The sequence below is a fragment of the Piscinibacter sp. PDB5-1 genome (assembly GCF_056676035.1).
Genome location: NZ_JBWVZL010000002.1, coordinates 282,271 through 394,285 on the forward strand (window position 1 = coordinate 282,271; position 112,015 = coordinate 394,285).

Annotated in this window: 109 protein-coding genes, 1 other RNA gene and 1 riboswitch (1 of these 111 cut by a window edge); of the genes, 73 read left to right on the forward strand and 37 right to left on the reverse strand. The window is 68.5% G+C overall.

Translation table 11 applies throughout. The annotated features are described in order from the left end of the window. The first annotated feature begins 49 nt into the window (after positions 1-49). Positions 50-694, forward strand: coding sequence for an endonuclease III (nth, locus tag AC1KAT_RS08645; protein WP_480324828.1), 645 nt, complete (start codon positions 50-52; stop codon positions 692-694). On the opposite strand, the gene AC1KAT_RS08650 is transcribed toward nth, so the two are convergent. The 12 genes from AC1KAT_RS08650 to AC1KAT_RS08705 are packed head-to-tail and all read right to left on the reverse strand — an operon-like array spanning position 645 to position 12,314. Next, complete coding sequence (locus AC1KAT_RS08650) at positions 645-1,241, reverse strand: histidine phosphatase family protein (RefSeq protein ID WP_480324830.1); 597 nt, start codon at positions 1,239-1,241, stop codon at positions 645-647. The genes nth and AC1KAT_RS08650 overlap by 50 nt on opposite strands. A 22-nt stretch (positions 1,242-1,263) precedes the next feature. After that, complete coding sequence (cobS, locus tag AC1KAT_RS08655) at positions 1,264-2,073, reverse strand: adenosylcobinamide-GDP ribazoletransferase (protein WP_480324832.1); 810 nt, start codon at positions 2,071-2,073, stop codon at positions 1,264-1,266. Beyond that, entirely contained in the window at positions 2,070-3,116 is a 1,047-nt protein-coding gene (gene cobT / locus AC1KAT_RS08660) for a nicotinate-nucleotide--dimethylbenzimidazole phosphoribosyltransferase (RefSeq protein ID WP_480324834.1), read from the reverse strand. Before cobT ends, cobS begins: the two co-directional genes overlap by 4 nt. Positions 3,117-3,166: 50 nt before the next feature. Continuing rightward, positions 3,167-4,633: a cobyric acid synthase gene (locus AC1KAT_RS08665; protein WP_480324836.1), complete on the reverse strand. Its 1,467-nt coding sequence runs from the start codon at positions 4,631-4,633 to the stop codon at positions 3,167-3,169. After that, positions 4,630-5,604, reverse strand: coding sequence for an aminotransferase class I/II-fold pyridoxal phosphate-dependent enzyme (locus AC1KAT_RS08670; RefSeq protein WP_480324838.1), 975 nt, complete (start codon positions 5,602-5,604; stop codon positions 4,630-4,632). The genes AC1KAT_RS08665 and AC1KAT_RS08670 overlap by 4 nt, the downstream gene beginning before the upstream one ends. After that, positions 5,595-6,518, reverse strand: a complete 924-nt coding sequence (cbiB, locus tag AC1KAT_RS08675; RefSeq protein ID WP_480324840.1) for an adenosylcobinamide-phosphate synthase CbiB — start codon at positions 6,516-6,518, stop codon at positions 5,595-5,597. The genes AC1KAT_RS08670 and cbiB overlap by 10 nt, the downstream gene beginning before the upstream one ends. A gap of 40 nt (positions 6,519-6,558) precedes the next feature. After that, complete coding sequence (cobO, locus tag AC1KAT_RS08680) at positions 6,559-7,128, reverse strand: cob(I)yrinic acid a,c-diamide adenosyltransferase (RefSeq protein WP_480324842.1); 570 nt, start codon at positions 7,126-7,128, stop codon at positions 6,559-6,561. Positions 7,129-7,188: 60 nt separating this feature from the next. After that, positions 7,189-7,956, reverse strand: coding sequence for an ABC transporter ATP-binding protein (locus AC1KAT_RS08685; RefSeq protein ID WP_480324844.1), 768 nt, complete (start codon positions 7,954-7,956; stop codon positions 7,189-7,191). Continuing rightward, entirely contained in the window at positions 7,953-8,996 is a 1,044-nt protein-coding gene (locus AC1KAT_RS08690; protein ID WP_480324846.1) for a FecCD family ABC transporter permease, read from the reverse strand. The genes AC1KAT_RS08685 and AC1KAT_RS08690 overlap by 4 nt, the downstream gene beginning before the upstream one ends. Then, on the reverse strand, positions 8,996-9,892 hold the full coding sequence (locus AC1KAT_RS08695; protein WP_480324848.1) for an ABC transporter substrate-binding protein: 897 nt from the start codon (positions 9,890-9,892) through the stop codon (positions 8,996-8,998). Before AC1KAT_RS08695 ends, AC1KAT_RS08690 begins: the two co-directional genes overlap by 1 nt. Further along, on the reverse strand, positions 9,889-10,446 hold the full coding sequence (locus tag AC1KAT_RS08700) for a bifunctional adenosylcobinamide kinase/adenosylcobinamide-phosphate guanylyltransferase (RefSeq protein WP_480324850.1): 558 nt from the start codon (positions 10,444-10,446) through the stop codon (positions 9,889-9,891). The genes AC1KAT_RS08695 and AC1KAT_RS08700 overlap by 4 nt, the downstream gene beginning before the upstream one ends. A gap of 14 nt (positions 10,447-10,460) precedes the next feature. Further along, entirely contained in the window at positions 10,461-12,314 is a 1,854-nt protein-coding gene (locus AC1KAT_RS08705) for a TonB-dependent receptor (protein ID WP_480324852.1), read from the reverse strand. A 168-nt stretch (positions 12,315-12,482) separates the two neighbouring features. After that, a riboswitch (cobalamin riboswitch) is annotated at positions 12,483-12,739 on the reverse strand. Positions 12,740-12,829: 90 nt separating this feature from the next. Here AC1KAT_RS08705 and zapB point away from each other — a divergent pair. The 5 genes from zapB (at position 12,830) to AC1KAT_RS08730 (ending at position 15,015) form a co-directional block, all read left to right on the forward strand. Then, on the forward strand, positions 12,830-13,057 hold the full coding sequence (zapB, locus tag AC1KAT_RS08710) for a cell division protein ZapB (RefSeq protein WP_480324854.1): 228 nt from the start codon (positions 12,830-12,832) through the stop codon (positions 13,055-13,057). Between the two features lie 2 nt (positions 13,058-13,059). Further along, positions 13,060-13,380 (forward strand): cell division protein ZapA, encoded by a 321-nt coding sequence (locus AC1KAT_RS08715; protein WP_480326519.1) that lies wholly within the window; start codon positions 13,060-13,062, stop codon positions 13,378-13,380. Positions 13,381-13,511: 131 nt separating this feature from the next. Beyond that, a non-coding RNA gene (ssrS, locus tag AC1KAT_RS08720) (6S RNA) lies at positions 13,512-13,693 on the forward strand. 24 nt (positions 13,694-13,717) lie between these two features. After that, on the forward strand, positions 13,718-14,185 hold the full coding sequence (locus AC1KAT_RS08725) for an EVE domain-containing protein (RefSeq protein ID WP_480324856.1): 468 nt from the start codon (positions 13,718-13,720) through the stop codon (positions 14,183-14,185). 2 nt (positions 14,186-14,187) lie between these two features. Further along, positions 14,188-15,015 carry a sulfite exporter TauE/SafE family protein gene (locus tag AC1KAT_RS08730; protein WP_480324858.1) on the forward strand — a complete coding sequence of 276 codons (828 nt, stop codon included), beginning with the start codon at positions 14,188-14,190 and terminating at the stop codon, positions 15,013-15,015. A gap of 16 nt (positions 15,016-15,031) precedes the next feature. Here AC1KAT_RS08730 and AC1KAT_RS08735 read toward each other — a convergent pair whose 3' ends face one another. Then, entirely contained in the window at positions 15,032-15,625 is a 594-nt protein-coding gene (locus AC1KAT_RS08735; protein ID WP_480324859.1) for a TetR/AcrR family transcriptional regulator, read from the reverse strand. A 63-nt stretch (positions 15,626-15,688) separates the two neighbouring features. Between AC1KAT_RS08735 and AC1KAT_RS08740 the strand changes: the two genes are divergently transcribed. Then, the gene (locus AC1KAT_RS08740) at positions 15,689-16,117 is read left to right on the forward strand and encodes a VOC family protein (RefSeq protein WP_480324861.1); all 429 of its coding nucleotides are present in this window, start codon (positions 15,689-15,691) and stop codon (positions 16,115-16,117) included. Between the two features lie 14 nt (positions 16,118-16,131). On the opposite strand, the gene AC1KAT_RS08745 is transcribed toward AC1KAT_RS08740, so the two are convergent. From AC1KAT_RS08745 to AC1KAT_RS08760, 4 genes are all read right to left on the reverse strand, one after another. After that, complete coding sequence (locus tag AC1KAT_RS08745; RefSeq protein WP_480324863.1) at positions 16,132-17,145, reverse strand: GGDEF domain-containing protein; 1,014 nt, start codon at positions 17,143-17,145, stop codon at positions 16,132-16,134. Between the two features lie 282 nt (positions 17,146-17,427). Continuing rightward, positions 17,428-18,651 carry an MFS transporter gene (locus AC1KAT_RS08750; protein ID WP_480324865.1) on the reverse strand — a complete coding sequence of 408 codons (1,224 nt, stop codon included), beginning with the start codon at positions 18,649-18,651 and terminating at the stop codon, positions 17,428-17,430. A 157-nt stretch (positions 18,652-18,808) separates the two neighbouring features. Further along, positions 18,809-20,047, reverse strand: a complete 1,239-nt coding sequence (locus AC1KAT_RS08755; RefSeq protein WP_480324867.1) for an MFS transporter — start codon at positions 20,045-20,047, stop codon at positions 18,809-18,811. Between the two features lie 201 nt (positions 20,048-20,248). Then, the gene (locus AC1KAT_RS08760; RefSeq protein WP_480324869.1) at positions 20,249-21,952 is read right to left on the reverse strand and encodes a bifunctional protein-serine/threonine kinase/phosphatase; all 1,704 of its coding nucleotides are present in this window, start codon (positions 21,950-21,952) and stop codon (positions 20,249-20,251) included. A 190-nt stretch (positions 21,953-22,142) separates the two neighbouring features. On the opposite strand from AC1KAT_RS08760, the gene nirB reads away from it, so the two are divergent. The 15 genes from nirB to AC1KAT_RS08835 all read left to right on the forward strand — a co-directional run bounded on the left by nirB (position 22,143) and on the right by AC1KAT_RS08835 (position 40,260). After that, entirely contained in the window at positions 22,143-24,590 is a 2,448-nt protein-coding gene (nirB, locus tag AC1KAT_RS08765) for a nitrite reductase large subunit NirB (RefSeq protein WP_480324871.1), read from the forward strand. 96 nt (positions 24,591-24,686) lie between these two features. After that, positions 24,687-25,028: a nitrite reductase small subunit NirD gene (gene nirD, locus AC1KAT_RS08770; protein WP_480324873.1), complete on the forward strand. Its 342-nt coding sequence runs from the start codon at positions 24,687-24,689 to the stop codon at positions 25,026-25,028. A 28-nt stretch (positions 25,029-25,056) separates the two neighbouring features. Then, positions 25,057-27,303: a molybdopterin oxidoreductase family protein gene (locus tag AC1KAT_RS08775; protein WP_480324875.1), complete on the forward strand. Its 2,247-nt coding sequence runs from the start codon at positions 25,057-25,059 to the stop codon at positions 27,301-27,303. Between the two features lie 14 nt (positions 27,304-27,317). After that, on the forward strand, positions 27,318-29,288 hold the full coding sequence (locus AC1KAT_RS08780; RefSeq protein WP_480324877.1) for a DmsC/YnfH family molybdoenzyme membrane anchor subunit: 1,971 nt from the start codon (positions 27,318-27,320) through the stop codon (positions 29,286-29,288). Positions 29,289-29,313: 25 nt separating this feature from the next. Next, on the forward strand, positions 29,314-29,688 hold the full coding sequence (locus tag AC1KAT_RS08785; RefSeq protein WP_480324879.1) for a hypothetical protein: 375 nt from the start codon (positions 29,314-29,316) through the stop codon (positions 29,686-29,688). A 157-nt stretch (positions 29,689-29,845) separates the two neighbouring features. Further along, positions 29,846-32,638, forward strand: a complete 2,793-nt coding sequence (locus tag AC1KAT_RS08790; protein WP_480324881.1) for a nitrate reductase — start codon at positions 29,846-29,848, stop codon at positions 32,636-32,638. A 167-nt stretch (positions 32,639-32,805) separates the two neighbouring features. Continuing rightward, the gene (gene ybiB, locus AC1KAT_RS08795) at positions 32,806-33,771 is read left to right on the forward strand and encodes a DNA-binding protein YbiB (RefSeq protein WP_480324883.1); all 966 of its coding nucleotides are present in this window, start codon (positions 32,806-32,808) and stop codon (positions 33,769-33,771) included. Between the two features lie 33 nt (positions 33,772-33,804). Next, a complete protein-coding gene (locus AC1KAT_RS08800) occupies positions 33,805-34,935 on the forward strand; it encodes a sterol desaturase family protein (protein ID WP_480324885.1) in 1,131 nt (376 codons plus the stop codon). Between the two features lie 108 nt (positions 34,936-35,043). Further along, a complete protein-coding gene (locus AC1KAT_RS08805) occupies positions 35,044-36,261 on the forward strand; it encodes a BaiN/RdsA family NAD(P)/FAD-dependent oxidoreductase (RefSeq protein ID WP_480324887.1) in 1,218 nt (405 codons plus the stop codon). A 148-nt stretch (positions 36,262-36,409) separates the two neighbouring features. Further along, the gene (gene rpsU / locus AC1KAT_RS08810) at positions 36,410-36,622 is read left to right on the forward strand and encodes a 30S ribosomal protein S21 (protein ID WP_047503026.1); all 213 of its coding nucleotides are present in this window, start codon (positions 36,410-36,412) and stop codon (positions 36,620-36,622) included. 121 nt (positions 36,623-36,743) lie between these two features. Then, entirely contained in the window at positions 36,744-37,190 is a 447-nt protein-coding gene (locus tag AC1KAT_RS08815; protein ID WP_480324889.1) for a GatB/YqeY domain-containing protein, read from the forward strand. An 18-nt stretch (positions 37,191-37,208) separates the two neighbouring features. Continuing rightward, the gene (locus AC1KAT_RS08820; protein WP_480324891.1) at positions 37,209-37,559 is read left to right on the forward strand and encodes a protein tyrosine phosphatase family protein; all 351 of its coding nucleotides are present in this window, start codon (positions 37,209-37,211) and stop codon (positions 37,557-37,559) included. 115 nt (positions 37,560-37,674) lie between these two features. Further along, positions 37,675-38,214: a TRAP transporter small permease subunit gene (locus AC1KAT_RS08825; protein ID WP_480324893.1), complete on the forward strand. Its 540-nt coding sequence runs from the start codon at positions 37,675-37,677 to the stop codon at positions 38,212-38,214. Positions 38,215-38,272: 58 nt separating this feature from the next. Next, positions 38,273-39,808: a TRAP transporter large permease gene (locus AC1KAT_RS08830; RefSeq protein WP_480324895.1), complete on the forward strand. Its 1,536-nt coding sequence runs from the start codon at positions 38,273-38,275 to the stop codon at positions 39,806-39,808. Further along, positions 39,805-40,260, forward strand: a complete 456-nt coding sequence (locus AC1KAT_RS08835; RefSeq protein WP_480324897.1) for a hypothetical protein — start codon at positions 39,805-39,807, stop codon at positions 40,258-40,260. Before AC1KAT_RS08830 ends, AC1KAT_RS08835 begins: the two co-directional genes overlap by 4 nt. Positions 40,261-40,337: 77 nt before the next feature. On the opposite strand, the gene AC1KAT_RS08840 is transcribed toward AC1KAT_RS08835, so the two are convergent. Then, complete coding sequence (locus AC1KAT_RS08840) at positions 40,338-41,420, reverse strand: TRAP transporter substrate-binding protein (protein WP_480324899.1); 1,083 nt, start codon at positions 41,418-41,420, stop codon at positions 40,338-40,340. 149 nt (positions 41,421-41,569) lie between these two features. Beyond that, positions 41,570-42,958, reverse strand: coding sequence for a metalloprotease PmbA (pmbA, locus tag AC1KAT_RS08845; RefSeq protein ID WP_480324901.1), 1,389 nt, complete (start codon positions 42,956-42,958; stop codon positions 41,570-41,572). 101 nt (positions 42,959-43,059) lie between these two features. Here pmbA and yjgA point away from each other — a divergent pair, with 101 nt between their 5' ends. After that, the gene (gene yjgA / locus AC1KAT_RS08850) at positions 43,060-43,611 is read left to right on the forward strand and encodes a ribosome biogenesis factor YjgA (protein WP_480324903.1); all 552 of its coding nucleotides are present in this window, start codon (positions 43,060-43,062) and stop codon (positions 43,609-43,611) included. Beyond that, positions 43,604-44,188: a molybdopterin adenylyltransferase gene (gene mog, locus AC1KAT_RS08855; RefSeq protein WP_480324905.1), complete on the forward strand. Its 585-nt coding sequence runs from the start codon at positions 43,604-43,606 to the stop codon at positions 44,186-44,188. The genes yjgA and mog overlap by 8 nt, the downstream gene beginning before the upstream one ends. 33 nt (positions 44,189-44,221) lie before the next feature. Here the strand turns inward: mog and cysE are convergent, their stop codons facing one another. Together cysE and AC1KAT_RS08865 are read right to left on the reverse strand one after the other, a co-directional pair. Further along, positions 44,222-44,977 carry a serine O-acetyltransferase gene (gene cysE, locus AC1KAT_RS08860; RefSeq protein ID WP_480324907.1) on the reverse strand — a complete coding sequence of 252 codons (756 nt, stop codon included), beginning with the start codon at positions 44,975-44,977 and terminating at the stop codon, positions 44,222-44,224. A gap of 60 nt (positions 44,978-45,037) precedes the next feature. Beyond that, the gene (locus AC1KAT_RS08865; protein ID WP_480324909.1) at positions 45,038-45,784 is read right to left on the reverse strand and encodes an RNA methyltransferase; all 747 of its coding nucleotides are present in this window, start codon (positions 45,782-45,784) and stop codon (positions 45,038-45,040) included. Positions 45,785-45,901: 117 nt separating this feature from the next. Here AC1KAT_RS08865 and AC1KAT_RS08870 point away from each other — a divergent pair, with 117 nt between their 5' ends. The 11 genes from AC1KAT_RS08870 (at position 45,902) to AC1KAT_RS08920 (ending at position 57,102) form a co-directional block, all read left to right on the forward strand. Next, complete coding sequence (locus tag AC1KAT_RS08870) at positions 45,902-46,885, forward strand: inositol monophosphatase family protein (protein WP_480324911.1); 984 nt, start codon at positions 45,902-45,904, stop codon at positions 46,883-46,885. Positions 46,886-46,917: 32 nt separating this feature from the next. Beyond that, positions 46,918-49,512 (forward strand): DNA mismatch repair protein MutS, encoded by a 2,595-nt coding sequence (gene mutS, locus AC1KAT_RS08875; RefSeq protein WP_480326521.1) that lies wholly within the window; start codon positions 46,918-46,920, stop codon positions 49,510-49,512. After that, positions 49,509-50,339, forward strand: a complete 831-nt coding sequence (locus AC1KAT_RS08880; protein ID WP_480324913.1) for a proteasome-type protease — start codon at positions 49,509-49,511, stop codon at positions 50,337-50,339. The genes mutS and AC1KAT_RS08880 overlap by 4 nt, the downstream gene beginning before the upstream one ends. Continuing rightward, positions 50,339-51,196, forward strand: a complete 858-nt coding sequence (locus tag AC1KAT_RS08885; RefSeq protein WP_480324915.1) for an alpha/beta fold hydrolase — start codon at positions 50,339-50,341, stop codon at positions 51,194-51,196. Before AC1KAT_RS08880 ends, AC1KAT_RS08885 begins: the two co-directional genes overlap by 1 nt. Positions 51,197-51,277: 81 nt before the next feature. Further along, on the forward strand, positions 51,278-52,969 hold the full coding sequence (locus tag AC1KAT_RS08890) for a CTP synthase (RefSeq protein WP_480324917.1): 1,692 nt from the start codon (positions 51,278-51,280) through the stop codon (positions 52,967-52,969). 34 nt (positions 52,970-53,003) lie between these two features. Further along, positions 53,004-53,861 carry a 3-deoxy-8-phosphooctulonate synthase gene (kdsA, locus tag AC1KAT_RS08895; protein WP_480324919.1) on the forward strand — a complete coding sequence of 286 codons (858 nt, stop codon included), beginning with the start codon at positions 53,004-53,006 and terminating at the stop codon, positions 53,859-53,861. Between the two features lie 19 nt (positions 53,862-53,880). Then, on the forward strand, positions 53,881-54,171 hold the full coding sequence (locus tag AC1KAT_RS08900; protein ID WP_480324921.1) for a DUF1330 domain-containing protein: 291 nt from the start codon (positions 53,881-53,883) through the stop codon (positions 54,169-54,171). Between the two features lie 50 nt (positions 54,172-54,221). After that, positions 54,222-55,505: a phosphopyruvate hydratase gene (gene eno / locus AC1KAT_RS08905; protein ID WP_480324923.1), complete on the forward strand. Its 1,284-nt coding sequence runs from the start codon at positions 54,222-54,224 to the stop codon at positions 55,503-55,505. A 26-nt stretch (positions 55,506-55,531) separates the two neighbouring features. Beyond that, entirely contained in the window at positions 55,532-55,813 is a 282-nt protein-coding gene (gene ftsB / locus AC1KAT_RS08910; protein WP_480324925.1) for a cell division protein FtsB, read from the forward strand. A 19-nt stretch (positions 55,814-55,832) separates the two neighbouring features. Then, the gene (pnuC, locus tag AC1KAT_RS08915; protein WP_480324927.1) at positions 55,833-56,459 is read left to right on the forward strand and encodes a nicotinamide riboside transporter PnuC; all 627 of its coding nucleotides are present in this window, start codon (positions 55,833-55,835) and stop codon (positions 56,457-56,459) included. Between the two features lie 4 nt (positions 56,460-56,463). Continuing rightward, positions 56,464-57,102: an AAA family ATPase gene (locus tag AC1KAT_RS08920; protein ID WP_480324929.1), complete on the forward strand. Its 639-nt coding sequence runs from the start codon at positions 56,464-56,466 to the stop codon at positions 57,100-57,102. 19 nt (positions 57,103-57,121) lie between these two features. Here the strand turns inward: AC1KAT_RS08920 and AC1KAT_RS08925 are convergent, their stop codons facing one another. The 3 genes from AC1KAT_RS08925 to AC1KAT_RS08935 form a co-directional block, all read right to left on the reverse strand. Beyond that, complete coding sequence (locus AC1KAT_RS08925; RefSeq protein WP_480324931.1) at positions 57,122-57,601, reverse strand: CopD family protein; 480 nt, start codon at positions 57,599-57,601, stop codon at positions 57,122-57,124. Positions 57,602-57,622: 21 nt separating this feature from the next. Continuing rightward, a complete protein-coding gene (gene hslO / locus AC1KAT_RS08930; RefSeq protein ID WP_480324933.1) occupies positions 57,623-58,594 on the reverse strand; it encodes an Hsp33 family molecular chaperone HslO in 972 nt (323 codons plus the stop codon). Positions 58,595-58,781: 187 nt separating this feature from the next. Then, complete coding sequence (locus tag AC1KAT_RS08935) at positions 58,782-59,306, reverse strand: gamma carbonic anhydrase family protein (protein WP_480324935.1); 525 nt, start codon at positions 59,304-59,306, stop codon at positions 58,782-58,784. A gap of 59 nt (positions 59,307-59,365) precedes the next feature. Between AC1KAT_RS08935 and AC1KAT_RS08940 the strand changes: the two genes are divergently transcribed. From AC1KAT_RS08940 to AC1KAT_RS08955, 4 genes are all read left to right on the forward strand, one after another. Beyond that, positions 59,366-60,148, forward strand: a complete 783-nt coding sequence (locus AC1KAT_RS08940) for a ferritin-like domain-containing protein (RefSeq protein ID WP_480324937.1) — start codon at positions 59,366-59,368, stop codon at positions 60,146-60,148. 75 nt (positions 60,149-60,223) lie between these two features. Further along, positions 60,224-61,081, forward strand: a complete 858-nt coding sequence (locus AC1KAT_RS08945) for a basic amino acid ABC transporter substrate-binding protein (RefSeq protein WP_480324939.1) — start codon at positions 60,224-60,226, stop codon at positions 61,079-61,081. A gap of 22 nt (positions 61,082-61,103) precedes the next feature. Continuing rightward, positions 61,104-61,856, forward strand: a complete 753-nt coding sequence (locus AC1KAT_RS08950) for an amino acid ABC transporter permease (RefSeq protein ID WP_480324941.1) — start codon at positions 61,104-61,106, stop codon at positions 61,854-61,856. A 151-nt stretch (positions 61,857-62,007) separates the two neighbouring features. Continuing rightward, positions 62,008-62,958, forward strand: a complete 951-nt coding sequence (locus AC1KAT_RS08955) for a porin (protein ID WP_480324943.1) — start codon at positions 62,008-62,010, stop codon at positions 62,956-62,958. Between the two features lie 66 nt (positions 62,959-63,024). Here AC1KAT_RS08955 and mutL read toward each other — a convergent pair whose 3' ends face one another. Further along, positions 63,025-64,896 carry a DNA mismatch repair endonuclease MutL gene (gene mutL / locus AC1KAT_RS08960; protein WP_480324946.1) on the reverse strand — a complete coding sequence of 624 codons (1,872 nt, stop codon included), beginning with the start codon at positions 64,894-64,896 and terminating at the stop codon, positions 63,025-63,027. A 94-nt stretch (positions 64,897-64,990) separates the two neighbouring features. Here mutL and AC1KAT_RS08965 point away from each other — a divergent pair, with 94 nt between their 5' ends. Beyond that, positions 64,991-65,650, forward strand: coding sequence for a DedA family protein (locus AC1KAT_RS08965; RefSeq protein WP_480324948.1), 660 nt, complete (start codon positions 64,991-64,993; stop codon positions 65,648-65,650). A gap of 140 nt (positions 65,651-65,790) precedes the next feature. Here AC1KAT_RS08965 and AC1KAT_RS08970 read toward each other — a convergent pair whose 3' ends face one another. Both AC1KAT_RS08970 and tsaE read right to left on the reverse strand, forming a co-directional pair. Next, positions 65,791-67,125 (reverse strand): N-acetylmuramoyl-L-alanine amidase, encoded by a 1,335-nt coding sequence (locus AC1KAT_RS08970; protein WP_480324950.1) that lies wholly within the window; start codon positions 67,123-67,125, stop codon positions 65,791-65,793. Next, entirely contained in the window at positions 67,122-67,562 is a 441-nt protein-coding gene (tsaE, locus tag AC1KAT_RS08975) for a tRNA (adenosine(37)-N6)-threonylcarbamoyltransferase complex ATPase subunit type 1 TsaE (protein ID WP_480324952.1), read from the reverse strand. Before tsaE ends, AC1KAT_RS08970 begins: the two co-directional genes overlap by 4 nt. A gap of 24 nt (positions 67,563-67,586) precedes the next feature. Between tsaE and queG the strand changes: the two genes are divergently transcribed. From queG to AC1KAT_RS09040, 13 genes are all read left to right on the forward strand, one after another. Beyond that, a complete protein-coding gene (queG, locus tag AC1KAT_RS08980; protein ID WP_480324954.1) occupies positions 67,587-68,699 on the forward strand; it encodes a tRNA epoxyqueuosine(34) reductase QueG in 1,113 nt (370 codons plus the stop codon). Between the two features lie 118 nt (positions 68,700-68,817). Beyond that, positions 68,818-69,423 (forward strand): chalcone isomerase family protein, encoded by a 606-nt coding sequence (locus tag AC1KAT_RS08985; RefSeq protein WP_480324956.1) that lies wholly within the window; start codon positions 68,818-68,820, stop codon positions 69,421-69,423. A gap of 82 nt (positions 69,424-69,505) precedes the next feature. Further along, a complete protein-coding gene (locus AC1KAT_RS08990; protein WP_480324958.1) occupies positions 69,506-70,480 on the forward strand; it encodes a tripartite tricarboxylate transporter substrate binding protein BugE in 975 nt (324 codons plus the stop codon). A gap of 39 nt (positions 70,481-70,519) precedes the next feature. Then, the gene (xerD, locus tag AC1KAT_RS08995) at positions 70,520-71,443 is read left to right on the forward strand and encodes a site-specific tyrosine recombinase XerD (RefSeq protein WP_480324960.1); all 924 of its coding nucleotides are present in this window, start codon (positions 70,520-70,522) and stop codon (positions 71,441-71,443) included. A gap of 71 nt (positions 71,444-71,514) precedes the next feature. Next, positions 71,515-73,095: a pseudouridine synthase gene (locus AC1KAT_RS09000; protein WP_480324962.1), complete on the forward strand. Its 1,581-nt coding sequence runs from the start codon at positions 71,515-71,517 to the stop codon at positions 73,093-73,095. A 333-nt stretch (positions 73,096-73,428) separates the two neighbouring features. Then, on the forward strand, positions 73,429-74,562 hold the full coding sequence (locus AC1KAT_RS09005) for an ABC transporter substrate-binding protein (RefSeq protein ID WP_480324964.1): 1,134 nt from the start codon (positions 73,429-73,431) through the stop codon (positions 74,560-74,562). A 102-nt stretch (positions 74,563-74,664) separates the two neighbouring features. Next, positions 74,665-75,360, forward strand: coding sequence for a 4'-phosphopantetheinyl transferase family protein (locus AC1KAT_RS09010; RefSeq protein WP_480324966.1), 696 nt, complete (start codon positions 74,665-74,667; stop codon positions 75,358-75,360). Beyond that, on the forward strand, positions 75,353-76,276 hold the full coding sequence (gene miaA, locus AC1KAT_RS09015; protein WP_480324968.1) for a tRNA (adenosine(37)-N6)-dimethylallyltransferase MiaA: 924 nt from the start codon (positions 75,353-75,355) through the stop codon (positions 76,274-76,276). The genes AC1KAT_RS09010 and miaA overlap by 8 nt, the downstream gene beginning before the upstream one ends. After that, a complete protein-coding gene (locus tag AC1KAT_RS09020; protein WP_480324970.1) occupies positions 76,273-76,938 on the forward strand; it encodes an ABC transporter ATP-binding protein in 666 nt (221 codons plus the stop codon). The genes miaA and AC1KAT_RS09020 overlap by 4 nt, the downstream gene beginning before the upstream one ends. Before the next feature lie 21 nt (positions 76,939-76,959). Continuing rightward, positions 76,960-79,470, forward strand: a complete 2,511-nt coding sequence (locus tag AC1KAT_RS09025; RefSeq protein ID WP_480324973.1) for an FtsX-like permease family protein — start codon at positions 76,960-76,962, stop codon at positions 79,468-79,470. An 11-nt stretch (positions 79,471-79,481) separates the two neighbouring features. Next, positions 79,482-80,078 (forward strand): HD domain-containing protein, encoded by a 597-nt coding sequence (locus tag AC1KAT_RS09030; RefSeq protein WP_480324975.1) that lies wholly within the window; start codon positions 79,482-79,484, stop codon positions 80,076-80,078. Between the two features lie 16 nt (positions 80,079-80,094). Continuing rightward, positions 80,095-80,649 carry an exonuclease gene (locus AC1KAT_RS09035; protein WP_480324977.1) on the forward strand — a complete coding sequence of 185 codons (555 nt, stop codon included), beginning with the start codon at positions 80,095-80,097 and terminating at the stop codon, positions 80,647-80,649. Between the two features lie 16 nt (positions 80,650-80,665). Beyond that, on the forward strand, positions 80,666-81,226 hold the full coding sequence (locus tag AC1KAT_RS09040; protein WP_480324979.1) for a DUF1415 domain-containing protein: 561 nt from the start codon (positions 80,666-80,668) through the stop codon (positions 81,224-81,226). A 12-nt stretch (positions 81,227-81,238) separates the two neighbouring features. Here the strand turns inward: AC1KAT_RS09040 and AC1KAT_RS09045 are convergent, their stop codons facing one another. Continuing rightward, positions 81,239-82,117, reverse strand: coding sequence for a hypothetical protein (locus AC1KAT_RS09045; RefSeq protein WP_480324981.1), 879 nt, complete (start codon positions 82,115-82,117; stop codon positions 81,239-81,241). Between the two features lie 219 nt (positions 82,118-82,336). On the opposite strand from AC1KAT_RS09045, the gene AC1KAT_RS09050 reads away from it, so the two are divergent. Further along, the gene (locus AC1KAT_RS09050) at positions 82,337-84,205 is read left to right on the forward strand and encodes an ATP-binding protein (RefSeq protein WP_480324983.1); all 1,869 of its coding nucleotides are present in this window, start codon (positions 82,337-82,339) and stop codon (positions 84,203-84,205) included. Here the strand turns inward: AC1KAT_RS09050 and AC1KAT_RS09055 are convergent. Further along, a complete protein-coding gene (locus AC1KAT_RS09055; RefSeq protein ID WP_480324985.1) occupies positions 84,178-84,969 on the reverse strand; it encodes an N-acyl amino acid synthase FeeM domain-containing protein in 792 nt (263 codons plus the stop codon). The genes AC1KAT_RS09050 and AC1KAT_RS09055 overlap by 28 nt on opposite strands. Positions 84,970-85,194: 225 nt before the next feature. On the opposite strand from AC1KAT_RS09055, the gene AC1KAT_RS09060 reads away from it, so the two are divergent. From AC1KAT_RS09060 to AC1KAT_RS09085, 6 genes are all read left to right on the forward strand, one after another. Next, positions 85,195-86,223, forward strand: a complete 1,029-nt coding sequence (locus tag AC1KAT_RS09060; RefSeq protein WP_480324987.1) for an extracellular catalytic domain type 1 short-chain-length polyhydroxyalkanoate depolymerase — start codon at positions 85,195-85,197, stop codon at positions 86,221-86,223. Positions 86,224-86,316: 93 nt separating this feature from the next. Next, complete coding sequence (locus AC1KAT_RS09065) at positions 86,317-86,673, forward strand: DUF1304 domain-containing protein (RefSeq protein ID WP_480324989.1); 357 nt, start codon at positions 86,317-86,319, stop codon at positions 86,671-86,673. Positions 86,674-86,832: 159 nt separating this feature from the next. Then, entirely contained in the window at positions 86,833-87,270 is a 438-nt protein-coding gene (locus AC1KAT_RS09070) for a DUF805 domain-containing protein (RefSeq protein ID WP_480324991.1), read from the forward strand. 93 nt (positions 87,271-87,363) lie between these two features. Then, positions 87,364-87,813: a GFA family protein gene (locus AC1KAT_RS09075; RefSeq protein WP_480324992.1), complete on the forward strand. Its 450-nt coding sequence runs from the start codon at positions 87,364-87,366 to the stop codon at positions 87,811-87,813. Between the two features lie 59 nt (positions 87,814-87,872). Continuing rightward, complete coding sequence (locus tag AC1KAT_RS09080; RefSeq protein WP_480324994.1) at positions 87,873-88,301, forward strand: hypothetical protein; 429 nt, start codon at positions 87,873-87,875, stop codon at positions 88,299-88,301. Positions 88,302-88,416: 115 nt separating this feature from the next. Then, complete coding sequence (locus tag AC1KAT_RS09085; protein ID WP_480324996.1) at positions 88,417-89,034, forward strand: DUF1294 domain-containing protein; 618 nt, start codon at positions 88,417-88,419, stop codon at positions 89,032-89,034. 24 nt (positions 89,035-89,058) lie between these two features. Here the strand turns inward: AC1KAT_RS09085 and AC1KAT_RS09090 are convergent, their stop codons facing one another. The 3 genes from AC1KAT_RS09090 to AC1KAT_RS09100 all read right to left on the reverse strand — a co-directional run bounded on the left by AC1KAT_RS09090 (position 89,059) and on the right by AC1KAT_RS09100 (position 93,657). After that, positions 89,059-89,289, reverse strand: coding sequence for a DUF167 domain-containing protein (locus AC1KAT_RS09090; protein WP_480324998.1), 231 nt, complete (start codon positions 89,287-89,289; stop codon positions 89,059-89,061). Between the two features lie 2 nt (positions 89,290-89,291). Continuing rightward, positions 89,292-90,563: an HD-GYP domain-containing protein gene (locus AC1KAT_RS09095; protein ID WP_480325000.1), complete on the reverse strand. Its 1,272-nt coding sequence runs from the start codon at positions 90,561-90,563 to the stop codon at positions 89,292-89,294. A gap of 154 nt (positions 90,564-90,717) precedes the next feature. Further along, positions 90,718-93,657 (reverse strand): DEAD/DEAH box helicase, encoded by a 2,940-nt coding sequence (locus tag AC1KAT_RS09100; protein ID WP_480325003.1) that lies wholly within the window; start codon positions 93,655-93,657, stop codon positions 90,718-90,720. 35 nt (positions 93,658-93,692) lie between these two features. Between AC1KAT_RS09100 and AC1KAT_RS09105 the strand changes: the two genes are divergently transcribed. From AC1KAT_RS09105 to ppnP, 4 genes are all read left to right on the forward strand, one after another. Further along, complete coding sequence (locus AC1KAT_RS09105; protein WP_480325005.1) at positions 93,693-94,772, forward strand: lipocalin-like domain-containing protein; 1,080 nt, start codon at positions 93,693-93,695, stop codon at positions 94,770-94,772. A 155-nt stretch (positions 94,773-94,927) separates the two neighbouring features. Beyond that, on the forward strand, positions 94,928-96,586 hold the full coding sequence (locus AC1KAT_RS09110; protein WP_480325007.1) for a diguanylate cyclase domain-containing protein: 1,659 nt from the start codon (positions 94,928-94,930) through the stop codon (positions 96,584-96,586). An 86-nt stretch (positions 96,587-96,672) separates the two neighbouring features. Continuing rightward, positions 96,673-97,998 (forward strand): argininosuccinate synthase, encoded by a 1,326-nt coding sequence (locus AC1KAT_RS09115; protein ID WP_480325009.1) that lies wholly within the window; start codon positions 96,673-96,675, stop codon positions 97,996-97,998. A gap of 15 nt (positions 97,999-98,013) precedes the next feature. Beyond that, entirely contained in the window at positions 98,014-98,325 is a 312-nt protein-coding gene (gene ppnP, locus AC1KAT_RS09120) for a pyrimidine/purine nucleoside phosphorylase (RefSeq protein ID WP_480325011.1), read from the forward strand. A 98-nt stretch (positions 98,326-98,423) separates the two neighbouring features. On the opposite strand, the gene AC1KAT_RS09125 is transcribed toward ppnP, so the two are convergent. Together AC1KAT_RS09125 and murB are read right to left on the reverse strand one after the other, a co-directional pair. Beyond that, on the reverse strand, positions 98,424-98,966 hold the full coding sequence (locus AC1KAT_RS09125; RefSeq protein WP_480325013.1) for a VUT family protein: 543 nt from the start codon (positions 98,964-98,966) through the stop codon (positions 98,424-98,426). A gap of 20 nt (positions 98,967-98,986) precedes the next feature. Beyond that, positions 98,987-100,003: a UDP-N-acetylmuramate dehydrogenase gene (gene murB, locus AC1KAT_RS09130; RefSeq protein ID WP_480325015.1), complete on the reverse strand. Its 1,017-nt coding sequence runs from the start codon at positions 100,001-100,003 to the stop codon at positions 98,987-98,989. Between the two features lie 63 nt (positions 100,004-100,066). Between murB and AC1KAT_RS09135 the strand changes: the two genes are divergently transcribed. Further along, on the forward strand, positions 100,067-100,555 hold the full coding sequence (locus AC1KAT_RS09135; protein ID WP_480325017.1) for a YajQ family cyclic di-GMP-binding protein: 489 nt from the start codon (positions 100,067-100,069) through the stop codon (positions 100,553-100,555). Positions 100,556-100,562: 7 nt separating this feature from the next. After that, on the forward strand, positions 100,563-101,204 hold the full coding sequence (locus AC1KAT_RS09140) for a retropepsin-like aspartic protease family protein (RefSeq protein ID WP_480325019.1): 642 nt from the start codon (positions 100,563-100,565) through the stop codon (positions 101,202-101,204). Positions 101,205-101,226: 22 nt separating this feature from the next. Here the strand turns inward: AC1KAT_RS09140 and AC1KAT_RS09145 are convergent, their stop codons facing one another. Next, on the reverse strand, positions 101,227-102,411 hold the full coding sequence (locus AC1KAT_RS09145; RefSeq protein WP_480325021.1) for an MFS transporter: 1,185 nt from the start codon (positions 102,409-102,411) through the stop codon (positions 101,227-101,229). A 116-nt stretch (positions 102,412-102,527) separates the two neighbouring features. On the opposite strand from AC1KAT_RS09145, the gene AC1KAT_RS09150 reads away from it, so the two are divergent. The 7 genes from AC1KAT_RS09150 (at position 102,528) to AC1KAT_RS09180 (ending at position 111,094) form a co-directional block, all read left to right on the forward strand. Next, complete coding sequence (locus AC1KAT_RS09150; RefSeq protein WP_480325023.1) at positions 102,528-103,706, forward strand: acyl-CoA dehydrogenase family protein; 1,179 nt, start codon at positions 102,528-102,530, stop codon at positions 103,704-103,706. A gap of 38 nt (positions 103,707-103,744) precedes the next feature. Continuing rightward, positions 103,745-104,887 (forward strand): acyl-CoA dehydrogenase family protein, encoded by a 1,143-nt coding sequence (locus AC1KAT_RS09155; RefSeq protein WP_480325025.1) that lies wholly within the window; start codon positions 103,745-103,747, stop codon positions 104,885-104,887. 86 nt (positions 104,888-104,973) lie between these two features. Beyond that, a complete protein-coding gene (locus tag AC1KAT_RS09160; protein ID WP_480326523.1) occupies positions 104,974-105,675 on the forward strand; it encodes a pseudouridine synthase in 702 nt (233 codons plus the stop codon). A 21-nt stretch (positions 105,676-105,696) separates the two neighbouring features. Continuing rightward, complete coding sequence (locus AC1KAT_RS09165; protein WP_480325027.1) at positions 105,697-106,701, forward strand: bifunctional riboflavin kinase/FAD synthetase; 1,005 nt, start codon at positions 105,697-105,699, stop codon at positions 106,699-106,701. 91 nt (positions 106,702-106,792) lie between these two features. Then, positions 106,793-109,648, forward strand: a complete 2,856-nt coding sequence (gene ileS / locus AC1KAT_RS09170; protein ID WP_480325029.1) for an isoleucine--tRNA ligase — start codon at positions 106,793-106,795, stop codon at positions 109,646-109,648. Between the two features lie 2 nt (positions 109,649-109,650). Then, positions 109,651-110,136: a signal peptidase II gene (gene lspA, locus AC1KAT_RS09175; protein ID WP_480325031.1), complete on the forward strand. Its 486-nt coding sequence runs from the start codon at positions 109,651-109,653 to the stop codon at positions 110,134-110,136. A 31-nt stretch (positions 110,137-110,167) separates the two neighbouring features. Next, complete coding sequence (locus AC1KAT_RS09180; RefSeq protein WP_480325033.1) at positions 110,168-111,094, forward strand: DMT family transporter; 927 nt, start codon at positions 110,168-110,170, stop codon at positions 111,092-111,094. Between the two features lie 23 nt (positions 111,095-111,117). On the opposite strand, the gene AC1KAT_RS09185 is transcribed toward AC1KAT_RS09180, so the two are convergent. Then, positions 111,118-111,900 carry an SDR family oxidoreductase gene (locus tag AC1KAT_RS09185; protein ID WP_480325035.1) on the reverse strand — a complete coding sequence of 261 codons (783 nt, stop codon included), beginning with the start codon at positions 111,898-111,900 and terminating at the stop codon, positions 111,118-111,120. A gap of 28 nt (positions 111,901-111,928) precedes the next feature. Then, positions 111,929-112,015, reverse strand: the final stretch of a protein-coding gene (locus tag AC1KAT_RS09190; protein WP_480325037.1) for a DMT family transporter. It continues 825 nt past the right edge of the window; 87 of the gene's 912 nt are visible here — the last part of the coding sequence; its start codon lies off the right edge, out of view; the stop codon is at positions 111,929-111,931.

The following is a 112,015-nucleotide window of genomic DNA, read 5'->3' on the forward strand; positions in this document are numbered from 1 at the left end:
GCGCGCGTTCAAAGAGCCCAATCACTGGCCGCTGCCAGAATGCGCGGCCATGAAAGCCGCGTCCATCGAGCCCTTTTTCGCCACGCTTCGGGCCGCCAACCCGAACCCTGTCACCGAGCTGGAATACACCAACGTGTTCGAGCTGCTGGCCGCCGTGCTGCTGTCAGCGCAGGCCACCGATGTGGGCGTCAACAAGGCCACGCGCCGGCTCTTTGCGGTGGCCAACACGCCGCAGAAGATGCTGGCGCTCGGGCTGGATGCGGTCACGGAGCACATCAAGACGATCGGCTTGTTTCGCAACAAGGCCAAGAACCTGATCGAGACCTGCCGAATCCTCGTCGAACAACACGGCGGCGAGGTGCCACGCACGCGCGGGGCGCTCGAGGCGCTGCCGGGCGTGGGCCGCAAGACGGCCAACGTGGTGCTCAACGTGGCTTTCGGCGAGCCGACGATGGCGGTGGACACGCACATCTACCGCGTGAGCAACCGCACCGGGCTCGCGCCGGGCAAGAACCCGCTCGAAGTCGAACTGAAGCTGCTGAAGCGCGTGCCCGCCGAGTACCTGGTGGATGCCCACCACTGGCTGATCTTGCACGGGCGCTACGTGTGCCAGGCGCGCCGGCCGCTGTGCGAGCAGTGCGCCGTCAGCGCATGGTGCGACTCGGCACCGCAGGGCTTGCGCGCGGCGGCGTGACCGGGCCCGGCTCGGCCACGCGCTCGCCGTAAGCCACGGCGGCGGGCCAATCGGCGGCGAGCAAGGGCGGCGTCTTGCCAGCCTGCACCCAGCGCCAGGCGTTGATCCACCCGGCGTGGGCCACCACGCACACGGGCCGCCCCTCCAGCGACTGCACCCAGGCCTCGCAGCGCGCCATCAACGCGAGCACGGCCTCGCCCTCGCCGGGCGCGTGGTGCGCGAAGTCGGCGCACCAGGCGTCCACCGCCTCGGCGCCGATGGCTGGCCACGGCTGGCCGTCCCAACGGCCGAAATCGAGTTCGCGCAGGCGGGCGTCGATGCGGTGCCGCCAGCCCCAGCGGCGCAGCCAGCGGCCCACGTCGGCACAGCGCTGCAGCGGGGACGTCCACACCTCGCGCGGACCACCTTCTCGGCGCACGGCCTGGCGGATGCGGTGGGCCAAGCGCTTGGCCCGGCGGCGATCGACCGCGAGGTCGGTGATGCCGATGCAGCGGCCCACGGCACTTTCGGGGCGCGGGTGCCGCCAAAGCCACAAAGACGTCACCACCGCCCACCCGCCGGCACCGGGCTCACCATGACATGCGCATCACGTTCTGCATCAGCACCCAGCCGATCAGCACCGCGAGCTCGGTGAGCTGCTGCGCCGCACCGAGCGTGTCGCCGGTGATGCCACCCAGCCGGCGCGCGAACCAGTTGCGGCACCACAGCGCCATGAGCACCGCGCCGGCCAGGCCGGCGAGCACGTGCGCCCACCAGTGCATGCGCCACAAGAACAGCAGCGCGGCCACACCCAGCACCCACTGCAGCGCCACCGTCTGCGTGGCGCGCGACACGCCCTGTGCGAGCGGCTTGGCCTTGGACGCATTCGGGTCACCCACATAGGGCAGTTGGCGGATCAGCACCACCGGCACCGCGCGCGACGCGGTGTGCGCCAGCAGCCAGGCCGCGCACAGCGACGCGATCGGCAGCGTGGACAGCAGCGACACCTTCAGGCCCAGCGTCAGCACCAGCGCGACGACGCCATAGGTGCCCAGGCGCGAATCTTTCATGATCTCGAGTGCGCGCTCGGGGCTCGCGCTGCCGCCGAGGGCATCGAAGGTGTCGGCCAGGCCGTCTTCGTGGAAGGCCCCGGTGAACACCACGGTGGTGATCAGCGCGAGCCACAGCGCCGCATCGAGCGACACGAAGCGCGTGGCGACCGCGACCACGCAGACCGCCACGACACCGACAAAGAAGCCCACCAGCGGAAAGTAGCGCGCACTCGCGTTGAGCCAGTCGGGCTGGAAGCCCACCCAGGAGGGCACCCCCGCGCGCGTGAGGAACTGCACCGCCACGAAGAACAGGCGCAGTTCGTGGCGCCAGTCGAAGGCGGCGCTCATCGTGCGGTGGACCGGTCGGACACTCCCGCGGACTCGAAGCTCGCCATCTGGTCGAGCAACTGCAGCGCGCTCACGAGCAAGGGCCACGCGAGCGCAGCACCCGAGCCTTCGCCCAGGCGCAGGCCCAGGTCGAGCAGCGGCTGCGCGCCCAGGTGCCGCAGCATGCGCATGTGGCCGCTCTCGGCCGAGTAATGCGCCCACACGCAGTAGCCCAGCACCTCGGGCACGAGGCGCGCGGCCACCAGCACCGCCGCGCCGACGATGAAGCCATCGACGACGACCGTGCGGCGCTCGTGCGCGGCCTGCAGCACGGCGCCGACCAGCATGGCGATCTCGTAGCCCCCCATCGCAGCCAGCGCGTGCAGCGGGTTGGTCGCTTCGCGGTGGCGCTTTTGCACCTCGCGCAAGACCATCAGCTTCATCGCCAGGCCGTTGTCGTCGAGACCGGTGCCGCGGCCCACGCAATCGGCCAGGTCTTCGCCGGTGAGTTGCGACAGCAGCAGCGCCGCGCTCGACGTGTTGCCGATGCCCATCTCGCCGAGCAGCAGCGCGTTGCCGGGCAAGGCGCGCACGACTTCGCGGCCGGCGTCGATCGCCTGCAGGCACTGCGCGGTGCCCATAGCCACCCCGCGGCGCATGTCGTTCGTGCCGGGGCCAATCTTGCGAAGCACCAGGCCGGGCCGTGGCGCAAAGCTGTGGTTCACGCCAGCATCGACCACCGTCAGCGCAATGCCGTGCTGGCGCGCGAGCACGCTGACGGCCGCACCACCGGCGAGAAAGTTCTCGACCATCTGCCAGGTCACGTCGCTCGGGTAGGCCGACACGCCGTGCGCGGCAAGGCCGTGGTCGCCGGCGAACACCACCAGTTGCGGCGATTCGAAACGCGGCGACTCGCGGCGCTGGATCAGCCCGACCTGCATCGCCAGCGCCTCGATTCGGCCCAGCGAGCCGAGCGGCTTGGTCTTGCGGTCGAGGCGGTGCTGAAGGGCCTGGGCGAGCGCCGCGTCATGCACGGCGGCGACGGAAGGAAGGTCGGGGGTCATGTTGTTGTTTTGACGGGGCGACGAAGTCGGCAGCGAATCGACAAAAGCCATCAGCCACGCCCCTTCTGCAAGAGGGCGTGGAGCGAACCTGGCGCGAAATGCGCGTCCACGAAATCGGCCAGGCCGTCGAAGACCGCATCGAGCGTGGGCACCGTGGCACCGAACAGCGCCCGCAGCACCTCGGGCGACTCGAACAGGCCGTGGGCATAGACGCCCAGCGTCGCGCCCTGCTGCCAACCGATCGGCTCGCCCTCGGCGTTGCGCAGCACCTCGGTCGCGCGCGCGAGGGCCGGATGCTGCACCGTTTGCCCGTGGCGGATCTCATAGCCCTCGAAGCTCACAGGGTCGAGCGCTTGCCAGGGCGCGCCCAGCGCGGCAAAGCGGGCGTGGGTGCGGGCCAGGCGCTTGTCGCGCGCGAACTGCGTGACCAGCGGCAAGAGCCCGAGGCCCGCCGCGTTGCCGTCGATGCCGTGCGGGTCGATCAGCGACTCGCCCAGCATCTGCAGGCCGCCGCAGATGCCCAGCACCGCACCGCCGCGCGCGGCGTGGGCGTTGATGGCGGCGTCGAGCTTTTGCGCGCGCAGCCAGGCCAGGTCGCCGCTGGTGTGCTTGGAGCCGGGCAGGACCACCCAGTCGGCACCGGCCAAATCGGCCGGTGTGCGCGCCCAGCGCAGGCGCACGCCGGGCAGGTTGCGCAGCGGCTGGAACTCGTCGAGGTTGCTGATGCGCGGGTAGGCGACGACGGCGATCTGCAGGCCTTCGTGGGCGCCGCTGGGCGCGTCGTCGAACACGCCGTCTTCCTCGGGCAGGCCGTGGCCACGCCACATCGGCAGCACGGCAAGCGTGGGCACGCCGGTCAGGTCTTGCAACTGCTGCGGGCCGGGCGCCAGCAGCGCGGCGTCGCCCCGGAAGCGGTTGAGCACGAAGCCGTGGATCAACGCGCGTTCATCGGCCGGCAGCAACTGGTGGGTGCCGTAGAGGTGGGCGAAAGCGCCACCGCGGTCGATGTCGGTCACCAGCAGGCACGCGGCCTTCGCCTCGCGGGCGGTGCGCATGTTCACGTAGTCGCTCGCGTGCAGGTTGATCTCGGCCGGCGACCCCGCGCCTTCGATCAGCACCAAGTCGTTCTCGCGCATCAGCGCGTGCAGCGCCTCGCGCGCATGCGGCCACAGCGCTTCGCTGCGCTGGCGCCAGGGCACGGCGGCGAGGTCGGGCCGCACCTCGCCCATCACGACGACCTGGCTGGCGGTGTCGCGCTCGGGCTTGAGCAGCACCGGGTTCATGCGCACCTCGGGCTGCGCACGCGCGGCCAGCGCCTGGAAGTACTGCGCGCTGCCGATCTCGCCCGGACAGCCATCGAGGCCTGGCACGACCCGCGCGTTGTTGCTCATGTTCTGCGCCTTGAAGGGCGCGACCTTGAGCCCCTGGCGGGCGTACCAGCGGCACAACGCGGTGGTGAGCCAGCTCTTGCCGGCGTTGCTGGTGGTGCCGAGCACCATGAGGGCGCGCGCGGTCATGGCAAGGCGTGCCAGGCGGCGACCAGCGCGTCTTGCGCCTCGGGTTGCTGCACGCTCACGCGCATCGCGCCCGGCAGGCCCAGGCCGGTGGCGTCGCGCAGCTTGATGCCGTGCGCGCGCAATCGGTCGATGGCATCGGCCCGCTCGCAGCGCGCCACGAAGAAGGGCGTGACGCTCGGCTCGCACGTCCAGCCGATGCCGGTGAGCTGGTCGAGCAGGCGCTGCTTCCACGCGCGCAGCGTGGGCTGGCACGCGCGCACCCAGGCCTGCGTGTCGTCGCGCGCCCAGGCCGACAGCATCGCCACACCGTGCGCGCCGAGCGGCCACGACGGCGCGGTGTGCGCGAGGCGGTCGAGCCAGACGTCGGCCCCGGCGGGTGCGATGGCGTAGGCGCCGCGCACGCCGGTCAGGCCCAGCGCCTTGTTGGGCGACACCAGGCGCCACGCGGTGGCCGGTGGCACGGCAGCGGCGCCGTCGAGGCGCAGCGGTTCGTAGGCGGTGTCGATGACGAGCAGGGCTTCGTCGCGCACGAGCGGCGCGCGGGCGGTGCTGCCGCGCGGGCTGGCCGGCTCGGTGTGCCACACGAGGCGGGCGTCACCGGCGGCCCGCAGCGGCAGGCCGCAGGCTTCGGCGGCGCGGCGGTAGTCGCCATAGCCGGGGCTCGGCGCGTGCACGCTGGCGTGGGGTTCGTGCCGCGCCACGGTGTGCGTGAGGCGCTGGATGAATTCGCTGGCGCTGGCCGCCACCACGATGCGCTGCGCCGGCACGCCGTGCAGGGCGGCGAGCCACGCGCGCAGCTCGGCGTAGGCGGGGTCGGGGTAGCGGCTCGCGTCGGCTTCGCGCACGGCCGCCAGCGCCATCGGCGCGGGGCCGCAGGGGTTGGCGTTGGTCGAGAAATCCCAGCGCGGCACGCCGGCGGCGTCGGGCCCGCCGTGGTCGTGCCCGGGGGCAAGCTTCGACGTCACGCCCATGCCCCGCCCCCCGGCCACACCAGCGCCACGAGGACCAGCCCGAGCAGCGCCAAGCCCACGGCCACCCAAGCCGCGCGGCCCGACAGGCGCAGCGCCTCGGTCAGGTCGGCCGCGGTGGGCGCGTGGCCCGCGTCGTTCAGCACATACACACCGGGCTTGGACAGGCGCGCGCGCAGTTGCAAGGCCATCGCGCCCATCGGCCAGCCGCCGTTTGGCGAGGGCGTGCGCATCGCTTCGCGGCGCAACTCGGCGCTGGCCGCCGCGCCAAAGCGCGGGCGCAGCAGGGCGGCGGTGAGGCGGGCGGGCACGAACGACAGCACGTCGTCGGCGCGCGCGGCCCACTTGCCGGCCCATTCCCAGACGCCGCGGTAGCCCCACATCGCGTCCATCGTGTTCGCGGCGCGGTAGATCAGCGCCCCGGGCAGGCCGGCGACGGCAAACCAGAACAGCGGCGCGATCACCGAGTCGTTGAGGTTCTCGGCCAGGGTCTCGATGGCGGTTTCGCGCACCTGCGCTTCGTCGAGCTGGCTGACGTCGCGGCTCACCAAGCGGGCCAGCCGCTCGCGTGCAGGCCCGATGCCTTGCGCCAGGGCCGACTCGACCGCGCGCACCTCGTCGCGCAGCATGCGCCACGCAAAGCTCGGCTTGAGCGCCAGCGCCACGGCGACCACACCCCAGGCGCTGTGCGCGAGGGCCGCTTCGAGCCAGAAGCCGAGCGCACCCACTGCGGCCACCACGACCGACCACGCCAGCGCGCCGCCGAGCAAGGCCGCTCGGGGCGCGAGCACACGCAGCCGGCAGCCGAGCGGCCACAGCACGCGCCCGAGCCAGGCCACGGGGTGCCAGCGGTTGGGGGGCTCGCCGAAGGCGGTGTCGAGCACCCAGGCGAGCAGCAAGGCGAAGGCAGAGGTCATCGGGGGGGCGATGATGGCCCAGGTGGGCGCAGGGCGTCGGTCAATCTTCGATGCCGCGCTGCGCGGGCACCCCGGCCTTGAAGTGATGCTTCACGAGCGTCATCTCGGTCACCGTGTCGGCCAGTTCGACCAGCTCGGGCGGCGCACCACGGCCGGTGAGCACCACGTGCACATGCGGCGGGCGTTCACGCAGGCAGGTGAGCACGGCTTCGAGCGGCATCCACCCGTAGCGCAGCGGGTAGGTGATCTCGTCGAGCACGACGAGGAAGTGCTCGCCCGCGCGGATGGTTGCTTCAGCACGCGCCCAGCCGTCGCGCGCAAGCTGGGCCGAGTGGTCGAGGTCTTTGCTCTTCCACGAAAAGCCGTCGCCCAGGCCCTCGATGGGCACGCCCAGTTGCTCGAACATGCGGTGCTCGCCGAAACGCGCCGAAGGCACCTTCATGAACTGGTAGATCTTCACCGGCTTGCCCCGGCCATGGGCACGCAGCGCGAGGCCGAAGGCCGCGGTGCTCTTGCCCTTGCCGTCGCCGGTGTGGACGAGCACGAGGCCACGGCGTTCGCCGTCGGGCCGCTCGTAGCGGCGTTCGGTCGGGGGTGTTTCAATTTGCATGGTCCATTCCTGATTCAAAACCAATCACAACCGTTCGCCCTGAGCAGCGGGCCCTCGGCATCACAAATGCGGCACGGCCAGCCATTGCCCGCCGACGCGCTCGATGCGGATGGCTCCGCCGAACACATCGACCAGCGCGGCGTGCAGCGCCGGGTCGTCGCGCGGGCCTTCGGCGCAAATGCGCCCGGCACGCATCACCACCAGCCGGTCGGCGCGCAGGGCCAAGGGCAAGTCGTGCAGCACGCTGAGCACGGTGTGACCATCGCGCGCCAGCGTTTGCAGCAGGCGCACCAGCGCCACCTGGTGCGGCGGGTCGAGGTGGGTGGTGGGCTCGTCGAGCAACAGCAACGGGGCCTGCACCGCGAGTGCGCGCGCGAGCAACGCCCGCTGGCGTTCGCCACCCGACAGCTCGTGCAGGTGGCGGTCGGCCCAGGCTTCGCATTCGGTCGCGGCCATGGCCTGCTGCACCACCGCTTCGTCGAGCGGGCCGGGCGCTGCAAACAGGCCCAGGTGGGGCAGCCGGCCGAGGCGCACCACGTCGCGCACGGTGAGCTCGCCACTGGCCTCTGACTGCTGCGCGAGCCAGGCAATGCGCCGTGCGCGTTCACGCACGGGCAGCGTGTCGAGCGACGAGCCGTCAAGCGTCAAGCGGCCGGCGTTCAGGGGCTGCAGGCCGGCGAGTGCGCGCAGCAGTGTCGATTTGCCGGCGCCGTTGGGGCCGACGATCGCTGTCCAGCCCGGGCGCACCGACAGGTCCACCCCGTGCAGCACGGGCTGCTCGCCCAGCACGACCTGCAGGCCGTGTGCGGTCAACTGGGGTGCGGTCATCCCGCCCTCCGTCGATGCAAGAGCCACAGCAGATAGCCGCCACCCAGCGTGGCGGTGAGCACGCCCACCGGCAGTTCTTGCGGCGCGGTGAGGCTGCGCGCAAACACATCGGCCGCCAGCAGCAGCGCCCCGCCCATGGCCGCGCTGGCCACCAGCAGGTAGCCGTGGGCCGATGGCGCAAAGCGCCGCACCAAGTGCGGTGCAACCAGGCCCACGAAGGCCACCAGCCCCGCCTGCGACACCGCCAGCGCCGTGGCCAGCGCGAGCGCGCCGACCAGCGCGATGCGGATGCGCGACAAGGCCAGGCCGAGGCTGCGCGCGCTGTCTTCACCCAGCGTCAGCGCATCGAGCGCGCGCGACAGCCGCCAGGCCAGCGGCAGCGACAGCACCAGGCCCACGGCCAGCACGGCGCAGCTTTCCCAGCCCAGAAAGCCGGTGAAACCCAGCATGAAGGCCTGCTTGCCGCGCAGCGCATCGGGCGAAATCGTCGTCACCATGTCGCTGGCCGCCGAGAGCACGACACCGACCACGACGCCGGCCAGCAGCAGCCGCGCCGTGTGCTGCGCGCCGCGCGCGAGGCTGAGCGTGAGGGTCACACCGACCACCGAGCCGACGAAGGCCGCACCGACCAGCCCCATGCGCGACAAGAAGCCCGCCGTCGCGAGGCTGAGCGACGCGCCGCCCATCGCAGAGCCGGCCAGCACCAGCACGACCCCGAGCGACGCGCCCGAGGCCGAGCCCAGCAGATACGGGTCGGCCAGCGGGTTGCGGAACAGCCCTTGCGCCAGGCCGCCCGCCAGCCCCAGCAGCGCGCCGGTCAGCCATGCACCCAGGGTGCGAGGCAGGCGGATCTCGCCGACGATCAGCGCGGCGTCGGGGCCTTGCAGGGTCTGCATCAACAAGGCCGGCGACCAGCCCTCGCTGCCAGCGGCCAGCCCCGCCGCCATCAGCAGCAGCGACACGACCGCCAGCCCGAGGGCGAGGCGGCGGCGGGCATGCCGGTCGTGGGTCGTGGGCGGGATCGTGCGTGGGGCAGCCATCAGTGACGCTTGTCCGGCGGGGGTTTGTCGAGCGATTGCAGGCAGCCCAGAAGCGCCAACGCCGCCTCGCCCAGGCGGGGGCCGGGGCGCGTCAGCAGTTCGTAGCGCTCGTTGTCGAAGCCACAGGTGCGGCCGGCCTTCAACGCCTTGAGCGACGCCCAGCCGGGGCGCTGCGGCATGCCGTCGAGGTTGCGCCGCGCGGCCATCACCACGTCGGGCTGGGCCCGCACGACGAACTCAGGGTTGAGGCGCGGAAACGGGCCCATCTCGGGCGCAGCGATGTTGCCCAGGCCCAGGCGGATCAGCGTCTCGCCGAGAAACGAGCTGGCCCCGGCCGCGTAGGGCGAGGCGTCCACCTCGAAGTACACCCGCTGGCCGCGCAGCGCGGCCGGCGCCTGGCGCGCGGCCTCGGCGATGTCGCGCTCGATGCGGGCCCACAGCTGCGCGCCCTGCTGCGGCGTGCCCAGCAGCAGGGCCAGCGTCCCCAGGGCCTGGCGCACCTGTGCGTGCGAGTTCGAGTCGATCACCAGCACCTTGAGGCCCAGCCCTTCGAGCCGGTCGATCACACGGGCCGACGGCGCGGCCAGCACCACGTCGGGCTTGAGTGCCACGATGCGTTCGACCTGCGCGTCTTCGAGCCCACCCAGCTTGGGCAGGGCCTTCACCTCGGCAGGCCAGTTCGAAAAGCGGTCGGTGCCGACGAGCCGGGCGCAGGCACCCAGCGCACACACGCCCTCGGTCAGCGACGGCAGCAGCGACACGATGCGCTGCGGCGGGGCCGCCAGCGTGAGCGTGTGGCCCCGGTGGTCGGGCACCGTCACGGGCGCGGCCCGCGCCACGGCCGCGGCCACGCACGCCCACCCCACCGCGGCGAGGCATCGCCAGAACGCGTTCATCGTTTCACCGCCAGTTCGAGGCCGGCCACCATCAGCGTGACCTGCGTGCTGCAGGCCGCGACGGCCTGGTGCAGCCGGCCGAGTTCATCGACGAATCGGCGCGCCTCGCGGGTGAGCGGCGACAGGCCGAGGCCGATTTCGTTGGACACGCACACCACCGGGCCCGGTGCGGCGCGTAAGGCGTCGCACAGGCCGTCGATGTGCGCCGACAGGTCGGCGGCCGAGACCGCTGGGCCCTGCATCGGCATCAGCAGGTTGGTGAGCCACAGCGTCAGGCAGTCGATCACCACCATCTGCTGCGCGCTGCTGTGCTGCCTGACGGCGCGGGCCAGCTCGCGCGGCACCTCGTCCGTCGCCAGCCGGGGCACGCGCCAGGCACGGTCGGCCCGGTGACGGGCGATGCGCTCGCGCATCTCGTCGTCACCGGGCGTGGCGGTGGCCAGCAGCACGGCCGTGTGCTCGCTCGGCGCGAGCCACGCCGCCGCGCGCTGTTCGGCGCAACGCGACTTGCCGCTGCGCTGGCCGCCGAGGATGAGTTCAACCTGCTGCTGCATCACCCGGCCCTGCCTCAGAAGCTCGCGCGAACGGACAGGTTGAGCGCTCGGCCGTCTTCGGGGTAGATCGAACTCGGCGAGCCCGACACGCAGCGGAAGGCCAGCGTGTAGTGCTTGCGATCGGCCACGTTGGCAACGCCAAAGCCGATCTCGAGGTTCGGCTGCCGCCACACATAGCGCAGGTCGAGCGTGGCGTGGCCCGGCATGCGGCAGGCGTTGGCCGCGTCGGGGTGCTGCGACGACAGCGCGCGCCAGATGGCGTCGAAGCGGTGCGCGTCCGCCGGCGACCAGTCGGCCTGCAACGACAAGCTGCGCCGCGGCACCAGGGGCACGCTGCGCCCGTCGTTCGCGCCGGCGGTGAAGCGGGCTTGTCGATGGGCGGCGGTCAGGCGCAGGTTGATCGCGGGCTGAAGCGCGTGCGCCACTTCGAGCTCGACACCCTGGCGGCGCGTCGGGTCGAGGTTCACGTTCGCGCCGAAGCCGAAGGTGTTGGGCGCGGTGGCGTCGTAGGCGATCTCGTCGGTGAGCACGCTGCGATAGACCCGCAGTTCAGCGCGCGAGCCCGCCTCGCGCCAGCGTGCGCCGCCCTCGATGTCACGCGAGGTCTGCGGGCGCAGCGCGTTGCCGAAGGGCGTGAAGCCGATCTCGTCCACGTTGGGCAGGCGGAAGCTGCGACCCACGCGCGCAAACACCGACGCGCTCGCGCCCAGGGGTTGCAGGGCGCCGAGTTCCCAGGCGTGCATCGTGCGGTCGATGCTGGCGGCGGGCGCGTCGGTGCTGCGCTTGTCGATGTGCTCGGAGCGCAGCCCTGCGTTGAGGCGCGTGCCGCTGGGCAGCGTCAGGTCGTCCTTGGCGAACCAGGCGCGGGTGCGCTGGTTCGACAAGGATCCGAAGGCGCCGGCCACGTCGCGCCCCCATTCGGCGTGGTCGAAGCCGATCACCGCCGCGTTGGTGAAGGCACCGAACCGCGCCGTGTTGCGGGCCCGCAGCGACTGGTTGGTGGCGTCGATCTCGTAGGCGTAGCCGCTCGACAGGTTCTGCAGGTTCTTGTCGCGCCAACCGGCGTCGAACGCGAGTTGCCACGCTCCCAGGTCCAGTTCGCCGAATGCACCGTAGCGCGTGTTGGCGATGGACGCGTGGTTGGTCGGCGTGTTGGTCTGGCGCGGGTTCTGCGCGTACTGCAGGGCGGTCAGCGAACCCGGCAGGCCCGTGTCGAGCTTGTCGTGGGCATGGCGAAGGCCCACGCGCAGCGCATCGGTGCGCCACTGGGCGGTGAGCGACGCGCCCTCGACCTCGGAGTGGAAGTTGTCGCGGTGGTTGTCGGTGCTGCGCATGTTGAGCGACGCATCGAGGCTGACGTCACCCAGCGCCAGCGTGGCCGTGGCGCGGCCGTCGAGCAGGTTGTGGCTGCCGAGCGCCACGTAGGTCTGGGCGCTGCTCTGGCGCGCCTTGCCCCGGCCGGCCTTGGTGGTGATGACGATCGCCCCGCCCGTGGCGCCCTCGCCGTAGAGCACGGCGCTGTTGCCGCGAATCACCTCGATGCGATCCACCGAGTCGATGGGGATGCCGGCCAGGCGCGTTCCGCCCAGGTCGCCTTCGTTGATCTTGATGCCATCGACCACGATCGCCTGGTTGCTGCCCGCGGTGCTGCCGAAGCCGCGCAGGTCGAGCGAGTAGTCGCCGCCGCCGTACAGGTCCACACGGCCCTGCACGCCGGCGAGTTTCATCAGGGCCTCGTTGACCGTCGCGGCCCCGGAGGCGCGGATTTCGTCCGCCGTGATCACGCTGACACCGAAGCTGAGCTTGTCTGCGTCCTCGGGAAAGCGCGTCGCCGTCACCACCACGGGGGGCAGCTGGCTTTGCGCCATCGCGGCGCCGTGCAGGAAAGAGAAAAGGGAAAGTCCGGCGACCACGCAGGGTCGCGCAATGAACCGGGGCGCGCGGCCCGCGGCAAGAGAGATGCTCACGATGAAGGTTTCATTTGAACGTGCCAGCCTGCTTCCCCGCAGGCCCGCACCCATTGGTGCGCAGCGAGCCGCGCACCCCAAACGTTGGCCGGTATCCGGGCTGGCGGAACGACCCGTGCGACCTTCCCAGCATCCGAAGACACCAGTGGCTTGAGCACACGAGCTGAAAGCATGTCACCGAGGGCGACGACGCAGCTTTCGTCCGCTTACCGTTGCGGGGGCAGCGCAGGTGGGTGAGACATCCGTGGCGGATGGGACACCTCTGCTTCCCGTTTAACTGCGCCGGCGTGAACACCGGCACGAGCACCAACGCGTGGGATTGTAAGCAGCCGCAGGGCGACGCCTACAATCGGCCCACCTGTTCGCGCGCCCTCGCGCCCACCGTCTGCGCCTACTCTGTGGAGTCCCGGCCCGCCATGTCGAAGATCCAAGAACTTGCCGAGCGCGTGGAGCGCCTGCTGCTTCGGCACGAGGAGCTCAAGCGCACCAACGAACTGCTCGAACAGCAGGTCGGCACGCTGACGCAAGAGCGTGACAACCTCAAGTCGCGCCTGAACGCCGCGCGCGGCCGCATCGATGCGCTGCTGCAGCGCCTGCCCACCGAAACCACCGCCGCCGACAACACCGGAGCCCCCACGCCATGACCATGAAGCAGATGGAAGTGACGATCATGGGGCAGAGCTACATCCTCGGCTGCCCCGAAGGCGGCGAGACCTCGCTGCTCGAAGCCGTGGGCAATGTGGACCGCGAGATGAGCGCCATCCGCGATGCCGGGCGCGTCAAGGCCCGTGAGCGCATCGCGGTGCTGGCGGCGCTGAACCTCGCGTACTCGCTCGCCGAACGTCCGCTGCCGCCGCCGGTCGTCGCCCGCGCAGCGAGCGAAGGCACGGACAACGACGACGTGGACATCGACGCGCTGATCCGCCGCGTGGATCAGGCCCTGGGCGCCGACGGCCGCTTGCTCTGAGCGAAGCAAAAAGTCGTACGCCGGCGAGGCGCCGGCAATGCCCACGAGTGGGCCGAAGTCAAGCGTCTTTTCCTACGTTTCTGCACGGCCTACTGACTTGTTTGTGCAAGAGACCGACGCATAGAATGGCTTCGTCCGTTGCGTTCGCGTGAGTCCTATATTTCCTTGAACCGATGCTCGTAAGAGCCAGGGCTTGGAACATCGCCCGGTAGGTGTGATCGTCTCGCGTCAGATGAACCCGAAGCCCGGCTGACCTCGCCCACCTGAATCCGCTTGGGTTCAGGAATGCGGCTCCCGGTTCGCGGCGGACACCCTCTTTCTTTCAGCTTCCATTGCCATGGTCGAACAGTTTTGGCTCATGAAGAGCGAGCCGGATGAGTGTTCGATCGATGACTTGGCCGCGGCCGCGAAACAGACCGTCCCCTGGGTCGGCGTGCGCAACTACCAGGCACGCAACTTCATGCGCGATGCCATGCGCGTGGGCGACGGTGTGCTGTTCTATCACTCGTCTTGCCCCGAACCGGGCATCGCCGGCCTCGCGCGGGTGGCGAGCACCGCCTACGCCGACGCCACGCAGTTCGACCCGTCGAGCAAGTACCACGACCCCAAGGCCTCGCCCGACGCGCCGCGCTGGCTGCACGTGGACGTGCAGCTCGACCGCAAGACCCGGCTCTTGTCGCTGAAGGACATGCGCGCCGCCCCTTCGCTTGCGACCATGCAGGTGCTCAAGCCGGGCAACCGCCTCTCGATCACGCCGGTGACACCCGACGAGTGGCGCGCCGTGCTCGATCTTCTCGAAAGTTGACGATGGCCGATCTGCTGTCCGGCATGAGCATGCAGCTCATCGCCGAGTTGTTGGTGCTGGGCGCCTTCACCGGTTTTCTCGCGGGCCTGCTGGGCATCGGCGGCGGCATGCTGATGGTGCCGTTCATGACGCTGATCCTCGGCATGAAGGGCTTTCCGGCCGACTACATCGTGAAGATCGCGGTGGCGACCTCGCTGGCCACGATCTGCTTCACCTCGGTCTCGTCGGTGCGTGCGCACCACGCGCGCGGCGCGGTGCGCTGGGACATCGCCCGCGTGCTGGCGCCGGGCATCGTGTTTGGCTCGCTGCTCGGCGCGCAAATCGCCAAGGCCCTGCCCTCGCGCGGGCTGGCGCTGGTGTTCGCGGTGTTCGTCGCGTTTTCGGCGACGCAGATGTTCCTCGACAAGAAGCCCAAGCCCACGCGCGAACTGCCGGGGGCGCTGGGCATGTTCGGCGCGGGCGGCGTGATCGGCGTGCTGTCGGCCCTGGTCGGTGCGGGCGGTGGCTTCATCTCGGTGCCGTTCATGACCTGGTGCAACGTGAAGATCCACAACGCGGTGGCCACGTCGGCGGCGCTGGGCTTTCCGATCGCACTGGCGGGCACGTTGGGCTACATCTACGCGGGCTGGTCGCTCGAAGGCATGCCGTCGGGCACGCTGGGTTTCATCTACGTGCCGGCGCTGGTGGTGATCGCCATGGCCAGCGTGCTGACCGCGCCGCTCGGGGCACGCACCGCGCACCGTCTCGACGTGAAGCAGTTGAAGAAGGCCTTCGCGCTCGTGCTGTACGTGCTGGCGGCCTACATGCTCTACAAGGGCCTGAGCCTTTGAGCGCCTGAGGGGGCGTTCACCCCAGCAGGCCGTCGATCAAGAGGCGGATCGCCTTCTTGTAGCGCACGGCCGGCTCGCCCTGCGCAATGGCCAGGGCCGCCGCGTCGAACGCGGCCGAGAGCAGGCGCGTGAGGGCCTCCAGCGTCGGGCCGTCGGCCGGCTCACGGAGCGCTTCGCGCAGGCCTTCGCGCAACTCGGTTTCGCCAGCGGCTTCGGCCAGTTCGCGCAGCTGCGCGCGCGAAAGCACGGCCGGGGCATCCAGCAAGAGCAGGCGCGCGCGGCCGCCTTCGGCCATCGCGGCGAAGTACGCGTGGGCGCCACGCTCCAGGGCCTCATGCGGCGCCAGCCGGCCTTTCGAGCCCGCCGCGATGGCCGTGGCGACTTCACCGGCCGCCTGCCGCGCCACCGCGAAGAACAGCTCGGCCTTGTCGGCAAAGTGGTGGTACAGCGCGCCCCGGGTGACCTGCGCGGCGGCCACCAGCTCGGGCGTGCTGGTCTCGGCATAGCCCTTGGCGACGAAAAGCGGCCGGGCCGCCGCCACGAGCGCGGCGCGCGTCGCGTCGCTGCGTTCCTGATGCGTGCGTGGGGATGTTTTTGGGGCGATTGGCATACATGCAGACTGTATGTATTATGGAATTACATACACATTGTATGTATGAACCGGAGCCCCCTCATGAAATGCAAGCAGTCCTATCCCGTGCTGATGTCAAACGACGTGGCGCTCACCGCCCGCTTCTACGCGCAGCACTTCGGTTTCAAGCCCTTGTTCGACAGCGACTGGTACGTGCACCTGCAATCGACAGAGAACCCGGACGTGAACCTCGCGGTGGTGCAGGCGGACCACGAGACCATCCCCGCGCCAGGACGCCAGCCGGTCGCCGGCCTGCTGCTGAACTTCGAGGTGGACGACGTGGACGCCGAATACGAGCGGCTGCAGCGCGCAGGCCTGCCGGTCTTGCTGAGCCTGCGCGACGAGGCCTTCGGTCAGCGTCACTTCATCACGCGCGACCCGAACGGCGTGCTGATCGACGTGATCAAGCTGATCGCGCCGAGCGCCGAATTCTTGAAGCAGTACGCGCCGGGCGTGGCGGTGACGGCCTGAACGCGCGGCCGCCCTCAGGCGCCGTCAAAGCGGATGCTCGCCAGCGTGACGTGGTTGCCGCCGCGGCGCTGGGCCTCGGCGAGCGCCGCGTCGGCGGCCTGCAGCAGCTCTTCTTGCGAGTGCGCCGTGTGGGGGAAGCTCGCCACACCCATCGACACCGTGAAGCCGAGGTCGTTGCCATTGAGCATGACGATCTGCGTGGCGCACTGGCGGCGCAGGCCTTCCATGCGCGCATGCGCGGTGGCCAGACCGACGCCCGACAGCAGCACGGCGAACACGTCTTCGTCGCGGCGGCATGACGAGTCCATCGCGCGGGTGTTGCTGCGCAAAAGGCGACCCAGCGATTCGAGCACGCGCTGGCGCGCCTCTGAACCCTGCGATTGGGTCGATTCGCTGAGCGGGTCGAGCGCCACCGACACCAGCGAGAACTCGCGGTGCTCGCGCAACGACAGGTCCACCTCGCGGCGCAACTGGTCGTCGAACTGGCTGCGCTGGTACAGGCCGGTGACCCGGTCGTGCACGCTCGGGTCTTGCGACTCCTTGCGCAGCGCTTCGATGGTCTGCTGCTGTTGTTCGAGCTGGTGCAGCGCGGTCTGCAACTGGGCGTCGGCTTGCCGCTGGGCGGTGAGCTCGACCCACACGCAGGCGAGGTAACGCGCCGGGCCGCCTTCGGCCGAGGCCAGCGGCACGCGCGTGACGCTGAACTCGCGGCGTTGGCCGTCGCTCTCGATGCGATGTTCACTGACCTGCGCGACCGTCTGCACCCCGGCGGACTGGTCGGCCGCACGCAAGGCCGCACCGGCCTCGGAGGGCAGCCAGTCGTCGTCGGTCAGGCCTTCGAGGTCGGCTCGGCCCGACAGCAGGGTCATGCGGGGCGAAGCCCAGACGTAGCGGCCCGAGGCGAGGTCTTTCACCGCCCAGGCGCCCTCGACACGGTCGAGCACACACGACAACACGCCGCCCCAAACGCCAGGCGCGAGCTGCAACGAGGCCGACAGCGCCCTCGCCTGCTCGAAGCGTTCTACCAAGACCCGTTGATTCGATTCCGTCATTCGCTCACTCGATGCCAGCGTGCGTCAGCGCCGGCCGAACCCGGGCGCGCATGTCAATGCGGGGCTTTATGCACCGCCAGGGGGATCAGGAATACCCCTAGGTCATCATAGCGAGCGCTTCCGGGGGCCCGCGCTCACCCCCTCGGTCACAGGGTGTGAATACGTCGCGCGAACGAACCGGAAGCGGGCATGCGGGCGAGCAGTGAGCGGACGACCCTCATCAGATCGAGCCCCCCGCCCAGCGCAGAAGCAAGAGACTCAGGTGCCTTGCGGCACCACGCGGGCGCGGCCACCCTTCTCGGCCCAGGTGCGCGTCCAGCGGATCTGGACGATCTGCAGGACCACCAACACCACCAGCGTGCAGGCCGCGAAGGCGACGAAGCCCCACAGGTAGGTGTCGGTCAGTTGCTTGGACTGGCCCATCGCGTTCGGCACGAAGCTGCCGCCCAGCGCGCCGATCTCGCCGATCATCGAACCGGCCACCGCGGTGGTCAGCGGCCAGCGCAGCGGCACCAGCTGGAAGAGCGCCCCGTTGCCGGCACCCAGCGCCGCGAAGCACAGCATGAAGAGCAGCGTGGTCAGCGCCACGCTGGTGGACGACATGCCGCACAGCACCAGCGAGAGCGCCACCACCACCAGCACGCCGGTGAGGGTGTTCACGCCGCCGATCTTGTCGGACACATAGCCACCCAGCACCCGCACCGCCGAGCCCATCAGCGTGGCCAGCATCGTGAGTTGGCCTGCTTCGATCTTGGTGACCTTGAACTGGTCGTAGAAGTAGGTAGGCAGGAAGCTCGCCAGGCCGATGAAACCACCGAAGGTGATGACGTAGATCAGGCTGAACACCCAGCCGTCTTTCTCGAACAGGCAGGCGATGTGTTCACGGAAGGTCTGGTGCTCGATGTCGGGCGGCTCTTTGGCCATGAACCACATCACCGCGAGCGGCAGGCACATCGACAGCGCGGCCAGGCCGTACACCGTTTGCCAGCCGTAGGCGGTGGCCAGCGGCGGCGCGAACAGCACCGCGAGCACGGTGCCGCTGTTGCCGGCACCGGCGATGCCCATCGCCAGGCCCTTGTACTTGGGCGGGAACCAGCCCGAGCCCAGCGACAAAGCCACGCCGAAGCTCGCGCCGGCAATACCCAGCAGCACGCCCATGGCGAGCACGTGGTCGTACGAGTTGACGAAGTAGTAACCGCCGGCCAGCGCCGCGACGATCAGGCCCATCTCGACCATCGCCGCGTTCTTGCGGCCGATGTACTGCGCCAACACGCCGAGCGGAAAGCGCATCAGCGCGCCCGCCAGGATGGGCACCGACACCATGAACCCTTTTTGTGCGGCCGTGAGGTTGTAGGTCTCGCTGATGAACGGCGCCATCGCGCCATTGAGCACCCAGATGGCGAAACAGAAGTCGAAGTACAGGAAGGACGCGAACAGCGTGGGTGGATGTCCGGATTTCAGAAAGTCTTTGGCTGACGCCATGGGTGGTCCTCAGTGGTTTTTGATGGTCGAGCCGTGCGGTGCGCGGTCAGGGCCTGCGGCTTCGCACGTCGGCGGCGCCAGTGACGAGGCGCAGCGCGTGTTCAAAGCAAGAATGGGGCTCGACCTGCGGGGCACCCGCAGGTCGGGCGTCGAAGCCTCAGGCCGGCATCGGCGCGGCGCGTGCGCGGCCGCCTCGTTCGGCCCAGGTTCGCGTCCAGCGGATTTGCATGACGCGCATCATGAAAAGCACCAGCAGCGAGAGCACCGCGAAGAGCGCGAAGCCCCAGAAGTAGGTGCCGGTGTACTGACGCGACAGGCCCATCGCGTTGGGCACGAGGCCGCCGCCCAAGGCACCGATCTCGCCAATCATCGAACCGGCCACCGCGGTGGTCATCGGCCAGCGCAGTGGCACCAGTTGGAACAGCGCCCCGTTGCCAGCGCCCAGCGCGGCAAAGCACAGCATCAGAAGCAAGGTGGTCAGCACCAGCGAGTCGCCGGCCAGCCCGCACAGCATGAGCGTGACGCTGATGATGATGAGCACGGTGGTCAGCGTGTTGATGCCGCCCCAGTGGTCGGAGATCCAGCCGCCGAAGATGCGCAGCGCCGCGCCCATGAAGGCTGCCAGCATGGTGAGCTGGCCCGCCTGCACCTTGCTGACACCGAACTGGTCGTAGTAGTAGCTGGGCAGGAAGGTCGTCAGGCCGATGAAGCCGCCGAAGGTGATGGCGTAGATGATCGAGAAGGCCCAGCCGTCTTTCTCGAACAGGCAGGCGATGTGCTCGCGGAAGTTCGCGTGCTTGTCCACGTCGTCGGGTTCGCGCGCGAGGAAGATCATCACCAGCACCGGGAACATCAGCCCCAGCGCGGCCAGGCCGTAGACGGTCTGCCAGCCGTAGGCCTGGGCCAGTTGCGGCGCGAGCAAGGCCGAGACCGAGGTGCCGACGTTGCCGGCACCGACCAGCCCCATGGCCAGCCCCTTGTAGCGCGCCGGGAACGAGCCCGAGCCGAGCGACAGCGCCACGCCGAAGCTCGCGCCGGCGATGCCCAGCAGCACGCCCATCGCGAGCAGGTCGTTGAAGGTGTCGACGAAGAAATAGCCGAAGAGCAGCGCGATGGCGATGCCGCCCATCTCGACCAGCGTGGCGCTCTTGCGGCCGATGTACTGGGCGAGGATGCCCAGCGGGAAACGCATGATGGCGCCGGCGAAGATGGGCACCGACAGCATCAGGCCGACCTGGGCCGAGCTCAGTTGCAGCGACTCTTTGATGAAGGGCGCCATCGCGCCGTTGGTCACCCAGACGCCGCAGCAGTAAGCGAAGTAGATGAAAGACGCGAGCAGGGTCGGGCTGTGCCCGGCTTTCAAAAAGTTGCCCAGGAAGTTGCGGGTGCCCGCCATGGTTCAGGTCCTCAGTCGAAACGCTATGGTTGTTATTAGTGCGTAATGAGCGAAAACCGTGCCGGCCTGCACCAGGGCCAATCACCCCAAGCCAGTGATTCGGCGCGCCCATGTGGTGCGCTGGCGCACTTGGTGCGCACCAGAACTTGACCCCGCGCGCCAGCATCGCGCGTGACGTCGGCGCACGAAGAGTCGCCGCCGCTACCTCGGCAGGAACAGCAGCCAGTACACCAGCAGGACGTTCATCAGCAGCGACACCAGCAGGGCCACCTTCCACAGCCCACCGCGCGTGCGGGCCAGCAAGGGGGTCGCCGAGGCCGCCGGCAAGGGGCGCGAGGCCCCGCGTTCGAGCGCGAGCAGCAGCTCTTCGGCGGTCTCGAAGCGTTGTTTCTTCTCGCGCGCAACGGCCTTGAGCACGATGTGGTCGAGCCAGATCGGCACGTCGGGCCGCACGCGTGAGGGCGGCACCGGGTCGCGCTTATAGCGCGCCGACTGGAAGGGCTCGATCTCGCCGAAAGGCAGGCGCCCGGTGAGCAACTGGTAGAGCGTGACGCCCAGCGCGAACAGGTCGCTGCCGGGGTCCACCGGTTCGTCGTCCCACTGCTCGGGGTTCATGTAGCTGGGCGTGCCGGCATGCAGGCTGCGGTGCTCGGCGGGCTCGCTGCCCGACACCGCCACGCCCAGGTCGAGCAGGCGCAACTTGCCGTCTTCACCGAGGTGGAAGTTGCCGGGCTTGACGTCGCGGTGCACCACCCCCATGCGGTGCAATTGGCCCAGCGCACGGGCGGCGGCGACAGCCCAATCGAGCACCTCGCGCACGGCGATGGGGCGCGACTTGTCGGCCAGGCGCTGCTCCAGGGTCTGGCCGGTGTGCCAGGCATAGAGCAGGTAGAAGGCGGTGGGATCGACGGGCTCGCGCACCCGCACGAAGCCGAGTTCGGCGCGCTCGCTCACCCGGCCGGCGAGCCAGGCCTCGTGCGCGAGCATGGCGCGCTCGGCCGGGTCGCTGGCGCGCGAGGGGTGCAGCGTCTTCAAGGCCCACAGCTCGCGCGTGACGGGGTCGCGCACCTGGTAGAGCAGGTGCACGGCGGTGTCGGCGACGGGGGCGGTGACGGTGAAGCCATCGAGCGTGTCGCCGACCTTCAGGCGCGGCGGAATGGGCAGTTGCCGGCTGCGCAGCACCTCGTCATGCAGGCGCGCCTGCGCGAGCCCCTTCACGCGCAGCACGAGGGCGGTGCAGTTGTCGCGCGTGCCCGCGGCCAGTGCGGCGCGCACCAGGGCGTCGCTCGCTTCTTGTGCGTTGGGCGGATTCATCGCCAGCTCGGCGATGCGCGCGAGCGGCAGGCAGCCGTGCACGCCATCGCTGAGCAGCACGAAGGTGTCGCCGGGGCGCAGCTCGCCCTGGTCGTAATCGACCCGCACCGAGTCGTCGAGCCCGATGGCGCGCGTGAGGCCGCTCTTGAAGTCGATGTGCTCGATGCAGTGGTCGTGCGTGAGCTGCTGGCAGTCGCCGCCGCGAATCAGATAGGCGCGCGTGTCGCCCACGTGGGCCAGCGTCCAGGTCTGGCCGCGCAGCGACAGCGCCGTCAGCGTGGTCAGCGCCGCACCGCTCTTGCGCCGCTGGTTGTGGCCCGACAGCCAGGCGTTCTGCGCGCTGACGATGCGGTCGAAGACGACGGTCGTGTGCCAGGTGGGGGGGGCGGCGAAGTAGTCCTGCAGCAGGGTCATCACCGTGGTCTGCGCGGCCATGCGGCCCTCGCCGCCGGCCGAGACGCCATCGGCGATGGCGGCCACCAGGCCCTGGCTTTCTTCGTGCGCGCGAGGCGGCATGACGCCGGCGAAGTCTTCGTTGCGCTCGCGCGGGCCACTGAGGCTCGCGTGGCCGATGTCGATGTCAAAACTCATGGGGGAAAGCTGCTCGCACCCGCTTGGGGCAAGAGACAGACAAGAAGCAGGGGCATTTCAGATGAAGCAATTCTCTTGCCCGAAAACAGTGCGCCCGGCACCACATTGCGCCCAACAACGGGGTATGGCTTGGCACCAACATTGCTTCTTCTTGGCGCACTGAGTAGATACCTCGCAGAAGGACCGCCGGATGAAGAAGATGAAGTTGGTGATGATCGGCAACGGGATGGCCGGCGTTCGCACGCTCGAAGAGCTGCTGAAGATCGCCCCCGACCTGTACGACATCGCCGTGTTCGGGGCCGAGCCGCACCCGAACTACAACCGCATCCTCTTGTCGCCGGTGCTGGCCGGCGAGCAGACGCTCGACGAGATCGTCCTGAACCCGCTGTCTTGGTACGAAGAGAACCACATCACGCTGCACCTGGGCAAGAAGGTCGTGCATGTGGACCGCAAGAACCGCATCGTGCGCGCCGAAGACGGCACCGAAGAGCCGTACGACCGCCTGCTGATCGCCACCGGCTCGAACCCGTTCATCCTGCCGGTGCCGGGCAAAGAGCTGCAAGGCGTGATCGCCTACCGCGACATCGCCGACACCAACACCATGATCGAGGCGGCGGCCACCTACAAGCACGCCGTCGTGATCGGCGGCGGCCTGCTGGGCTTGGAGGCCGCCAACGGCCTGATGCTGCGCGGCATGCAGGTCACGGTCGTCCACATCATGCCGTGGCTGATGGAGCGCCAGCTCGACGACTCGGCCGGCAAGCTGCTGCAGAAGTCGCTCGAAGAGCGCGGCCTGAAGTTCATGATCGGCGCGCAGACGCAGGCACTCATCGGCGACCAGGACGGCGGCAAGGGCGGCCGCGTGATGGCCGTGCAGTTCAAGGACGGCACCGAGCTGCCGGCCGACCTGGTGGTCATGGCCGCCGGCATCCGCCCCAACACCGAACTGGCCGAAAAGATCGGCCTGCACTGCAACCGGGGCATCGTCGTCAACGACACGATGCAGACCATCACCGACCCGCGCATCTACTCGGTGGGCGAATGCGCGGCGCACCGCGGCATCGCCTACGGCCTGGTGGCGCCGCTGTTCGAGCAGGGCAAGGTCTGCGCGACTCACCTGGCCGAGTTCGGCATCGGACGCTACACGGGCTCGCAGACGTCCACCAAGCTCAAGGTCACCGGCATCGACCTGTTCTCGGCCGGCGACTTCATGGGCGGCGAGGGCTGCGAAGAAATCGTGATGAGCGACCCGTACGGCGGCGTCTACAAGAAGCTCGTCATCAAGGACGACAAGCTCGTCGGCGCCTGCATGTACGGCGACACGGTCGATGGCTCGTGGTACTTCAAGCTGATCCGCGACGGCCGCAAGGTCACAGACATCCGCGACAAGCTGATGTTCGGCGAGTCGAACATCGGCGACACCGGCCACCAGGGCCACAGCAAGGCCGCCGCCATGGCCGACAGCGACGAGGTCTGCGGCTGCAACGGCATCACCAAGGGCAGCATCTGCAAGGCCATCAAAGAGAAAGGCCTGTTCACGCTCGAAGAGGTGCGCAAGCACACCAAGGCCAGCGCGTCGTGCGGCTCGTGCACGGGGCTGGTCGAGCAGCTGATCATGTTCACGGCCGGTGGCGACTACTCGGCCACGCCGAAGAAGAAGGCCATGTGCGGCTGCAGCGACAACAGCCACCAGGAGGTGCGCGACGCCATCCGCGAGCAAAAGCTGCTGAGCATCGACGGCGTGTACAAGGCCCTGGGCTGGCGCACGCCGAACGGCTGTTCGAGCTGCCGCCCGGCGATCAACTACTACCTGATCAGCACCTGGCCGAAAGAAGCGAAAGACGACCCGCAATCGCGCTTCATCAACGAGCGCAGCCACGCCAACATCCAGAAAGACGGCACCTACTCGGTGGTGCCGCGCATGTGGGGCGGCGAGACCACGGCCAGCGAGCTGCGGCGCATTGCCGACGTGGTGGACAAGTACCAGATCCCCACCGTCAAGGTCACCGGCGGCCAGCGCATCGATCTGCTGGGCGTGAAGAAGGAAGACCTCGTCAACGTCTGGAAAGACATCGGCATGCCCAGCGGCCATGCCTACGCCAAGGCGCTGCGCACCGTGAAGACCTGCGTGGGCAGCGAGTGGTGCCGCATGGGCACGCAGAACAGCACCCAGCTCGGCAAAGACCTCGAGCGCGCCATGTGGCGCATGTACGCGCCGCACAAGGTGAAGTTCGCGGTGAGCGGCTGCCCGCGCAACTGCGCCGAGTCGGGCATCAAGGACGTGGGCGTGATCGGCGTCGATTCGGGCTGGGAGATGTACATCGCCGGCAACGGCGGCATCAAGACCGAGGTGGCGCACTTCTTCGTGAAGCTCAAGACGGCCGAAGAGGTCATCGAGTACACGGGCGCCTTCTGTGAGCTGTACCGCCAAGAGGGCTGGTACCTCGAACGCACGGTGCACTACGTGAACCGCGTGGGCCTCGACTACGTGAAGCAGCGAATCCTCGACGACCACGAGGGGCGCCGCGCGCTGTGGGCGCAGCTGAAGTTCGCGCTCGACGGCGAGCCCGACCCGTGGTTCGAGTTCGACAAGGCGCAGTTGGACACGCGCCAGTTCAGCGCCCTCACCCTGGGTTGATCCCCCGCAGCCGGTGGCGCCTCGCAAGCGCCCCAGCCCCTGGCCCCTGCACATCCGTCGCAGGTCGTGGCCCTCGATTGCAGCAAGGACAAGAAGATGAGCGAGTGGAAGCCCCTCTGCCGTATTGAAGACATTCCCGTGCTGGGTGCACGCCGTGTCGAGCGCGCGCAAGGCGTGGCCGTCGCTGTGTTTCGCAACGACCAGAACAAAGTGTTCGCGCTGCTCGACAAGTGCCCGCACAAGGGTGGCCCGCTGAGCCAGGGCATCGTCTATGGCGAAAGCGTCGCCTGCCCCCTGCACAACTGGAGCATCGGCCTCGGGACCGGCTGCGCGCACGAGCCCGACGAAGGTTGCACCACCCCGTTTCAAGTGAAGGTCGAGAACGGCGTTGTCCACCTGGACGCCGCCGAGCTCAACACCCTCGCCCTCGATTCCTGATCACCCGTTTGCCGTACGAGAGCCTCGCATGCTTTTTGGTCGCAAGAACCGCAAGCCCATCACCATTCCGGCCAAAGAGGTCAAGGAATGGAAGTACACGACCTGCAACTACTGCTCGACCGGTTGCGCCATCGAGATCGGCCTGAACGACAGCGGAAAGATCGTCACCAGCCGCGGCCACGCGGGCGCTGACGTCAACCGTGGCAAGCTGTGCATCAAGGGCCTGCTCGAACACGAGCTGTTCGACTCGCCAGGCCGCGGGATGATGCCGCTGATGCGCGAGAAGGCGCACTTGCCCTTCCAGCCCGCGAGCTGGGACGCCGCGCTCGACAAGACCGCCGAGAAGATCAAGGAGATCCAGGCCAAGTACGGCCGCGACTCGTTCGCGGTGGTCTCGACCGGCCAGCTGCTCACCGAAGAGTTCTACACGCTGGGCAAGCTGGTGCGCGGCCAGATCGGCACCAACAACTACGACGGCAACACCACGCTGTGCATGGCCTCGGCGGTGTCGGGCTACAAGCGCTCGTTCGGCTCCGACGGCCCGCCCGGCTGCTACGGCGACTTCGAGCACACGCATTGCCTGATGGCCTTCGGATCGAACCTGCCCGAGCAGCACCCCATCATCTATTGGCGGCTGAAAGAAGCGCTCGAGAAGCGCAAGTTCCCGCTGATCGTGGTGGACCCGCGCGTGACGATGCTGGCGCAGTTCGCCGACATCCACCTGCCCATCACGCCAGGCACCGACACCGTGCTCATCAACGCGATGATGCATGTCATCTTCAAAGAGAACCTGCAAGACGACGCCTACATCGCGGCCCACACCAAGGGCATCGACGAGCTGCGTGCGCTGGTCGCCGACTACGACCCCAAGACCGCACAGCACATCTGCGGCATCGACGAAGACCGCATCCGCACCGTGGCGCGCATCTACGCCAAGGCCCCGGCCGCGATGAGCATCTGGACGATGGGCATCAACCAGTCCACCCACGGCTCGGACGGCGTGGTGAACATCAACAACCTCAACCTCATCACCGGCAACATCGGCAAGCCTGGCGGCACGAGCCTGTCGATCACCGGCCAGTGCAACGCGATGGGCACGCGCGAGTGGTCGTCGTGCTCGGGCCTGCCGGGCTACCGCCTGCTCGAGAAAGAAAAAGACCGCAAGCACGTGGCCGATTTCTGGGGCATCGACGAGAGCTTCTTCCCGCCGGCACGCGGGCTGGCGCAGACCGACATCTTCCCGGCCATCGAAACCGGCGAAATCAAGGGCCTGTGGCTGGTCGCCACCAACCCGATGACCTCGATGCCCAACCAGCCGCGCATCCGCAAGGCGATGGAGAACCTCGAATTCCTCGTGGTGCAAGACGTCTACGAAGACGTCGAGACCAACAAGTACTCGCACGTGTACTTTCCGGCGGCCGTGTGGGCCGAGAAGGAAGGCTGCCACACCAACACCGAGCGCCGCGTGAACCTCACGCGCAATGTGCTGCCGGCCTATGCCGACAGCAAGCCCGACTTCTGGATCTTCAACCAGATGGCCAAGCGCTTCGAAGACCGCAACAAGATCCACTTCCCCGAGACGCCTGAGGGCGCGTTCGAAGAAATGAAGCTGCTCTCGAAGGGCGAGGGCCGCACGCTCGACATCTCGGGCATGAGCTACGACCGCATCGAGGCCGCGCGCGGCATCCAGTGGCCGTACAGCGAAGAGCAGGCCGCGAACGACGCCACGCGCGTGGGCGCCACCGGCAGCTTCGACATGAAGACGCGCTACGACTTCCTGGGCAACCCGCGCCTGTACACCGACGGCAAGTTCCAGACGCCCGATGGCCGCGCCAACCTGCTGCCGGTGCGCTTCGTCAACAACAACGAGTGCCCCGACGCCGAGTACCCGTTCTGGTTGAACTCGGGCCGCGTGGTCGAGCACTTCCACACCCGCACGCGCACCGGGAAGATCGGCAACTGCAACAAGTTCAGCCCGACGCCCTACATGGAGATGAACCCCGACGCCGCCGCCGAGCTGGGCATCGAGCATTCGAGCTATGTTCGCCTGGTGAGCCGCCGCGGCGACGCGGTGGTGATGGTGCAGCTCACGCACCGCGTGGGCCGCGACATGCTGTTCATCCCCTTCCACTTTCACGACTGCGTGAACCGGCTCACGCTGGGCCTGCTCGACCCGTATTCGCGCCAACCGGCGTTCAAGCAAAACGCGGTGCGCGTCGAGCACATCGACCAACAAGAAGCCGCGCGACTGAACCTCGAGCGCCGCACGTTCTGAACTGAGGCCACGCCATGTTGAACATCCAAATCGACAAGAAAACCGGCGAAGCCATCCTGGGCCACGACCCCCAGAAAAAGCCGCGCAAGATCTGGGAAATCCGCACCGAGGAACAGCACTACGCCTTCCTCAAGGCGAAAGACATCCCGCAGAAAAACCGCTACGGCCAGGCCATCGACCTGATCGAGCACACCCAGGGCCAGTTGCCCGTGGGCCGCTCGATGTACATCAACGAGAACCCGGCGGTGGGCGACAACCCCCACCGAAACAAGCAGCACGGCTTCTTCTTCACGGCCGACAACTGCATCGGCTGCCACGCCTGCGAAGCCGCGTGCAGCGAGAAGAACGAGAACCCGGCGCACATCGCCTTCCGTTCGGTGGGCTATGTCGAGGGCGGCAGCTTCCCCGACTACAAGCGCATGAACATCTCGATGGCCTGCAACCATTGCGATGACCCGGTGTGCCTGAAGGGCTGCCCGACCCGCGCCTACACCAAGCACGTCGAGTACGGCGCGGTGCTGCAAGACCCCGAAACCTGTTTCGGTTGCGGCTACTGCACCTGGGTGTGCCCGTACAACGCGCCGCAGCTCGACCCGATCAAGGGCCAGGTCTCGAAGTGCAACATGTGCGTGGACCGCCTCGAAGTGGGCCTGAAACCCGCCTGCGTGTCGGCCTGCGTGGGCAACGCACTCGACTTCGGCGTGATCGAGACCGTGCCCGACCGGCGCGAGCAGGCACTGGCCAACCTGCCCGGCTTCCCGTCGCCCGACATCACGCACCCGAACATCCGCTTCCAGCAGATCAAGCAGCTGCCCGACGAGATGAAGCGCACCGACTCGGCACCGGTGAAGTACCACAAAGACGCGAACGGCCTGTACAAGCCGACCATCGACCAGAAGCAGGGCAAGGCGCGCCACTGGAACTTGAAGCGCCTGTCGTCGCGCGAAAACCCGTTGGTGCTGTTCACGCTGTCGGCGCAGGCGGTGCTGGGTGCGTTCGCGCTGCTGTTTCTGGGCGCGCAGTTCGGGCTCGACGCCTTCACCGGCTTCGCGCAAACGGGTGTCTACACGGCCACGCTGGTCGGCCTGTTCTTGCTGGTGAACTTCGGCCTCTTCATGTCGACCATGCACCTGGGCAAGCCGCACCGCTTCTACCGGGGCTTCAACAACCTGCGGCATTCGCCGGTCTCGCGTGAAGGCTTGGGCATCGCCCTGTTCATCGCTGGCTTGGGCGCGCACATCGGCTTCGGGCTCTTCGGCAATGCGGCCTACGAAGGGTTCTGGACCGGCCTCTTGGGCGGCACGCTCGGCGGGCTGGCCGCCCTGCCCCTGGTTGATCAGGCGGCCACGGTGGCCGGCTGGTTCAGTCTCGTGGCCGGTGCGGTCGGCCTGTACTACATGAACCGCTGCTACCGCATCCGCGCCCGGCCGTTCTGGAACCACTGGCAAGTCGGCACGGCCTTCGTCGGCAATGCGCTGTCGCTGGGCGGCACGCTGGTCGGTGCGGTGCTGCTGCCGACGCTGGCCCTGTCCGCACAGCCGGTCGAGCTGGCGGCTGCGGTGTGCACGGGCGTCGTGCTGCTGGGCCTGCTGATCGAAGGCGTTGGCCACTGGGGCCACTCGCGCGACCTGCGAAGCGCCGAACACGAAGGTGGCGCCTCGTACTACGTGCAGACCACCACCTTCGGCAAGACCTACCTGCTGCGCAACGTGCTGCTGGGCGCCAACGTGCTGCTGATGGGCGTGCTGTTCGGCAGCCTGCTGGCCGACGAAGCGCTCAACCTGCTGGGTGCCGCGGCCCTGGTGCTGAGCGCCGGGCTGCTGCTGGCCACGTCTTTGATCGGCCGCGCGCTGTTCTACATCCTCGTCATTCCGACCACGATGCCGGGCGCCTTCTTCTGGAAGAACAAGGGCTTCGAAGAGCACGCCCGCGACATCGGCTTGGCCCACATGCCGCAGGTCGGCGTGGTGCCGCTCACACACTGAAGGTCAAGGCGCAGACAAACCCGACATGACCCTCGACGACGTGATCGGCAAGACCTGCGTGGTCGGCCTGAGCTATTTCGGATCGGCCGGCGAACTGCTGCGGCAGACACAGCTGGCCGGCGCGGTGCAGAAGGTGGACGCCGAGTTGGGCATCACGCTCGCGCTGCGCCATGCCGATACCACGGTGGCAGCGGCCGAGTTCATCTTGCCGCCCAACCTCGACGCGTGGTTCAAGGCGCCCCCGGGGCACTACAAGCACGCGCCCTCGGGCGTCGATGTGCAGAACCCCGACTTCCTGGTCACCTGGGACATCCACCGCAAGCGCGACACCACGGCCGAAGGCCAGCACGAATGGTGGGAGTGGGTGCCGAACGTCGCGCCGCCGCAGGTCGGCGGCTGAGTGAGGCAGTGCCCCCTCCCCTCCCTCAGCGAGAGGGACACGGAGCCATTCAAAGCCCTCCATCCGTGAGGGCTGTCACGGCCGGGTGCCCACCTCGGCACGCATCGTGCAACGCTGGTCAGCGACACTCGCCGACCTTTTCGCCAGCGTTCGCCCCATGCGACAGATTCCCATCCATCCGGCCAGCCAAGAAACGCGCAGCACCTGCCCCTACTGCGGCGTGGGCTGCGGCGTGCTCATCGAAACCCGCGGCACGCAGATCGTCGGCGTGCGTGGCGACCCCGAGCACCCGGCGAACTTCGGCCGGTTGTGCACCAAGGGCAGCACGCTGCACCACACCGCCACGGCGCCCATCACCACGCAGGCCCGGCTGTTTCACCCTGCGCTGCGCGCGCACCGGGGCGCCACGCCGCACACCGTGTCGTGGACGGACGCACTCGACACCGCCGTCGACCGCTTCGAGCAGGTCGTCAAGGCGCACGGCCCCGACGCGGTGGGCTTCTACCTCTCGGGCCAGTTGCTGACGGAGGACTACTACGTCTTCAACAAGCTCGCCAAGGGCCTGATCGGCACCAACAACGTCGACACGAACTCGCGCCTGTGCATGAGCAGCGCGGTGGCCGGCTACAAGGCCACGCTGGGGGCCGACGCCCCGCCGGCCTGCTACGACGACATCCCGCACGCCGACACGCTGTTCATCACCGGCTCGAACGCCGCGTGGGCGCACCCCATCCTCTACCGCCGCATCGAAGACACCAAGGCCTCGAAGCCCGGCCTGCGCATGGTCGTGGTGGACCCGCGCCGCACCGAAACCGCCGAAGCCGCCGACCTGCACCTGCAGATCCTGCCTGGCACCGACGTCGCGCTGTACCACGGCATGCTGCATCTGCTGCTGTGGGAAGGCCTCACCGACACGGCCTACATCGCCGCCCACACCCAGGGCTTCGACGCGCTGCGCAACCGGGTGCGCGACTTCACGCCGAAAGAAGCGGCCAAGCTCTGCGGCATCGACGAAGACGCGCTGGTGCAGGCCGCACGCTGGTTTGGCGAAGCGGGCAAACGCACGCTGTCGCTCTATTGCCAGGGCCTCAACCAGAGCAGCGCCGGCACCGCGAAGAACGCCGCGCTGATCAACCTGCACCTCGCCACCGGGCAGATCGGCAAGCCAGGCGCCGGCCCCTTCTCGCTGACCGGCCAGCCCAACGCCATGGGCGGGCGCGAGGTCGGCGGCCTGTCGAACCTGCTGAGCGCGCACCGTGACTTGGCGAACCCGCAGCACCGCGCCGAGGTGGCGGCGCTGTGGGGTGTCGACGACGTGCCCGCCACGCCGGGCAAGAGCGCGGTCGAGATGTTCGAGGCCGCCGCCGATGGCCAGATCAAGGCCTTGTGGATCGCCTGCACCAACCCCGCGCAGTCGATGCCGCACCAGGCCGTGGTGCGCCGCGCGCTCGAACGCGCCGAGTTCATCGTCGTGCAAGAAGCCTTCGCCACGACCACCACCTGCGAATACGCCGACCTCTTGCTGCCCGCCACCACCTGGGGAGAAAAAGACGGCACCGTCACCAACAGCGAACGCCGCATCAGCCGCGTGCACCCGGCCGTGCCCGCGCCCGGCCATGCGCGGCACGACTGGGCCATCGCCACCGAATTCGCCCAGCGGCTCGAAGCCCGCCTGCGCCCCGGCCGACCCTCGCTCTTTGCCTACGACAGCGCCGAATCCATCTGGAACGAACACCGCGAGAGCACCCGCGGGCGCGACCTTGACATCACCGGCCTGAGCTATGCCCGCATCGACGCTGCGCCCGCGCAGTGGCCCTTTCCCGAAGGCGCGAGCGAAGGCAAGGCGCGGCTGTACGAAGACGGCGTCTTTCCCACCGCCGATGGGCGCGCGCGCTTTGCCGACGTGCCCTACATGCCCGTGGCCGAGCCGCGCGACGCGCGCTACCCCTTCTCGCTGACCACCGGCCGGCTGCGCGACCAGTGGCACGGCATGAGCCGCACCGGCACGCTGGGCCGCCTGTTCGGCCACGTGCCGGAGCCCAGCACCGACCTGCACCCGAGCGACATGGCCCGGCTGCACCTGGTCGAAGGCGACCTCGTGCACGTGACCTCGCGGCGCGGCTCGATCGTGCTGCCCGCGCACGGCACCGACCAAGTCGCCCCCACGCAGGCCTTCGTCGCCATGCACTGGGGCGAAGAGTTCCTCTCGGGCAGCAGCGGCACGGGTGCACGTGCCTACGGCATCAACGCCGTCACGACGCCGGCCTACTGCCCCACATCCAAGCAACCCGAACTCAAGCACACCGCCGTGAAGGTGCTGCGCGCCGAGCTGCCCTGGCGACTGCTCGGCGTGGCCTGGCTGCCGCACGACCAGGCCTTGCGCGCCCGCGAGCAGTTGAAGCCGCTGATGCGCGCCTTCGCCTTCGCCACCTGCGTGCCCTTCGGTCGCGAGCGCAGCGGCGTGCTGTTTCGCGCCGCCGCCTACGAGGCCGCGCCCCCCGAGCTGCTGGCGCAGATCGAAGGCATCCTCGGGCTCGACGGCAAAGAGGTGCTGCGCTACGTGGACAAGCGCAAGGGCCAGCGCCGCAGCATGCGGCTCGACCAGGTCAACGGGCAGACGCAGCTCGAAGGCTTCGTGCTGGCCGGCGACATCAGCGCCGAGCTGTGGGTCAAGCCCTTGCTGCAAGACGAGTTGCCCGCGCAGGCCTACGGCCGCCTGCTGCTCTCGCCCGGTGCCAAGGCACCGATGGCCGTGCAGTCGCGCGGCCGCCAGGTGTGCACCTGCTTCAACGTGACCGAGCCCGACATCGTCGCCACGCTGAAGGCGTGCAGCGGTTCGGACGACGCACAACTCGCGCAGCTGCAGGGCCAGCTCAAGTGCGGCACCAACTGCGGCTCGTGCATCCCCGAGTTGCGGCGCTTGGTGAAGGGGCGCTTGCAGGCGGTGTGAGGGACGGTGGGCCGCGCGGCCTTCGCGTCCACCGTGCGCCGTTCGGGCAGAGCCCGCCGAAGCCCCGCCCTGCCCGGGGACAAGCCGCCGGGCCCCCACCCCTCCCTAAAATCGCGCCCCACCCTTGGCCCGCGTCTTGCGGACCTGCGGGTGCCGGGAGCACAGCAATGACCATCAGCCACTACATCAAAGAAATCGGCCGGGGCAAAGACGGCGCACGTTCGCTGAACCGCGAGCAGGCGCATGACCTGATGAGCCTGGTGCTCGACGGCAAGGTCAGCGACCTCGAACTCGGTGCCTTCGCCATCGGCATGCGCATCAAGGGCGAAACGACCGAAGAGCTCGCGGGCTTTCTGCAGGCGACGCGCGAGCGCTGCCTGGCCATCCCCTGCCCGCGGCCGGTGGTGGTGCTGCCCTCGTACAACGGCGCGCGCAAGCTGCCCAACCTCGTGCCCTTGCTGGCGCTCTTGCTCGCGCAAGAAGAGGTGCCGGTGCTGGTGCACGGCATGCCCGACGACCCGACGCGCGTCACCACGGCCGACATCTTTCACGACCTGGGCCTGCCCATCGCCCGCGACGCCGAAGACGTGACGCAGGCCTGGGCGCGGCACGAGCCGGTCTACATGCGCACCGACGTGCTGTGCCCACCGCTGGCGCGCCTGCTCGACGCGCGCTGGGTGATCGGCCTGCGCAACCCGGCCCACACCGTGGCCAAGCTGCTCGACCCCTGCCCGGGCTCGCAGGCGGTGCGGGTGGTGAACTACACGCACCCCGAGTACGGGCACACACTGACCGACTTTCTGCAGCACACGCAGGCCAACGCGATGCTGATGCGCGGCACCGAAGGCGAGCCGGTGGCCGACCCGCGCCGCGTGCCCCGGCTCGACGTGTTCGTGCACGGCCAGTTGCGCGCGGACCTGTCGGTACCGGCGCACGACGGCGTGCTGCGCGAGCTGCCGGTGCTGCCGCGCACCTGCGATGCCGCGACCACGGCGCTTTACATCCAGTCGGTCGTGAGCGGCGAAAAGCCCGCGCCGGGGCCCTTGATGCAGCAGGTGCAGGCGCTGCTGCGCACGCGCGAGGCGCTGACGGGTGAACACCCCGAGGAGCAGTCGGCCTCGCGCTCGGGATAATCGCGGCCGGCCACGGGAAGGGAGGGCCACGCGATGATCGAACTCGACAAGCTCAACCAACTCACCGAATCACACGGGGCGCTGCAGCCCGGCAAGGGCATGGTCTCGGGGGTGATTGCCCTTTCGCTGGCGATCCTGTGCTTTCTGGGCGTGCTGGCGTTTCACTTTCCCGAGTACCTGACGACGCCGCAGCTGCGCAAGTCGTACGACGTCGATGTGATCCGCAAGGTGATGCTCGGCGCGCTGGTGCTGTCGGGCAGCCTGTCGCTGTTCAACATCATTCGAGGCCGCGTGCGCTGGCTGTCGGCGGCCGCCTTCGTGCTGATCGCGCTGACGCTCACGCTCGGCGGGCACAAGGTGCCGGTGAATGACTTTCCGGACAACACGCCTTACATCGGGCTCGACTGGTTCATCCTCGACCTGCTGGGCTCGACGCTGATCTTCATCTTCATCGAGAAGCTCTGGGCGCTGCGAAAAGACCAGCCGGTGTTTCGCGCCGAGTGGCAGACCGACTTCCACCACTTCATCGTCAACCACCTGATCGTCGGCTTCGTGCTGCTGGCGACCAACCTGCTGGTGCACAAGCTCTTCGGCTGGGCCTCGAACGACGGCATCCGCGGCTTCGTGGCGGGGCTGAACTTCTGGGTGGCGCTGTTCCTGATCGTGCTGGTGGCCGACCTCGTGCAGTACTGGACGCACCGCGCGTACCACGAGGTGCCCACGCTGTGGCGGCTGCACGCGGTGCACCACAGCGTCAAGAGCATGGATTGGCTGGCCGGCTCGCGCCAGCACATCCTCGAACTGCTGATCACGCGCACGCTGGTGCTGGCCCCCATCTACGTGCTGGGCTTCAGCAAAGAGGTGATCGACGCGTACATCCTCGTGGTCGGCTTCCAGGCGGTGTTCAACCACGCGAACGTGAGCGTGCGGCTCGGCCCGCTGCGCTACCTGATCGTCACGCCCAACTTCCACCACTGGCACCACTCGCAAGACAACGAGGCCATCGACAAGAACTACGCGGCGCACTTCGCGTTCTTGGACTACCTCTTCGGCACCGCCGTGAAGGCCGACCGCAAATGGCCGAACCAGTACGGCGTGGTGGGCGACTACGTGCCCAATGGCTTCTGGAAGCAGGTGAAGTTTCCGTTCGTCTGGAAAGGTTGATACAGCCCCCCAGTCGCTCCCGCTCCTGCCCCCACGGGGCGCCACCCATCGGCCGGCAAAGCCGGACCCTTGGGCGTTGCTTGATCGTTCCTTGCCTGTCTCGGCCTGATGCAGAAATTCGATGTCGTTGTTGTCGGTGCCGGAGCAGCGGGCCTGTTCTGCGCCGGCATGGCCGGGCAACTGGGCCTGAAGGTGCTGCAGGTGGACCACGCCGAGCGCATCGCCGAGAAGATCCGCATCTCGGGCGGCGGGCGCTGCAACTTCACCAACCGCGACGCGGGGCCGGCGAATTTTTTGTCCGAGAACCCGCGCTTTTGCCGCTCGGCGCTGGCCCGCTACACGCCGCAAGACTTCATTGGGCTGGTGCAGCGGCACCGCATCGCCTTCCATGAAAAGCACAAGGGCCAGCTCTTTTGCGACGAGTCGGCCGAAGACATCATCGGCATGCTCTTGCGTGAATGCGAACAAGGCAGCGTGACACGCTGGCAGCCGTGCGGAGTGCAGGCGGTGCGTCAGGTAGACGGCGGCTTCGAGCTCGACACCGCGCGCGGCCCGGTGCGCGCCACGCGCGTGGTGGTGGCGACCGGCGGCCTGTCGATCCCGAAGATCGGCGCGACCGACTTCGGCTTCCGGCTCGCCAAGCAGTTCGGCCACCGGTTGGTCGAGACGCGGCCGGCGCTGGTGCCGCTGACCTTCGACGCGGCGGGCTGGGCGCCGTTTGCCACGCTGTCAGGCCTGTCGCTGCCGGTGGCGATCACGGCCGGCACCGGCAAGGCCTCGACGCGCTTCCACGAAGACCTGCTGTTCACCCACCGGGGGCTGAGCGGCCCGGCGATCCTGCAGATTTCGAGCTTCTGGCGCCCCGGCGAGCCGCTCACCATCGACCTGCTGCCCGGCCGCGACCTCGCCGCCGAGCTGATCGCAGCCAAGAGCGGCGGCAAGCGGCAGGTGGGCAATGTGCTGGCGACGCTGGTGCCCTCGCGGTTGGCCGAGGCCTGGCTCGCCGGCCAGGGCGAACTCGCTGCCCGCCCGCTGGCCGACACGCGCGACCGCGACCTGCAGGCCCTCGCCCAGGGGCTGCAGGGCTGGTCGCTCGTGCCCAGTGGCACCGAGGGTTACAAAAAGGCCGAAGTCACGGCCGGCGGCGTCGATACACGCGAACTCAGCTCGCAGACCCTGGAAAGCCAGCGCGTGCCCGGCCTGCACTTCATTGGCGAGGTGGTCGATGTGACTGGCTGGCTGGGCGGCTACAACTTCCAGTGGGCCTGGGCGAGCGCCGCTGCCTGCGCCCGCGGCATGGCCGCGACGGCCGGGAGCGGCCACTAACCGCGCGCTTGCAAGGCGCATTTCGCTGGCTATAATCCGCGTCTTTGCCGGCAAACCCGCGCGTCGATTCGTCCTAGCCCCGAGGCAGGATTCCGGAAACTCCTCCTTGGAAACCGGGCGAACACCGAGCGCACCAACCTCTGTATTTATGACTTCGATTCGCGTTAAAGAGAACGAGCCTTTCGACGTGGCCCTGCGCCGCTTCAAGCGCACGATTGAGAAACTGGGCCTGCTGACCGACCTGCGCGCCCGCGAGTTCTACGAAAAGCCCACCGCCGAGCGCAAGCGCAAGAAGGCTGCCGCCGTGAAGCGTCACTTCAAGCGCATCCGCAGCATGCAGCTGCCGAAGCGTCTGTACTGATCGCTCGCCGCACGAGCCTCCAACGCTCTGCCCACCAAGGCCCGCACCATGCGGGCTTTGTTGTTTCAAGCCCCCGCATTTCTGCAATCCTCTCTGCCCCACTGCCCAGCCGAGACTGACGATGAGCCTCAAAGACCAGATCACCGAAGACATGAAGACCGCCATGCGCGCCAAAGACTCGGCGCACCTGCTCACCATTCGCGGCCTGCTCGCCGCGCTGAAGCAGAAAGAAGTCGATGAGCGCATCACGCTCGACGACGCGGCCGTGGTCGGCATCATCGACAAGCTCATCAAGCAGCGCAAAGATTCGATCGCGCAGTTCACCACCGCCGGCCGTACCGACCTGGTCGAGAAAGAGGCCGCCGAGCTGGCCGTGCTCGAGGGCTACCTGCCCCAGCGCATGAGCACCGACGAGATCGCCGCCGCCGTCGCCCAGATCGTGGCCGACCTGGGCGCCTCGGGCCCCGGCGACATGGGCAAGGTGATGGGCGCGGTGAAGGCGCAGCTCGCCGGCAAGGCCGACATGGGCCAGGTGTCGGCGGCGGTCAAGCAGGCGCTCAGCCGCTGAACGCAACAAGGAGTCCTCATGAGCCAGCCTGTGTCAGTCCAGCAAGTGGGTGACGGCGTCTGCGTCGCACCGCAACTCGAGCCCTCGGCGATGGCCTGGGCCGCGCAACAGGGCTTCAAGAGCGTGGTCAACAACCGCCCCGACTTCGAAGGCGGCCCCGACCAGCCCACCAGCGCACAGATGGAGGCCGCCGCCCTGGCCGCCGGCCTGCGCTACGCCTACCTGCCGGTGAACGGCGCCTACCAGTCGCCCGAAGAGATCGCCGCCTTCGGCGCGTTGCTGGCCGAGTTGCCCCGCCCCCTGCTCGCCTTCTGCCGCAGCGGCGCACGCTCGACCAAGCTCTACAACGCAGCCCAGAGCGGCGGCTGAAGCCGCCCCGGCCGCCAGCCTCGCGCCGCCAGGTTCCGTGCAGTGCGCCTCTGGCGCTGCGCCCAAACTTGGAGTCTGATCGACGTTGTCGGCCTGACCTTCCCCGGAGACCGCCGTGTCCAGCCTCTTGACCCTGGTTCGCCTGATCGACTGGGTGACCGACCGCTTCGGCAGCATCGCCAAGTGGGCCGTCGTCGCTTCGTGCTTCATCAGCGCAGCCAACGCCGTCGTGCGCTACAGCCTCGACTACAGCTCGAACGCGTACCTCGAAATCCAGTGGTACCTGTTCGCCGCCTGCGTGATGCTGGGCGCGGCGCAGGTGCTGCGGGTCAACGAGCACGTACGGGTGGACGTGCTCTACGGCCGCTACCCGCCACGCCTGCAGGTGTGCATCGACCTGTTCGGGTTGATCGTCTTCCTGCTGCCTGTGATGGGCCTGATGCTGTGGCTGTCATGGCCGCTCTTCATGAACATGTTCACCACGAACGAGATGTCGGGCAACGCGGGCGGGCTGATCCGCTGGCCGGCGATGCTGATGCTGCCGCTGGGCTTCGCGTTGATGATCCTGCAAGGCGTGGCCGAGGTGATCAAGCGCATCGCCTGGCTGATGAACAAGTACGAGATGGACCTGCACTACGAAAGGCCGCTGCAATGAACCGGCAGGGCGCTACACCGCAACAGTGCACGGCACACGCATCTGAAGAGGGTTCGGCATGACGATGGAGCAGTTCGCCCCGCTGATGTTCGCGGGGCTGGTGATCGTGATGCTGATTGGCTACCCGGTCGCGTTCTCGCTGTCGGCGCTGGGCCTGCTGTGCGCCTTCATCGCGATCGGCATGGGGTGGTTCCCGCCCGAGTTCATGTCGGCCATTCCGCTGAATGTGTTCGGCATCCTGTCGAACGACCTGCTGCTGGCGATCCCGTTCTTCACGCTGATGGGGGCCATCCTCGAGAAGTGCGGCCTCGCCGAAGACATGCTCGACTCGATGGGCCAGTTGTTCGGCCCGGTGCGCGGCGGGCTGGGCTACTCGGTGATCATCGTCGGCTTCATCCTCGGGGCCATCACCGGCACCGTGGCGGGCCAGGTGATCGCGATGGCGATGATCTCGCTGCCGGTCATGATGCGCTGGAACTACAACATGCGCTACGCGACCGGCGTGCTCGCGGCCTCGGGCACGATCACGCAGCTGGTGCCGCCCTCGCTGGTGCTGGTCGTCATGGCCGACCAGCTCGGCCGCTCGGTGGGCGACATGTACAAGGGCGCGTGGGGGCCGTCGATCCTGCAGGTGCTGATCTTCGCGCTCTACACCTTCATCCTGAGCCGCGTGAAGCCCGACCACATGCCGGCGCTGCCCAAAGAGGCGCGCACCCTGCAGGGCTGGGCGCTGTGGTCGAAGTGCCTGCGCGGCATCATTCCGTCGGCGCTGCTGATCTTCGCGGTGCTCGGCACCATGGGTGGCCTGCCGTGGATGGACCACGCCATCGCCACCCCCACAGAAGCCGGCGCAATGGGTGCGGCGGGCGCGTTCATCCTCGCGGCGCTCTACCGGCGGCTGAACTGGTCGCTCATCCGCGAAGCCGCCACCGGCACCATGCGGCTGACCGCCATGGTGGTGTTCATCCTGATCGGCTCGCGCGTGTTCTCGCTGGTCTTCCAGGGCGTCGATGGTGCCAAGTGGGTCGAGCACCTGCTGACCGACCTGCCCGGCGGGCAGATCGGCTTCCTGCTGGTGGTCAACGCGTTCATCTTCTTCCTGGCGTTCTTCCTCGACTTCTTCGAGATCGCCTTCATCATCTTGCCGCTGCTCGGGCCGGTGGCCGCCAAGCTGGGCATCGACCTCGTGTGGTTCGGCGTGCTGCTGTGCGTGAACATGCAGACCTCGTTCATGCACCCGCCCTTCGGCTTTGCGCTGTTCTACCTGCGCGGCATTGCCGACACGCTGTTCAAGCGCGGCACGCTGCCGCGCAAGGTCGAGTCGCGCGACATCTACCTCGGCGCCGTGCCCTGGGTGGTGATGCAACTGCTGCTGGTGGTGATCGTGATCTTCGTGCCGCAGACGGTAACGGTCTTCCTCGACAAAGAGCAGGTGATCGACCTCGACAAGGTCAAGATCGAGATGCCCGTCGATGAAGACACGCCGGCCGAGCCCGAGGTCGATGCCGAGCCCGACATGAACCCGGACAACCTGTTCAAGGACGCTCCGGCCGAACCCGAGCCCACGGCGCCGGCCGCATCGGCCGGTTCATGAGCGAAGCGCCTTCGCAGCTGCCGCCCGACTGCGCCGCCTTCCCGCCCTTCGCGCGGGTGATGGCCGTGCTGCTGACGGCGGCGCTGGCCATCGGCGCCGGCCTCACGCTGAGCACGTGGCGGCAGGCCGCGTGGTCGTGGCAGGGCATGGCGCTGCTCGGCCTGGCCTACCTGTGCATCGTGTGGATGGGCTACTGGATCGTCCACAGCCGCACGCGGCTCGATGGCGACGAACTCGTGCAGACCTGGCTGTGGACGAAGCGCGCCAAGGCCAGCGACGTCGCCAGCCTCAAGCTCGTGCACTGGCCGTGGTTCTCGGCCATCGTGGCCCCGCGCCTGTTGGTGCGGCAACGCAGCGGTGCCATCCAGTGGTTCAACGCGGCCGACGCCCGCCTGCTGCGCGAGTTCATGGCCGCCGTGGCCGCGCACCGCCTGCAGGCCACCGAGCGCTGACACGCCCCACCGCACGCGCCCCCGCGCGCATGAAAAAGGCCCCGCGTGCGGGGCCTTGGCAGGAGGCGCAGCGCCCGTCAGTTCTTCTGCGACTGCATGAAGCGGTCGAAGGTGCCTTCGGTGAAGCGGAACCACATGTTCTCGTCGGCCAGGAACTTGGCGTAGTCGGTGTAGATCTTGCGCCACTCGGGGTTGTTCTTTGACAGGTCGGCATAGATCTGCTGGGCCGACTTGTAGGCCGCCGTCATCACCGGGCCCGGGAAGGCGCGCAGCTTGGTGCCGCTGCCCACCAGTTGCTTCAGCGCGATCGGGTTCTTGGCGTCGTACTTCGCGTTCATCGTCACGTGCGCGTGCGAGGCCGCCGCTTCGACGATGGCCTTGTACTCGGCCGACAGGCCTTCCCAGGCCTTGGTGTTGATGAAGAAGTCGAGCTGCGGGCCGCCTTCCCACCAGCCGGGGTAGTAGTAGAACGGCGCCACCTTGTTGAAGCCGAGCTTCTGGTCGTCGTAGGGGCCGACCCATTCGGCCGCGTCGAGCGTGCCCTTTTCGAGCGCCGGGTAGATGTCGGCACCGGCCAGCGACTGCGGCACCACGCCGAAGGGCTGCAGCACGCGGCCGGCGAACGGGTTGGAGCGGAACTTCAGCCCCTTCAGGTCGGCCACGGTCTTGATCTCTTTGCGGAACCAGCCGCCCATCTGCGCGCCCGTGTTGCCGCCCGGGAAGCTGATGATGTTGTACTTGGCGTAGAACTCGCGCATCAGCTTGAGGCCGTTGCCTTCGTACATCCAGGCGGTCATCTGGCGTGCGTTCAGCCCGAAGGGAATCGCGCAGCCGAGGCAGAAGACCTCGCTCTTGCCATAGAAGTAATACGGCGCGGTGTGCGACATCTCGACGGTGGCGTTCTGCACGGCATCGACCACGCCGAAGGGCGGCACGATTTCGCCGCCGGCGTGCACCGAGATCACGAACTTGCCGCCGGTCATGTCGCTGACCTTCTTCGAGAACACCTCGGCCGTGCCGTAGATGGTGTCGAGCGACTTCGGAAAGCTGGAGGCGAGGCGCCAGCGGATGTTGGCCTGGGCCTGCACGATGGCCGGCGCGGCACCGGCCGCCAGCACGCCGGCGATGCCGGTCTTGCGGATAAAGGAACGACGTTCCATCAACAAACTCCTCAGAAGGGTTGGCCCCGGCAGCCCCCTCGGCGACCGCCGGGATCAAATCATTCTAGAAGTCGAGGATCAGGGTTCTCCCGGTATTTACCCCGCCGGGCCGCGTCAGCTTCGCGACAGGTCCGCAGCGTTCGGGCCGGTCACAGGCCCGCGATCTTCATGCGGTCGATCAGCACCGAGCCGATGGTCTTGGAGCCCATCGTGTAGGCGTCGGCCCCGACGGCGACGATGCCCTTGAACATGTCGCGCAGGTTGCCGGCGATGGTGATCTCGTGCACTGGGTACTTGATCCGCCCGCCCTCGACCCAGAAGCCCGCCGCGCCGCGCGAGTAATCGCCGGTGACGTAGTTGACGCCCTGCCCCATCAGTTCGATCACGAAGAGCCCGCGGTCGAGTTTGCGCAGCATCGCATCGAGGTCGTCGCCGGTTTGCGTGAGGCGGCTCGCGAGCGTTAGGTTCTGCGAACCGCCGGCGTGGCCGGTGGTCTTCATGTTGAGCTTGCGCGCCGAGTAGCTCGACAGGAAGTAGCCCTGCACGACGCCACCCTTGACCACGTCGCGCACGCGGGTGACCACGCCTTCGTCGTCGAAGGGCGCGCTGCCCTTGGCGCGCGGCACGTGCGGGTCTTCGTGGATGTCGATGTGCTCGGGCAGCACCTGCTGGCCCAGGCTGTCCAGCAAGAACGTGGACTTGCGGTACAGCGCCCCGCCGCTGGTGGCCTGCACATAGCCCCCCAGCAGGCCGGCCGCGAGCGTCGATTCGAACAGCACCGGCACTTCGCAGGTCTGGATCTTGCGCGACTTCAGGCGCGACAGCGCACGCTCCGAGGCATAGCGCCCCACCGCTTCGGGCGCGGCCAGTTCGTCGGGTGAGCGCATCGAGCTGTACCACGCGTCGCGCTGCATGTCGTCGCCGCCCTTGCCCGGCAGCGAGGCGATCGGCGCCACCGACAGCGAATGCCGCGAGCTGGCGTAGCCCCCGCGAAAGCCGCGTGTGTTGCCCGCGAAGAAGTGCGACTGCTGGGCCGACACGCCAGCGCCTTCTGAGTTGGTGATGCGCGGGTCCACCGCCAGTGCCGCGGCCTCGCAACGCATGGCCAGCTCGACCGCGCGCTCGGCGTTGATCGCCCAGGGATGGAAGAGGTCGAGGTCGCGCGTGGCGAGCTCACCGGTGGCCAGGTCTTCGGCGTCGGGCAGGCCGGCGGCCGGGTCTTCGGCGGTGAAGCGGGCGATGTCGTAGGCAGCCTGCACCGTTTGCGCGAGCGCGGCCGGCGAAAAGTCGGACGTGCTGGCGTTGCCGCGACGGCGGCCCACATACACGGTGACGCCCATCGACTTGTCGCGGTTGCGCTCGACGTTTTCGACCTCGCCCTTGCGCACCGAGACCGACAGGCCCGCGCCTTCGGACACCTCCACCCCGGCATCGCTCGCCCCGAGCGACTTGGCCCGCTTGAGCGCGTCTTCGACCAGCTGCTGGAAGGTCTCGCGCGTGTACGAGAAGCCGTGTTCGGGAGCTTTGGAGGTGGGCATGCGGACGGGGCTTGAAGCCAGGCGTGGCGGGTGGCGAGACCGAGGGCAAACAAAGGGCCAGAGCTATGATACCGGCCGCTTTTCCCTTGAGTTGATGCCCCATGTCCCGCCGTGCCCCGCCCAGTTTCGACGCGCCTTTGCAGCCCGAACCCATGGACGAGGACGACCGGCCGAGCAAGACCCAGCTCAAGAAACAAAGCCACGAGCTGCAAGCCCTGGGTGAAGCCCTGGTGGCCCTGCCCGAGAGCCGGCTCGAAGGGCTCGACATCACCGACACCCTGCGCACGGCCGTGGCCGACTACAAGCGCACCAAGACGTTCGAGGGTCGCCGCCGCCAGATGCAATACATCGGCAAGCTGATGCGGATGAGCGACACCGAACCGATCCGCGAAGCCGTGGTGGCCATGCAGCTCGGCCGCGCCAAAGACGCTCTGGCGCTGCACGAAGCCGAACGCTGGCGCAACGAGCTGATCGCCAGCGACGACGCGCTGACGCGCTGGGCGGCCGACTACCCGCAAAGCGACCTGCAGCAGCTGCGCAGCCTGATCCGCGCGGCCCGCAAGGACGCCGCCGTCGCCCCCGAGCAGCGCAGCGGGCGCGCCTACCGCGAACTCTTCCAGTACATCCGCGCGCAGGAGCCGAGCGATGAGTGACGCACTCGACACCGTGCGCATCGGCCTAGTCTCGGTCAGCGACCGGGCCTCGGCGGGCGTCTACGAAGACAAGGGCATCCCGACGCTGAAGACCTGGCTCGACAGCGCGCTGCAAAACCCCATCCACTGGGAAACGCGTTTGATCCCCGACGAGCAAGATGGCATCAGCGCCGCCTTGCGCGAGCTGGTCGATGCGGCCCGCTGCGACCTCGTGCTCACCACGGGCGGCACCGGCCCGGCACCCCGAGACGTGACCCCCGAGGCCACGCTGGCCGTCGCCGACCGCGAGATGCCCGGCTTCGGCGAGCAGATGCGCCAGATCAGCCTGCGCTTCGTGCCCACGGCCATCCTGTCGCGGCAGGTGGCGGTGATCCGAGGCAAGGCGCTGATCATCAACCTGCCGGGGCAGCCGAAGTCCATCGCCGAGACCTTGCAAGGCCTGCCGAACGAAGAACCACCGGCACACGGCATCTTCGCCGCGGTGCCGTACTGCATCGACCTGATCGGCGGCCCCTACCTGCGCACCCACGACGCGGTGTGCAAGGCGTTCCGGCCGAAGTCGGCGCTGCGAGCCTAGCCCGCACGAGGCGGGCTCAGCCGCGCACCGCCCTCACTTCACCAACTGATTCAGCCGGTCCGCGTCGAACTGCTCGGTGGTGTGCGCGTCGCTCGGCACGCAGTCCGGCCGCCGGGTGCCCGAGAGCTTCTCGATCGCCTGCCACAGCAAGGCGATCTGGTGCTCGTGGCCGGCGGCGTTGTCCACCAGGCCCTTCAAGGCCTGCGACACCGGGTCGTCGCCTTGCGTCACGCCGTAGGCCGAGAAGGCCGATTCGCGGTTGGCCTCGCCGTCGGTCTTTTGCACGATGCGCGCGGGAATGCCCACCGCCGTCGCCCCGGGCGGCACGGGCTTGAGCAGCACCGCGTTCGAGCCCACACGCGCACCGTCGCCCACCGTGAAGCCGCCCAGCACCTTGGCGCCAGCCGACACCACCACACCCTTGCCAAGCGTGGGGTGGCGTTTCACGCCTTTGTAGAGCGAGGTGCCGCCGAGCGTGACGCCCTGGTAGATGGTGCAGTCGTCGCCGATCTCGGCGGTTTCACCGACGACGACACCCATGCCGTGGTCGATGAACACGCGCCGGCCGATCACCGCGCCGGGGTGGATCTCGATCCCGGTGAAGAAGCGCGCGAGGTGCGAGATGAAGCGCCCCAGCCAGCGAAAGCCGGCCGTCCAGCAGGCATGTGCCCAGCGGTGCAAGACCAGCGCATGCAGGCCGGGGTAACAGGTGAGCACCGTCCACGACGAGTGCGCGGCGGGGTCGCGCTCGAGGATGCAGGCGATGTCTTCACGGAGACGCTGGAACATGGCGAATGAGGCCCAAAGAGGTGCGCCGCAGTGTACCGGCGGGCCTCGTTTCACGCCGGCTCAGGCACTGTCAACTTTGCCAGCGGCCTTCTGTGCGGCGCGTGCAATGCCCCGCAGGATGTGGACCTCTTCCGGGCTCAGCTCGGCGCGGTTGAGCAACTGGTTCAGCCGCGGCATCAGCTTGCGCGGCGCGGCGGGGTCGAGAAAACCGATGTCCACCAACGCCTGTTGCCAATGCGCCAGCGCGCCTTGCACCGAAGCCACGTCGGCCCGCTCGGCACTCGTCGTGCGCGGCGCCACGCCGAAGCCGCCCAGCGCCTGCCGCCAGTCGTAGGCCAGCACCTGCACGGCCTGCGCGAGGTTGAGCGAGCCGTAGTCGGGGTGCGTCGGGATGCTCAGGCAGGCATGGCAGCGGTACACGTCCTCGTTGCTCATGCCATAGCGCTCGGAGCCGAACACGAACGCCACCCGGTGGTCGCTCGCCGCCAGCGTGGCAAACAGATCACGCGGCGCATGGGTGGGCGGGCCGAAGTCGCGCGGCGTCATGGCCGTGGCGCAGGCGAAGCTGATGCCGTCGAGCGCCTCGGTCAGCGTGCCGACCACGCGCGCCCGGGCCAACACGTCGGCCGCGCCGCTGGCCATCGCCACCGTGTCTTCCTGCGACAGCACGTCGGCAAAACGCGGCGCCACCAGCACCAGGTCGCCGAAGCCCATCACCTTCATCGCGCGTGCCGCCGCCCCCACGTTGCCGGGGTGGCTGGTGTGAAGCAACACGAATCGGGTGGGGTTCAGAGGGGTGTTCGACATGGGGGCACGGGTAAACTCGCGGATTATCCCGTCGGGCACCCCGGCGCGGTCTGGCGCCTTCGGCGCCGCGCTCTTTCCCAGCCCCAGCCCCTCGCCCTTCCCCTCGCAGGTACACCCATGTCGCAAGCGCTTCACCCCATGCTCAACGTGGCCGTCAAGGCGGCCCGCTCCGCCGGGGCCTTCATCAACCGCGCGTCGCTCGACCTGGACCTGCTGAAGATCACCACCAAGTCGGCCAACGACTTCGTGACCGAGGTGGACCACAAGGCCGAAGAGCTGATCATCGACACCCTGCTCACCGCCTACCCCGGCCACGGCATCCTGGCCGAAGAGTCAGGCCGCACGCACGGCGCGAAGAACAGCGAATACGTCTGGATCATCGACCCGCTCGATGGCACGACCAACTTCATCCACGGCTTTCCGGTGTACGCGGTCTCGATCGCGCTGGCCTACCGCGACCAGATCCAGCAGGCGGTCGTCTTCGATCCGACCCGCAACGACCTGTTCTATGCCTCGAAGGGCCGGGGCGCCTTCCTGAACGACAAGCGCCTGCGTGTCTCGAAGCGCACGCGCCTGAGCGACTGCCTCATCGGCACCGGCTTTCCCTTCCGCAAGGGCGACAACTTCAAGCGCTACATGAAGATGTTCGAAGAGCTGATGCCGCTGTGCGCCGGCCTGCGCCGCCCCGGCGCCGCCGCGCTCGACCTCTGCTACGTGGCCGCCGGCTACTACGACGGCTTCTTCGAGACCGGACTCAACCCCTGGGACATTGCCGCCGCCTCGCTCATCATCACCGAGGCCGGGGGCCTGGTCGGCAACTTCACCGGCGAGTCCGACTTCATGTACCAGCGCGAGCTGGTCGCCGGCAACCCGCGCGTCTACGGCCAACTGGTGGGCGTGCTCGCGCCCTACACCCGCGTCATCAAAGACGCCGCCGGCAACACGGCCGCGCCGGGCGCTGACGGTGCCGAGCTGACCCCCGAAGACGCGCTGGCCGCCACGCTGCAAGCCCCCGTCGCCCCGGTCGAGCCGCCGAAGAAGAAGGCGGCCGTGCGCATTCGCAAGGCCGACGTGGTGGGCAAGGACGACGCGCCCTTCTGAGCCGCCACGACAGGGTTCGCACTGTGAGCCAGATGCCGCCGGTGGCCGACTTGAGCGGCCACACGCCGATGATGCAGCAGTACCTGCGCATCAAGGCCGAGCACGCCGACACGCTCGTGTTCTATCGCATGGGCGATTTCTACGAGCTGTTCTACGACGACGCGCGCAAGGCCAACCGCCTGCTCGACATCACGCTGACCACGCGCGGCCAGAGCGGCGGCGAGCCGGTCGTGATGGCCGGTGTGCCGGTGCATTCGGTCGAGAGCTACCTCGCCAAGCTTATCAAGATGGGCGAGGCGGTGGCGATTGCCGAACAGGTGGGCGACGTGGCCACGGCCAAGGGGCCGGTCGAGCGCAAGGTGGTGCGCGTGGTCACGCCGGGCACGGTGACCGACACTGAGCTGCTGGCCGACAAGCGCGACGCGCTGCTGCTGTCGGTGGCATCGATCACCAAGCGCGGCGTCACGACCTACGGCCTTGCATGGCTGGGCCTGTCGAACGGGCAACTGGGCGTCACCGAGTGCGCCGAGCGCGAGCTGGCCGGCTGGTTGTCGCGCCTGAACGCGGCCGAGGCGCTGGTGGACCGCGACGACATTCCGCCGGCGCTCGCGCAGTCGCGCATCGCGCTCACGCACCGGCCGACCTGGCAGTTCGACCCGGCGCTGGGCCTGCGCAAGCTGTGCGAGCAACTGCGCGTGGCGAGCCTGCACGCGTTCAGCGCGCAAGATCTCGGCACCGCGCACGCCGCCGCCGCCGCCCTGCTGAGCTACGCCGAGCACACGCAAGGCCAGGCGCTGGCGCATGTGCGCACGCTGCAGGTCGAACGCGCGAGCGAACTGCTCGACCTGCCGCCCACCACGCACCGCAACCTCGAACTCACGCAGACGCTGCGCGGCGAAGACGCGCCGACGCTGCTGTCGCTGATCGACACCTGCCGCACCGGCATGGGCAGCCGCGCGCTGCGCCACTGGCTGACGCACCCGCTGCGCGAGCGCACGGTGGCCATGCAACGGCACGACGCCCTCGACACGCTGCTCACGTCGCATGGCGTGGACGGCTTGCGCGAGGCGCTGCGCGGCGTCAGCGACGTCGAACGCATCACCGCGCGCATCGCGCTGCGCCAGGTGCGCCCGCGCGAGCTGTCGGGGCTGCGCGCCACGCTGGCCGCGCTGCCCGAGCTGCAGGTCAAGGTGCCGACGGGCGCCTTGCTGCTCGAGATGTTGGCCCAGGCGCTGCAACCGCCGGGTGAGATCGCCACCGTGCTGCAAGCCATCGCCGCAGAACCGGCCGTGCTGCTGCGCGACGGCGGTGTCATCGCGTCGGGCTTCGATGCGCAGTTGGATGAACTGCGCGCCATCAGCCAGAACTGCGACGCGTTTCTGCTGGACCTCGAAGCGCGCGAGCGCACGCGCACCGGCATCGGCAACCTGCGCGTGCAATACAACAAGGTGCACGGCTTCTACATCGAGGTCACACAAGGCCAGGTGGACAAGGTGCCGCTCGACTACCAGCGCCGCCAGACGCTCAAGAACGCCGAGCGCTTCATCACGCCCGAGCTGAAGGCCTTCGAAGACAAGGCGCTGTCGGCGCAAGACCGTTCGCTCGCACGCGAGAAGCTGCTGTACGAGCAGTTGATCGACCAGTTGCAGGCGCACCTGGAACCGCTGTCGAACCTGGCGCGCGCGCTGGCCAGCCTGGACGCGCTCACCGCGCTGGCCGAGCGCGCCAAGACGCTCAACTGGTGCCGGCCGCAGTTCGTCAAAGAGCCCTGCATCCACATCGAGGCCGGCCGCCACCCGGTGGTCGAAGCGCGCCTGGCCGAGACCGGTGGTGGCAACTTCATGGCCAACGACTGCCGGCTCGACGCGAAGCACAAGATGCTCGTCATCACCGGGCCCAACATGGGCGGCAAGAGCACCTTCATGCGGCAGGTGGCGCTGATCGCACTGCTGGCGGCGATGGGGTCTTTCGTTCCGGCGAAGAATTGCCGCCTCGGGCCGATCGACGCGATCCACACGCGCATCGGTGCGGCCGACGACCTGGCGAATGCGCAATCGACCTTCATGCTCGAGATGACCGAGGCCGCCGCCATCGTGCACAGCGCAACCGAGCACTCGCTGGTGCTGATGGACGAAATCGGCCGGGGCACGTCCACCTTCGACGGGCTGGCGCTCGCGGGCGCCATCGCGAGCCACCTGCACGAGCGCAACAAGTCGTTCACGCTGTTCGCCACGCATTACTTCGAGCTGACGGACTTCCCGCTCAAGCACGAGCGCGCACTGAATGTGCACGTGTCGGCGGCCGAGAACGGCGACGAGATCGTCTTCCTGCACGACATCCAGCCCGGCCCCGCGAGCAAGAGCTACGGCGTGCAGGTCGCGCGGCTGGCTGGCATGCCGGCGGCGCTGGTGCGGCAGGCACGAAACACGCTTGATGCACTGGAATCGCAGCAACATGCCGAGCAGGCGCAGGTCGATCTGTTTGCCGCGCCGGCGGCCGCACCCGAGGCCGAGCCTTCGGCGGTGGACCGCGCACTTGCCCAGCTGAACCCGGACGCCCTGTCACCCAAGGAAGCGCTCGACGCGCTGTACCGCCTCAAGGCCCTGCAAGAGGACTCATCCACATGACGTATTGCGTAGGCATCAAGCTCGACGCCGGCCTGGTGTTTCTTTCGGACTCGCGCACGAACGCCGGGCTCGACCAGATCAGCACCTACCGCAAGATGATGGTCTACGAGCGGCCGGACGACCGCTTCATGGTGCTGCTCTCCGCAGGCAACCTGTCGATCTCGCAGTCGGTACGGGAAATCTTGCAGGTCGAACGCATCGAGAACGACGACCCGGACGGCCCGCCGATCACCATCTGGAACGCCACCAGCATGTTCGACGCGGTGCGCGTGCTGGGCAAGGCCGTGCGCCGTGTGTACGACCAGGACGCCCGGGCGTTGAAGCAGGCGGGTGTCGATTTCAACGCGTCGATGGTCTTCGGCGGGCAAATCAAGGGCGAGCCGATGCGGCTCTTCCTCGTGTATTCGGCCGGCAACTTCATCGAGGCCACGCGCGAGACCTGCTACTTCCAGATCGGCGAATCGAAGTACGGCAAGCCCGTGCTCGACCGCCTCATCACCCCGCACACGCCGCTGGCCGAAGCCGCGAAATGCGCGCTGGTGTCGATGGACTCGACGCTGAAATCCAACCTCTCGGTGGGCCTGCCGCTCGACCTGCTGGTCTACAACGTGGGCGAGTTCCAGACCCGCCAGCAGGTGGTGATCGACGAACACAACCCGTACTTCGCCATGATTCGCGGCACCTGGGGCCAACGGCTGCGGCAGGTCTTCGAGTCGATCGAGGACCCGCAGTGGGACGGCCAGACCAGCAGCCACCCGCTTTGCGTGACCTCGGCACGCTACGAGCCGATGCGCAAGATCCACAACGCGAGCGAGAAAGACGTCTGATGCGTGGGCAGAGGACGGGCGGCGAGGTCAAGACCATCGTCTTTTCGCACGCCAACAGCTTTCCGGCCGGCACCTACCGCCTGCTGTTCGACATCTGGCGCGACGCCGGCTACGCGGTGCACGCCCTCGACAAGCTGGGGCACGACCCCGACTACCCGGTCACCAGCAACTGGCCGCACCTGCGCAACCAGCTGATCCACTTCATCGAACGCGAGGCGCCCGGCCCGGCTTACCTGGTGGGCCATTCGCTGGGCGGCTTTCTGAGCCTGTTGGCTGCGTCGAAACGGCCCGACCTCGCGGCCGGCGTCGTGGTGCTCGATTCGCCCATCCCATCGGGCTTCATCGCCAAGGCTCTGCAAGTCGCCAAGGCCACGGGCTTCAGCGGGCGCGTGTCGCCGGGCAAGGTGTCGAAGACTCGCCGCCACCGCTGGCCGAGCCCGCAAGAAGCCCATACGCATTTCGCGGCCAAGCCGATGTTCGCGCGCTGGGACCCGCGGGTGCTCGACGACTACATCCGCTGCGGCATCGAGCCCATCCCGACCAGCAAGCAGGGGCATGGCCTGGCCTTCCGGCGCGAGGTCGAGACCGAGATCTACAACACCATCCCGCACCAGATGACGCGGGTGCTGCGCGAACGGCCGCTGCAATGCCCGATGGCCTTCGTGGGCGGCACGAAGTCGGTCGAAGTGAAGAAGGTCGGGCTGGTCGCCACCGAAAAAGTCGCCAAAGGCAACATCTCGTGGCTGGAGGGCACGCACCTGTATCCCTTCGAGATGCCCGAGGCCACGGCGGCCGAAGTGCTGCGCTGGCTGGACGTCTTCGGCAAAACGTCCGCAGACGCGCCCGAGAAACCCTGAACCCGAGGGCGGATCGCCCAGGGTGCCCTGCCTATAATCGCGCTTTACCACCACAGCCCTGCGCTCGCAGTGCTGACAGCAATGACCAAATTCGTCTTTGTGACCGGCGGTGTGGTGTCCTCGCTGGGCAAGGGCATCGCGGCGGCCTCTCTGGCAGCGATCCTCGAATCGCGGGGCCTCAAAGTCACCCTGATCAAGCTCGACCCGTACCTCAACGTGGACCCGGGCACCATGTCGCCATTCCAGCACGGTGAGGTCTTCGTCACCGACGACGGCGCCGAAACCGACCTCGACCTGGGCCACTACGAACGCTTCATCACCACGCGGATGAAGAAGGCCAACAACTTCACAACCGGGCAGATCTACAAGAGCGTTCTTGAGAAAGAGCGCCGTGGCGACTACCTCGGCAAGACGGTGCAGGTCATCCCGCACGTCACCAACGAGATCCAGGAGTTCGTCAAGCGCGGCGCGGGCTTCGGCACCGAGCAGGCGGTCGATGTGGCCATCGTCGAAGTGGGCGGCACGGTGGGCGACATCGAATCACTGCCTTTCTTGGAGGCCGCACGCCAGATGAGCCTGCGCATGGGCCCCAACAACGCGGCCTTCGTGCACTTGACCTATGTGCCGTGGATCGCCGCGGCCGGCGAACTGAAGACCAAGCCGACGCAGCACACAGTGCAGAAGCTGCGCGAGATCGGCATCCAGGCCGACGCGCTCTTGTGCCGCGCCGACCGCGCCATCCCGAAAGAAGAGCGCGAGAAGATTTCGCTCTTCACCAACGTGGCCGAGTGGGGCGTGATCTCGATGTGGGACGTGGACACCATCTACAAGGTGCCCCGCATGCTGCACGAGCAAGGGCTCGACGGCCTCATCTGCGACAAGCTGCGCATCAACACGCCGCCTGCGAACCTGAAGCGCTGGGACGCGCTGGTCGAAGAGGTCGAGCACCCCAAGCAGCAGGTCAGCATCGCCATGTGCGGCAAGTACACCGACTTGTCGGATTCGTACAAGTCGCTCAACGAGGCGCTGCGCCACGCGGGCATCCACAACCATGCGCGCGTGAACATCGAATACGTGGACAGCGAAACGCTGACGCCCGATTCGGTCGGCCAACTGGGCCGTTTCGATGCGGTGTTGGTGCCCGGCGGCTTCGGCAAGCGCGGCGTCGAGGGCAAGATTCTCGCGGCGCAGTTCGCACGCGAAAACAAGATTCCCTACCTGGGCATCTGCCTGGGCATGCAGGTCGCCACCATCGAGTACGCGCGCCACAAGGCGGGCCTGGTCGGTGCGAACAGCACCGAGTTCGAAGCCGACACGCCGCACCCGGTCATCGCGCTGATCGAAGAATGGCAAGACGCCGACGGCTCGATCCAGAAACGCAGCGCGACGTCCGACTTGGGCGGCACCATGCGCCTCGGCGCTCAGAGCTCCGACGTGAAGCCCGGCACGCTGGCGCACGAGATCTATGGCGACGTCGTCACCGAACGCCACCGCCACCGGTATGAGGCCAACGTCAACTACCTCGACAAGCTGGGCGAAGCCGGCCTCGTGATCTCGGCGCTGACGCAACGCGAAAAGCTCACCGAGATCGTCGAGCTGCCGCGCAGCGTGCACCCCTGGTACATGGGCGTGCAGTTCCACCCCGAGTTCAAGTCCACGCCCTGGGGCGGCCACCCGCTGTTCAAGTCGTACATCGAGGCCGCGCTGAAGCACAAGGCGGCGCGCAACGCGAGCGATTCGACCGGCACCATGGGCGAGAAGGTGGCGGCCTGAGCGCCGCACCATCCCCGCCCGCAAGGATTCACCCATGAAGCTCTGCAACTTCGAGATTGGCCTCGACAAGCCCTTCTTCCTGATCGCCGGCCCCTGCGTCGTCGAGTCCGAACAGCTGCAGATGGATGTAGCCGGCCGCCTGAAAGAGATCACCTCGGGCTTGGGCATTCCGTTCATCTTCAAGAGCAGCTACGACAAGGCCAACCGCTCGTCGGGCACCTCGTTTCGTGGCCCGGGCATGGACAAGGGCCTGGAGATCCTCGCCAAGGTGAAGCGCGAGCTGAACGTGCCCATCCTGACCGATGTGCACAGCGAAGCCGAGATCACCACCGTGGCCTCGGTGGTCGATGTGCTGCAGACACCGGCCTTCCTGTGCCGTCAGACCGATTTCATCCACGCGGTCGCGCAGTGCGGCAAGCCGGTGAACATCAAGAAGGGCCAGTTCCTCGCGCCGCACGACATGAAGAACGTGATCGACAAGGCCCGTGCCGCCGCGCGCGCGAAGGGCTTGAACGACGACAACTTCATGGCCTGCGAACGCGGCGTGAGCTTTGGCTACAACAACCTCGTGAGCGACATGCGCTCGCTGGCCATCATGCGAGAGACCGGCGCGCCGGTCGTCTTCGATGCGACGCACTCGGTGCAGTTGCCCGGCGGCCAAGGCACCAGCTCGGGTGGCCAGCGCGAATTCGTGCCGGTGCTGTCGCGTGCGGCCGTGGCCGTGGGCATCTCGGGCCTCTTCATGGAGACCCACCCCGACCCCGCGAACGCACTGAGCGACGGCCCGAACGCCGTGCCGCTGAAGCACATGAAGGCGCTGCTGGAGCAACTGGTCGCGCTCGACCGGGTGGTCAAGACCCAGCCGCTGCTCGAGAACGATTTCTCGTGCTGAACCCACCGATCTGAACCGCATGCCCAGCGCCATCATCATCGCCAACGTCCGCGTCACCGACCCGGTGCAGTACGAGGACTACAAAAAGTTTTCGACGCTCGCCATGCAGGCCCACGGGGCCGAGGTGCTGGTGCGCGGTGGTGCGGTCGAGGTGCTCGAAGGCGACTGGACGCCCGACCGCCTGGTCGTGCTGAAGTTTCCGAGCGTCGAGAAGGCCCGCGCCTTCTACAACTCGCCCGAATACGGCAAGGCGCGCACCGCCCGCGAAGGCGCGGCGGTGATGCGCATGGTGGTGGTCGAGGCGCTCTGAGCCCCGACCCGTGCCGCAAAAAGAATCCAAAGCAACCTGAGGAAGATTGAATGAGTGCCATCGTTGACATCGTCGGCCGCGAGATTCTCGACAGCCGAGGCAACCCCACCGTCGAATGCGACGTGCTGCTCGAATCGGGCGTGATGGGCCGTGCGGCCGTGCCCTCGGGCGCATCGACCGGCTCGCGCGAAGCCATCGAGCTGCGCGACGGCGACAAGGCGCGCTACCTCGGCAAGGGCGTGCTGAAGGCCGTCGAGCACGTCAACACCGAGATCAGCGAAGCCGTGCTCGGCCTCGACGCTTCGGAGCAGGCCTTCCTCGACCGCACGCTGATCGACCTGGACGGCACCGAGAACAAGAGCCGCCTGGGCGCGAACGCCACGCTGGCCGTGTCGATGGCCGTGGCGCGCGCTGCCGCTGAAGAATCGGGCCTGCCGCTGTACCGCTACTTCGGCGGCTCGGGCGCGATGCAACTGCCGGTGCCGATGATGAACGTCATCAACGGCGGCGCGCACGCCAACAACAACCTCGACCTGCAAGAGCTGATGATCATCCCCGTGGGGGCGCCGACCTTCCGCGAGGCGGTGCGCTACGGCGCCGAGGTCTTCCACGCGCTGAAGAAGATCATCGACGCCAAGGGCATGAGCACGGCCGTCGGCGACGAAGGCGGCTTCGCCCCCAGCGTGGCCAGCCACGAAGCGGCGATCCAGCTGATCCTGGAAGCCATCGACAAGGCCGGCTACACCGCCGGTGAGCAGATCGCCATCGGCCTCGACTGCGCCGCCAGCGAGTTCTACAAAGACGGCAAGTACCACCTTGAGGGCGAAGGCCTGACGCTGGCCGCTGCCGAGTGGACGGACATCCTCGCCACCTGGTGCGACAAGTACCCGATCGTGTCGATCGAAGACGGCATGCACGAAGGCGACTGGGACGGCTGGAAGCACCTGACCGAGAAACTCGGCCACAAGGTTCAGCTGGTGGGCGACGACCTCTTCGTCACCAACACCAAGATCCTGAAGGAAGGCATCGAGAAGCGCATCGCCAACTCGATCCTCATCAAGATCAACCAGATCGGCACGCTGACCGAGACCTTCGCCGCCATCGAGATGGCCAAGCGCGCCAACTACACGGCCGTCATCAGCCATCGCTCGGGCGAGACCGAAGACTCGACCATCGCCGACATCGCGGTGGGCACGAACGCGCTGCAGATCAAGACCGGCTCGATGTCGCGCTCGGACCGCATCGCCAAGTACAACCAGCTGCTGCGCATCGAAGAAGACCTCGGCGACGTCGCCACGTACCCGGGCCGCGGCGCGTTCTACAACCTGCGCTGAACCGTTAAAGAGGCTGCGGCTCCTTCATGCGCGTGATCACGCTCGTTCTCGCCGCGCTCATCGCGCTGGTGCATGCCGAACTCTGGTTCGGCAAGAGCGGGGTGCCGCGTGTGATGGAACTGCAAGCCAAGCTCGACGTGCAACAGGCCGAGAACGCCTCGGCCCGCTTGCGCAACGAGCAGCTCGATGCCGAGGTCAACGACCTGAAAGAAGGCCTCGAGATGGTCGAAGAGAAAGCCCGCTTCGACCTGGGCATGGTCAAGCCCGACGAAATCTACGTCCAGTTCGCGGCCACGCCGCCGCGCTGACCGGCCGCGACCGAAGCCCGTGGACCTGCTCGCCCCGATCCAGCCGCTGTTCGCCGCCGCCTTTTCGCTGTGGGGCGCACCGGTCACCTGGGTCGAGGTCATCGCCTTCGCGATGGCCGTGGCGATGGTGCTGCTCAACATGCGCGTGAACCCGCTCGCCTGGCCCCTGGCCATCGGCAGTTCGCTGCTGTACTGCGCGCTCTTCTGGGACAGCAAGCTCTACGGCGAAGCTTCGCTGCAGATCCTCTTTGTCGCGGTGTCGCTGTGGGGCTGGTGGCAATGGCTGCGCGGCCGGCAAGACGACGGCTCGACGCTGCGTGTGCGGGCGATGTCGCTGCGCGGTGTGGGCGTGGCCGTGGCCGCGATGGGCGTCGCCTGGCCGGCCACGGCACTCTTTCTCGACCACTTCACCGACTCGACCGTGCCCTGGTGGGACGCCTTTCCCACCGCCGCCAGCGTGATCGGCCAATGGCTGCTGGCGCGCAAGTACGTCGAGAACTGGCCGACCTGGGTGGTCGTCAACCTGGCCAGCGTGGCACTTTTCGCGCACAAGGGTCTGTGGCTGACGACGCTGCTCTACGGCCTGTTCATCGCCCTGTCGTTTGCCGGCTGGCGCAGCTGGCGCCAGCTCGCCACCACGCGCTGAACGCATGGCGTTCGTGGTGACGCTGCTCGGCGCCGAAAGCACCGGCAAGACCACACTCGCGCAGCGACTCGCCGACCGGCTGCGTGACGAGGGCCGCCACGTGGCCGTCGTGGACGAATACCTGCGCGAGTTTTGCGACGCCCACGGCCGCACGCCCCAGGCGCACGAGCAAGCGGCCATCGCCGCAGAACAGACCCGCCGCATCGCCACAGCCTCGCGTTCACACGAGGTCGTCATCGCCGACACGCATGCGCTGATGGTCGCCGTGTACAGCGAAATGATCTTCGGCGACACCGGCCTCTACAGCGACGCACTCGGCGCACTGCCGGACGACGGCCTGCTGCTCTTGACCCGCACCGACCTGCCCTGGGTCGAGGACGGCCACCAACGCGACGGCCCGCAGGTGCGTGCACCGGTCGAAGCCTTGCTGCGCCAGGCGCTCGCTCGCTCGGGCCGGCCCTATGCCGTGGTCTCGGGGATGGGCGACGCACGCACCGCCTCGGCCTGGTCGGCCTTGTGCCACGCCCTGGGCACGCGCGAAGGGTCAGGCGACAACGACATCGCTGGCCCGCGTTGGCAGTGGAATTGCGAGCGCTGCAGCGACGGCGCCTGCGAGCGCCACCTCAAGCTGCCCCGCGGCTGAATCGCGCCACACCGGGCCGTCAGCCGGCCTGCCCCATCAGCGTGATGACAACGATCAGCACGCCGATCACGAGGTTGGCCAACACCCAGTTGCGGATGGCCGTCATTGCCGCGCCGCCGGCGGGCCAGTCCTGCGCGTCCACGGCGCGCTCGAGCCGCGGGTAGAGCGCAAAGCGCACGAAGACGAAGATCAGCAGCATCAACAGACCCAGCGCACCCATCACCCACCATTCGAGCGGTGTGTTGAACGGGGCGCCAGTCTTGTGGACGCTGGACACCACACGCCCCACCAACAAGCCCCCAGTGACGATCGTCAGCGGCGCCGCCACCAGCACCACGGCGAAAAAGCGCCCCAGCACCGCGCGCAGAAGCGGCAGGCGCGTGGGCGGCGGCAGGGTCAGCGCCACCGGCCGCAGGCAGAAGTGGGCGAAGAACATGCCCCCCAGCCACACCACGACCGAAAGCAGGTGAAGGATCTTCAACGCGGCGTAGACGGCCATGGTGTGTCCCGGTGAAGGGGTTCAGTTGATGCTGCGCGGGGTGGGCGGCTGGTCGCGCGGCGGGGTGAACAGCTCGCCGACATCGACCACGTCGAAGTGGTACTTGACGCCGCAGAACTCGCATCCGACCTCGACGCGGCCTTGCTCGGTCACGATGTCATCGACCTCGTCGCGCCCCAGGCCCTTGAGCATGCGCCCGACGCGTTCGCGAGAGCAGGTGCAGGCGAAGTGCGGCACCGCATCGCCCTCTTGCGGCAGGAAGCGGCGCAGGTCTTCTTCCCAGAACAGGCGGTGCAGGATTTTTTCGACCGACAGCGTCAGCAGCTCGTCGCGCGTCAGCGTCGCGGCCAGGTGGGCGATGCGGTTGTAGGCCTCGCTCAGGCCGATGTCGTCTTCGCGGCTGCGCCCGCCCAGGTTGCCTTCGCCCTCGATCGGCAGGCGCTGAATCAAGAGGCCTGCAGCGACCTCGTCGTTGGCCGCGAGGATGAGCTTGGTGTCGAGCTGCTCGGACTGCAGCATGTAGTGCTCGAGCACGTCGGACAGCTGTTGCAGCGGCTCGCGCTGGTCGCCATGCAAGCCGACCACGCCCTGGTAGGGCTGCTGCCCCGGCTGGCGGTCTTTCGGATCGAGCGTGATGGCGCAGCGGCCCTTGCCATGCACGTTGACCAGCGCTTCGAGCTGCGCGGCGTCGGGCACCTCGCCGATCACCTTGCCCGTCACGCGAAAGGCCAGGTCGGGTTGCGCCTCGGCCACCGCCAGCTTCACCGGGCCGTCGCCGTGCACTTGCAACGTCAACGCGCCGTTGAACTTGATGTTGGCCTGCATCAGCACGCTGGCTGCGGCCATCTCACCCAACAACACACGCACCGGCTCGGGGTAGTTTTCACCGGCCGACGCGCGGCGGCGCAGCACCTCTTGCCAATCGCTGCCCAGGCGCACGAGCATGCCGCGCACGGGCATGCCCTCGAACAGGAATTTGTGAATTTCGCTCATGACAGCCCCTCGTCTGCGGAATACCGCAGACGATCCCCCGAGGGGATCGAGCCCGCCTTGGGGCGGCCCGGCGCCGCAAGCATCACAAGCCCCTCGTCTGCGGAATACCGCAGACGATCCCCCAAGGGGATCGAGCCCGCCTTGGGGCGGCCCGGCGCCGGGCTCGCGCGTTCAATCACAACAATGGTCATCCGAGCTTCTTCAGTTGCTGCTTGAAGCGCTTGGCGTTCTCGACGTAGTGCGCCGCGCTGCGCTTGAGGCCTTCAATCTGCTCGGGCGTGAGCTGCTTCACCACCTTGGCGGGTGAGCCGATGATCATCGAGCCGTCGGGAAATTCTTTGCCTTCGGTGACCAGCGAACCGGCGCCCACGATGCAGTGCTTGCCGATCTTGGCGCCGTTGAGGATCACGGCCTGGATGCCGATCAGCGAGCCGTCGCCGATCGTGCAGCCGTGCAGCATGACCTGGTGGCCGACCGTCACGTCCGCACCGATCACCAGCGGGTAGCCGTGGTCGGCGTGCAGCACCGAGTTGTCCTGCACATTGCTGTTGCGACCGACGGTGAGCCGGTCCATGTCACCCCGCAGCACCGCGCCGAACCAGACGTTGGCGTTGTCTTCAAGGGTCACGCGGCCCATCACCTGGGCGCTGTCGGCAACCCAGGCGGTGTCGGCGATGTCGGGCGAGTCTTCGCCAAGTTGGTAGAGGGCCATGGGCAGGGGCGCCGGGCAAAGGCGCGAAAGCTGAAGGGGCGAAAGCCATAATTCTAGGGATGAACCCCCGCGAGCGCGCCCTGCAGGTCTTGAGCCTCACCGACCCGGCCGACAAGGCTGCGGCGGCACGCGCGCTGTTTGCGGGGCTCGACCTGACGCAGGTGAACGCGGAGACATTGATTGCCGCGCCCGAGGGCCTGCCCGGCCGCCCCGAGCGCCCCCGGCTCGTGCCACCGAAGGCAGTGCCGACCCGCTCGCCGTTCACCCCGGAAGGCCGCGCGGCGCTGCTGCATGCCATCGCCCACATCGAGTTCAATGCGATCAACCTGGCCCTCGACGCGGTGTTTCGCTTCGCGGGCATGCCTCCCAGCTTCTATGCGGACTGGCTGCGCGTGGCGAGCGAAGAGGCCTACCACTTCAGCCTGCTCCGCGAGCACTTGCAAAGCATCGGCCACGACTATGGCGACTTCGATGCGCACGACGGCCTGTGGGTGATGACGCAACGCACGGCCGGCGACATCGTCGCGCGCATGGCCCTGGTGCCGCGCACGCTCGAAGCCCGCGGGCTCGACGCCACGCCACCGCTGCAGGCGAAGTTCGCCCGGGCGGGCGACGCGCGCGCGGTCGAGATCCTCGAGATCATCCTGCGCGACGAGATCGGCCACGTGGCCATCGGCAACCACTGGTACCGCTGGCTGTGCGAGCGCGAAGGGCTCGACCCGGTCGCCCACTACGCCGTGCTGACCCAGCGCCACGAAGCCCCGCGCCTGCGCCCCCCGATCAACCGGGCGGCACGCCATGCCGCGGGTTTCACCGACGAAGAACTGGCTTACCTTTCCTGATCGCGCTGCATACACTCGCCCGCGGCGCACACAACTTGCTTGCGTGCAGGCACATCCACCCTTGAAGGCCCATTCATGACCTCGATCACCACCCGACGATTCCTGCAAACCGCTGGCCTGCTGGTCGCCGCTGCCCTGCTGGGCGCCTGCGGCAAGAAAGAAGCCGCCCCGGCCAAATCGACCGCCTCGGCGCCTGCGCCGGTGGTCTCGGCACCGCCTCCGGCGAAGGTGTTTGTGGTGGGCACCGATGCGGCCTACGCGCCCTTCGAGTTTCAGAATGAAAAAGGCGAAATCGTCGGCATGACCGTCGATGTGCTGTCGGCCGTGGCCGCGAAGGCCGGCATCCAGGTGCGCTTCGAGAACACCCCCTGGGAAGGCATCTTCAACTCGCTTCAGCAAGGCGACCGCGACCTGCTGGCTTCGTCAATCACCATCACCGAAGAGCGCAAGCAGACCATGGACTTCAGCGCGCCGTACTTCGACGCGCACCAGCTCATCGCGGTGAAAGAGACCTCGAAGGTCGCCAAGTTCGACGACCTCAAGAAGCTGAAGGTCGGCGTGCAGACCGGCACGACCGGTGACGAGGTCGTCACCAAGCTGCTGGGCAAGAACAGCCCGAACGTCAAGCGCTTCGAATCGACCCCGCTCGCGCTGAAAGAGCTGGAAGCCAGCGGTGTGGACGCCGTGGTCGCCGACAACGGCGTGGTCGTCAACTACGTCACCAACAACCCGGGCGCGAAGTTCAAGACCGTCAACGACGCGGCCTTCCAACCCGAGCAGTACGGCTTTGCGGTGAAGAAGGGCAATGCCGAACTGCTGGGCAAGCTGAACGAAGGGCTGGCCGCGATCAAGGCCGACGGCACGTACGCGCAGATCTACGCCAAGTACTTCGGTGCCGCCCCGGCGGCCGCCGCATCGGCCGCGTCCAAGTAAGCGGGCGCGCTGGCGCCGCATGATGGATCTGCGCTGGGAGATCCTGGCGGGCTACGGCCCGCTGTTCGTTTCGGGCTTGTGGACGACGCTGCGCCTCGCGGGCGTCGCCATCGCCGCCGGGCTGGTGCTGGGCGTGCTGCTCGGCTTGATCAGCAGTTCGCGCGACGCACCGCAGCCCCGGTCGCCGGCCGCGGCCTGGGGGCTGCGCCTGCTGCGGGCGCTCACCTCGGCCTACGTGGGTTTCTTTCGAGGCACGCCGCTGTTCGTGCAGATCCTGCTGGTGCACTTCGCGCTGATGCCGCTGCTGGTGCACCCCGAGCAGGGCCTGCTGCTGTCCGGCGAAGCCGCGCGCGAGTTCCGGCAGTCGCACGGGGCGTTCTTCTCCGGCGCGCTCGCGCTGACGCTGAACGCCGGGGCCTACCTGTCGGAAATCTTCCGCGCGGGCATCCAGAGCATCCACGCCGGGCAGACGCAGGCAGCCTACAGCCTCGGCCTCACGCACACCGAGGCTCTGCGCCACGTGGTGCTGCCGCAGGCCTTCCGGCGCATGCTGCCGGCACTGGTGAACGAGGGCATCACGCTCATCAAGGATTCGTCCCTGGTGTCGGCGATCGGCCTGGCCGAGCTGGCCTTGGCGGCACGCACGGTCGCCGGCGCCTATTCGCGCTACTGGGAGCCCTACTTGGCGATTTCGGCCGTCTACCTGGTGTTGACGCTGCTGCTGTCTGCGCTGGCCAAGCGCCTCGAAGCGCCTTCGCACCTGCGCGGGCGCTGAGTCGACGGTTTCCCCCTTGCGGGCCGTTGTCACGAAGCAACAAGGTTGCGGGTAATCCATGACACCCCGCCTAAACTCGTTCGGCTGCGCAGCGAGCGTCACCAGACGGTCACTGCCCGGTTCTATTGCGACTCACATTAAGGAATGCTCCATGAAGCGCTCAGTTTTTGTTGCTGCTCTGTCTGTCCTCGCCGCCGGCTCTGCCCTGGCCCAAAGCAATGTCACCGTTTGGGGTCGTCTGAACACCACCGTTGAACGTCAGAAGGTCGCAGGCGTCAGCTCGACCGTCATGAACAACAACGCCTCCCGTCTTGGCTTCAAGGGCACCGAAGACCTCGGCGGCGGCCTGAAGGCTGGCTTCCTGATCGAACACCGTTTCGGTTCGGACGACGGCACCGCCGCCACCCCGTTCTGGGCCGGTCAGTCGGAAGTCAACCTCGGCAGCGCCACCCTCGGCACTGTGCGCCTGGGCCGCTTCACCAGCGAAGCCTACTTCGCCACCGCCGACTACGTCAGCCTGCACAACCACGACACCGGCTCGTCGGAAGACAAGCTGTACTACGGCTTCTTCGAGTCGAACAACAAGATCGGCTACACCAGCCCGGAAATCATCCCCGGCTTGGTCGCGCACGCATCGCTGGCGCTGCACGGCGCCACGACCAACCCGAACGCCCGTGACTTCGCCGTCAACTACAACGTCGGCGCGCTGGCCCTGGGTGCTGGCTACGAAGCGGCTGGCGAAGACAACCAGTTCGCCGTTCGCGCCATGTACAGCCTGGGTGACTTCACCTTCGGCGGCTACTTCCAACGTGCCGACGACGAACTGCTGGGCAAGCGCAACGCCATCCGTCTGTCGGGCATGTACGCCATGGGCTCGTCGGAGTTCCACGCCAACGTCGGCGTTGCCGGCGACTGGAAGAACGTGACGGGGGACAGCGCCGCCAAGCAATTCACGCTCGGCTACAACTACAACCTGAGCAAGCGCACCAAGGTCTACACCTACTACACCAAGGTGGACAACAAGGCCGGTGCCGACTACGCCACGGGCGTGCTCGGTGGCGACTTCTCGTCGCTGGCCGCTGGCATCCGCCACAACTTCTGATCGAACGCGGGGCTCGCCCCAGCTCAAAAAGGCCGGTCGCAAGACCGGCCTTTTTTCATTGCTGATTCAGCGCCCGCGCCAGAACAAGCCGTCGAGGTCCTTGATCGTCAGTTGCCGCCAGGTCGGGCGGCCGTGGTTGCACTGGTCGGCGCGCTCGGTGCGCTCCATGTCGCGCAGCAGCGCGTTCATCTCTTCGAGCGTCAGTTGCCGGTTGGCACGCACCGCGCCATGGCAGGCCATGGTGGCGAGCAACTCGTGCTGGGCGCGCTGCACCACGCTGCTGGCGTCGTATTGCGCCAGTTCGGCCAGCACGCTGCGGGTCAGCTCCACCACGTCGCTGCCCGACAAGGCCGCCGGCGTCGCCCGCACCGCGAGCGTGGTGGCCGACAGGGCCGACACGTCCAGCCCCAGGCGGCGCAGGTTGTCGCCTTGCGATTCGACGGTGGCGATCTCTTGCGCCGTCGCCGAGAAGGTCACGGGGATCAGCAGCGGCTGCGACTCGATGGCCGCATCGGCCAGGCTGCGCTTGAGCCGTTCGTAGACGATGCGCTCGTGCGCGGCGTGCATGTCCACCACGACCAGGCCCTGGGTGTTTTCGGCCAGCACGTAGATGCCGCCGATCTGCGCGATGGCGCGGCCGAGCGGCCAGTCCTGCCCGGCGGGCAAGGCCGTGGGTGCGGGCCCCGCGGGCGAGGCCGGCCGGCCCCACGCGGCGGGCGCTTCCTGCGCGTAGAGCACCGCGGCCTGGTGCAAGCCCAGCGCGCCTTGCACGGCGTGCAGCGGCAAGCCGGCGCGCGAAGGCGGTGACACCCCCGCCTCGAATGCACTGCCCGACCGCGCCTGCGGCACCGACACCGGCGCAAACGCCGCCCAAGCCTCGGCGGCGCTGCCTGTCGACACCGGTGTCAGCGACGCAGCCGGCGCCTCGCCCGCCTGCGCTACGGCCAGCGCGGCTTCGACGGCGCGGCGCAAGGCCTGGTGCACCTCGCGCGAATCGCGGAAGCGCACCTCGATCTTGGTCGGGTGCACGTTCACATCGACCCGGTCGGGCGCGATCTCGATGAAGAGCACATAGGTCGGCTGGCGACCGCCGTGCAGCACGTCTTCGTAGGCCGCGCGCACGGCATGCGCGAGCAGCTTGTCGCGCACGTAGCGGCCGTTGACGTAGACGTACTGCTGGTCGGCGCGCGTGCGCGCGGCCGCCGGTGTGCCGGTGCGGCCCATGATGCGCAGCGGCCCGGCCTGCGCGGCCACGTCGCGGCTGTCGGCAATGAAGTCTTCGCCCAGCACGTCGCGCAAGCGCTGCTCGGGTGTGGCGCGCCGCCACTGCTGCACAAGCTTGCCTTCGTGCCACACGGCAAAACCCACCTCGGGCCGCACCAGTGCGTGGCGGCGCACGGCCTCGATGCAATGCGCCAGCTCGGTGGCGTCGGTCTTCAAGAACTTGCGCCGCGCCGGCGTGCTGAAGAACAGTTCGCGCACCTCGACGCTCGTGCCGATGCCCCGCGCGGCCGGCGCCAGCTCGCCCGAGCGCGCGTCGATACGCTGCGCATGCGGGGCACTCGCGGTGCGACTGGCGATGCTCATCTCAGAGACGGAAGCCATCGCCGCCAGCGCCTCGCCACGAAAGCCCATGGTGGCAACGCTTTCCAGCTCGTTCAGCGACGCGATCTTGCTGGTGGCATGGCGGCGCAGCGCGAGCGGCAGCTCTTCGGGCGGGATGCCCACGCCGTCGTCTTCGACCAGCACGCTGCGCACGCCGCCGGCCATGAGCTTGACGACGATTTCGCTGGCGCCCGCGTCGAGCGCGTTGTCCACCAGTTCGCGCACCACCGAGGCGGGGCGTTCGACCACTTCGCCGGCCGCGATCTGGCTGATCAACTCGTCGGGCAGTTCGCGGATGGGGCGGCGGTCGGCCGCCTGCGGAAGGGCATTCATCGGGCGATTGTAGAAAGCACATCTGGCCATTGCAGAATGCCGGCTGCCCTCGACGACGAACCCCGCTCCGCCCGACACCCGACCCAGACGCCCCATGGAACTCGCCGCTTTTCTGATCGACTTCATCCTCCACGTGGACGCGCACTTGAAAGAGTTCGTCGAGAACTACGGTGCCTGGGTCTACGCGCTGCTGTTCGTCATCGTCTTCGTCGAGACGGGTCTGGTGGTGATGCCCTTCCTGCCCGGCGACTCGCTGTTGTTCGTGGTGGGTGCGCTGTGCGGCGCTGGCCTGATGAACCTGCCGCTGGCGATGGCCGTGCTGCTGGTGGCGGCCATCCTCGGCGACCAGACCAACTACACGATCGGCCGCTTCATCGGCCCCAAGGTCTTTCAGTGGGAACACTCGCGCTTCTTCAACAAGAAGGCGTTCAACCAGGCCCACGCGTTCTACGAACGTTACGGCGGTGTGACGGTCATCATCGCGCGCTTCATGCCCTTCATTCGCACCTTCGCACCCTTCGTCGCGGGCGTGGCCGAGATGAGCCGCACGAAGTTCACGCTCTACAACGTGGTCGGTGCGCTGATCTGGGTGCTGGGCATCACGACCATGGGCTACGTGTTCGGCAACACCGAGTTCGTGAAAACGCACCTCAGCAAGATCATCTGGGCGCTGATCATCGTGCCGGGTTTGATCGCCATCTTCGGGGCCTGGCGCGCGGCGCGGGCCGAGGCGGCGCGGGCAGCAGCGCTTTGAAATGAGGTCGTGCCGGGTGGCCGGTGGTTTTGCCGCCAAGACGCAAAGGCCGCCAAGAGCGCCAAGGTGAACTTCTTCTTGGCGTTCTTGGCGCCTTGGCGGTCAACTTCTGGGCCGGTGCACCCAGCCCACCCAACAACTCAAAGCTGACGCGTGCGCGCCAGCGGCGGGTTCTTGGCGAAGTAGCGGCGGATGCCGGTGAACAGCGCGTCCACCAGCTCGCTCTGGTAGTCGGGGTCGCGCAGCTTGGCTTCTTCTTCGGGGTTCGAGATGAAAGCCGTCTCGACCAGGATCGACGGGATGTCGGGCGCCTTCAGTACCGCGAAGCCGGCCTGCTCGACGTGCGCCTTGTGCAGCCGGCCGACCTTGCCGATCTGGCCCAGCACCTCGCCGCCGAGCTTGAGGCTGTCCTTGATCTGCGCGGTGGTGCTCATGTCGAGCAAGGCACGCAGCACGCTACGGTCCTTGGCCTTGATGTTGATGCCGCCGACGCCGTCGGCCGCGTTCTCTTTGTTGGCCAGCCAGCGTGCCGCAGCGCTCGACGCGCCACCTTCCGACAAGGCGAACACCGAGGCCCCACGCGCCTTGGGCGTGATGAAGGCATCGGCGTGGATCGACACGAACAGGTCGGCCTGCACCCGCCGCGCCTTGCGCACACGCTCTTGCAGCGGCACGAAGAAATCGGCGTCGCGGGTCAGCATGGCGCGCATGCCCGGCAGGGTGTTGAGGCGGTCGCGCAGCTTGCGCGCCACCTGCAGCACCACATCCTTCTCTTTGAGGCCGCTCGGGCCGATGGCCCCGGGGTCTTCGCCGCCGTGGCCGGGGTCGAGGGCCACCACGACAAGCCGGTCGGTCTTGCCCCGGGGTGCGGGCCGCACGGGTTCGTCGGGCAGGTCGGCGGGCGGTTTGGCGGGCGCCGACGAGCCGGGCAACACCGGCACGGCCCCCGGCGGCTTGTTCATCTTGCCGATGAACTCGCCCAGCGCGTCTTCGACCGAGCGCGCCGCCTGCTGCTCGGCGTGCGTCTTGTCGTTCAGCATCGCCAGCAGCGGGTCGCGCTCTTGGGTGGGCCGCAGGTCGAACACCAGGCGGTTCTGGTACGCCGCCACCGGCGCGAGGGTGAACACCTGCGGCGCGGTCGGCTGCTTCAGGTCCATCACCAGGCGCACGACACGCGGCCGGTTCTGGCCCACGCGCACGCCGGCGATGTAGGGGTCGTCGGGCTTGACCTTGCCGACCAGCTCGCGCAAGGCGGGGCTGAGTTCGAGGCCTTCGATGTCCACCACGAGCCGGGGCGGGTTCTCGGCGATGAAGTGGTTGGCGGCCAGCTCGGTGTCGGACTCGAGCGTGACCCGCGTGTAGTCGTCGGCCGGCCACACGCGCACGGCCAGCAGCGTGGCACCGAAGGCGATGTCGCGCGCACCGAGCCACAGGGCCAGCGTGCCGAGGGACTGAAGCGCGATCCGGCGTTTCATGCGAGCAGTTCAACGCCGCGAGGCGTGTGGGCTTCGAGCATCACGCGGCGTTGGTCGCCGTCGCCGGGGATGAGTTCCATGCGCAGGTCGGGCACGGGCAGCAGGCCGTGCGCCTTCTCGGGCCACTCGACGAGCTTCAGGCCGGGGCTGGCGAACACGTCGCGGAAGCCCGCATCTTCCCATTCCTGCGGGTCGTTGAAGCGGTAGAAGTCGAAGTGCCAGGCGTTGAAGTCGGGCAGTTCGTAGGGCTCCATCACCGCGTAGGTCGGGCTCTTGACGCGGCCCTGCACCCCGAGCGCATGCAGCAGGTGCCGCACGAAGGTCGTCTTGCCAGCGCCCAGCGTGCCGTGCAGTTCGATGAAGGCTTCTCGCAGCGCAGGATGCGCGGCCAGGGCCTGGGCACTGGCTTCACACGCGGCTTCATCGGGCCACCACAAGGTGCGGGTTTCTAGAATCGGCAAATGAGCGACGCGCAAGAGGTGAACGAAACGCCGGACGGCAACGCCCTGCTCGAACGCCTGCGCGGCTGGGCACAGGCGCTCGGATTTTCACAGATCGGCGTGGCCGGTGTGAACCTCTCCGAGGCCGAACCGGGGTTGCTCGCATGGCTGCGCGACGGCTTTCACGGCGACATGGCCTACATGGCCGCGCACGGCCTGAAGCGCGCGCGGCCCGCCGAGCTGGTGCCGGGCACGGTGCGCGTGATCACCGCGCGCATGGACTACCTGCCGGCAACGACCGACCCCGATTGGCAGGCCATCGAGTGGCAAGGGCTGAGCCAGCCGATGCAGGCGCAGGTGTCGATCTATGCCCGGGGCCGCGATTACCACAAGGTGCTGCGCCAGCGCCTGCAAAAGCTCGCCGACCAGCTCGCCGCGGCCATCGGCCCCTTCGGCCACCGCGTGTTCACCGACTCGGCGCCGGTGCTCGAAGTGGAACTCGCGTCGCGCAGCGGCATCGGCTGGCGCGGCAAGCACACGCTGACGCTGCACCGCGAAGCCGGGTCGATGTTCTTTCTGGGCGAGATCTACGTGGACCTGCCCTTGCCCCTCACCGAGCCCACCAGCCCGCACTGCGGCAGTTGCAGTGCGTGCATCGACGCCTGCCCCACCGGCGCCATCGTCGCGCCGTACCGGGTGGACGCGCGGCGCTGCATCTCGTACCTCACCATCGAGCACGCGGGGGCGATTCCGCCCGAGCTGCGCCCGCTGATGGGCAACCGCATCTACGGCTGCGACGACTGCCAGCTCGTCTGCCCCTGGAACAAATACGCGCAGCGCTCGCCGCTGCCCGACTTCGACGTGCGCGGCCCGCTGGCGCAACCCACGCTGCTCGCGCTGTGGGCCTGGAGCGAGGCCGACTTTCTGCGCCACACCGAGGGCAGCGCCATCCGCCGCATCGGCCATGCGCGCTGGCGGCGCAACCTCGCGGTGGCGATGGGCAATGCGCTCGCCCAGGCGCTCAGCCGCGAGGACGCAGCCGCGCTGCGCGATGCCCTCGAACGCGGGCGCGCGACCGCCGACGAGCTGCTGCGCGAGCACATCGACTGGGCGCTGGCGCAGGCGGCGCCCTGAGCCGGCACTTCACCACCCGCCCCCGCGATCACCCCTCGGCAAGCTGCGGTATGTCAGCCCAACACAATGCGCGGGCGTTAACGCGCATCAAGGCCACCCGACGTCCCGCCCCCTGCCCATGCATCGCCGCCCCCTTTGCCACGCCCTGCCCCTGCTCGCCCTCAGCCTCGTCGTGACGCTCGCCATGGCAGGCCCCGCGCGGGCCGCATCCATCGAGGGCCTGGCCTTCGACGACCGCGTTCGCATGGCCGAGCATGAACTGCAACTCAACGGCCTGGGGCTGCGCAGCGTGGCCTGGCTCAAGGGCTTTGCAGCCGGCCTGTACCTCACCGACAAGCAGCAGACGGTGGCCGGCGTGTTGCAGGCACCGGGACCCAAGCGCCTGCAGATCCGCATGCTCATCGACGCCCCGGCCGATGAGTTCAGCAAGGCGCTCAAGAAGGGCATGCGCCGCAACAGCAGCGAGGCCGAATGGGCCCGGCTCGCCGACCGCGTGGGGCAGTTCGACCGGGCCGTGCTCGCGCTCGGCACCACCCGCAAGGGCGACGTGTTCGACCTCGACTACGTGCCCGGTCGCGGCATGGTGTTTCGCGCGAATGGCAGCACGCGCGGGGCGCCGATCGCAGGCGACGACTTCTACGACGGCGTGCTGAAGGTCTTTCTCGGCGAGCGCCCGGTGGACAAGAAACTCAAGGCTGCGCTACTCGGGGCAAACCCGGGCTGAGTAGGGCCTGTTTGTGAGCAGGTCCTAGCCGGCACCCGCTGTATTCTGGTTCTCTCACCCGACTCTCGCGGAGACACTTCGAATGAACCACCGCATCGTCATCAACGCATTGGCCGCGCTGGCCGCCTGTGCATCGCCCCTGCTGGCCTCGGCCCAGACCTACCCAAGCAAACCCATTCGCCTGATCGTGCCCTTCGCACCGGGCGGCACCACCGACATCGTGGCGCGCGCCATCTCGACCGAACTGGGCGCCACGCTGGGCCAGCAGGTCATCGTCGAGAACAAGGGCGGCGGCGGCGGCTCCATCGGCGCCCTTCAACTCGCGCAAGCGCCGGCCGACGGCTACACCATCGGCATGGCCACGGTCTCGACCACGGCCGCCAACCCGGCCGTGAACCCGAAGGTCGGCTACGACCCGCTGACCGACTTCACGCCCATCATCAACATCGCGGCCACGCCGAACGTCATCGCCGTGCACCCGAGCTTCGGCATCAAGGACCACAAGGCCTTCCTCGCCAAGCTGAAGGCCAACCCGGGCAAGTTCAGCTTTGCCAGCTCGGGCGCCGGCGGCATCGGGCACCTGCAGACCGAGCTGTACAAGAACCTCACCGGCACCTTCATGACGCACATCCCCTACCGGGGCGCGGGGCCGGCGTTGCTCGACACCGTGGCGGGCCAGGTGCCCATCATCTTCGACAACCTGCCCTCGGCCCTGCCCTTCATCAAGGACGGCCGGCTGGTGCCCATCGTCGTGGCCGCGCCCACGCGCGTGGCCTCGATGCCCGACGTGCCCACGTTCAAAGAGGTGGGCCTCGAACCCGTCAACCGCCTCGCCTACTACGGCATCACCGCGCCCAAGGGCCTGCCCAAGCCCATCGTGGACGCGCTGCACGCGGCGGTGAAGAAGGTCGCCTCCGACCCCGTCGTGCGCAAGCGCATCGAAGACACCGGCTCGCTGATGGTGCTCAACACGCCGGCCGAGTTCTCGGCGCAGATCAAGGCCGAGTACGAGGTCTACAAGCGCGTCGTCAAAGAGCAGAAGCTCAAGCTCGACTGAGCGCTGAGCCGAACGCACGGCATGGCACCATCGCGCGCCATGACCGTGCCGGACGCGCCCTCACCCCCGCCCCCTCCCGAGAGCCAGGCCGCGATCGACCGCTTCATCGACGCGCTGTGGATCGAAGACGGCCTCTCGGCCAACACCCTCGCCGCCTACCGGCGCGACCTCACGCTCTACGCCCAGTGGCTGGCCCGCGAGGCCGGCAAGGCCTTGAACGACACCCGCGAGGTGGACCTGCGCGGCTACGCCGTGGCCCAGGTGGCGAGCAAGGCCACCAGCGCCAACCGCCGCTTGACGGTCTTCAAGCGCTACTTCCGCTGGGCCTTGCGCGAGCGCCTGCTCGACGCCGACCCCACGCTCAAGCTCTTGAGCGCCAAGCAGCCGGTGCGCGTGCCCAAGGTGCTGAGCGAGGCCCAGGTCGAAGCCCTGCTCGGTGCGCCCGAGGTCGATACGCCCCTCGGCCTGCGCGACCGCACCATGCTCGAACTGATGTACGCGAGCGGCCTGCGCGTGAGCGAACTGGTCACGCTCAAGACCGTGCACCTCGGGCTCGACGAAGCCGCCCTGCGCGTCACTGGCAAAGGCGCGCGCGAACGGCTGCTGCCCTTCGGCGAAGAAGCGCACGCCTGGCTTCGGCGCTACTTGGCCGAAGCGCGGGCGGCCATCCTCGCGGGGCAGGTCAGCGACGCGCTCTTCGTCACGGCACGCGGCGGGCCGATGACGCGACAGATGTTCTGGCAGCTCGTCAAGAAATACGCGCTGCGGGCCGGCGTGCACGTGCCGCTGTCGCCGCACACGCTGCGCCACGCCTTCGCCACGCACCTGCTCAATCACGGTGCCGACCTGCGCGCGGTGCAGATGTTGCTGGGGCATGCCGACATCTCCACCACCACCATCTACACCCACGTGGCGCGCGAGCGGCTGAAGTCGCTGCACCAACAGCACCACCCACGTGGCTGAAATCGGCCCGGCGCGCCTGGGGCCCGTGTTCCAATCGCGCCTTTCGTCAGACCCGGTAAGACCGCTTTCCCATGGCCACGCTGAAACTCAAGAAACCCGCCGCCAAGACCGCCGCCGGCCCGCGCAAGGCGCCCGCACGCGGCGCGGGGGGCAGCGTCAAGAAAAAGCGCCCCACGCTGGCCGAGGCCCAGGCCGAACGCGCCGAGCGCGAAGCGCAATACCAGGCCGGCCTGCGTGACCGCCAAGGGCGCGGGCGCGACGAGCCCCCGCGCTTCGACCCGCAGCGCCCGCCGCGCCGCGATGAAGACCCCCGTCGCGGTCGCCCGGCCGATGCGGGCGCGCCCCGGCCTGACCCACGCGGCCCCCGCGACACGCGCGGCGCCCAAGACCCGCGCGGCCGGGGCCCATACCCACAAGACCGGCAAGACCCACGCGGCCGGCCGCCGCAGCGCGACGATGACCGCCGCCCGCCGCGCCGTCCCGACGCTGAAGGCGCACCGCGGCCGCGCCGTCCCGCCACCGGCCCGAACAGCGCGTTCGGCCAGGGCGGCTTTGGCCAAGGCAACAGCGCCTTCGACCGCCGCCCGCCTGCCGGCCCCCGGCCCGACGAGCGCCAGCGCCCGCCGCGTGACGCCGAGCGCTACGACAACCGCCCGCCGCGCCGCGACGACTCACGTCCGCCCGCCCCGCGCGGCAACCCCCGAGGGCCCGCAGACGCCTTCGACCCCCGCCCCCGCAACGACCGCAGCGGCGGCGGCGCCTTCGACCGACCGCCCCACCAACCCGGTCGAGGCCCGGCCCGCCCGCCCCTGCCGCCCGCACGCCCCGTGGGCCAGAACCGCCCCGCGCCACGCCGCCGCGACGACGACGACGATGACGACGACTTCCAGGTCCACATCGACCAGCCCGGCAGCCTGCGCCTGTCGAAGCGCATCGGCGAACTCGGCCTGGCCTCGCGCCGCGAAGCCGACGACTGGATCGCCAAGGGCTGGGTGCGTGTCGATGGCAAGGTGGTGAAAGAACTCGGCTCGCGCGTCACGCCCGAGCAGCTCGTCACCATCGACGCGCTGGCCTACAAGGCGCAGTCGATGCTGGTCACCGTGCTGCTCAACAAGCCCGTGGGCTACGTCAGCGGCCAGGCCGAAGACGGCTACGAGCCGGCGATCGTGCTCGTCACCCCGCAAAACCAGTGGCGGCAAGACCGCTCGGGCATCCGCTTCCTGCCGCACCACACGCGCAAGCTCGCGCCGGCCGGCCGGCTCGACATCGACTCGGTCGGCCTGCTCGTGCTGACGCAAGACGGTCGCATCGCCAAGCAGCTGATCGGGCAAGACAGCGAGGTCGAGAAGGAGTACCTCGTGCGCGTCGAGCTGGTCGAAGGCGAGCGCCTGAGCGACGAAGGCCTGGCCCTGCTCAACCACGGCCTCGAACTCGACGGCGAGCCGCTGCTGCCGGCGCAGGTCGAATGGGTCAACGAAGACCAGCTGCGCTTCGTGCTGCGCGAAGGCAAGAAGCGCCAGATCCGCCGCATGTGCGAAGCCGTCGGCCTGAAGGTGACCGGCCTCAAGCGCGTGCGCATCGGCAACGTGATGCTGGGCGACCTGCCGCCCGGGCAGTGGCGCTACCTGCGCGGCGACGAAAAATTTGGTTGAGGCCCCGGGGCGGCGCGCGTCCACTGCCGACGCCGCCGCCAGCTCCGCCCGCCGGGGCGCACACCTCCATCCCCACACAGTTCGTCACAAGCTCCGTTGCTTTGCTGCACCGCAGCAGCAAATCTGCTGCCGCTTGTCGGCAAATTGTTTCGCTGCGTAACGCGTGCTCAAGTTCACGCGGGCGTCGGACGAAGACCGAGCACGCACCGGCCACCCCAGCAAAAAGGCGGTGCAGGCGAGGCATCAACCCACGACTGCCCATGGGCCCCTTGGCTCACGGCAACAGACCCGGGCGGCGTGGCACCGACGAACAGAGGGAATGGAGTGATCGAGATGAAACGCAGAACCCTGGTACTTGGCGGCCCCGCACTGGTCGCCGGTGGCGCGATCGCGGGCTTTCCGGGCCTGGCGCTGGCCCAGCCCAACACCATCAAGTTCGGTCAGTCGGCTTCGCTGACAGGCCCGCTCGGTGAAATCGGCCGCGACATCCGCGACGGCATCCAGGCCGCCTTCGAGGCCGCCAACAAGGCCGAGCCGCGCGGCCCGCGCTTCGAACTGGTGACGCTCGACGACGCCAGCTCGAAAGACCGCTGCGTCGCCAACGTGCGCTCGCTGCTCGCCCAGGGCGTGACCTCGATGGTCGGCCTGACGCAGGCGGCCGGGGCCGAGGCTTCGCTCAGCCTGATCGAACAGAACCAATCGGCCCTGCTGGGTGCCGCCAGCGGCACCATGGGCCTGCGCGCAGACGGGCTCAGCTCGGTCTTCCACGTGCGCGCCGGCTACGACCTCGAGTTCGAGCGCATGGTCGGCTACGTGCGCCAGTTCAACATGAAGCGCGTGGGCGTGGTCTACATGCAAGACACCACGCCCGCCAACCTGGCGACGATGAACAAGGCGCTGGCTGCGGCCGGTGTGACGCCGACCGAGTCGATCGCCATCGACGGCAACGCCGCCACCTTCGAGCCGGTCGCGGCCAAGCTGCTGGCCGCGCAGCTCGATTCGGTGCTGTTCATGGCGCATGCGACGCCGGCCGCCGCGATCATCGACCACATGAACGAAGAGAAATTCCCGGGCCTGGTGTACGCCTCATCGATGTCGGGCCAGAGCCTCATCAACACGCTGATGGCCAAGAAGCACAAGGCCGTGGTGAGCGTGGTCGTGCCGCGCCCGACCTCGGTGGCACTGAGCGTGGTGACGCGTTGCCAGCAAGACCTGGCCGCGCTGCGCCCCGACCTGAAGCTGGGCGTCACGACGCTCGAGGGCTACATCATCGGCCGCACCGCCATCGACGCGTCGCGCACGGCCATGAAGAGCGGCCCACTGAGCCGCCCGCGCCTGAAAGACACGCTGGTCAGCCTGCGCAGCGACTTCGGAGGCTACAAAGTGCAGTTCGCACCGGGCAACAACACCGGTTCGCGCTTCGTCGAACTGGTGGCGCTTGATCGCCACGGTCGCATGGTGGCCTGAGCAGCAGCGCCCGGGGCAACCGGGCTTCGCGGGACAATGACAAGGGCACGGGCGACAGCTTGTGCCCTTTTGCTTTGCATCCCCGCCCGGCCCTGCCTGCCCATGCCCATGCCAGCGTTCGAATCCGCCTTCGAAGAGATCGCCGCCCCCGCCCCGTATCGCCTGTGGCAAGTCGCCCTCGGCGAACTGCCGCCGCCCGAGGCGCTGGCCACGCTGTCACCGGCCGAGCACGCACGCGCACGGCGCTTCGTGTTCGAGCCGCACCGCCAGCGCTACCTCGCGGGCCATGTGGCGCTGCGGCAGATCCTCGCGTCGTTGATGGGCCTCGCGCCCGCAGCGCTGGCCTTCGACACCGGCCCGCAGGGCAAGCCCACGCTGGCCACGGGCGGCTGCAGCTTCAACTTCAGCGACAGCGGCGACGTGGCGCTGGTGGCGACCGCACCGCACGGCGAGATCGGCGTGGACGTGGAAGTGCCGCGGCGCGTGAGCGATGCGCTCGCGCTGGCCGAACGCTTCTTCGCGCCGAGCGAACACCGCGCGGTGATGGACGCGTCACCGGCCGACCGCGACGCGGTCTTCCTGCGCTGCTGGACGCGCAAGGAGGCCTGCCTCAAGGCCATCGGCAGCGGCCTGTCGATCGGCCCCGAGACCTTCGAGGCCGGCACCACCGCCGAACCGCTGGACGCCAGCATCGACACGCCCACCGGGCGCGCCGTGGTGCGGGTCGAAACGGTGGCGACCGACGACGGCCTGAGCGTCGCCGTGGCGCGCGTGCTGACCACCGGCCGCCATGACTGAACCCGTCCTGTGCCTGGCGGGGCCCACCGCCTCGGGCAAGACGGCGGCGGCGCTGGCCATTGCGGACGCCCTGCCCGTCGAGATCATCAGCGTCGATTCGGCCCTGGTGTACCGGGGCATGGACATCGGCACCGCCAAGCCCAGCGCCGCCGAGCGCGCCCAGGCGCCGCACCACCTGATCGACACCATCGAGCCCACGCAGGCCTACTCGGCGGCGCAGTTCGTGGCCGACGCCCAGCGACTCATCGGCGAGATCCGCGCACGCGGCCGGCTGCCGCTGTTGGTGGGCGGCACCATGCTGTACTTCAAGGCGCTGTTCGACGGCATCGACGAGATGCCCGCGTCCGACCCGCAGGTGCGCGCCGCGCTCGACGCCGAAGCCACTGAGCGCGGCTGGCCTGCGATGCACGCCGAGCTGGCGCGCGTGGACCCGCTCACCGCCGCACGCCTGCACGCCACCGATTCGCAGCGCATCCAGCGCGCGCTCGAAGTGCACCGCATCAGCGGGCAGCCGCTGTCGTCGTTTCACCGCGTGAAGGCCGAGCCGGTGGACCGCCCGCCGCTGATCTCGCTCGAACCGACCGAGCGCGCCTGGCTGCACGCGCGCATTGCGCAGCGCTTTCAACACATGCTCGACGCAGGTTTCGTGGACGAGGTGCGGGCCCTGCGCGCGCGCGGCGACCTGCACCCCGAGCTGCCGTCGATGCGCTGCGTGGGCTACCGTCAGGCCTGGGAAGCGCTCGACGCCGGCGACCTGTCGCCGCTGGCCGAACGCGGCATCGCGGCCACGCGCCAGCTCGCCAAGCGGCAGATCACCTGGCTGCGCAGCATGCCCTGGCGCGAGGTGGTCGCGTGCGACGAGCCCGGCGCCACGGCCCGCGTGGTGGCCCTGGCCCGTCAGCACCTCAGGCCATGAGCGACGCGCTGCTCGACGTCCGAGGCCTGCGCAAACGCCACGGCGAGGTGGCCGTGTTCGAAGGCGTGACGCTCGCAGTGCCGCCGGGCGAGTTCGTCGCCATCGTCGGTGAGTCGGGCGTGGGCAAATCGACGCTGCTCAACTGCATCGCCGGGCTCGACACGGCCGACGGCGGCTCGGTGCACATCGCCGGCACCGATCTCGGCACGCTCGGCGAAGCGGCCCTCGCGCACTTCAGGCGCGACACGCTGGGCTTCGTCTTCCAGGCCTTTCACGTGCTGCCGCACCTGAGCGTGGCGCACAACGTCGCACTGCCGCTCTTGCTGCAAGGCCAGCGCGACCGCGCCGCCACCGAGGCGCGCGTGCAGGCGGCGCTCGATGCGGTCGGCCTCGCCGGCCTGGGCCCGCGCCTGCCGCAAACGCTGTCGGGCGGACAACTGCAGCGCGTGGCGATCGCCCGCGCGCTGGTGCACCGGCCGAAGCTGATCCTCGCCGACGAGCCCACCGGCAACCTCGACCCGAGCACCGCCGAGCGCGTGATGGACGTGCTGGTGGCGCAGGTGCGTGGGCACGGCGCGGCCTGCGTGCTCGTCACCCATTCGCAGCACGCGGCCGCGCGCGCCGACCGGGTGCTGACGCTCACGCCGCAGGGCATGGCTTGACGCGCTGAGCGTCGTTCGACCATGGGCGCGCTGCTGCAGCAACTGTCGTGGCCCGAGTTTCGCCACCACCCGTGGCGGCACCTCGCGGCACTGCTCGCCATCGCGCTCGGCGTGGCGCTCGCGTTCGCAGTGCAGCTCATCAACCAGTCGGCCTTGAGCGAATTCAGCTCGGCCGTGCGTGCCGTCAACGGCCAGCCCGACTTCGAACTGCGCGCCCAACGCGGCGGCTTCGACGAGGCGCTCTACGAACGCGTGGCCACGCACCCGCGCGTGGCCGCCGCGAGCCCGGTGGTCGAGATCGACACCGTGGCCTTCGACGCACGAGGCTCGCGCCTGCCGCTGCGCGTGCTGGGGGTGGACGCACTGGTGCTCGGCGGCCTGTGGCCCGGCCTCGCGCCCCGGCCGCAGGCCGAGGCGGGGCGGCTCGCGCCGCTCGACCCCGACGTGGTGTTTTTGAATGCCGAGGCACGGCGGCTCATTGGCGACGCGCCGCGCCTGCGCGTGCAGGGCCCCAACGGCCCGGTCGAGCTGCAGGTGGCGGGCAGCGTCGCCGCGGCCGGCCCGCCGCTCGCGGTGATCGACATCGCCGGCGCGCAGGCGCACTTCGGCTGGCTGGGTCGCCTGAGCCGCATCGACCTGCGCCTGGTGGCCGGCACCGATGCCACGGCCTTGTGGCGCGAGCTGCGCTTGCCCGACGGCGTGCGCGCCATCGCACCGGGCGACGCGGCGCAGCGGGTGTCGAACCTCTCGCGCGCCTACCGCGTGAACCTCACCGTGCTGGCGCTGGTGGCCTTGTTCACGGGTGCGTTTCTGGTGTTTTCGATCTTGTCGCTGTCGGTCGCGCAGCGCCAGCCGCAGTTCGCCTTGCTGGGGGTGATGGGCTTGAGCGCGAACGAGCGCCTGCGCTGGGTGCTGACCGAGTCGGCGGTGCTCGGCGTGCTGGGCAGCGCGGCGGGGTTGGCGCTGGGCGCTGCACTCGCGGCGACGGCGTTGAAGCTGCTGGCCGGCGACCTGGGCGGCGGCTACTTTCCCGGCGTGACGCCCGAGCTGCAGTTCGATGCGGTCACGACCACGGTCTACGGCGTGCTCGGCGTCGGTGCGGCCTTGGTGGGGGGCTGGTTGCCGGCCCGCGCGGCGCAGCGGCTGGCCCCGGCGATGGCGCTGAAGGGCTTGTCGGTCGGCGAGGCGCCGGGCCGCGCGTGGTGGGGCCCGGTGCTGCTGGTGCTGTCGCTCGGGCTCGCGCTGCTGCCGCCGATTGCCGGCTTGCCGCTTGCGGCCTATGCCTCGGTGGCCTGCCTGCTGCTGGGCGGCATTGCCTGCGTGCCGGCCGGTGTGGGCCTGCTGCTGCGCGCCATCGCCCCGCCCGCGCAGCCGCTCGCGCTGCTGGCGGTCGAGCGGGCGCGCCAGCAACGCCACACGGCCACCATCGCGGTGGCGGGCGTGGTGGCGAGCCTGAGCCTGTCGGTGGCGCTCACGGTGATGGTGGCGAGCTTTCGAGACTCGGTCACGCAATGGCTCGACGTGGTGCTGCCGGCCGACCTGTACCTGCGTGCCAGCGGCAGCAGCGGTGCCGGTGACGTGCTGGCGCTGCCGCCAGGGCTGGTCGAGCAGGCGGCCACGCTGCCGGGCGTGACACGCGTCGAAGGCCAGCGCGTCACGCAGGTGCAGATCGACCCGGCGCAACCAGCGCTCGCGCTGATCGCGCGGCCCTTGCCCGACCCGGCCGCAGCCCTGCCGTTGGTGGGCGAGCTGTTGCCGCTACCGGCGGGCGACACGCAAGCCTTCGTGAGCGAAGCGGTGCTCAGCCTCTATGGCACCGCGCCCGGCCGGCACCTCGACCTGCCGCTGCCCAACGGCCGCACGGCGCGTGTGTTCGTGCAAGGCGTGTGGCGCGACTACGCACGCCAGCACGGCGCCGTCTTGCTTCGCGCCGACGACTACCAGCGCCTGAGCGGCGACACGCGCATCAACGAGCTCGCGCTGTGGCTCGCCGAAGGCGCTTCGGTGGCACAGGTGCAGGGTGGTCTGCGGCAGTTGGCGGTCGATGCGGGCTGGAACGCCTCGCTGATCGACTTCGCCTCGCCGGCCGAACTGCGGGCGCTGTCGCTGCGCATCTTCGACCGCAGCTTCGCCGTCACCTACTGGCTGCAGGCGGTGGCGATCGCCATCGGCCTGTTCGGCATTGCGGCCAGCTTCTCGGCCCAGGTGCTGGCGCGCCGCAAAGAGTTCGGCCTGCTCGCGCACCTGGGCCTCACGCGCGCGCAGGTGCTGCGTGTGGTGGCCGCCGAGGGCGCGGTGTGGACGGGTTGCGGCGCCCTGCTCGGCCTGCTGCTGGGCGTGGCCGTGAGCGTGGTGCTGGTGAAGGTGGTCAACCCGCAGAGCTTTCACTGGACCATGGACCTGCTATTGCCGTGGGGCCGGCTCGCCGCACTCACGGCCGCCGTGGTGGCCTGCGGCACGCTCACCGCGTGGTTCGCCGCGCGGCAGGCCGCGAGCCGCCAGATGGCCCTGGCAGTGAAAGAAGACTGGTAGCCTGCGCCGCCATGCCGATAGCTGCTGCATCCCCCCTGCCCGAACTGCCCCCGGCACTGCTCGACCGCCTGCGCGCACGCCACTGCGAGCCGCAGCGCCACTACCACCTGCAGGCCCACATCGACGCGCTGCTGCGCTGGCTCGACCTGCACCGCGCGCTCGCCCGAGAGCCGCGCCTCATCGAGGCCGCGATCTGGTTTCACGACTGCGTGTACGACCCGAAGCGCGACGACAACGAAGCACAGTCGGCCGAGGTCGCACGCACCGAGCTTGCCGCGCTCGGGTGGCCGGCCGAAGCCATCGACCGCGTCAGCTTCCTCGTGATGGCCACGCAAAGGCACGACGCACCAGCCGACGACGCGGACGCCTGGCTCTTCCTCGACCTCGACCTGTCGGTGCTGGGCCAGCCCTGGCCGGTGTACGACGCCTACCGCCAGGCCATCCGCCAGGAATTCAGCCACGTGCTCGGCCCCCTGTACCGCATCGGCCGCCGCCGCGTGTTGCAGCGTTTCACCGAGCGGCCATTCATCTACCGCACCCCTGCCCTTCGCACCGACTGGGAGGCGCAGGCCCGCGAAAACCTGCAACGCGAGATCAGCGAGCTTTGACGCGACCCGATTCCCCATGAACGAGATTTACCTGAGCACCGACGTCGAGACCGACGGCCCCATTCCCGGCCCGCATTCGATGCTGAGCTTCGGCTCGGCCGCGTACACGGCCGACAAGCAACTCGTCTCGACCTTCTCGGCCAACCTGCACACGCTCGACGGAGCGACGGCGCACCCCGCCACGGCGGCCTGGTGGGCGACGCAGCCCGAAGCCTGGGCCGCCTGCCGCACCGACCTCGAAGCCCCCGACGCGGCCATGCGCCGCTACGTGGACTGGATCAAGACGCTCAAGGGCAAGCCCGTCTTCGTCGCTTACCCCGCCGGCTTCGACTTCCTGTTTGTCTACTGGTACCTGATGCGCTTTGTGGGAGAGAGCCCCTTCAGCCATTCGGCGCTCGACATGAAGACCTACGCGATGGCGCTGCTCAAGACCGGCTACCGCGACAGCACCAAGCGCAACATGCCCAAGCAGTGGTTCGACAAGTTGCCTCACACCCACGTCGCGTTGGACGACGCCATCGAACAGGGCGCGCTGTTCTGCAACATGCTGCAGGCCAACCTGCAACGCTGACACCACGAACCTGCGCATGAACGCCACGCCCTCGACCGCCCTCGACGACACCCGCGCCTGGGTCGAACACGCCGTGATCGGCCTCAACCTGTGCCCCTTCGCGCGCGGCGTGCAGGTCAAGGGCCAGGTGCGCTACGTGCTGAGCGAAGCCACCGACACCGACGCCCTGCTGGCCGACCTGTGCCGCGAACTGCTGGCGCTGGTCGATGCCGACCCCACCGAGGTGGACACGACCCTGCTCGTGCACCCGCAGGTGCTGAACGACTTCGACGACTACAACGACTTCCTCGACGTGGCCGATGCCGCGCTCGCGTCGCTGGGGCTCGACGGCACGCTGCAGATCGCGAGCTTTCACCCCGACTACCGCTTCGCCGGCAGCGATGCAGGCGACCTCGACAACGCCACCAACCAGTCGCCCCACCCCACGCTGCACCTGCTGCGCGAAGCCAGCATCGACCGCGCGGTCGAGGCCTTCCCCGAGGCCGAAGACATCTACGAGCGCAACATCGAGACGCTTGAGAAGCTGGGGGCCGAGGGCTGGGCGGCACTAAAGGCACGGTGGACCCTCAAGCCCTGAGGCTCGGGCTGTTCAGGACTTCGCGCCTTCGAACAGCCGGTCGATGTCTTTGACGACGAAGCGGCATTCGGCCGCGACCCACAGGTGCACGAGCGTGATGACGAGCGCCAGCGCCAGGTGCTTCAGCGCGAAGTCCAAATCGCCCACATGGAACGGGCTGTGGTTGACCAGCTTGGCGTAGAGCGGGATGTGGCCGATGACGGTGGCGGCCGCGATGGAAGCGAACGGCAGCCACATCACCAGCGACCGCAAGCGGCGCGCGAGCACGTCTTCTCGGTGCGCCTCGGACGAGATCAGGAACACGGTCGAAATCTGCGCCAGGCGCTTCGCCTCGGGACGGTCGTGGCTGAGCAGCGAACCCAGCGACACCTTCACGCCGCGCAGGTTCATCCACACGCCGACCACGAACACCAGAGACATCACGGCCATCACGTTGACGAAGTCGTTGGCCGGCACCTCGATGCCCAGCAGCGGGATGCGCCGCACCGCCAGCTTCGCGTCCTTGAGGGTGTTTTCGGTCAGGGTCTTCGCATACGCGCGTTCTGAATAGGCCAGCAGCAGCGCGTCGTCGTCCATCTTCCGGATCTGGTTCCACTCGGATTCGGGCAGCGTCGGCGGGGTGCACGGGGGGGGCTGCGGGGCGGGGGCCGATGCTGCAGTGGCAGCGTGGCGCTGCTTGGCCACGACCTCCATGCAATTCAGAGCCTCGATGGCATGGGTCCGAATGCGGGCCGCTTGCAGCGTGCTCAGTTGTCGGGCCTGGTACCCGAACTGCTCCAGGTACACGTGCAGCACGATCAGCACGGAGATCAGCGACGCCGTGGCCATCATCCAGCGCATCCGTCCCATGGACGCCTTGAAGATGTCCAGTTCCTCCTTGACCACATCCATGCGAAGCCCCTTGATCGCGCCGGCCGCTGCGATGGGCCATCCCGGCTCACGGCGTCATTGCGGCGAGTCTTGCGGTCTGGTTCCGGCTCGGCATCCCTAATCTGAATGAGGTTCGCACGTGCGCTGGGGCGCCCCACCCGTCGCGCAAACCGCGAAAAGCCTGGCCGCACCATCCTTGGGCGGTGTACCGTACGGCCCAGCCAACGGATCGATCGGTCCATGCACCCCGCCACCGCCCCCGCTGACGCGTCTGCCACCGAGCCAGACGTGCACAGCCGCGTGCGCATCCAGCAGACGACCATGCTGTTCGAGCAGACCAGCTGGGGCTCGGTGGTGGCCACGGTGTTCGCGCTGGCGCTCGCATTCCACCTGCAGGGCACGGTGCCGAGCGGCGCCCTCACCGCCTGGGTGGCGATCAAGCTGGTCGCCGTCGCGCCGCGCTTCGTGCTCGGGGCGATGTACCGGCGCCGCCGCGACGATGGCGCCCGCTGGCTCACCCGGTTCAAGACCTTGCTGTTCATTGACGGCGTGAGCTGGGGCCTGGCCGGCGTGCTGCTGGTGCCGGGCGCCGATGTCGCCACCACCACCGTGATCGTCGCCACGCTGGCGGGTGTGTCGGCCGTGGGCTCGTTCGTGCTGCACGTGCATTGGCTGGCCTGCGTGGCCTACGTGGCGCCGATGCTCGCGCCAGTGGGGCTGGGCCTGCTGTTGCGCGGCGACAGCTTCGGCCTCTACGGTGGCCTCACCGCCCTGGCCTTCCTGGCGCTGCTGCTGCGCGCCACGCGCCGGTCGGAGCACCATGTCGAAGAAATGCTTCGCCTGCGGTTCCAGAACGAGCGCATGACGCACGAACTGAGCGCTGCCCTCGCGCTGGCGCAGCAGGAAAACCGCGCCAAGAACGAGTTCGTCGCCAACATGAGCCACGAACTGCGCACGCCCCTGCACGGCATCCTGGGCATGTCGGACATGCTGCTGACCCGCGGCACGCCCAGCGACCCCACACGCGACGCGGGGCTGGCCGTCATCCACCGCTGCGGCGAACACCTGCTGGCGCTGATCAACAACATCCTCGAGTTCTCACGCTTTGGCGCACGCGGCATCGAGCTTCAGCCCGAGCGCACCGCCATCGGCCAGTTGATCGAAGAGGCGGTGCAGATGTGCCAGCCGAGCGCGGTCGCCAAGGGCCTGACGCTCACCAGCCACATCGACCTGCCTTCGCCCTGCGTCGCCAGCATCGACCCCTTCCGGCTGCGCCAGGTGCTGCTCAACCTGCTGGGCAACGCCGTGAAATTCACCGACCACGGCCACGTGCACCTGCGGGCGCGGTTGATCGGCGACGGCCCCACGCTGCGCGTGCGGGTCGAAGACACCGGCGTGGGCATCGCCGCCGGCGCGGGCGACAGCATCTTCAAGCCCTTCGTGCAGGCGGACTCGTCGAGCAGCCGGCGCTTTGGCGGCACGGGCCTTGGGCTCAGCATCACACGCGACTTGTGCCGTGCGATGGGCGGCGACGTCACCTACACCAGCGCGCTGGCTCAGGGCTCGACCTTCGAGGTCTGCCTGCCCCTGCCCGAGTTCGAGGCCGCGCAGTCACCCGCCCCATCGCACGAGGACGGCGCCGACGCCATCGAGGCGCCGCTGCAAGGCACGGTGCTGCTGGCCGAAGACAACGAGGTCAACGCCATCGTGGCCGACCACACATTGCGCCGCTTCGGCCTGGAGGTCGAACGTGCCGTGACCGGGGTGGAGGTCGTGCAGCGCGTGTGCCAGCCGCACGACCGCCCCGACCTCGTGCTGCTCGACTGCCAGATGCCCGAGATGGACGGCTTCGAAGCCGCGCGCCAGGTGCGCGCCTACGAGGCCCGCCACGGGTTGCCGCGCCTGCCCTTGATCGCGCTGACGGCGAACGTCTTTCCCGAAGACCGGCAGCAATGCCAGAGCGCGGGCATGGACGACCTGGTCGCCAAGCCCTTCGCGCCCGAGCAGTTGCGCGAGATGCTGGCACGGCACCTCGCCGCGTCGCCGGCCCGGGACGGGCGGGTGCCCGCCGAGGCCTCCGTTCACGCCGCGAGCGCCAGCCCGCGCTGAGCCGCGCGGCCTTCGGGCGGCCGCAGCTTCGACACGCTGGCCTGCACGGCCGCGAAGACCTGAATGTCGGGGTGGAAGGTGCGAAACACGAAGGCGTGCACCGCTGGGTTGCGCGCGCGTGAATCGCTCTCGCCGGTCACGGTGTCGAGAAACAGCACGCGGTGCGGAAGGCCGCCCGCATGCTGCAGGGGCACCATGCGCTCGTCGCCGTAGAGATCGTTGAACCCGAGGGCGTCGTACGAGCGCAGCAGCGAACGGCGCGAACCCGCAATCACGCCGCCGATCTGCATCGCCATGCAGTAGAGGTAGCTCGCCTTCACCAGCGCCAGGCGCACCGGCGGCACGTAACCGGGGCGCACCGCCAGGCGCGTGATCTCGGCCAGCACCTGGCCTTCGCGCTCAGCCGGCAGCGCGATGCTGTGCTCGATCTGCAAGGGCTGGCTGAGGTTGGTCTGCACGCGGGCCGAACCCACGACCTCGCCGGTGGCCTTGTCTTCGGCGATGAAGATGAGCGTGTCGGGTGCGTGGTCCATCGGGTCGGCGGCGCCGAAGCGTTCGGTCAATTGCGGCAGGTGGTGGCCATAGGCGGCCGCGCGCAGGGCCTGTACGCGCAAGAGGTCGATTTCGTCGGTCACCACGCGCACCGTGAAGGGCAGTTCCGCCGCGACCGGGCCACGGCGCGGCGCGGCCTTCGGTGCCGGTGGGCAAGCGTGAAGCACGGGGACGAAAGCGGCATCGGTCGGCACGGGGCGCAGGGTCTGCATGGCGGGGGCATTCGAGAGTTGGCACATGCCTTGCCAAATCGGCCGATACCGGCGCAGCTTGCGCTTCTTTCGGTGAGCAAAGACGCGAAGGCGCTACCTCACGTATCCGCGCGCAAGACAAGGGGGTGTTCGAGGGTCGCTTCGACGCATCGCACATCTTGAGAAGCCCCACCGAACGGCCGTTCCAGGTCGCTGGGCTAAGGTGGCTGCGCCAAGCCGACATCCATGAGCCGACGACGACACACCTCCCCCTGGGCACGCGCGCTGACGCAGTCGCTGAACGCCTGGACGCGATCTGGCCTGCGCCTGGGCCAGCAGACCGCGCGCACCGCCGTCGATGCCACGGCGAAGGCTGCCACCCGCGCGCTGCGCGAAGCCCGCGAGCCGCCGCCGGGCGATGGTGACTGGATCGCCGGCCTTGCCCTCGGACCGACCGGCATGCGGCGCTACCGGCTGTTTCGCCCGCCGGGGCTGCAGGCCTTCGAGCGCGTGCCGCTGCTGGTGATGCTGCACGGCTGCCAGCAAGACGCGAAGGGCTTCGCACTGTCCACCCGCATCAACCGGCTGGCCACGCGCGAGCGCTTTCTCGTGCTCTTCGTCGAACAAGACCGCCACGCCAACGTGCAGGGCTGCTGGAACTGGTTCGACACCCGCTCGGGCCGCGCGCATGGCGAAGCCGCGCTCGTGATGTCGGCCATCGACCAGGTGCTGCTGCTCTACCCGGGCGACCGCCAGCGCGTGGCCATCGCGGGCCTCTCGGCCGGGGCGAGCATGGCCGCGCTGGTGGCCGCGCGTTACCCGACGCGCTTTCGCGCGGTGGTGATGCACTCGGGCGTGCCGCCGGGCACGGCGCATTCATCGGCCTCGGCCTTCGGTGCCATGCATGGCCTGCGCGGTACCCACGCCCTGCCCGCCACACCAGGACAGGCATGGCCGCCGCTGATGGTGATCCACGGCACGCACGACCGCGTGGTGTCGCCGGCCAACGCAATGGCCGCCGTCGAGGCCTGGGCGCAGGCCGCCGGGGCCCGCGCGGGCCTGCCGCGCCGGGTGCAGCGCGGCCAGCGCCACGCGGTCACACGCACCGACTACAAGCACCGGGGCCGCACGGTGGCCAGCCTGTGCGAGATCGACTCCCTCGGCCACGCCTGGAGCGGTGGCGCCGCGCGCCAGCCCTTCAGCGACGCGCAAGGCCCCGATGCCTCGCGGCTGCTGTGGGCCTTCGTGTCGCGCCAGTTCGAACTGCCCGCCTGAGCGGCCGCGCCCAGCGCCGCGCGCATCGCCGATACTGGCCCGCGCCGCGCGGGTCTACCGCGCACGGCACCTTCCCCTCGCATGGAGCTTCGCATGACGATCGCACGCGTTCTGGTGGCGCTGGTCGCGCTCATCCACCTGTACATCCTGGTGCTCGAGATGTTTTTGTGGACCACGCCCAAGGGCCGCCGCATCTTCGGTACCACGCCCGAATTCGCCGAAGCCTCGAAAACGCTCGCGGCCAACCAGGGCCTTTACAACGGCTTTCTTGCGGCCGGCCTGGCCTGGGGCGTGGCGCTCGGGGCCGACGGCCTGGCGGTGCAGACCTTCTTTCTCGCCTGCGTGGTGGTGGCCGGCGTGTACGGTGCGCTGACGACCTCGCGCAAGATTCTTTTCGTGCAGGCGCTGCCCGGCGCGGTGGCCCTGGCGGCGGTGTGGCTCACGCGCTGAAGGCCGTGTCCGCGCGGTCGGCGAAACATTTGGTGATGGAAAAGCTGGGGTCTTCCCCCCAGAAGTACGCATGGTGAATGGGCACTTTTCGCCCATACTGCCGCGCGGTTCGCGGGCGTCTTGCCCCGGCCGGACAAGAGACCAACCACCGAGGGAACCATGAACGACATCAGCAACCGTTACCAGCCCCCCAGCGCCGCCGTCGGCCTTGCACCCGCCAGCGGCGGTGTGGCCACCCCGCTCACCTGGAAAGAGATTTACTTCAGCTTCAGCGGCCGCGTGCCCCGCAAGACGTTCTGGATGTGGGGCGTGCTCGGCATGATCGGCGCCATGTTCGTGCTCGGCATCGTTGCCGCCATCCTGGGCAAGATCAACGAAGTGCTGACCTGGGTCGTGATCGGCCCGGCCTACATCGCCTTCATCTGGGCCAGCCTGGCCATCAGCGTCAAGCGCTGGCACGACCGCAACAAGTCGGGCTGGTGGGTGCTGATCGGCCTCGTCCCCGTCATCGGCGGCATCTGGCAGCTGGTTGAAAACGGCTTCCTGCGCGGCACGGTCGGCGACAACGACTACGGCCCCGACCCCACCGAAGCCTGATCGGCCCACGGCCTTCACGACGGGGCGGCCCGGCTCACGCCGGGCCGCCCCGTTTTCATTTCGCGCCACGCGCTGCAGCGCTACATTGCGCCGATGAACACCGACACCACCCCCACCTCCGTCACCACCGGCAGCTGCCTGTGCGGGGCCGTCCGCTTTCACATCGAAGGCGCGCTCGCGCCGATCCAGGTGTGCCATTGCGTGCAGTGCCGCAAGGCGCAAGGCGGCCCGTTCGCCACCAACATCCCGGTGGCCCGCTCGGCGCTGCACTTCGAACGCGGCGAAGCCCTGCTGAAGGCCTATGAGTCGTCGCCCGGCAAACGCCGCCACTTCTGCATCCACTGCGGCTCGCCACTTTTCAGCGAACGCGACTGCGACCCCACGGTGCTGCGCATCCGGGCCGGGCTGCTCGACGGCCCCTTGCACGTGAAGCCGGCCTTCCACGCCTTCGTGGCCTCGAAAGCCGACTGGTGGCCGATCGACGACGGGCTGCCGCAATACGAGGGCTTCGCGCCAGTGCCACCACCGGCCACGCCCCGCTGACTCGCCGCGACGAGCCCGCACCATCTATGCGCGCGCATCGGCTCGCCTTCTCGCTTCTGGTGGCTGGCTCGCTCGTCGCCTGCTCCGAAGCGCGCAACAGCACCGGCACCATCAGCCAGCGCATCGGCGCAATCGTTCACACCCCCGGCGCAACCGAGGTCGATCTCGGCCAGCTCACCACCTTCGGCTGGGACTATTTCTACGTTTTCAAGCCGGGCACGACGCGCGACGAGGTGTGCAAAGTCATTGGCGCCAAGCGCAACCAGTGCGGCCGCATCGTTCGCATCGAGCGCTCGCCAGACACCCACGCGTTCATGATCTTCGGCATCAACGGACAACTCACGCACGTTGAGTTGCATGCGGTAGAGAACGGCAAGTTCGACCTGAACTTCGCCGAGGGCTCACACCCACGCAGTGCATCCGTCTTCAAGATCACACGCAACGCGCGAGGCACGGACAAAGACGAAATCATCCTGGTGCCCAAGTGATGGGATCGAACGATGTGCTTCACCGGAACCACTGAAACACCCCTCGGCGGCCGGTGCGGCAGGCCCTGCCCATCGGTCACCCTCACATCACACCTCAAGGCTCGCAGGCCCTCACATGCGCTTCGACGGAAAGCTCAAGTCCTGGAACGATGACCGTGGCTTCGGATTCATCGAGCCGCACCAGGGTGGTCAAGACATCTTTGTCCACATCAAGGCTTTCCCGCCCGGGACCGGCCGGCCTTCGGTGGGCCTGCCTTTGTCGTTCGAAGTGCAAGTGGGCGAGCGGGGCAAGAAGCGCGCCGCAGCGGTGCAGTTCGTTCGCCCCGGCAAACGGGCTCACGCGTCGCGGCGCGAGTCGCCGGCCCCCTGGACGCTCGCACGGCTGCTGGCCTTGCCCGCGTTCTTCGCGGTTTGGGGGTACGTGGCGTGGCGGTGGCCGGTCAGCGCCTGGGTGGCTGCGGTCTACCTGGGCGCGAGCCTGATCACCTTCGTGGCCTATGCGCTCGACAAGTCGGCCGCGAGAAGCGGTCGCTGGCGCACGTCAGAAGCGACGCTGCATGGCCTGGGCCTCGCATGCGGCTGGCCCGGGGCCCTGCTGGCCCAGCAACTGTTGCGCCACAAGCTGGCCAAGCCGAGCTTCGTTGCGACCTACTGGATCACCGCCGTCGCCAATGTCGCAGGGTTCGTGGCGGTGCATTCGCCCGCGATGCGTCATTTGGCCTTGTGGGGCTGACGAGCGCGCGCAGCGGCGAAAAGCTCAGGCCCCGTCGTCCACCTCGACCCGCTTGAGCCGACCGCTCGTGCCGGTCTTGATGCGCACCTGCGCCTTGCGGCATCCGAAGTGCGCTGCCACCAGCGCGATCAGCTCTTCGTTGGCCTTGCCGTCGACCGGGGGCGACTTGAGTTGTGCGTGCCAGGTGCCGTCGTCGGTGCGTTCGAACGACTGTGCGCGTGCGTTGGGTTTCACCTTGACTTGCAGCACGGTCATCGTCAGCGGGGCTTGGTGTCGGCGTCGAAGTAGTAGGTGGTGCGCTTGCGCGGCGAGAGGTAATCGTAGGCGGCCTGCGGCAACTGGTTCGGGCGCATGGTGCGCGTGATGGTCACCTCGGGCTCGTCTTCGAGGTCCACGATGATCGCCGACTCTTTCGGGACCGCCGGGTCGTAGATCAGCACGGTGGGCTTGAGCGGGCGGCTGGAGTTGATCGACACCACGATGCCCAGCCCGCCGTTCGACAGCATGACGATGGTGCCCGGCGGGTACACGCCCATGCAGCGAACGAACACCGCCATCGCGTTCGGGTCGAACTGGTCGCGTTGCTGACCGTACATGGTGGACAAGGCCTCGTGCGGTGTGAGCGACTTCTGGAAGTCCACCGGGTTGCAGAGGTTGTCGAAGGTGTTGACCAGGCCGACGATCTTCGCCAGCAGCGAAATCTGCGGGCCCTGAAGACCGCGTGGGTAGCCCTTGCCGTCCATGCGTTCGTGGTGCTGCGCGATCACGACGGTGGCTTCGGGCGGCAGGTCGAGCCGGGCGGCGATGTCCAGGCCCTTGGCGCAATGCGTCTGCAAGAGGTTGGATTCGGCGCGCGACAGCGGCTCGGTCTTGTAGACCACGCGGTCGGGCAGTTCGACTTTGCCCACGTCGTGGAACATCGCGCCCAGCCCCATCAGGCGGATGGCCTGAGAAGGTGCCTTCAACTCGCGAGCCAGCATCATCGACAGCAACGCGACGTTGAGCGAGTGGTGGTAGATCTCTTCGCCGCCGACCTTGTCGGCCATCAGGTGGATGGCGATGTCGCTCTCGACCAGCATCGAGTCGGCAATGCCATCGATCAGCTCGGTGGCCATCGCACGCGTCTCGGCGGGCTTCGAGAACAGGTTCTGGTTCATCGACTTGATGCGCCGCGAAGCCGAGACCAGTTCGCGCTCGCAGGCCCCGAGCTTGGCGCGGTGCGCGTCCACGCGCTGCAGCCGCGCGCGCTTGGCCTGCGTGGCGGCGTCGGCTTCGAGGCGCACCGTCGCGGGCGCCTCGGCTGTGTCGTTTGCCTGCGCGGGCGCCAGGGGCGTGCAGTCGCTGCGCGCCGGCGACCAGCGCACCTGGCTCACGCCGAGCGCCTGGATGGTCGCAATCTGATCGAGGCTCTTGATCTTGAAGCTGGAAAACGTGAACGGGTGCTCCATCCACGACAGGTCCAGGTGCACATGCATGCCGATGCACAGCTGTGACACCGGCACAGTGCCGTCTTCGGTGGTCGCATTCATCGTCCGCTGCGCCGCCGAAGCGGCCCTCCATGCGCGGATCACCCGCGCGTCGTCACGGACTTCTTCGGCCGACCGCGCCAGGGCTTGAGCGAGCCCGCGCGAAAAATCACCGCTCGGCTTGATTCGGGTCAAGCCAAGCCGCCGGCCCGGGGGCTCAGGCTTCGATCACCTCGCCGCCGAGCGGCTTGAACAGCTCGTCGAAGTCTTGCGTGTTGAGGGCCGCATCGCTCGCCACGCCCGACAGCAACTGGTCGGCGAGGCCTGCCTTGCGGGCCTGCAGTTCGATCATCTTGTCTTCGACCGTGCCGCTGGCGATGAGCTTGTAGACGAACACGGGTTTGTCCTGGCCGATGCGGTAGGCGCGGTCGATGGCCTGCTGCTCGACGGCCGGGTTCCACCACGGGTCGTACAAGATCACCGTGTCGGCCGCCGTGAGGTTGAGGCCCACGCCGCCGGCCTTCAGGCTGATCAGGAAGAGCGGCACGTCGCCTTCCTGGAACTCTTTCACCAGGCCTGCGCGGTCGTTGCTCTCGCCGGTGAGCTTGAGGTACGGCAACTTGAGCTTGGCGAGCTCGACTTCGATCAGCGAGAGCATCTGCGTGAACTGCGAGAACAGCAGCACGCGGCGGCCGTCTTCGACCAGCGTGGGCAGCAAGTCGAGCAGCAGCTCCATCTTGGCTGAGGGCGCGGTCTTGCTGGGCGCGGCCTCTTCGTCGGTCTTCAGCAGTCGCGGGTCGCAGCAGACCTGCCGCAGCTTCAGCAGCGCGTCGAGCACCATGATCTGGCTGCGTGCGAGGCCCTGGCGGGCGATGGCTTCGCGCAGCTTGCCGTCCATCGTGGCACGCACGGTCTCGTACAGGTCGGCCTGCGTGCCGCCGAGTTCGACGCGCAGCAGCGTCTCGGTCTTCTCGGGCAGCTCGCGCGCGACCTGCTGCTTGGTGCGCCGCAAGATGAAGGGCCGCACGCGCCGCGCCAGGTGGCCGGCAACCAACTCGTCCTGCTTCTTTTCGATGGGGTTGCGGTAGTGCTCGCGGAACTGCGCCTCGCTGCCCAGGAGGCCGGGGCAGGTGAAGTCCATCAGGCTCCACAGCTCGCCGAGGTGGTTTTCGAGCGGCGTGCCGCTCAGGCACAGGCGGTGCCGCGCGCGCATGCCCTTCATAGCCACCGCGGCCTGGCTGCGCGCGTTCTTGATGCGCTGAGCTTCGTCGAGGATCAGGTAGTGCCAGTCTTGCGCGCCCAAGGTGCCCACGTCGCGCACGGCCAGCGGGTAGCTGGTGATGACGAGATCGGCCTTCGGGATCTGCTTGAAATGCTGCACGCGCTGCGGGCCGTGCAGCACCACCACGCGCAGGCCGGGAGCGAAGCGCTTGGCCTCGGCCTGCCAGTTGCCGATCAGGCTGGTGGGCACGACGACGAGGCTCGGCCGGTCCATGCGGCCGGCGTCGTGCTCGTTCTGCAGCAAGGTCAGCGTCTGCAGCGTCTTGCCCAGGCCCATGTCGTCGGCGAGCACGCCGCCCAGGCGCGAGCGGCGCAGAAAGTCCATCCACGCCAAGCCGTCGAGCTGGTAGTGGCGCAGCGTGGCCTGCACGTGCGGCGAAGGCTCGACGGGCGGCAAGCCCACGCCGCTTTCGAGGCGGCGCAGCTCCTCGAGCAGTTCGGTGAAGCTCGGCGGCGCGGCGATCTTGGCACCGACCGACAGCGCATCGAGCGTGCCCAGGTCGAAGCGCGACAGGCGCAGGCGCGCATCGCCCTCGGGCGACTTCTTGTCGCCGAGCTTGAACATGCTGCGCAGCCAGTCCATCAGCGGCGCCACGCGGGCGACCGGCAGGCGCAGCAAGCGCTGCTTGGGCATCACACCGGGCACCGGTGGCTCGTCGCCGGGCCAGGGCACCAGCACCTCGCGCTCGCGGCCGTCGCGCGAGGGGGCTTCGATGTCCTGCTTGAGCCAGCCGGTCTGCACCAGGCCGATCAAGAGCGGCACCAGGTCCACCGGCTTGCCTTCGACCGACACCTTCAGGCCCACGCTGAACCAGTCGCTGCCGGGGTCTTCTTCGACGCTCAAGTTCCACGCGTCGGGCGCGTGCATCTCGTACGGGAACTCGCGCGCCACCTCGATCAGCCAGCCGCGTGCCTCCAACTCGGGAAAGTGCGTCGCCAGCAGCTGCGGCCACTGGTCGCGGAATTGCGGCACCAGCACCAGCGGCGTGCCGTCGAGCGCGGCGGGCATCGCAGTCTGCGCGCCGGCCGCGGCCACGCGCGTGAGGCGGCTGTGGGCGAGGCCGGCCGACAGGCTCCAGGGCCGCATCGACAAGCCGGTGAACAACTCGCGCAGCGCCGTCACCTCGGCCTTGGCCTCGCGCTCGAAGCGCACGCCCAGGCGCTGGCCGGGGTGGTCGGGGTCGGCGATCTCGGCGTTGGCGACCGTCGCCGCGCCGATCGGAAAGTGGTACTCGACCGTCGCGTTGCCCGGCATCGGGTAGCGCAGCAGCACCTGCACCGCCGCCTGGCGCAGCGTGGTGCCGCGCGAGGCGGCCGAGCCGTAGCGGTGGTGCAGCAGGGCTTCCGAGGCCACGTCCACGCAGGTCGTCAGGCGCAGCACCGGCTGCAGCTTGAGCGCGCCGAGCTCGACCACCGCGCGCACCGGGCGCGAGGCGGCCACCGGCGCTGGCCCGGCCTTGGCCGACAGGTCGGACGGCAGCACCGCCGGCGACAGCGGCAAGCCGCGCTGGCGGCGGATCTGCTGGGCTTCGAAGGCCATCAGCGCAGCAGCGATGTGCTCGCACTTGGTGGCCTGCGGGCAGGTGCAGTGGCCATCGACCTTCAGGCCGAGCAGCCGGTCACGCACGAGCTGCACGCTCTGGGCGTAGGCGTGCACGCTGTTGCCCTGTAGGCGGGTGAAAAGCTTCGGCCCCTTGACCTGCATCGACAGCAACGCCTGCTCGGGGCGAAGCTCCATCGCCTTGCTGAGGGTGCGGTGGTCGAAGTGGTCTCCGAGGTCGAAGTCTTCGGGCAGGGCGAATTCGGTCATGTCGTGCAGGTCGTCGATGTGCGCCTCGGGCCGGCCGAAACGCGGGCGGGCTCGGGCGAAGGGCAAACGCGCATTGTCAACCCGTATGCGATCCTTCAGCCATGCGCAGGCGCGATCTTTTTGCGGGTACGTTGACACTTCCTCTGTTCGGCGCATCCGCCCTGGGCACGCCGACCGGGCGGCGCCGACCGCTGGTCTTTCCGGCCGACTTCGGCGCCCACCCCGCCGCGCGCACCGAGTGGTGGTACCTCACCGGCGACCTGCTGGCCGGCAGCCGGCGCTTCGGCTTCCAGGTCACCTTCTTTCGCTCGCGCACCGAGGTGGCGGCCGAGCACCCGAGCCGCTTTGCCGCCAGCCAGCTGGTGTTCGCGCACGCGGCCCTCAGCGAGCCGGCCACCCAGCGCCTGCGGCACGACCAGCGCATCGCCCGCGCCGGCTTCGGTGTTGCCCGGGCCGCCGAAGGCGACACCGACCTGCGCCTGCGCGACTGGCACTTGCGCCGCAGCGGCCCGGCCGAGGCCACGCGCTACAGCGCCCAGGTGCACAGCGACAGCGCCCGATTCGCGTTCGACCTGCAGTTCGACGCCCCGCAGCCCCTGCTGTTGCAAGGCGACGCCGGCTGGTCGCGCAAGGGCCCGCAACCCACCCACGCCACGCACTACTACAGCCGCCCGCAACTGCGCGCCGAGGGACGCCTGAGCCTGGACGGCCGCGAGCTGGCCGCCAGCGGCCGCGCCTGGCTCGACCATGAGTGGGGCGACCAGGTGCTGGCCGCCGATGCCGTCGGCTGGGACTGGATCGGCATGAACCTCGACGACGGCGGCGCCCTGACCGCGTTTCGCGTGCGCCGGGCCGACGGCAGCCCGCTCTACGCGGGCGGCAGCCATCGCCCCGCCGGGGGCGCCGTACGCAGCTTCGGCCCCGACGAAGTGCGCCTGCTGCCCGGCCGGGCGTGGACGAGCCCGGCTTCGAGCGCCCGCTACCCCGTCGCCTGGACCGTCGAGACCCCGGTCGGCCGCTTCCACGTGGCCGCCATGTTCGACGCCCAGGAGCTCGACAGCCGCGGCAGCACCGGCGCCTTCTACTGGGAAGGCCTGAGCGAGTTGCTGGCCGAGGACGGCCGCCGCATCGGCAGCGGCTACCTCGAAATGACCGGCTACGGCGAACCACTCAGGCTCTGAGAGCCGGCCGGGACGGCCTCGGCCGCGAAAAGGACCACGGGAACAGGCGCGACCTGATTCAAGTCAACGCCGTCATGGCCGAAAAGCCATTGAACGGCCTCCCGTTTGCGCGCCCCCGGCGCCGCGACGAGAACCGCCGTGTCGCCTGCCCGTTCATGAAGCCGATCCTCAAAGTCCTGCTGCATCCGCGCCTCTGGCCCCTGCGCACCCAAGCGCGGGCGTTGGTGTGCCTGCTCATTGCCGCGATGGCCCTGGTGGTCGGCGAACTGTGGGCGCGGCGCACCCTGCTGCAGGCCCAGGCCGACACCGGCCAGCGCCTGATGCAGATCGCCCACAACATGGCCGACCGGTTGTCGCAAGAAATGGCCACGCGCACCCGCGACGTGCTGCTGCTCACCCAACTCGACGTGCTGCGCGAATCGGCCGACCCGGCCGCCGCCCGCGCTGCCCTCGAAAAGCTGCGCGACACCCTGCCCGCCTACGCCTGGATCGGCATGACCGACGCCGAGGGCACCGTGGTGGCCGCCACCGGCGACGTGCTGGTGGGCCGCTCGCTCGCCGCCCGGCCGGTCTACCAGAATGGCCGCCTCGGCCTGTGGACCGGCGATGTGCACGAAGCCGTGCTGTTGGCGAAGCTGGCGCAACAAACGCCCGGCGAGCAGGTGAAGTTCGTCGATGTCGCGGCGCCGGTGTATCGCGCCGACGGCAGCCTTCGCGGCGTGCTCGCGCTGCACCTGAGCTGGCAATGGGCGGCCCAGCTGCGCGAGGCCCTGCAGCCCCAGAGCCGCGGCGACGTGCAAGTGATGATCTTCGGCCACCGGGGCGACGTGCTGCTCGGCCCGGCCGGCACCGCCACACCACCCAGCCTGCCCGGCGAGCGCTTGCGCGACCTCGAAGAGCGCTGGGGCTTCGAAGCCTGGAGCGACGGTCTGACCGCCCTCACCGGCGTGGCCGTCAGTGGCCCGAGCGGCGGCTTCTCGGGCTTCGGCTGGCGGGTGGTCGCCCGCGCCACCTCGCCGACATCGCCCGGCACCCTCGGCGACGCGCGCCTGGCCGTGCTGCCCTGGACCGGCGCGATCGCCCTGCTCTGCGCGCTCGCCGCGTGGGGCCTGATCGGCATGATCATCGCCCCGGTGGACGAACTCGCGCAGACCCTGCGCACCGCGGCCCCGACGCCCGCGCGCCGCGATGGCGTGCGCCCGAGGCGGCGCAACGACGTGCAGCAGATCGCCGCCGCCGTCGCCGACCTGCAGGCCACGCTGCGCGACCGCAACGAAACCGTGCAGGCGCTTGAGCAGACGGCCCACATGGATGCACTCACGGGCCTGTGGAACCGCGCCTACCTCAACAACCTGTCGCCCCGCCTCGCCGAGACCGTGGCCGGCCAGTCGATGGAGTTCTGCGTGCTGTGCATCGACCTCGACGGCTTCAAACCCGTCAACGACCGCTACGGCCACGAGGCCGGTGACCAGGTGCTGGCCCAGGTCGCCAAACGCCTGCGGCAGATCGCCCGGGAGGAAGACTTCGTGTTCCGCCTGGGCGGCGACGAGTTCATGCTGCTGCTCGCCTGCCCGGCGGGTGAAGGCGCGATGCTCGCGCGCCAAGTCGCGCAGCGCGTGGTCGCCGACCTGCAGCGGCCCATGCAGTACCGCACGCTGAGCAACCTGCGCATCGGCTGCAGCGTGGGCGCGGGCCTGTGGCCGCAAGACGGCGCCACGCTCGTCGATGTGATGGCCCATGCCGACGAGGCGCTCTACGCCGCCAAACGCGCCGGGCGCGGCCAGTACCGGCAGTACGCGGCCAAGGTCGCCTGAGGCGGCCGGAAGTCGCCCGGCACGGGGCGCGGGAGGGCCCGGCCAGGGGCCTAGAATTCCGGGTTTTCCGCCTTCCGCCCTCCACCATGCCGAACGCAAGCAAGAAAGCCGCTTCCCCGTCGATCCGCAAGGTCGTGCTCGCCTACTCTGGCGGCCTCGACACCTCGATCATCCTCAAGTGGCTGCAAGACGAGTACCAATGCGAGGTGGTGACCTTCACCGCCGACATCGGCCAGGGCGAAGAGATCGAGCCGGCCCGTGCCAAGGCCGTGAAGATGGGCATCAAGCCCGAGAACATCTTCATCGAAGACCTGCGTGAAGAGTTCGTGCGCGACTTCGTCTTCCCGATGTTCCGCGCCAACGCGCTGTACGAAGGCGAGTACCTGCTGGGCACGTCCATCGCCCGCCCGCTGATCGCCAAGCGCCTGGTCGAGATCGCCAAGAAGACCCGCGCCGACGCCATCAGCCACGGCGCCACCGGCAAGGGCAACGACCAGGTCCGCTTCGAACTCGGCGCCTACGCGCTGATGCCCAACGTGAAGGTCATCGCCCCGTGGCGCGAGTGGGACCTGCTCTCGCGCGAGAAGCTGCTGGCCTACGCCGACCAGCACGGCATCCCGGTCGATTTCAAGAAGCGCAAGGGCGGCGCGCCCTACTCGATGGACGCGAACCTGCTGCACATCAGCTATGAAGGCGGCATCCTCGAAGACCCGAACTTCGCGCCCGAAGACAACATGTGGCGCCTCACCGTGTCGCCCGAAAAGGCGCCGGGCAAGCCGCAAGTTGTGGAGCTGACCTACAAGAACGGCGACGTGGTCGCCATCGACGGCCAGAAGATGAGCCCCGCCACCGTGCTGACCACGCTGAACCAGATCGGCGGCAAGCACGGCATCGGCCGCCTCGACAAGGTCGAGAACCGCTACGTCGGCATGAAGAGCCGCGGCTGCTACGAAACCCCGGGCGGCACCATCCTGCTGGCTGGCCACCGCGCCATCGAGTCGATCACGCTCGACCGCGAAGTGCTCGCGCTGAAAGACGACCTGATGCCGCGTTACGCGCGCATGGTCTACAACGGCTACTGGTTCAGCCCCGAGCGCCAGCTGCTGCAAGGCCTGATCGACGCCTCGCAGGCCACCGTCAACGGCACCGTGCGCTTGAAGCTCTACAAGGGCACGATCATGTGCGTGGGCCGCGAGAGCAAGACCGACTCGTTGTTCGACCCGAAGATCTCGACCTTCGACGACGACGGCGGCGCCTACAACCAGGCCGACGCCGGCGGCTTCATCAAGCTGAACGCGCTGCGCATGCGCATCGCCGCCAACGCGAAGATCGCGCGCTCATCCGCCGCGAAGCCCAAGGCCAAGCCGGCTGCCAAGCCCGCCGCCAAGAAGGCCGCCCCGAAGAAGAAGTAACCCCGAGAGACTGCGATGACCGACAAGATCCAAGCCACCGTCAAGACCCGCGCCAACGTCTACTTCGATGGCAAGTGCGTCTCGCACAGCATCGAACTGGCCGACGGCACCAAGAAGAGCGTGGGCGTGATCCTGCCCTCGACCCTGCGCTTCACCACCGGCGCGCCCGAGATCATGGAACTGGTCGAAGGCGAATGCCGCGTGAAGCTCGCCGGCAGCGACGCCTGGACGACCTATGCGGGCGGCCAGTCGTTCGACGTGCCGGGCAACTCGGCCTTCGACATCGAGACCACGCAGACGCTGCACTACATCTGCCACTTCGGCTGATCGATCGAGCCACGCCAACGCAAAGGGCCGGTATTGAACCGGCCCTTTTTTATTTCGCACCGTTCGAAGCCCTCGCTCCGTCACGGCCGATCTGCAATTCACCGCACCGGCACCCAGGCCTGCAAGCGCGGCAGCATCGCACGGTACGGGGCCAGCAGCAGCGCCGCCATCGCCCATTTCACGGCGAGATCGCCCCCTCCGAGCTTGAGCCAGTCGAAGCCGGGCTCGCCCGCGAAGGCGATGAAGAAGAAGATGCCGGTGTCCACCACCGACGCCACCAGCGAGCCGAAGAACGGCGCCTTCCACCAGGTCTGGGCGCGCCAGCGGTTGAACACCGCCACGTCCATCAACTGCGAGACGATGAAGGCCGCGCCCGAGGCCACGGCGATGCGCCAGGGCGCCAGCAGCAGCGACACGATCACCGCGCCGGCGAAGCCGACCCACGCGACCTTTCGAGCCGCCTGCGCGCCCACCGCGCGGTTGGTCAGATCGGTGACGAGAAACACCACCGGGTAGCTGAATGCGCCCCAGGTCAGCCAGTCGTTGATCGGGTGCTGCACCAGCCAGTTCGAGGCCACGATGACGACGAGCATTGCCACGATGGGCCGCCACAGGCGGGCAAGCGAAACAGTCGAGTCCATGGGCACCTGCTGAACAGTCGTCACACCACCACCGGCTCGGGTTCGAGCCGGATGCCGAAACGCCCGTAGACGCTTTCTTGGATCGCCCGCGCGAGCGTCATCACCTCGGAGCCGATCGCCCCGCCGCGGTTGACGAGCACCAGCGCCTGCTTCTCGTAGACACCCGCCTTGCCCACCGTCTTGCCCTTCCAGCCGCAAGCGTCGATCAACCAGCCCGCGGCGAGCTTCACGCTGCCGTCGGGCATGGGGTAGTGAACGATTTCGGGGTCGCGGCCGATGATGTCGCGGCACTGTTCGGGCGTGACCACCGGGTTCTTGAAGAAGCTGCCGGCGTTGCCGATCACCAGCGGGTCGGGCAGCTTGGAGCGGCGAATCGCACAAATCCAGTCGTAGATCTGCTGCGGCGAGGGCGAGGCGGTGCCGGTCTCGGCCATCTTGCGTTCGATCTCGAGGTAGCCCAGCACCGGCTGCCACGGCATCGGCAGGCGAAAGCGCACGCGCGTGATGACGACGCGGCCGGCGAGCGAATGCTTGAACACGCTGTCGCGGTATCCGAAGGCACAGGTTTCGGCATTGAGCGTCACGGTGCGGCCGGTGACGAGATCGACCGCATCGAGCGAGTCGAAGCGGTCTTTCAGCTCCAGCCCGTAGGCGCCGATGTTCTGCACCGGCGAGGCGCCCACGGTGCCTGGGATCAGCGCCAGGTTTTCGAGCCCCGGCAGGCCCTGCGCCAGCGTCCAGGTGACGAAGTCGTGCCAGTTTTCACCGGCTCCCACTTCGACGATGGTCGCGTCGTCGCGCTCTTCAACGACACGGAGGCCTTTGACCTCGACCTTGATCACGACCTGCGGCATGTCGCGCGTGAGCACGATGTTGCTGCCGCCCCCGAGCACGAACTTCGGCGCGCGGCCCAGTTGGGGGTGATCGACCACGCGGCGCACGTCGGCATCGCTGGTCACGCGCACCAGCGTTTGCGCGACGGCGGGCAGGCCGAAGCTGTTGTACGGTTTCAGGCTCACGCCCGATTCAATTTGCATGGCAGAATTTTCGCCGATCCCGCCTCGCGCCCTTCAGCGCAAAACCCGCGACACACCACGACCATGCCGAGCTTCGACGCTGTCCTCGATCCCAACCTCGTCGAAGTGCGCAATGCCATCGACCAGACCGCCAAGGAAATCGGCACCCGCTTCGACTTCAAGGGCTCGTCGGCCCGCGTCGAGTTGAAAGAAAAAGAGCTGACGATCTACGCCGACAGCGACTTCCAGATCGGGCAGGTGATCGACATCCTGCTCGCCAAGATGACCAAGCGCAGCGTGGACATCCGCTTTCTCGACCGCTCGGCCAAGGTCGAAAAGATCGGCGGCGACAAAGTCAAGCAATTGGTCACGGTCAAAAGCGGCATCGACAGCGACACCGCGAAGAAAATCCAGACACTCATCAAGCAAAGCAAGATGAAGGTGCAGGCGGCCATCCAGGGCGACACCGTGCGGGTCACGGGCGCCAAGCGGGATGATCTGCAGGCGGCGATGGCCTTGATCCGCAAAGAGATCGCCGATGCGCCGCTGTCGTTCAACAACTTCCGGGACTGAAAACCTCATGCGTACCGTTTTGGCTGCCGCCGCTCTGTTGTGGATCGGCGCAAGCCCTGCCTGGGCGCAAAGCGTCTCGATGAGTGGCAGCCTGGGCACGCGTGCCCTGTTGATGATCGACGGCAAGCCGGCCACGGTGGCCGTCGGCAGCACGGTGCAAGGCGTCAAGCTGATCAGCGTGTCAGGCGACCAGTCCGTGGTCGAGATCGCCGGCAAGCGCGTGACGCTGCGCATGGGCGGCGCGCAGGTCAACCTGGGCGGCGCGTCCACCGAAGGCACCGACAGCCGCATCACGATGGTGGCCGGGCCGGGTGGGCACTTCCTGGGCAGCGGGTCGATCAACGACCGCTCGGTGCAGTTCATGGTCGACACCGGCGCGACGAGCGTCGCCATGGGGCAGGCTGAGGCCGACCGCATCGGCCTGAAATACCGCCACCTGCCCCCGGCCGGCATGGTCAACACCGCCAACGGCTCGGTGCCCGCGCACAAGGTCACGCTCACCAGCATTCGCCTGGGCAACGTGCAGGTGTTCAACGTCGAGGCGATGGTGATCCCGGCGCAGATGCCTTACGTGCTGCTCGGCAACAGCTTTCTCACGCGCTTCCAGATGAAGCGCGAGAACGACATCCTCACGCTCGACCGCAAGTGAGCGGGCCGGCAGGCCGTCGCACTCAGCGCCGCGCGCTCGCGTAGGCGATCCACGCGCCCACGCCCAGCGCGCACAGCGCGAGGAAGACCTCGCGGTAGCCCGGCACGGCGAGCAGCAGCCAGGCGGTCATCAGCGGCGCCGCTGCACGCGACACCAGCGCGATCGCCGACATCGCCCCGCTGATGCGCCCGACGTGCTCGCGGCCGAAGTACTCGGGCACCAGGTTGCCGCGCACGATGGTGACGAGGCCGTTGACCACCCCGAACAGCAGCGCAAAGACCACCAGCGCCGCCAGGTGTTCAGACAAGGCGAACAGCGCCATCGACAGCGGCAGCCCCGCCAGCACCGCCAAGCCCAGCGTGCGCTGCGCGACCCAGCGGCCGAAGAACAGGTGCACCACGCGCCCCAACACCTGCGCGGGCCCGACCCAGGTGACCACAGCCAGCGCCGCCGTGTCGTCGAGCCCCTTCGAGGCCAGCGCTGGCACGATGTGCGCCCACAGCGCGGCCGAGACGAAGGCATGCAAGGTGAAAGCGAGCGTCAACAGCCAGAAGTTGCGGTGGCGCAGCGCCTCGTGCAAGGTCGCGTCGTCGGCCGCGTCGTGGCCCGCCTTCGCGACCGGTCGGGCCGGGTGGCGCAGCGCCCAGGCGTGAAGCGGCGCAATGCCCAGCAGCAGCACGAGGCCGATGACCCCGAGCGCGCTGCGCCAGCCCCAACCGGCGATCAACCACGCCACCGCCGGAAAGCACAGCGTGCTGGCAAAGCCGCCGACCAGCGTCAGCGCCGTGATGGCCTGCCGGTAGCGCCCGGGAAAACGCCGCGTGACCACGCTGAAGGCCGGCTCGTAGAGGCACATCGCCATCGCCGCCCCGAGCAGGGCCCAGGCACCGTACAGCATCGCCAGGCTTTGCACCTGCGACCACACCACGAAGCCGACGCCGGCGAACGCCGCGCCCAGGGTCATCACCACGCGGTCGTGGCCCCGGTCGATGGCGGCACCGACCGCATAGCTCGTGAGGCCCCACACGGTGAGCCCGAGCGTGAACGCGCCCATCATCTCGGGCTTGCCCCAGCCCAGGCTCGTCTGCATCGGCAGCACGAACGCCGAGAAGGTGTAGAACAGCGCGGCCCAGCAGAACAACTGGCCCACGGCCAGGGCCGCGACGGTACTGCGATAGCCCGTCGGGCGCTCGTTTTCGGAATGCATTGGCTGAATTATCAATCGCCAAGGCGACACTTGTTCCGATATGCAGAACGAGTTCCAACAGGCGGATCATGTGCGACACTTGCGGTCTGCTGTACCCCGCCATCCCGGAGACTCAAATGGATCTGAATTACACGCCTGAAGAGCAGGCGTTCCGCGCAGAGATTCGCTCGTGGCTCGAAGCCAACCTGCCGAAGGACCTGCAAGAAAAAGCGCAGAAGTCGCAGCGCTACACCAAGGACGACCTGCAGCGCTGGGCCAAGATTCTTGGCAAGCAGGGCTGGCACGGCGTGGCCTGGCCGAAGAAATTCGGCGGCCCGGGCTGGAACGCGGTGCAGCGCCACATCTTCGAAGAAGAGTGCGCCAACGCCAGCTGCCCGCCCATCGTGCCCTTCGGCCCGGTGATGGTGGCCCCGGTGATCATGGCCTTCGGCTCGCCCGAACAACAGGCCCGCTTCCTGCCCGGCATCATGAGCGGCGAAGTGTGGTGGAGCCAGGGCTACAGCGAACCGGGCTCGGGCTCGGACCTGGCCTCGGTCAAGACCCGCGCCGAGCGCCGTGGTGACAAGTACATCGTCAACGGCCAGAAGACCTGGACGACCCTCGGCCAGTACGGCGACTGGATCTTCTGCCTGGTGCGCACCAGCACCGAAGGCAAGCCGCAAGCCGGCATCTCGTTCCTGCTGATCGACATGAAGTCGCCCGGCGTGACCGTGCGCCCGATCATCATGCTCGACGGCGAGCACGAGGTGAACGAAGTCTTCTTCGACAACGTCGAAGTGCCGGCTGAAAACCTCATCGGCGAAGAGAACAAGGGCTGGACCTACGCCAAGGTGCTGCTGGGCCACGAGCGCACCAACATCGCCAACGTCAACCGCGCCAAGCGCGCGCTGCAAAAGCTCAAGACCATCGCCAAGAACGAGAACGTCTACGACGAGCCTCGCTTCCGCGACCAGATCGCCCTGCTGGAAACCGACATCATCGCGCTCGAAATGATGGTGCTGCGCGTGCTGTCGGGTGAATCGAAGGGCAAGCACGAGCTCGACGTGGCCGGCCTGCTGAAGATCCGCGGCAGCGAGATCCAGCAGCGTTTCACCGAGCTGATGATGCAGGCCGCCGGCCCGCTGAGCCGCGCCTTCATCCACGAAGCGATGGACGCCGGCTACCAGGGCGAGTTCGTCGGCGCTGCGTACATCCAGCCGCTGGCCGGCACGTACTTCAACTTCCGCAAGACCACGATCTACGGCGGCAGCAGCGAAGTGCAACGCAACATCGTTGCGCAGACCGCCCTGGGCTGATCGCCGCACGGCACTGAACGGAATTAGAAGGAATCAAGATGGACTTCGATTTTTCAGACGACCAGGAAATGCTGCGCGACTCCGTGCGCAAGTGGGTCGATAAGGGCTACACCTTCGAGCGTCGCCACGGTCTCGTGAAGGCCGGCGGCTTCTCGCGCGACGTCTGGGGCGAGATCGCCGAACTGGGCTTGACCGGCCTGTACGTGCCTGAGCAACACGGCGGCATGGGCTTCGGCCCGATCGACGGCATGGTGGTGATGGAAGAACTGGGCCGCGGCCTGGTGCTCGAACCCTACGCCGACGTGGCCCTGGTGGCCGGTGCGCTGCTGTCGGGCTACGCGCCCGAAGCCGTGCAGGCCGAGTGGCTGCCCAAGATCGCGGGCGGCGAAGCCCTCGTCGTGCTGGCCCAGCAAGAGCGCGCTTCGCGCTACCACCTGAACCGCGTCACCACCACCGCCAAGCAAGCCGGCGACACGTGGACGATCAGCGGTGCCAAGAGCGTGGTGCCCGCCGGTGACAACGCCGACGCGTTCATCGTATCGGCCCGCGTCTCGGGTGCGAACGACGACCCGAGCGGCATTGCGCTGTTCCTGGTCGAGCGTTCGACTGCGGGCGTCAGCGCCTGGGGCTACCCGACCCAAGACGGCGCCCGTGCCGCCGAGGTGAAGTTTGCCGACGCACCGGCCACCCTGCTGGTCGCCGCCGGCGCTGGCTACGCTGCACTGGAGCACGCCGCTGACGTGGGCATCGCTGCCGTCTGCGCCGAATCGGTTGGCGTGATGGACAAGCTCTTCGCGATCACCACCGAGTACATGAACACGCGCAAGCAGTTCGGTGTGGCGATCAGCAGCTTCCAGGCCCTGCGCCACCGCATCGCCGACGTGAAGATGCAGGTCGAACTCGGTCGCTCGATGAGCTACTACGCGAGCCTGAAGCTCAACGAGCCGGCCGACAAGCGCCGCCGCGCGCTGGCCCAGGCCAAGCTGCAGGTGAGCCAGTCGGTGCGTTACGTAGGCCAGCAATGCATCCAGCTGCACGGTGGCATCGGCGTCACCGACGAGTACATCGGCAGCCACTACTTCAAGCGCCTGACGATGATCGAGATGGCCTGGGGCGATGCACTGCATCAGCTGGGCGAAGTCTCGGCGCGCATGCAGGACACGGCCGGCGTGAACGTCTGAGCCACGCGTCCGATCCGCGTCTGATCATTCTTTTGCGATGATCGACTGCCGCCTTCGGGCGGCAGTTTTCATTGGAGGCCATGAAGATGAAGTTGTCGCAGGTGCTGTTCAGCCAGGGCTTTGGCGCCCGACGCGAATGCGAGGGGCTGATCGCGAGCGGCCATGTGCGCATCGCCGGCGAGGTGCACGACGACCCGTTCGAGGACGTGGTGCCCGAAGGTTTGCAGTTCAGCGTGCGCGGTGAAGCCTGGGCGTACCACGAGAAGGCGCTGCTGGTGATGAACAAGCCGCAGGGGGTCGAGTGCTCGCAAAAGCCAAAGCACCACCCGAGCGTCTACAGCCTGCTGCCCGCGCCGCTGCGTCGGCGCGACGTGCAAAGCGTCGGCCGGCTCGACGAAGACACGACCGGGCTGCTGCTCTTCACCGACGACGGCACGTTGATCCACCGCTGGACTTCGCCCAAGAAGCACCTGCCCAAGGTCTACGAGGTGGGCTGCAAGCACCCGGTGGACGACGACCAGGTGCGCCGCCTGCTCGAAGGCGTGAAGCTCGTCGATGACCCCGCCACGGTGGCCGCGGCAGCCTGCGAGATCACCGGGCCGACCTCGCTGCGGCTGACGCTGACCGAAGGCAAGTACCACCAGGTCAAGCGCATGCTGGCGGCGGTGAGCAACCGGGTCGAGACCCTGCACCGCAGCGGTTTCGGCGTGCTGACTTTGCCGACGGATTTGGCACCCGGGCAATGGCAGTGGCTGAGCGGGCCCGAAGCGGTGCAAGGCGCGCGTTGATGCCGCGATAATCCAGCGCCTATGCGAGTCTTCCGCGGTCTCCATCACCCCGACATCGCGCCCGCGTGCGCGCTGACCATCGGCAACTTCGACGGCGTGCACCGCGGCCATCAGGCCATGCTGGCCTTGCTGCGCTCTGAAGCCCAGCACCGCGGCTTGCCCTCGTGCGTGATGACCTTCGAGCCGCACCCGCGCGACTACTTCGCCCGGGCCCACGGCAAGCCCGAGATGGCGCCGGCGCGCATCGCCACGCTGCGCGACAAGCTGAGCGAGCTGGAGCGTTGCGGCATCGACCAGGCCGTCGTGCTGCGCTTCGATGCCGGCCTCGCATCGCTCTCGCCGCAGGCCTTCATCGACGAGATGCTGGTGGCCGGGCTCGGCGCGCAGTACGTGCTGGTCGGCGACGACTTCAAGTTCGGCGCCAAGCGTGCCGGCGACTACGCGATGCTCGACGCCGCCGGCGAAGCCCAGGGTTTCGACGTGGCACGCATGAACAGCTACGAGGTGCACGGGCTGCGGGTGTCCAGCTCGGCGGTGCGGCAGGCGCTGGCCAGCGGCGACATGGAGCGCGTCACCCAGTTGCTGGGCCGGCCCTACAGCATCAGCGGTCACGTGGTGCACGGCCTGAAGCTCGGCCGCGAACTGGGCTACCGCACGCTCAACCTGCGCTTCACACACGCCAAGGCGGCGGCGAACGGCATCTTCGCCGTGCGCACCTTCGGCCTGACCGACGAACCCATCGACGGCGTGGCCAGCCTGGGCGTGCGCCCGACGGTGGACGACAGCGGCCGCATCCTGCTCGAAGTGCACTGCCTGGACTGGCCCGCGTCCCTCGGCGCCGAGGGGGCCTACGGTAAACTCGTTCGGGTGGAACTGCTGCACAAACTCCGTGATGAAGCGCGCTTCGAAGGGCTCGACGCCCTGACCGCCGCCATCCGGCAAGACGCGCAGGACGCCCGCGATTACCTGGCCACCCAGGCCACGCACGCCGCCACCGGGCGTCAAACCACCCGCGATCGAATTTAAAGCTCGCACCCCTCGCGAGCCCCGGCCCCCCTCTCCCGACCCCGGGCCGGTCCATGCCCTTTCTCAGGCGCGCCGCGCGCGCCCCCGTGCCATGACCGATTCGACGACCTCGCCCGACTACCGTTCGACGCTGAACCTGCCCGACACCCCCTTCCCGATGCGCGGCGACCTGCCCAAGCGCGAACCGGGCTGGGTGAAGGCCTGGGAAGACCAGGGCACCTACAAGAAGCTGCGCGACGCGCGCTGCAACGCACCGAAGTTCGTGCTGCACGACGGCCCGCCGTACGCCAATGGCCAGATCCACATCGGCCATGCGGTGAACAAGGTGTTGAAGGACATGATCGTCAAGGCGCGCCAGCTGAAGGGCATGGACGCGCGCTACGTGCCGGGCTGGGATTGCCACGGCCTGCCCATCGAGAACCAGATCGAGAAGACCTTCGGCCGCGGCCTGCCGCGCGACGAGGTGCAGGCCAAGAGCCGCGCCTACGCGACCGAGCAGATCGCGCAGCAGATGGCCGACTTCAAGCGCCTGGGCGTGCTGGCCGCGTGGGACAAGCCCTACCGCACCATGGACTTCGGCAACGAGGCCGGTGAGATCCGCACGCTCAAGCGCGTGATGGAACGCGGCTACGTGTACCGCGGCCTCAAACCCGTGTACTGGTGCTTCGACTGCGGCTCGTCGCTGGCCGAGTTCGAGATCGAATACGCCGACAAGCAATCGCAGGCGGTCGATGTGGCCTTCCTGAGCGCCGAGCCCGAGAAGCTGGCGGCCGCGTTCGGGCTGCCCGCGCTGAGCAAAGACGCCTTCGCCGTCATCTGGACGACGACCGCGTGGACGATCCCTTCGAACCAGGCGCTCAACCTCAACCCCGAGCTGCCTTACGCGCTGGTCGAGACCGAACGCGGCCTGCTGGTGCTGGCCGAGGCGCTGGTCGAGAAGTGCATGACGCGCTACGGCCTGCAAGGCAAGGTGCTCGCCACCACACAAGGCAAGAACCTGGGCGGGCTGAACTTCCGCCACCCGCTCGCGCACGTCGATGCCGGCTACGACCGCCTGAGCCCGGTGCACCTGGCCGACTACGCCACGGCCGAAGACGGCACCGGCATCGTTCACTCGGCGCCCGCCTATGGCGTGGACGACTTCAACTCGTGCCGCGCGAACGGCCTGGCGCTCGACGACATCCTGAACCCGGTGCAGGGCAGCGGCGTGTTCGACCCCGCCCTGCCCCTGTTCGGCGGCCAGCACATCTGGAAGGCCGCACCGGTGGTCGCCGAGGCACTGAACGCCGCGGGCCGCCTGTTCGCATCGTCGAAGCTGCTGCACAGCTACCCGCACTGCTGGCGCCACAAGTCGCCGGTGATCTACCGCGCCGCCGCGCAGTGGTTCGTGCGCATGGACGAAGCGAACTCGCAGAACGCGGGCGTCTTCACCCAAGACAAGGCCCCGAAGACGCTGCGCCAGACCGCGCTCGAAGCCATCGACGCGACCAGCTTCTACCCCGAAAGCGGCCGTGCCCGCCTGCGCGACATGATCGCCAACCGGCCCGACTGGTGCATCAGCCGCCAGCGCAACTGGGGCGTGCCGCTGCCCTTCTTCTTGCACAAGGACTCGGGCGAACTGCACCCCGACACGCTGGCCCTGATGGACCGCGCGGCCGCGCTGGTCGAGCAAGGCGGCGTCGAAGCCTGGGCCAAGCTCACACCGGCCGACTGGCTGGGCAGCGAGGCCGACCAGTACACCAAGAGCACCGACATCCTCGACGTGTGGTTCGACTCGGGCGCCACCTTCTCGCACGTGCTGCACGGCTCGCACGAAGGCGAAGGCCTGAGCGACGGCCCCGAGGCCGACCTCTACCTCGAAGGCCACGACCAGCACCGCGGCTGGTTCCATTCGTCGTTGCTGCTGGCCTGCGCCATCGAGGGCCGCGCGCCCTACAAGGGCCTGCTGACCCACGGCTTCGCCACCGACGGCCAGGGCCGCAAGATGAGCAAGAGCCTGGGCAACGTCGTCGCGCCGCAAGAGGTGAGCGACAAGCTGGGCGCCGAGATCATCCGCCTGTGGGTGGCCAGCACCGACTACTCGGGCGACCTCAACATCGACAAGAAGATCCTCGACCGCGTGGTCGATGGCTACCGGCGCATCCGCAACACGCTGCGCTTCCTGCTCGCCAACACGAGCGACTTCGACGCAACCAAAGACGCCGTGCGCTTCAGCGAGCTGCTCGAAGTGGACCGCTACGCGCTGGCGCGCGCGGCGCAGTTCCAGGCCGAGGTGCTGGCGCACTACGAGGTGTACGAGTTCCACCCGGTGGTGGCCAAGCTGCAGGTGTATTGCAGCGAAGACCTGGGCGCGTTCTACCTCGACGTGCTGAAGGACCGCCTCTACACCACCGCGCCCAAGTCGCACGCGCGCCGCAGCGCGCAGACCGCGCTGTGGCACCTGACGCACGCCATGCTGCGCTGGATGGCGCCCTTCTTGAGCTTCACCGCCGAAGAGGCCTGGCAGGTCTTCGCACCGGGCCGCTCGCCGTCGATCTTCACCGAGACCTATTCAGACGTGAGCGGCTGGGCCGACGAGGCGCTGATCGCCAAGTGGGCGCGCATCCGCGAAGTGCGCGACGTGGCCAACAAAGAGATCGAGACCGTGCGTGCCGCCGGCGGCGTGGGCTCGTCGCTGCAGGCCAATCTGGCGATCACCGCGCCGGCCGAGTTGCTGGCGCTGCTGCAGTCGCTGGGCGACGACCTCAAGTTCGTCACCATCACCTCGCAAGCGGCCGTGGCCGCAGGCGATGCGTTGGGCGTGGCGGTGACCCCGGCGACGGCATCGAAGTGCGAACGTTGCTGGCACTACCGCGACGACGTGGGCACCGACGCAGCGCACCCAACCATCTGCGGCCGCTGCACCAGCAACCTCTACGGCGCGGGCGAAGCGCGCAAGGTGGCCTGATCATGGCAAGCAAGCAAGCCAGCAATGTGTGGCCGTGGCTGGCCATCGCGGCGGTCATCATCGTCGCGGACCAACTCACCAAGACACTGATCCTGCAGTACTTCCAGTACGGCGACAGCCGCTACGTGACCTCGTTCTTCAACCTCGTGCGCGTGCACAACACGGGCGCGGCGTTCTCGTTCCTCGCGGGGGCGTCGGGCTGGCAGCGCTGGTTCTTCACCGGCCTGGGCACGGTGGCCGCGATCTTCATCGTGTGGATGCTGCGCAGCCACGGCGGCCAGAAACTTTTCGCCTGGGCACTGACGCTCATCCTCGGTGGCGCGGTGGGCAACGTGATCGACCGGCTGCTGCACGGCTACGTGGTCGATTTCATCCAGGTGCACGCGATGGGGCGCTACTTCCCGTCGTTCAACATCGCCGACAGCGCGATCACGCTCGGGGCGATCTTCCTGATCGTGGACGAGCTGCGGCGCGTTCGAAAGACCTGAGCCTTCGGCCGACCCCGCAGCGGCGATTGCGATGAACTCCCCGCTGAACGCACGCATCGTCTGGATGCTGACCCTGCCCCCGCTGCTGTGGGCAGGCAACGCGGTGGTGGGCCGCCTGCTGGTCGGCCATGTGCCGCCGCTGGCCCTGAGCGGCCTGCGCTGGGTGCTGGCGCTACTGATCCTCGTGCCGCTGGGCTGGCGCGCCTTGCGGCCGTGGTCGCAGGTCGCCACGCGCTGGCGCTACCTGCTGGTGATCGGCCTGCTGGGCGTGGGCACCTACAACTCGCTGCAGTACATGGCGCTGCAGACCTCGACGCCGATCAACGTGACGCTGATCCTGTCGAGCCTGCCGGTGTGGATGATGGCCATCGGCTGGGTCTGGCACGGCGTGCGCCCGACGCGTCGCCAGGGCGTGGCGGCGATCTTCTCGCTGGCCGGCGTGCTGCTGGTGCTGTCGCGTGGCGACCCGGGCGTGCTGCGCAGCCTGCGCCTCTTGCCCGGCGACGTGCTGATGCTGGTCGCCGTGGCCGCCTGGGCCGTCTACAGCTGGATGCTCGCCAAGCCGCCCGCGTCAATGCAAGGCGAGGCGCGCCCGAAGTGGAACTGGGCCGAGTTCCTGCTGGTGCAGGTCTTGTTCGGCGCGGCCTTCGCCAGCGCGGGCGCGGGCATCGAAGCCTGGGCGCACCCGCAGCCCATCCGCTGGTCACCCGCGGTGGTCGCGGCCATCGCCTACGTCGTCATCGGCCCCTCGGTGCTGGCCTACTGGTTCTGGGGCGCCGGCGTGGCCGCCGTCGGGCCGGCCGTGGCGGCCTTTTTCAACAACCTCACACCCCTGTTCGCCGCGGTGATGTCGGCAGCGCTGCTGGGCGAACCACCGCGCTGGTACCACGTGCTGGCCTTCGTGCTGATCGCCACCGGGATCATCGTGACCTCCGTGAAGCGGCCCGCCCCGCACTGAGCGGGGCTCGTCGCCACCGACGCTCAGAACGTGCCGGGATACGCCCCGCCATCGAGCAGGATGTTCTGCCCCGTCAGGTAGCCGGCGTGCTGGCTGCACAAGAAGGCGCAGACCGCGCCGAACTCTTCGGCCGAGCCGAAGCGTTTGGCGGGCAGGCCGCGCTTGCGGGCTTCCGCGGCGGTGGCCAGGTCTTGGCCAGCCTTCTTGGCGGCAGCGTCGATGGTCACGCGCAGGCGGTCGGTGTCGATGGTGCCGGGCAAGAGGTTGTTAATCGTCACGTTGCTCGCCGCCAAGTCGCTGCGGGCGAGGCCGGCGACGAAGCCCGTCAGCCCGCTGCGCGCGCCGTTCGACAGCCCCAGCACGTTGATCGGCGCCTTGACCGCGCCCGAGGTGATGTTGACCACTCGGCCGAAGCCGCGCTGCGCCATGCCATCGACGGTGGCCTTCATCAGCTCGATGGGCGTGAGCATGTTGGCGTCGAGGGCCTTGATCCAGACCTCGCGGTCCCAGTCGCGAAAGTCGCCGGGCGGAGGGCCGCCGGCGTTGTTGACGAGGATGTCCACCTGCGGGCAGGCAGCCAGCGCCGCCGCGCGGCCTTCGGGCGTGGCAATGTCGCCGGCCACCGCGCGCACCTCACCGCCGCCGATCGCGCGCAGCTCGTTGAGCGTGTCTTCCAGCGCCTCGGCTCCGCGTGCGGTGATGACGACGTTGACGCCCTCGCGCACCAGCGCCTGCGCGCAGCCCTTGCCCAAGCCCTTGCTGGCCGCGCACACCAGCGCCCATTTGCCTTGAATGCCCAAGTCCATGCGGTGTTCTCCTTGAAGGTGATCGGGGTCAGCGTGCGCGGGCCAGCAGCCAGATGCCGGTCAGCACGAGCGCGGTGCCGGCGAGCATCCAGGCCGTGAAGGGTTCGCCGAGGAT

Coding starts and splice junctions, on each gene's coding strand:
- nth (WP_480324828.1), top strand. CDS start 50: ATGAAAGCCGCGTCCATCGAGCCCTTTTTCGCCACGCTTCGGGCCGCC.
- cobS (WP_480324832.1), bottom strand. CDS start 2,073: ATGAGCGCCGCCTTCGACTGGCGCCACGAACTGCGCCTGTTCTTCGTG.
- cobT (WP_480324834.1), bottom strand. CDS start 3,116: ATGACCCCCGACCTTCCTTCCGTCGCCGCCGTGCATGACGCGGCGCTC.
- AC1KAT_RS08665 (WP_480324836.1), bottom strand. CDS start 4,633: ATGACCGCGCGCGCCCTCATGGTGCTCGGCACCACCAGCAACGCCGGC.
- AC1KAT_RS08670 (WP_480324838.1), bottom strand. CDS start 5,604: ATGGGCGTGACGTCGAAGCTTGCCCCCGGGCACGACCACGGCGGGCCC.
- cbiB (WP_480324840.1), bottom strand. CDS start 6,518: ATGACCTCTGCCTTCGCCTTGCTGCTCGCCTGGGTGCTCGACACCGCC.
- cobO (WP_480324842.1), bottom strand. CDS start 7,128: ATGCAAATTGAAACACCCCCGACCGAACGCCGCTACGAGCGGCCCGAC.
- AC1KAT_RS08685 (WP_480324844.1), bottom strand. CDS start 7,956: ATGACCGCACCCCAGTTGACCGCACACGGCCTGCAGGTCGTGCTGGGC.
- AC1KAT_RS08690 (WP_480324846.1), bottom strand. CDS start 8,996: ATGGCTGCCCCACGCACGATCCCGCCCACGACCCACGACCGGCATGCC.
- AC1KAT_RS08695 (WP_480324848.1), bottom strand. CDS start 9,892: ATGAACGCGTTCTGGCGATGCCTCGCCGCGGTGGGGTGGGCGTGCGTG.
- AC1KAT_RS08700 (WP_480324850.1), bottom strand. CDS start 10,446: ATGCAGCAGCAGGTTGAACTCATCCTCGGCGGCCAGCGCAGCGGCAAG.
- AC1KAT_RS08705 (WP_480324852.1), bottom strand. CDS start 12,314: ATGGCGCAAAGCCAGCTGCCCCCCGTGGTGGTGACGGCGACGCGCTTT.
- zapB (WP_480324854.1), top strand. CDS start 12,830: ATGTCGAAGATCCAAGAACTTGCCGAGCGCGTGGAGCGCCTGCTGCTT.
- AC1KAT_RS08715 (WP_480326519.1), top strand. CDS start 13,060: ATGAAGCAGATGGAAGTGACGATCATGGGGCAGAGCTACATCCTCGGC.
- AC1KAT_RS08725 (WP_480324856.1), top strand. CDS start 13,718: ATGGTCGAACAGTTTTGGCTCATGAAGAGCGAGCCGGATGAGTGTTCG.
- AC1KAT_RS08730 (WP_480324858.1), top strand. CDS start 14,188: ATGGCCGATCTGCTGTCCGGCATGAGCATGCAGCTCATCGCCGAGTTG.
- AC1KAT_RS08735 (WP_480324859.1), bottom strand. CDS start 15,625: ATGCCAATCGCCCCAAAAACATCCCCACGCACGCATCAGGAACGCAGC.
- AC1KAT_RS08740 (WP_480324861.1), top strand. CDS start 15,689: ATGAAATGCAAGCAGTCCTATCCCGTGCTGATGTCAAACGACGTGGCG.
- AC1KAT_RS08750 (WP_480324865.1), bottom strand. CDS start 18,651: ATGGCGTCAGCCAAAGACTTTCTGAAATCCGGACATCCACCCACGCTG.
- AC1KAT_RS08755 (WP_480324867.1), bottom strand. CDS start 20,047: ATGGCGGGCACCCGCAACTTCCTGGGCAACTTTTTGAAAGCCGGGCAC.
- AC1KAT_RS08760 (WP_480324869.1), bottom strand. CDS start 21,952: ATGAGTTTTGACATCGACATCGGCCACGCGAGCCTCAGTGGCCCGCGC.
- nirB (WP_480324871.1), top strand. CDS start 22,143: ATGAAGAAGATGAAGTTGGTGATGATCGGCAACGGGATGGCCGGCGTT.
- nirD (WP_480324873.1), top strand. CDS start 24,687: ATGAGCGAGTGGAAGCCCCTCTGCCGTATTGAAGACATTCCCGTGCTG.
- AC1KAT_RS08775 (WP_480324875.1), top strand. CDS start 25,057: ATGCTTTTTGGTCGCAAGAACCGCAAGCCCATCACCATTCCGGCCAAA.
- AC1KAT_RS08780 (WP_480324877.1), top strand. CDS start 27,318: ATGTTGAACATCCAAATCGACAAGAAAACCGGCGAAGCCATCCTGGGC.
- AC1KAT_RS08785 (WP_480324879.1), top strand. CDS start 29,314: ATGACCCTCGACGACGTGATCGGCAAGACCTGCGTGGTCGGCCTGAGC.
- AC1KAT_RS08790 (WP_480324881.1), top strand. CDS start 29,846: ATGCGACAGATTCCCATCCATCCGGCCAGCCAAGAAACGCGCAGCACC.
- ybiB (WP_480324883.1), top strand. CDS start 32,806: ATGACCATCAGCCACTACATCAAAGAAATCGGCCGGGGCAAAGACGGC.
- AC1KAT_RS08800 (WP_480324885.1), top strand. CDS start 33,805: ATGATCGAACTCGACAAGCTCAACCAACTCACCGAATCACACGGGGCG.
- AC1KAT_RS08805 (WP_480324887.1), top strand. CDS start 35,044: ATGCAGAAATTCGATGTCGTTGTTGTCGGTGCCGGAGCAGCGGGCCTG.
- rpsU (WP_047503026.1), top strand. CDS start 36,410: ATGACTTCGATTCGCGTTAAAGAGAACGAGCCTTTCGACGTGGCCCTG.
- AC1KAT_RS08815 (WP_480324889.1), top strand. CDS start 36,744: ATGAGCCTCAAAGACCAGATCACCGAAGACATGAAGACCGCCATGCGC.
- AC1KAT_RS08820 (WP_480324891.1), top strand. CDS start 37,209: ATGAGCCAGCCTGTGTCAGTCCAGCAAGTGGGTGACGGCGTCTGCGTC.
- AC1KAT_RS08830 (WP_480324895.1), top strand. CDS start 38,273: ATGACGATGGAGCAGTTCGCCCCGCTGATGTTCGCGGGGCTGGTGATC.
- AC1KAT_RS08835 (WP_480324897.1), top strand. CDS start 39,805: ATGAGCGAAGCGCCTTCGCAGCTGCCGCCCGACTGCGCCGCCTTCCCG.
- AC1KAT_RS08840 (WP_480324899.1), bottom strand. CDS start 41,420: ATGGAACGTCGTTCCTTTATCCGCAAGACCGGCATCGCCGGCGTGCTG.
- pmbA (WP_480324901.1), bottom strand. CDS start 42,958: ATGCCCACCTCCAAAGCTCCCGAACACGGCTTCTCGTACACGCGCGAG.
- yjgA (WP_480324903.1), top strand. CDS start 43,060: ATGTCCCGCCGTGCCCCGCCCAGTTTCGACGCGCCTTTGCAGCCCGAA.
- mog (WP_480324905.1), top strand. CDS start 43,604: ATGAGTGACGCACTCGACACCGTGCGCATCGGCCTAGTCTCGGTCAGC.
- cysE (WP_480324907.1), bottom strand. CDS start 44,977: ATGTTCCAGCGTCTCCGTGAAGACATCGCCTGCATCCTCGAGCGCGAC.
- AC1KAT_RS08865 (WP_480324909.1), bottom strand. CDS start 45,784: ATGTCGAACACCCCTCTGAACCCCACCCGATTCGTGTTGCTTCACACC.
- AC1KAT_RS08870 (WP_480324911.1), top strand. CDS start 45,902: ATGTCGCAAGCGCTTCACCCCATGCTCAACGTGGCCGTCAAGGCGGCC.
- mutS (WP_480326521.1), top strand. CDS start 46,918: ATGCCGCCGGTGGCCGACTTGAGCGGCCACACGCCGATGATGCAGCAG.
- AC1KAT_RS08880 (WP_480324913.1), top strand. CDS start 49,509: ATGACGTATTGCGTAGGCATCAAGCTCGACGCCGGCCTGGTGTTTCTT.
- AC1KAT_RS08885 (WP_480324915.1), top strand. CDS start 50,339: ATGCGTGGGCAGAGGACGGGCGGCGAGGTCAAGACCATCGTCTTTTCG.
- AC1KAT_RS08890 (WP_480324917.1), top strand. CDS start 51,278: ATGACCAAATTCGTCTTTGTGACCGGCGGTGTGGTGTCCTCGCTGGGC.
- kdsA (WP_480324919.1), top strand. CDS start 53,004: ATGAAGCTCTGCAACTTCGAGATTGGCCTCGACAAGCCCTTCTTCCTG.
- AC1KAT_RS08900 (WP_480324921.1), top strand. CDS start 53,881: ATGCCCAGCGCCATCATCATCGCCAACGTCCGCGTCACCGACCCGGTG.
- eno (WP_480324923.1), top strand. CDS start 54,222: ATGAGTGCCATCGTTGACATCGTCGGCCGCGAGATTCTCGACAGCCGA.
- ftsB (WP_480324925.1), top strand. CDS start 55,532: ATGCGCGTGATCACGCTCGTTCTCGCCGCGCTCATCGCGCTGGTGCAT.
- AC1KAT_RS08920 (WP_480324929.1), top strand. CDS start 56,464: ATGGCGTTCGTGGTGACGCTGCTCGGCGCCGAAAGCACCGGCAAGACC.
- AC1KAT_RS08925 (WP_480324931.1), bottom strand. CDS start 57,601: ATGGCCGTCTACGCCGCGTTGAAGATCCTTCACCTGCTTTCGGTCGTG.
- hslO (WP_480324933.1), bottom strand. CDS start 58,594: ATGAGCGAAATTCACAAATTCCTGTTCGAGGGCATGCCCGTGCGCGGC.
- AC1KAT_RS08935 (WP_480324935.1), bottom strand. CDS start 59,306: ATGGCCCTCTACCAACTTGGCGAAGACTCGCCCGACATCGCCGACACC.
- AC1KAT_RS08940 (WP_480324937.1), top strand. CDS start 59,366: ATGAACCCCCGCGAGCGCGCCCTGCAGGTCTTGAGCCTCACCGACCCG.
- AC1KAT_RS08945 (WP_480324939.1), top strand. CDS start 60,224: ATGACCTCGATCACCACCCGACGATTCCTGCAAACCGCTGGCCTGCTG.
- AC1KAT_RS08950 (WP_480324941.1), top strand. CDS start 61,104: ATGGATCTGCGCTGGGAGATCCTGGCGGGCTACGGCCCGCTGTTCGTT.
- AC1KAT_RS08955 (WP_480324943.1), top strand. CDS start 62,008: ATGAAGCGCTCAGTTTTTGTTGCTGCTCTGTCTGTCCTCGCCGCCGGC.
- mutL (WP_480324946.1), bottom strand. CDS start 64,896: ATGAATGCCCTTCCGCAGGCGGCCGACCGCCGCCCCATCCGCGAACTG.
- AC1KAT_RS08965 (WP_480324948.1), top strand. CDS start 64,991: ATGGAACTCGCCGCTTTTCTGATCGACTTCATCCTCCACGTGGACGCG.
- AC1KAT_RS08970 (WP_480324950.1), bottom strand. CDS start 67,125: ATGAAACGCCGGATCGCGCTTCAGTCCCTCGGCACGCTGGCCCTGTGG.
- queG (WP_480324954.1), top strand. CDS start 67,587: ATGAGCGACGCGCAAGAGGTGAACGAAACGCCGGACGGCAACGCCCTG.
- AC1KAT_RS08985 (WP_480324956.1), top strand. CDS start 68,818: ATGCATCGCCGCCCCCTTTGCCACGCCCTGCCCCTGCTCGCCCTCAGC.
- AC1KAT_RS08990 (WP_480324958.1), top strand. CDS start 69,506: ATGAACCACCGCATCGTCATCAACGCATTGGCCGCGCTGGCCGCCTGT.
- xerD (WP_480324960.1), top strand. CDS start 70,520: ATGACCGTGCCGGACGCGCCCTCACCCCCGCCCCCTCCCGAGAGCCAG.
- AC1KAT_RS09000 (WP_480324962.1), top strand. CDS start 71,515: ATGGCCACGCTGAAACTCAAGAAACCCGCCGCCAAGACCGCCGCCGGC.
- AC1KAT_RS09005 (WP_480324964.1), top strand. CDS start 73,429: ATGAAACGCAGAACCCTGGTACTTGGCGGCCCCGCACTGGTCGCCGGT.
- AC1KAT_RS09010 (WP_480324966.1), top strand. CDS start 74,665: ATGCCCATGCCAGCGTTCGAATCCGCCTTCGAAGAGATCGCCGCCCCC.
- miaA (WP_480324968.1), top strand. CDS start 75,353: ATGACTGAACCCGTCCTGTGCCTGGCGGGGCCCACCGCCTCGGGCAAG.
- AC1KAT_RS09020 (WP_480324970.1), top strand. CDS start 76,273: ATGAGCGACGCGCTGCTCGACGTCCGAGGCCTGCGCAAACGCCACGGC.
- AC1KAT_RS09025 (WP_480324973.1), top strand. CDS start 76,960: ATGGGCGCGCTGCTGCAGCAACTGTCGTGGCCCGAGTTTCGCCACCAC.
- AC1KAT_RS09030 (WP_480324975.1), top strand. CDS start 79,482: ATGCCGATAGCTGCTGCATCCCCCCTGCCCGAACTGCCCCCGGCACTG.
- AC1KAT_RS09035 (WP_480324977.1), top strand. CDS start 80,095: ATGAACGAGATTTACCTGAGCACCGACGTCGAGACCGACGGCCCCATT.
- AC1KAT_RS09040 (WP_480324979.1), top strand. CDS start 80,666: ATGAACGCCACGCCCTCGACCGCCCTCGACGACACCCGCGCCTGGGTC.
- AC1KAT_RS09045 (WP_480324981.1), bottom strand. CDS start 82,117: ATGGATGTGGTCAAGGAGGAACTGGACATCTTCAAGGCGTCCATGGGA.
- AC1KAT_RS09050 (WP_480324983.1), top strand. CDS start 82,337: ATGCACCCCGCCACCGCCCCCGCTGACGCGTCTGCCACCGAGCCAGAC.
- AC1KAT_RS09055 (WP_480324985.1), bottom strand. CDS start 84,969: ATGCAGACCCTGCGCCCCGTGCCGACCGATGCCGCTTTCGTCCCCGTG.
- AC1KAT_RS09060 (WP_480324987.1), top strand. CDS start 85,195: ATGAGCCGACGACGACACACCTCCCCCTGGGCACGCGCGCTGACGCAG.
- AC1KAT_RS09065 (WP_480324989.1), top strand. CDS start 86,317: ATGACGATCGCACGCGTTCTGGTGGCGCTGGTCGCGCTCATCCACCTG.
- AC1KAT_RS09070 (WP_480324991.1), top strand. CDS start 86,833: ATGAACGACATCAGCAACCGTTACCAGCCCCCCAGCGCCGCCGTCGGC.
- AC1KAT_RS09075 (WP_480324992.1), top strand. CDS start 87,364: ATGAACACCGACACCACCCCCACCTCCGTCACCACCGGCAGCTGCCTG.
- AC1KAT_RS09085 (WP_480324996.1), top strand. CDS start 88,417: ATGCGCTTCGACGGAAAGCTCAAGTCCTGGAACGATGACCGTGGCTTC.
- AC1KAT_RS09090 (WP_480324998.1), bottom strand. CDS start 89,289: ATGACCGTGCTGCAAGTCAAGGTGAAACCCAACGCACGCGCACAGTCG.
- AC1KAT_RS09095 (WP_480325000.1), bottom strand. CDS start 90,563: ATGAATGCGACCACCGAAGACGGCACTGTGCCGGTGTCACAGCTGTGC.
- AC1KAT_RS09105 (WP_480325005.1), top strand. CDS start 93,693: ATGCGCAGGCGCGATCTTTTTGCGGGTACGTTGACACTTCCTCTGTTC.
- AC1KAT_RS09110 (WP_480325007.1), top strand. CDS start 94,928: ATGAAGCCGATCCTCAAAGTCCTGCTGCATCCGCGCCTCTGGCCCCTG.
- AC1KAT_RS09115 (WP_480325009.1), top strand. CDS start 96,673: ATGCCGAACGCAAGCAAGAAAGCCGCTTCCCCGTCGATCCGCAAGGTC.
- ppnP (WP_480325011.1), top strand. CDS start 98,014: ATGACCGACAAGATCCAAGCCACCGTCAAGACCCGCGCCAACGTCTAC.
- AC1KAT_RS09125 (WP_480325013.1), bottom strand. CDS start 98,966: ATGGACTCGACTGTTTCGCTTGCCCGCCTGTGGCGGCCCATCGTGGCA.
- murB (WP_480325015.1), bottom strand. CDS start 100,003: ATGCAAATTGAATCGGGCGTGAGCCTGAAACCGTACAACAGCTTCGGC.
- AC1KAT_RS09135 (WP_480325017.1), top strand. CDS start 100,067: ATGCCGAGCTTCGACGCTGTCCTCGATCCCAACCTCGTCGAAGTGCGC.
- AC1KAT_RS09140 (WP_480325019.1), top strand. CDS start 100,563: ATGCGTACCGTTTTGGCTGCCGCCGCTCTGTTGTGGATCGGCGCAAGC.
- AC1KAT_RS09145 (WP_480325021.1), bottom strand. CDS start 102,411: ATGCATTCCGAAAACGAGCGCCCGACGGGCTATCGCAGTACCGTCGCG.
- AC1KAT_RS09150 (WP_480325023.1), top strand. CDS start 102,528: ATGGATCTGAATTACACGCCTGAAGAGCAGGCGTTCCGCGCAGAGATT.
- AC1KAT_RS09155 (WP_480325025.1), top strand. CDS start 103,745: ATGGACTTCGATTTTTCAGACGACCAGGAAATGCTGCGCGACTCCGTG.
- AC1KAT_RS09160 (WP_480326523.1), top strand. CDS start 104,974: ATGAAGTTGTCGCAGGTGCTGTTCAGCCAGGGCTTTGGCGCCCGACGC.
- AC1KAT_RS09165 (WP_480325027.1), top strand. CDS start 105,697: ATGCGAGTCTTCCGCGGTCTCCATCACCCCGACATCGCGCCCGCGTGC.
- ileS (WP_480325029.1), top strand. CDS start 106,793: ATGACCGATTCGACGACCTCGCCCGACTACCGTTCGACGCTGAACCTG.
- lspA (WP_480325031.1), top strand. CDS start 109,651: ATGGCAAGCAAGCAAGCCAGCAATGTGTGGCCGTGGCTGGCCATCGCG.
- AC1KAT_RS09180 (WP_480325033.1), top strand. CDS start 110,168: ATGAACTCCCCGCTGAACGCACGCATCGTCTGGATGCTGACCCTGCCC.
- AC1KAT_RS09185 (WP_480325035.1), bottom strand. CDS start 111,900: ATGGACTTGGGCATTCAAGGCAAATGGGCGCTGGTGTGCGCGGCCAGC.